General features: G+C 71.7%; 77 protein-coding genes and 2 riboswitches (1 of these 79 running past the window's edge). Of the genes, 27 read left to right on the forward strand and 50 right to left on the reverse strand.

From position 1 onward, the window contains the following. Positions 1-1072, reverse strand: the 5' end (the start) of a protein-coding gene (locus tag IEY91_RS36650) for a putative bifunctional diguanylate cyclase/phosphodiesterase (RefSeq protein WP_189177238.1). The gene continues 2042 nt to the left of window position 1, outside the view; only the first 1072 of its 3114 coding nucleotides appear in the window; its start codon is at positions 1070-1072; the stop codon falls past the left edge of the window. Between the two features lie 514 nt (positions 1073-1586). Beyond that, positions 1587-2534, reverse strand: a complete 948-nt coding sequence (locus IEY91_RS36655; protein ID WP_164320292.1) for a 2-hydroxyacid dehydrogenase — start codon at positions 2532-2534, stop codon at positions 1587-1589. Between the two features lie 106 nt (positions 2535-2640). On the opposite strand from IEY91_RS36655, the gene IEY91_RS36660 reads away from it, so the two are divergent. Together IEY91_RS36660 and IEY91_RS36665 are read left to right on the forward strand one after the other, a co-directional pair. Beyond that, positions 2641-3639 (forward strand): aldo/keto reductase, encoded by a 999-nt coding sequence (locus IEY91_RS36660; RefSeq protein WP_189177239.1) that lies wholly within the window; start codon positions 2641-2643, stop codon positions 3637-3639. A 150-nt stretch (positions 3640-3789) separates the two neighbouring features. Then, a complete protein-coding gene (locus IEY91_RS36665; protein ID WP_164328168.1) occupies positions 3790-4962 on the forward strand; it encodes a PQQ-dependent sugar dehydrogenase in 1173 nt (390 codons plus the stop codon). A gap of 32 nt (positions 4963-4994) precedes the next feature. On the opposite strand, the gene IEY91_RS36670 is transcribed toward IEY91_RS36665, so the two are convergent. The 12 genes from IEY91_RS36670 to gatC form a co-directional block, all read right to left on the reverse strand. After that, positions 4995-5228, reverse strand: coding sequence for a DUF6191 domain-containing protein (locus IEY91_RS36670; protein ID WP_164320297.1), 234 nt, complete (start codon positions 5226-5228; stop codon positions 4995-4997). A 106-nt stretch (positions 5229-5334) separates the two neighbouring features. Continuing rightward, positions 5335-8439 (reverse strand): helix-turn-helix transcriptional regulator, encoded by a 3105-nt coding sequence (locus tag IEY91_RS36675; protein WP_164320298.1) that lies wholly within the window; start codon positions 8437-8439, stop codon positions 5335-5337. A 94-nt stretch (positions 8440-8533) separates the two neighbouring features. Then, entirely contained in the window at positions 8534-8713 is a 180-nt protein-coding gene (locus tag IEY91_RS36680; RefSeq protein WP_164320300.1) for a hypothetical protein, read from the reverse strand. A 248-nt stretch (positions 8714-8961) separates the two neighbouring features. Continuing rightward, positions 8962-9510, reverse strand: a complete 549-nt coding sequence (locus IEY91_RS36685; RefSeq protein ID WP_189177240.1) for a helix-turn-helix domain-containing protein — start codon at positions 9508-9510, stop codon at positions 8962-8964. A gap of 71 nt (positions 9511-9581) precedes the next feature. Then, on the reverse strand, positions 9582-10247 hold the full coding sequence (locus IEY91_RS36690) for a hypothetical protein (RefSeq protein ID WP_164320304.1): 666 nt from the start codon (positions 10245-10247) through the stop codon (positions 9582-9584). A gap of 66 nt (positions 10248-10313) precedes the next feature. Next, positions 10314-10892 (reverse strand): GNAT family N-acetyltransferase, encoded by a 579-nt coding sequence (locus IEY91_RS36695; RefSeq protein ID WP_189177241.1) that lies wholly within the window; start codon positions 10890-10892, stop codon positions 10314-10316. 65 nt (positions 10893-10957) lie between these two features. After that, positions 10958-13174, reverse strand: a complete 2217-nt coding sequence (locus IEY91_RS36700; RefSeq protein WP_164320308.1) for an MMPL family transporter — start codon at positions 13172-13174, stop codon at positions 10958-10960. Between the two features lie 300 nt (positions 13175-13474). Beyond that, positions 13475-15571 carry a phosphocholine-specific phospholipase C gene (locus tag IEY91_RS36705; RefSeq protein WP_189177242.1) on the reverse strand — a complete coding sequence of 699 codons (2097 nt, stop codon included), beginning with the start codon at positions 15569-15571 and terminating at the stop codon, positions 13475-13477. Between the two features lie 207 nt (positions 15572-15778). Then, positions 15779-17296, reverse strand: coding sequence for an Asp-tRNA(Asn)/Glu-tRNA(Gln) amidotransferase subunit GatB (gene gatB, locus IEY91_RS36710; RefSeq protein WP_164320313.1), 1518 nt, complete (start codon positions 17294-17296; stop codon positions 15779-15781). Between the two features lie 18 nt (positions 17297-17314). Beyond that, positions 17315-17569, reverse strand: coding sequence for a hypothetical protein (locus IEY91_RS36715; RefSeq protein WP_164320316.1), 255 nt, complete (start codon positions 17567-17569; stop codon positions 17315-17317). Then, on the reverse strand, positions 17566-19068 hold the full coding sequence (gatA, locus tag IEY91_RS36720; protein WP_189177243.1) for an Asp-tRNA(Asn)/Glu-tRNA(Gln) amidotransferase subunit GatA: 1503 nt from the start codon (positions 19066-19068) through the stop codon (positions 17566-17568). The genes IEY91_RS36715 and gatA overlap by 4 nt, the downstream gene beginning before the upstream one ends. Positions 19069-19074: 6 nt before the next feature. After that, on the reverse strand, positions 19075-19371 hold the full coding sequence (gene gatC, locus IEY91_RS36725) for an Asp-tRNA(Asn)/Glu-tRNA(Gln) amidotransferase subunit GatC (RefSeq protein ID WP_010984178.1): 297 nt from the start codon (positions 19369-19371) through the stop codon (positions 19075-19077). 193 nt (positions 19372-19564) lie between these two features. On the opposite strand from gatC, the gene IEY91_RS36730 reads away from it, so the two are divergent. After that, complete coding sequence (locus IEY91_RS36730; protein WP_189177244.1) at positions 19565-20968, forward strand: glycosyltransferase family 87 protein; 1404 nt, start codon at positions 19565-19567, stop codon at positions 20966-20968. Positions 20969-21096: 128 nt separating this feature from the next. On the opposite strand, the gene IEY91_RS36735 is transcribed toward IEY91_RS36730, so the two are convergent. From IEY91_RS36735 to IEY91_RS36755, 5 genes are all read right to left on the reverse strand, one after another. Continuing rightward, positions 21097-23187: a putative bifunctional diguanylate cyclase/phosphodiesterase gene (locus tag IEY91_RS36735; protein WP_381355433.1), complete on the reverse strand. Its 2091-nt coding sequence runs from the start codon at positions 23185-23187 to the stop codon at positions 21097-21099. Positions 23188-24419: 1232 nt separating this feature from the next. Further along, complete coding sequence (ligA, locus tag IEY91_RS36740; RefSeq protein ID WP_164320324.1) at positions 24420-26603, reverse strand: NAD-dependent DNA ligase LigA; 2184 nt, start codon at positions 26601-26603, stop codon at positions 24420-24422. Between the two features lie 31 nt (positions 26604-26634). Beyond that, on the reverse strand, positions 26635-27654 hold the full coding sequence (locus IEY91_RS36745) for a methionine synthase (protein ID WP_189177245.1): 1020 nt from the start codon (positions 27652-27654) through the stop codon (positions 26635-26637). Further along, positions 27651-28340, reverse strand: a complete 690-nt coding sequence (locus IEY91_RS36750) for an SDR family oxidoreductase (RefSeq protein ID WP_164320326.1) — start codon at positions 28338-28340, stop codon at positions 27651-27653. The genes IEY91_RS36745 and IEY91_RS36750 overlap by 4 nt, the downstream gene beginning before the upstream one ends. A 25-nt stretch (positions 28341-28365) precedes the next feature. Further along, the gene (locus tag IEY91_RS36755; protein WP_164320328.1) at positions 28366-28905 is read right to left on the reverse strand and encodes an LOG family protein; all 540 of its coding nucleotides are present in this window, start codon (positions 28903-28905) and stop codon (positions 28366-28368) included. A 123-nt stretch (positions 28906-29028) separates the two neighbouring features. Here IEY91_RS36755 and IEY91_RS36760 point away from each other — a divergent pair, with 123 nt between their 5' ends. Next, a complete protein-coding gene (locus tag IEY91_RS36760) occupies positions 29029-29373 on the forward strand; it encodes a DUF427 domain-containing protein (RefSeq protein WP_189177246.1) in 345 nt (114 codons plus the stop codon). Here IEY91_RS36760 and IEY91_RS36765 read toward each other — a convergent pair. Further along, complete coding sequence (locus IEY91_RS36765) at positions 29370-30386, reverse strand: GlxA family transcriptional regulator (RefSeq protein ID WP_189177247.1); 1017 nt, start codon at positions 30384-30386, stop codon at positions 29370-29372. The two genes, IEY91_RS36760 and IEY91_RS36765, sit on opposite strands and share 4 nt — an antisense overlap. A gap of 94 nt (positions 30387-30480) precedes the next feature. On the opposite strand from IEY91_RS36765, the gene IEY91_RS36770 reads away from it, so the two are divergent. After that, entirely contained in the window at positions 30481-31467 is a 987-nt protein-coding gene (locus IEY91_RS36770) for an NADP-dependent oxidoreductase (RefSeq protein ID WP_164320334.1), read from the forward strand. Positions 31468-31498: 31 nt separating this feature from the next. On the opposite strand, the gene IEY91_RS36775 is transcribed toward IEY91_RS36770, so the two are convergent. From IEY91_RS36775 to mnmA, 3 genes are all read right to left on the reverse strand, one after another. Next, positions 31499-32203, reverse strand: a complete 705-nt coding sequence (locus tag IEY91_RS36775; RefSeq protein WP_189177248.1) for a hypothetical protein — start codon at positions 32201-32203, stop codon at positions 31499-31501. A gap of 17 nt (positions 32204-32220) precedes the next feature. After that, complete coding sequence (locus tag IEY91_RS36780) at positions 32221-32955, reverse strand: hypothetical protein (RefSeq protein ID WP_164320338.1); 735 nt, start codon at positions 32953-32955, stop codon at positions 32221-32223. 63 nt (positions 32956-33018) lie between these two features. Continuing rightward, positions 33019-34164: a tRNA 2-thiouridine(34) synthase MnmA gene (gene mnmA, locus IEY91_RS36785; protein ID WP_189177249.1), complete on the reverse strand. Its 1146-nt coding sequence runs from the start codon at positions 34162-34164 to the stop codon at positions 33019-33021. A 61-nt stretch (positions 34165-34225) separates the two neighbouring features. Here mnmA and IEY91_RS36790 point away from each other — a divergent pair, with 61 nt between their 5' ends. Continuing rightward, the gene (locus tag IEY91_RS36790; RefSeq protein WP_189177250.1) at positions 34226-34957 is read left to right on the forward strand and encodes an N-acetylmuramoyl-L-alanine amidase; all 732 of its coding nucleotides are present in this window, start codon (positions 34226-34228) and stop codon (positions 34955-34957) included. A gap of 121 nt (positions 34958-35078) precedes the next feature. Here IEY91_RS36790 and IEY91_RS36795 read toward each other — a convergent pair whose 3' ends face one another. The 3 genes from IEY91_RS36795 to IEY91_RS36805 form a co-directional block, all read right to left on the reverse strand. Beyond that, positions 35079-36257, reverse strand: a complete 1179-nt coding sequence (locus IEY91_RS36795; RefSeq protein ID WP_189177251.1) for a cysteine desulfurase family protein — start codon at positions 36255-36257, stop codon at positions 35079-35081. A gap of 64 nt (positions 36258-36321) precedes the next feature. Then, positions 36322-36612 (reverse strand): DUF4190 domain-containing protein, encoded by a 291-nt coding sequence (locus tag IEY91_RS36800; RefSeq protein WP_164320347.1) that lies wholly within the window; start codon positions 36610-36612, stop codon positions 36322-36324. 37 nt (positions 36613-36649) lie between these two features. Then, positions 36650-36802 (reverse strand): hypothetical protein, encoded by a 153-nt coding sequence (locus IEY91_RS36805; protein ID WP_189177252.1) that lies wholly within the window; start codon positions 36800-36802, stop codon positions 36650-36652. A 112-nt stretch (positions 36803-36914) separates the two neighbouring features. Here IEY91_RS36805 and IEY91_RS36810 point away from each other — a divergent pair, with 112 nt between their 5' ends. Both IEY91_RS36810 and IEY91_RS36815 read left to right on the forward strand, forming a co-directional pair. Then, on the forward strand, positions 36915-37574 hold the full coding sequence (locus IEY91_RS36810) for a TetR family transcriptional regulator (protein ID WP_189177253.1): 660 nt from the start codon (positions 36915-36917) through the stop codon (positions 37572-37574). Between the two features lie 11 nt (positions 37575-37585). Then, positions 37586-38452, forward strand: a complete 867-nt coding sequence (locus tag IEY91_RS36815) for an alpha/beta fold hydrolase (RefSeq protein ID WP_189177254.1) — start codon at positions 37586-37588, stop codon at positions 38450-38452. Here IEY91_RS36815 and IEY91_RS36820 read toward each other — a convergent pair. Next, positions 38424-39413 carry a helix-turn-helix transcriptional regulator gene (locus IEY91_RS36820; RefSeq protein WP_189177255.1) on the reverse strand — a complete coding sequence of 330 codons (990 nt, stop codon included), beginning with the start codon at positions 39411-39413 and terminating at the stop codon, positions 38424-38426. The genes IEY91_RS36815 and IEY91_RS36820 overlap by 29 nt on opposite strands. Before the next feature lie 115 nt (positions 39414-39528). On the opposite strand from IEY91_RS36820, the gene IEY91_RS36825 reads away from it, so the two are divergent. The 3 genes from IEY91_RS36825 to IEY91_RS36835 all read left to right on the forward strand — a co-directional run bounded on the left by IEY91_RS36825 (position 39529) and on the right by IEY91_RS36835 (position 42280). Next, positions 39529-40434, forward strand: a complete 906-nt coding sequence (locus IEY91_RS36825; RefSeq protein ID WP_164320355.1) for a LysR family transcriptional regulator — start codon at positions 39529-39531, stop codon at positions 40432-40434. 131 nt (positions 40435-40565) lie between these two features. Then, the gene (locus tag IEY91_RS36830; RefSeq protein ID WP_164320357.1) at positions 40566-41147 is read left to right on the forward strand and encodes a cysteine dioxygenase family protein; all 582 of its coding nucleotides are present in this window, start codon (positions 40566-40568) and stop codon (positions 41145-41147) included. Then, entirely contained in the window at positions 41147-42280 is a 1134-nt protein-coding gene (locus IEY91_RS36835; protein WP_189177256.1) for a YeiH family protein, read from the forward strand. The genes IEY91_RS36830 and IEY91_RS36835 overlap by 1 nt, the downstream gene beginning before the upstream one ends. Positions 42281-42882: 602 nt before the next feature. Here the strand turns inward: IEY91_RS36835 and IEY91_RS36840 are convergent. The 10 genes from IEY91_RS36840 to IEY91_RS36885 all read right to left on the reverse strand — a co-directional run bounded on the left by IEY91_RS36840 (position 42883) and on the right by IEY91_RS36885 (position 54182). Beyond that, positions 42883-43752 (reverse strand): thioesterase family protein, encoded by an 870-nt coding sequence (locus IEY91_RS36840; RefSeq protein WP_189177257.1) that lies wholly within the window; start codon positions 43750-43752, stop codon positions 42883-42885. Positions 43753-43774: 22 nt separating this feature from the next. Next, positions 43775-44455, reverse strand: coding sequence for a trimeric intracellular cation channel family protein (locus IEY91_RS36845; protein WP_164320365.1), 681 nt, complete (start codon positions 44453-44455; stop codon positions 43775-43777). Positions 44456-44715: 260 nt separating this feature from the next. After that, positions 44716-45894: an ABC transporter ATP-binding protein gene (locus IEY91_RS36850; protein ID WP_164320367.1), complete on the reverse strand. Its 1179-nt coding sequence runs from the start codon at positions 45892-45894 to the stop codon at positions 44716-44718. An 11-nt stretch (positions 45895-45905) separates the two neighbouring features. Next, a complete protein-coding gene (locus IEY91_RS36855; protein ID WP_229697471.1) occupies positions 45906-47048 on the reverse strand; it encodes an ABC transporter ATP-binding protein in 1143 nt (380 codons plus the stop codon). Further along, positions 47045-48046 carry an ABC transporter permease gene (locus IEY91_RS36860; RefSeq protein ID WP_164320369.1) on the reverse strand — a complete coding sequence of 334 codons (1002 nt, stop codon included), beginning with the start codon at positions 48044-48046 and terminating at the stop codon, positions 47045-47047. The genes IEY91_RS36855 and IEY91_RS36860 overlap by 4 nt, the downstream gene beginning before the upstream one ends. Positions 48047-48219: 173 nt before the next feature. Continuing rightward, on the reverse strand, positions 48220-49995 hold the full coding sequence (locus IEY91_RS36865) for an ABC transporter substrate-binding protein (RefSeq protein ID WP_164320371.1): 1776 nt from the start codon (positions 49993-49995) through the stop codon (positions 48220-48222). 102 nt (positions 49996-50097) lie between these two features. Continuing rightward, entirely contained in the window at positions 50098-51102 is a 1005-nt protein-coding gene (locus IEY91_RS36870) for an ABC transporter permease (RefSeq protein WP_164320374.1), read from the reverse strand. A gap of 383 nt (positions 51103-51485) precedes the next feature. After that, positions 51486-52262, reverse strand: coding sequence for an enhanced serine sensitivity protein SseB C-terminal domain-containing protein (locus tag IEY91_RS36875; RefSeq protein ID WP_164320376.1), 777 nt, complete (start codon positions 52260-52262; stop codon positions 51486-51488). Positions 52263-52452: 190 nt separating this feature from the next. After that, the gene (locus IEY91_RS36880; RefSeq protein ID WP_164320378.1) at positions 52453-53232 is read right to left on the reverse strand and encodes an enhanced serine sensitivity protein SseB; all 780 of its coding nucleotides are present in this window, start codon (positions 53230-53232) and stop codon (positions 52453-52455) included. Between the two features lie 212 nt (positions 53233-53444). Further along, positions 53445-54182, reverse strand: coding sequence for an AAA family ATPase (locus IEY91_RS36885; RefSeq protein ID WP_229697477.1), 738 nt, complete (start codon positions 54180-54182; stop codon positions 53445-53447). Positions 54183-54343: 161 nt separating this feature from the next. Further along, positions 54344-54445, forward strand: a riboswitch (glycine riboswitch). Beyond that, a riboswitch (glycine riboswitch) is annotated at positions 54446-54566 on the forward strand. A gap of 40 nt (positions 54567-54606) precedes the next feature. Between IEY91_RS36885 and gcvT the strand changes: the two genes are divergently transcribed. The 4 genes from gcvT (at position 54607) to IEY91_RS36905 (ending at position 59142) form a co-directional block, all read left to right on the forward strand. Further along, complete coding sequence (gcvT, locus tag IEY91_RS36890; RefSeq protein WP_164320381.1) at positions 54607-55731, forward strand: glycine cleavage system aminomethyltransferase GcvT; 1125 nt, start codon at positions 54607-54609, stop codon at positions 55729-55731. Between the two features lie 143 nt (positions 55732-55874). Further along, entirely contained in the window at positions 55875-56252 is a 378-nt protein-coding gene (gcvH, locus tag IEY91_RS36895) for a glycine cleavage system protein GcvH (RefSeq protein ID WP_164320383.1), read from the forward strand. Positions 56253-56277: 25 nt separating this feature from the next. Beyond that, positions 56278-57540: a serine hydroxymethyltransferase gene (gene glyA / locus IEY91_RS36900; RefSeq protein WP_164320385.1), complete on the forward strand. Its 1263-nt coding sequence runs from the start codon at positions 56278-56280 to the stop codon at positions 57538-57540. A gap of 216 nt (positions 57541-57756) precedes the next feature. After that, on the forward strand, positions 57757-59142 hold the full coding sequence (locus IEY91_RS36905; RefSeq protein ID WP_189177259.1) for an L-serine ammonia-lyase: 1386 nt from the start codon (positions 57757-57759) through the stop codon (positions 59140-59142). A gap of 32 nt (positions 59143-59174) precedes the next feature. Here the strand turns inward: IEY91_RS36905 and IEY91_RS36910 are convergent, their stop codons facing one another. Further along, positions 59175-60050, reverse strand: a complete 876-nt coding sequence (locus tag IEY91_RS36910) for a phosphatidylinositol-specific phospholipase C (protein ID WP_189177260.1) — start codon at positions 60048-60050, stop codon at positions 59175-59177. A 266-nt stretch (positions 60051-60316) separates the two neighbouring features. Between IEY91_RS36910 and IEY91_RS36915 the strand changes: the two genes are divergently transcribed. Further along, a complete protein-coding gene (locus IEY91_RS36915; protein ID WP_189177261.1) occupies positions 60317-60868 on the forward strand; it encodes a glycoside hydrolase family 25 protein in 552 nt (183 codons plus the stop codon). A 61-nt stretch (positions 60869-60929) separates the two neighbouring features. On the opposite strand, the gene IEY91_RS36920 is transcribed toward IEY91_RS36915, so the two are convergent. After that, positions 60930-61925, reverse strand: coding sequence for a zinc-dependent alcohol dehydrogenase family protein (locus IEY91_RS36920; RefSeq protein ID WP_189177262.1), 996 nt, complete (start codon positions 61923-61925; stop codon positions 60930-60932). Positions 61926-62026: 101 nt separating this feature from the next. On the opposite strand from IEY91_RS36920, the gene IEY91_RS36925 reads away from it, so the two are divergent. Beyond that, positions 62027-62986 (forward strand): AraC family transcriptional regulator, encoded by a 960-nt coding sequence (locus IEY91_RS36925; protein ID WP_189177263.1) that lies wholly within the window; start codon positions 62027-62029, stop codon positions 62984-62986. 12 nt (positions 62987-62998) lie between these two features. Here IEY91_RS36925 and bla read toward each other — a convergent pair whose 3' ends face one another. Next, positions 62999-63934 (reverse strand): class A beta-lactamase, encoded by a 936-nt coding sequence (bla, locus tag IEY91_RS36930; protein WP_373288105.1) that lies wholly within the window; start codon positions 63932-63934, stop codon positions 62999-63001. Between the two features lie 159 nt (positions 63935-64093). Next, entirely contained in the window at positions 64094-64306 is a 213-nt protein-coding gene (locus tag IEY91_RS36935; protein ID WP_164320401.1) for an EF-hand domain-containing protein, read from the reverse strand. An 81-nt stretch (positions 64307-64387) separates the two neighbouring features. On the opposite strand from IEY91_RS36935, the gene IEY91_RS36940 reads away from it, so the two are divergent. Next, positions 64388-65047, forward strand: a complete 660-nt coding sequence (locus IEY91_RS36940; RefSeq protein ID WP_164320403.1) for a GNAT family N-acetyltransferase — start codon at positions 64388-64390, stop codon at positions 65045-65047. 36 nt (positions 65048-65083) lie between these two features. On the opposite strand, the gene IEY91_RS36945 is transcribed toward IEY91_RS36940, so the two are convergent. The 6 genes from IEY91_RS36945 to IEY91_RS36970 form a co-directional block, all read right to left on the reverse strand. Further along, the gene (locus tag IEY91_RS36945) at positions 65084-66295 is read right to left on the reverse strand and encodes a YncE family protein (protein ID WP_189177265.1); all 1212 of its coding nucleotides are present in this window, start codon (positions 66293-66295) and stop codon (positions 65084-65086) included. Then, complete coding sequence (locus IEY91_RS36950; RefSeq protein ID WP_189177266.1) at positions 66295-67077, reverse strand: polysaccharide deacetylase family protein; 783 nt, start codon at positions 67075-67077, stop codon at positions 66295-66297. The genes IEY91_RS36945 and IEY91_RS36950 overlap by 1 nt, the downstream gene beginning before the upstream one ends. Positions 67078-67425: 348 nt before the next feature. Then, positions 67426-67929 carry an ATP-binding protein gene (locus tag IEY91_RS36955; RefSeq protein ID WP_164320408.1) on the reverse strand — a complete coding sequence of 168 codons (504 nt, stop codon included), beginning with the start codon at positions 67927-67929 and terminating at the stop codon, positions 67426-67428. 264 nt (positions 67930-68193) lie between these two features. Then, positions 68194-68964, reverse strand: coding sequence for an enoyl-CoA hydratase/isomerase family protein (locus IEY91_RS36960; RefSeq protein ID WP_189177267.1), 771 nt, complete (start codon positions 68962-68964; stop codon positions 68194-68196). 43 nt (positions 68965-69007) lie between these two features. After that, a complete protein-coding gene (locus IEY91_RS36965) occupies positions 69008-70249 on the reverse strand; it encodes a L,D-transpeptidase (protein WP_189177268.1) in 1242 nt (413 codons plus the stop codon). A gap of 174 nt (positions 70250-70423) precedes the next feature. Then, positions 70424-71701: a L,D-transpeptidase gene (locus IEY91_RS36970; RefSeq protein ID WP_189177269.1), complete on the reverse strand. Its 1278-nt coding sequence runs from the start codon at positions 71699-71701 to the stop codon at positions 70424-70426. Positions 71702-71856: 155 nt separating this feature from the next. Between IEY91_RS36970 and glgX the strand changes: the two genes are divergently transcribed. The 7 genes from glgX to IEY91_RS37005 all read left to right on the forward strand — a co-directional run bounded on the left by glgX (position 71857) and on the right by IEY91_RS37005 (position 85295). Beyond that, complete coding sequence (glgX, locus tag IEY91_RS36975) at positions 71857-74220, forward strand: glycogen debranching protein GlgX (RefSeq protein ID WP_189177270.1); 2364 nt, start codon at positions 71857-71859, stop codon at positions 74218-74220. Between the two features lie 72 nt (positions 74221-74292). Then, positions 74293-75246: a LysR family transcriptional regulator gene (locus tag IEY91_RS36980; RefSeq protein ID WP_189177271.1), complete on the forward strand. Its 954-nt coding sequence runs from the start codon at positions 74293-74295 to the stop codon at positions 75244-75246. A gap of 353 nt (positions 75247-75599) precedes the next feature. Continuing rightward, complete coding sequence (locus IEY91_RS36985; protein WP_373288103.1) at positions 75600-77003, forward strand: carbohydrate-binding protein; 1404 nt, start codon at positions 75600-75602, stop codon at positions 77001-77003. Positions 77004-77558: 555 nt separating this feature from the next. Beyond that, on the forward strand, positions 77559-79409 hold the full coding sequence (locus IEY91_RS36990; RefSeq protein WP_189177272.1) for an ABC transporter ATP-binding protein: 1851 nt from the start codon (positions 77559-77561) through the stop codon (positions 79407-79409). After that, a complete protein-coding gene (locus IEY91_RS36995; RefSeq protein ID WP_189177284.1) occupies positions 79406-81310 on the forward strand; it encodes an ABC transporter ATP-binding protein in 1905 nt (634 codons plus the stop codon). The genes IEY91_RS36990 and IEY91_RS36995 overlap by 4 nt, the downstream gene beginning before the upstream one ends. A 394-nt stretch (positions 81311-81704) precedes the next feature. Beyond that, positions 81705-83390, forward strand: a complete 1686-nt coding sequence (locus IEY91_RS37000) for a M4 family metallopeptidase (RefSeq protein WP_229697473.1) — start codon at positions 81705-81707, stop codon at positions 83388-83390. A 279-nt stretch (positions 83391-83669) separates the two neighbouring features. Further along, on the forward strand, positions 83670-85295 hold the full coding sequence (locus tag IEY91_RS37005) for a M4 family metallopeptidase (protein WP_373288106.1): 1626 nt from the start codon (positions 83670-83672) through the stop codon (positions 85293-85295). A gap of 169 nt (positions 85296-85464) precedes the next feature. Here the strand turns inward: IEY91_RS37005 and glgP are convergent, their stop codons facing one another. The 3 genes from glgP to IEY91_RS37020 all read right to left on the reverse strand — a co-directional run bounded on the left by glgP (position 85465) and on the right by IEY91_RS37020 (position 89639). After that, positions 85465-88095, reverse strand: a complete 2631-nt coding sequence (gene glgP / locus IEY91_RS37010; protein ID WP_189177274.1) for an alpha-glucan family phosphorylase — start codon at positions 88093-88095, stop codon at positions 85465-85467. 155 nt (positions 88096-88250) lie between these two features. Beyond that, entirely contained in the window at positions 88251-88931 is a 681-nt protein-coding gene (locus tag IEY91_RS37015) for a hemerythrin domain-containing protein (protein ID WP_189177286.1), read from the reverse strand. 210 nt (positions 88932-89141) lie between these two features. Then, a complete protein-coding gene (locus IEY91_RS37020; RefSeq protein WP_189177275.1) occupies positions 89142-89639 on the reverse strand; it encodes a nuclear transport factor 2 family protein in 498 nt (165 codons plus the stop codon). Positions 89640-90009: 370 nt separating this feature from the next. On the opposite strand from IEY91_RS37020, the gene IEY91_RS37025 reads away from it, so the two are divergent. Both IEY91_RS37025 and IEY91_RS37030 read left to right on the forward strand, forming a co-directional pair. Beyond that, positions 90010-91191, forward strand: coding sequence for a S8 family peptidase (locus tag IEY91_RS37025; protein ID WP_189177276.1), 1182 nt, complete (start codon positions 90010-90012; stop codon positions 91189-91191). A 287-nt stretch (positions 91192-91478) separates the two neighbouring features. Further along, positions 91479-93568: alpha-1,4-glucan--maltose-1-phosphate maltosyltransferase (locus IEY91_RS37030; protein ID WP_189177277.1), on the forward strand; the 2090-nt coding region annotated here is incomplete at its 3' end.

A 93568-nucleotide genomic window follows, 5' to 3' on the forward strand; every position in this document is an offset into this window, starting at 1 on the left:
TCCCCAGGGTGCAGACGGCCGCGGCCAGGTAGGGCGTGAGCGCGGCGAGCGATCCGGCGATGGGGCGGGTGGTCGCGTACCTCCCGCGCCCTTCGCCGCGCTCGCCGGGCCGTTCGTCGCGGTCGGCCCGTTCGTCGTGTTCGCGGGCGCGTACGTCGGTGAAGCGGGCCCTGCCGTACGTCCGCTGCGCCGCGGGTGCCGGGAGCTCGTCGGCGCGGGCGTGCCAGGGCGCGGCCCAGGGGGCGTACGCGAGCAGCAGGGAGCCCGCGAACCAGCCCGCGTCGAGGAGCTGGCCCGAGCGGTAACTGGCGTGCAGCAGCGGCGAGGTGAACAGCGCGTCGCACATCACCGTGAGGGCGAGCGCGCCGATGGCGGTGTTCACGGCCGTGCGGTTGGCCGAGGACCTTCTGAAGTGCAGCGCGAGGACCATGCTGACGAGCGCGATGTCCAGGAGCGGATACGCGAGCGACAGCGCGGCGTGCGCGACGCTGGGGCCCTCGAACTGCGCGTTGTGCGCGAGGGCGAGGCTCCAGGAGAGCGTGAGCAGGGAGCCGCCGATGAGCCAGGCGTCAAGGCCGAGGCAGACCCAGCCGGCCCGGGTGACGGGCCGCTTGGCGAGCACGAGCAGGCCGATGATGGCGGGCGGCGCGAAGCACAGGAAGAACAGGTCCGCGATGCCCCGGTCCGGCACGGGCACCTGCAGGACGACCTCGTACCACCCCCAGACGCCGTTGCCGCAGGCCGCCATCGCGGAGGAGAGCGCGAAGAGCAGCCATGCGGGTCGAAAGCGGCTGCGGCGCGTGCGGGAGTACCGGAAGCAGGAGACGGCGGCGGCCGCGGCGGCGGCGCTGAGCCCGAAGTCGCCCATGATCAGGGAGAGTCGGTGCGAGCCCCAGCCGAGCGCGGACCCGGTGGCATATCCCCCGCAGACCAGCAGCAGGACGACCTGCGAGAGCAGTCCGGCGCCACCGCCGGAGGCCGGGCGGCGCCGGGCCGTCGGCGCGCCCTGCGGCGGCATGGGCGACCCGAGCCTGCCCTCCAGGACCGTCGCGGAGGCCGACTGCCCGCTCATCTGCCCGCTCCGCTCCGTGCGGCGGCACCCCTGCCCGGGGCGCGGCAGAGCGGGCGCACCGTACGAAAGTCGTTGATCCGCCGGGTCGTTCGGCGTGGATGCGCGCACGGCGGCGTCGTACGCGGCAAGCTGGTGCGGGTTCGGTTCACGCGGGTTGGGCTCATGCGGGTTGGGCTCGTGCGCAGGAGTCGGTGGCGCCGGGCGGTGTGCCGGCGTCTGCTGGCTGGTGTGCGCGAGAGTCGCAGGCGGTGGTCCCGCCGCGTCGGATCGTTCGCCCATAGGCCGTGCATCGCCCGTCGCCCCCCTCGCGTTTCTGTTGCTCACATCCCCCGCGCCGAACGGTGCACGGCGCAGCCCCTGTCGGGACGATACACCAGTCTCGTCACTCAGGGACAGGGTCGCTCTACTCTCCGTGACTGCCAGCGTCAATGCGGACACGCGGCGCACGCGGGCGGCTGCGGAGCGTGTGGATTCCGGGGCTGCCTGCTTCTGCGCCCCTCGTCCAGGTCGGCGTCTAGGACGTCGTCAGGACGACGTTGACGAGCGGCTCCCCGGCGGCGTAACGGTTCACCTGGCCCGAGAGCAGGCGCTTGGCGCGCGGCAGGAACGCGGACGTGGGTCCGCCCACGTGCGGGCTGATGAGCACGCCAGGGGCCTGCCACAGCGGATGTCCGGCGGGCAGCGGCTCCGGGTCGGTGACGTCCAGGGCGGCGGTGAGGCGACCGCTCTCCAGCTCGGCCAGGAGCGCCTTGGTGTCCACGACGGGACCGCGCGAGACGTTCACCAGCAGGGCTCCGTCCTTCATGCGCCCCAGGAAGTCCGCGTTCACGAGACCGCGCGTGGAGGTGGTGAGCGGGGTGGAGAGGATCACGACGTCGGCATCGGCGAGAAGTCGAGGCAGTTCGGAGAGCGGATGCACAAGACCGCGCTCCGTGGTGCGCTCGGAGCGCGCGACGCGCGCCACCCGCGCACATTCAAAACCCGCGAGCCGGTCCTCGATCGCGGAGCCGATCGCTCCGTACCCCACGATGAGCACGGACTTGTCGGCGAGCGCCGGATTGAACCCCTGACGCCACTCCTGTACCCGCTGCCCCTCCACAAAACGCGGAATGCCCCGCAGGGAGGCGAGCGTCAGCGTCAGGGCGAGCTCGGCGGTGCTGGCCTCGTGCACGCCGCGCGCATTGCACAACTGAACACCTGGAGCGAGCCGTTCGACCGCGGGGAGCACGTGGTCGACTCCCGCTGTCAGGGTCTGTACGACGCGCAGCGACGTCATCGCGGACAGCGGGCGTGCGCAGACTTCGGGGTCGATCATGTAGGGGACCCCGTAGAAGACACAGTCGGCGGGGTCGCCGGGATAGTCGCCGCCGTTCCAGTATCGGTAGGTGAGGCCTCCTTCGGAGGGCGCGGGCAGGCCCTCGATCTCGGTCGCGTCCACGGGCAGCCATACGTCGGTTGTCATGGTCAGGAGGCTAATGCGCACAGGCCGCACGCGGCGCGCCCCGGCGCAGAGGTTACGTTGGGGGCCGCCGGTACGAAGATCACCGGACAGGGGAGGGTACGGCCAGGTGGAGCGCAGGACGATCGGCGCCGGGGCGCTCGGTGTGGGTGCCGTCGGACTCGGCTGCATGCCGATGAGCTGGGCGTACACCGGCTCGCAGCAGCGGGGCGAGGACTCGATGCGGACCGTGCGCGCGGCGCTCGACGAGGGGTCGTCGCTGCTCGACACGGCCGACATGTACGGGCCGTTCACCAACGAGCTGCTGATCGGGCGGGTGCTCAAGGAGCGGCGGGCCGAGGCCTTCGTGTCGACGAAGTGCGGGCTGCTCGTCGGCGAGCAGCACATCGTCGCCAACGGCCGCCCCGGCTATGTGAAGCGGGCCTGCGACGCCTCGCTGCGGCGGCTCCAGACGGACACCATCGACCTCTACCAGCTGCACCGCGCCGACCCCGAGGTGCCCGTCGAGGAGACGTGGGGCGCGATGGCCGACCTGGTGACGGCGGGCAAGGTGCGGGCGCTCGGGCTGTGCGCGGTGGGGGCGCGGGCGAGCCGCAGGGCGGGGGCGGGCGTGGGGCTGCACGACGCCACGATCCGCCAGCTGGAGCGGGTCCAGCAGGTCTTCCCGGTGGCGGCGGTGCAGGCCGAGCTGTCGGTGTGGTCGCAGGAGGCGCTGGACTCGCTGCTGCCGTGGTGCGCGGCGCGCGGGGTCGGCCTGCTCGCGGCGATGCCGCTGGGGAACGGTTTCCTCACCGGCACCCTGACCCCCGGCCAGGGCTTCGAGCCCGACGACGTACGGGCCCGGCACCCCCGCTTCACCGCCGAGATGATGGCGGCCAACCAGCCCCTGGTGGTGGGCCTGCGCCGGATCGCCGAACGGCACGACGCGACGCCCGCACAGGTGGCACTCGCCTGGGTCCTCGCACAGGGCCCGCAGGTGGTGCCGGTGCCGGGCGCCAAGCGGGAGCGGTGGGCGCGGGAGAACGCGGGGGCGGCGGGGGTGCGGCTGACGCCGGAGGACCTGGCGGTCATCGCGGCGCTGCCGCCGGCGCGGGGGTCGTGGGACTGAGTTCGGCGGCCGGCAGGACGGGATGGCCACCGGCTCGGCCGGGTGGGTCCCGTGGAGGTGGTCGGAATTGGGGCGCGGTGGTGGGGAACCTTGGGGGTGGCTGCGGTGTATGAACAGTAGGAGTGCCGCGTCGAAGGGATCCTGATCGTGCTGTCTGCCCAACGTTCCGCTGTTACGGCCGTGTTGGCCGCTGCCGCGCTGCTGCTCGCGACGGGGTGCTCGTCCGACGACGACGGCGACCCGGGAGGCGACAAGAGCGCGGAGTCGAGCTCCGCCGAGACGGGCGGCGCCTCGCCCTCGGGCGACGGCGCCGACGCACCGCCGGAGAAGGGCTCCGCCGAGGTCACCAAGACCCTCGCGACGGGACTGAAGTCCCCCTGGGGCCTCGCCCCGCTGCCGGGCGGCGACCTGCTCGTGTCCTCGCGCGACGAGGGCACGATCACCCGGGTCGACGGCGAGAGCGGCGAGAAGACGCAGGTCGGCACGGTCCCCGGCGTCGCCGCCGAGGGCGAGGGCGGCCTGATGGGCCTCGCCCTCTCCCCGACGTACGCGTCGGACCACCAGGTGTACGCGTATTTCACGACCGACTCCGACAACCGGATCGCCCGCATGCTGTACGACGAGAAGAAGCCCTCGGGTCAGCAACTGGGCGCTCCCGACACGGTGTTCAAGGGCATCCCGAAGGGCGTGATCCACAACGGCGGCCGGATCGCGTTCGGCCCGGACAAGATGTTGTACGCGGGCACCGGCGAGACGGGCGAGACGGACCTCGCCCAGGACAAGAAGTCCCTCGGCGGCAAGATCCTCCGCCTCACCCCGGACGGCGAGCCGGCCCCGGGCAACCCGTTCGCCGACTCCCCGGTGTATTCGTACGGCCACCGCAACGTCCAGGGCCTGGACTGGGACGAGGACAAGCGCCTGTGGGCCTCGGAGTTCGGCCAGGACACCTGGGACGAGCTGAACGAGATCAAGGCGGGCGACAACTACGGCTGGCCGGAGGTCGAGGGCAAGGGCGACGGGGGCGACGGCTTCCATGCGCCGGTGGCCGAGTGGAAGACGTCCGAGGCATCCCCGAGCGGAGTGGCCTATGCGAAGGGCTCGGTCTGGATGGCGGGCCTGCGCGGGCAGCGGCTGTGGCGGATCCCGGTGCGGGGCGTGGCGGGCGAGCCGAAGACGGAGGCGTTCCTCACGGAGAAGCACGGCCGGCTGCGCACCGTGGTCGCGGCGGGCGGCGACAAGCTGTGGCTCGTGACGAGCGAGACGGACTCGCGGGGCACGCCCGAGAAGGGCGACGACAAGATCCTTGAGGTGCGGGTGAAGTAGGGGTGTGGGTGAAGCAGGAGTAGCGGCTTCCGTCAGTCGCGGGGCGCGGCTCCGGGCTCGGCCTCGTCCCCGGGGTCCGCACCGTCCCCGGAATCCGCGGCGGCCTGCTTGGGCACCCGCACGACGACGGTGCCCGAGGACAGGTCGATGGGCCCGCGGCCGGGGTCTCCGTCGTCGACGTCGACCCGGGAGAGCTCAAGGCGCTTGTTCTCGTCGTCCGTGTGCTTGCGCCCCGGAGAGAAGAGCTGTTCGAACACGTTGAACACTGCGCCTCCAAGGACCGGACGGGTGGTCCTCTTTCCAGCGTAAGCGAGGGCGCGGGCATTCCCCGGGGCTCGGGGGCGCCGGGAGCGGGGGCCTGCCGGGGCGGTCTCAGCCCCCCGTGCTGGTGGGAGGCACCGTCGCGTCCTCCGGTGCCGCCGGGAAAAGCTGGAGCCGGTGGGCCAGCGCCGCCGCCTCGCCGCGGCCGGCGACGCCGAGCTTGCCGAGGATGTTGGAGACGTGCACGCTCGCCGTCTTCGGGGCGATGAAGAGTTCCTCGGCGATCTGGCGGTTGGTGCGCCCGGCGGTGACCAGGCGCAGGACGTCCCGCTCCCGGGAGGTCAGGCCGAGGGCCTCGGCGGGGTCGACCGGGCCGGTCGGGGCCGCGCCGGTGAGGGAGAGCCGGGCGCGCTGGGCGAGCTGGTCGACGGCCTCGGCGAGGGGGCGGGCGCCCAGGTGCTCGGCGACGGCACGGGCCTGCACGAGCAGCTCGGCGGCCCGGTCGCGGTCGGCGGCACTGGCGCCCCCGCCGGACGCCGCGTTCCCCGTGAGCAGCGACTCGGCGAGGCGGTGGCGGACGCGGGCGAGGTCGTAGGGGCGCTCCACGGGGCCGACGGCGGTGAGGACGGCCAGCCAGTCGTCGGGGGTGGCGTGGCCCTCGGCGCGCAGGAGTTCGGCGCGGACCCAGAGTGCGTACGCCTTCCAGACCGGGACGTTCGCGGGCAGGGCCTTGGCGGTGGTGCGGATGAGGTGCAGGGCCTCGGTGCGGCCAGGTCCGGCGACGGGCAGGCCGCGGGCGTCGGCCTCGGCGGTGGCGGCGGCGAGGAGCAGCGGCCAGCCGTAGCGCTGGGTGCCGGCCGGGAAGCCGGAGGCGACGGCCTGTTCGAGCGTGGCGCGGGCGTCGAGGATGCGGCCCTCGCCCGCGGCGATGCCGACGGCGACGCGGTGCTGCGGCAGGGCGTTCTGCGGCATCGGGTCGTGGGTGCCGAAGTGCTCGCGGGCCTCGGCGAGCCATCGGGCGGCCTCGGTGATCTCGCCGCGGGCCAGCGCCAGGTAGGCCAGGCGCAGGCAGGCGCCGCCGCGCGGCTTGACGTCCAGGCTCGCGCGGCGGGCCGATACGGCGGCCTCCTCCCAGCGGCCGAGGGCGTACAGCGACTCGGAGTGGTTGGCCCACATCCAGTGCTCGGACTCGATCAGGCCGTACCGCTGGGCGAGCGCGGTGCCCTCGTCGAGGAGTTCGACGGCCTCGCGGGAGCGGCCCGCGCCTTCGAGGACGGACGGCAGGTTGATGTAGGTGCGGCCGACCTGGCCGACGCCGCCGTTCGCGAGGACCTGCTCGCGGACGTCGTACAACTCGGCGAACCCGGCGTCGATGTCGCCCGCGTCGACCATCAGGCCGCCGAGGGTGAGGCGGGCGGTCAGCTCGATGTCGCGGGCGCCGACCATGCGGGCGTACTCCACGGCCCGTTCGGCGTTGGCAAAGGCCTCGGGGCCCGGCTCGTGCAGCATCGACCAGCCGGCGACCATGGCGAGCACCTCGGCGTGCACGACCGACGGCGGATGGCCGCGCACGAGGTCCTGGGCGGTGGCGAGTTCCTTCCAGCCGTCGCCGCGGGCGAGGGTCTGCACGAGGCGGGAGCGCTGCACCCAGAACCAGGCGGCGCGCAGCGCGTCCGGATCCGGCTCCTCCTCCAGGAGGCGCAGCGCCCGCTTGGTGATCTTCAGGGCGCGTTCGCGCTCGCCGCACAGACGGCCCGCGACGGCGGCCTCGGCCATCAGGTCGAGGTAGCGCAGCGGGGCGGTCTCGGGGTCGCAGCCGCAGGGCGGGTAGACCTCGGTGTAGTCGACGGGGCGCAGGCCGGCGCGGACGTCGTCCGGGGCCTCGTCCCACAGTTCCATCGCCCGCTCCAGGAGCCGCAGTTGCTCGGCGTAGGCGTGCCTGCGGCGGGCCTCGACGGAGGCGTTCAGGACGGCGGGCAGGGCCTTGGCGGCGTCGTGGGCGCAGTACCAGTAACTGGCGAGGCGGGTGGTGCGCTGGTCGGCGGCCACCAGCGACGGGTCGGCTTCCAGGGCGGTGGCGAAGCGGCGGTTGATGCGGGAGCGCTCGCCGGGCAGCAGGTCGTCGCCGACGGCCTCGCGCACCAGGGAGTGCCGGAAGCGGTAGCCGTCGCCGCCGGGCGAGGGGATCAGGATGTTGGCGCCGACGGCCGCGCGCAGCGCGTCGATCAGGTCGTCCTCGCCGAGCCCGGTGACCTCGGCGAGCAGGTCGTACTCGACGGTCGAGCCGCCCTCGGCGACGATCCGGGCCACCCGCTGGGCGTCCTCGGGCAGTTCCTCGACGCGTACGAGGAGCAGGTCGCGCAGCGAGTCGGTGAGGTTGGCGCAGCTGCTGCCGTGGGAGGCGACGGCCAGTTCCTCGACGAAGAAGGCGTTGCCGTCGGAGCGGTCGAAGATGTCGTCGACCAGCTTCGGTTCGGGCTCGGCGGCGAGGATCCCGGCCATCTGCCGCCCGACCTCGTCGCGGGTGAAGCGGCGCACCTCGACGCGGCGGACCGTGCGCAGCCGGTCGAGTTCGGCGAGCAGGGGGCGCAGCGGGTGGCGGCGGTGGATGTCGTCGGCGCGGTAGCTGGCGAGGACGACGAGGCGGCCGCGGCGCAGCGTGCGGAAGAGGTAGGACAGGAGGTGGCGGGTGGAGGCGTCGGCCCAGTGCAGGTCCTCGAGGGCGAGGACGACGGTGCGGTCGGCGGCGAGGGCCTCCAGGAGGCGGGCTGTCAGCTCGAAGAGCCGGGCCGTGGCCTCCTCGCCGTGCCGTCCGGAGGTGTCCGGGCGGGCCGCGGCGTCGCACAGCTCGGGCAGCAGCCGGGCCAGTTCCTCCTCCTGTCCTGCCGCGGCGGCGGCGAACTCGGCGGGGAGTTTCTGGCGGAGGGTGCGCAGGGCGGTCGAGAACGGGGCGAAGGGCAGCCCGTCGGCGCCGATCTCCACGCAGCCGCCGACGGCGACGACCGCGCCGCGCGCGCAGGCCGCGTGCGCGAACTCCTCCAGGAGCCGGGTCTTGCCGACGCCGGCCTCCCCGCCGAGCAGCAGCGCCTGCGGCTCGCCCGCGGGACCCGCCGCGGGGGCGGCGGCGCGGGCGAGCGCGTCGTTGAGTGCGCCCAGTTCGTCGGTCCGGCCGACGAACACCGGGCTGACTGACCTGGTCTCCACGGTCGTGAGCATGGCACAGAGCTGGGACTTTGTGGCAGCGGGTATCCCGGTGGGCGAGACCGGGGCGGTGCCGGGCGGCGTACGCGAGGTCGGCACGCTCGGCCCGTCACGCGGCGCGGGTGTACCGGTTCGTGGCCCGAGCCGGAATCACCCGCCCCCCGGTTTCGTGGCCGCCGCGGTTGCGGAGGGCCTTGCGGGCCTGCCGGGCCTCACGTACGAGGCGGCGCTGCTGGGCGGCCTCGGCGAGCTCGGCGGTGCGCAGCTGGTGCAGTTCGTACTCGAACATGTCGTTTCCCCTGGCTTCTCAGTGGTGTTCGCCGGAGCTCGGTGGTGCTTGGTGGTGCTTGGTGATGAGCTCGGCATCGCTTTCTGCGATGCCTCCACTTTCGTTCGCCAGGGGGGTGCGGCACATCGGGAGAGTGCCGCATCTTGGGGGTGGTGGGGGCCTTAGGCAGGGGGGTGGGGCAGGGGGCTAGTCGGGGGTGTGGCCTAGGTGGGGTCCTAGGGACCCGTGTGGGGGTCCTGGGGCTCGGGTCACGCGGAGGGCTCGGGGCCCGGCTCCGAGACCGGGAAGAGCACGGGACTCAGCAGGTACCGAGTGCGGCCGGGGGCGGGTTCGTGGTGGGTCCTGGCCAGGATCACGTCCCGCAGCTCGGTGACCATCTCGGTGAGTTCGTCCCGGGTGAGGCTGAGCGTGTACTGGCGGAAGCCGACCAGATCCGTGATCGGGTCGGCGCCGTCGCGGTCGAGGTACGTGTCGAACTCGGCGAGCAGCGCGGCCATGGCCACGGCGAAGGCACGGCGGTAGTCGTCCAGGGGCATCGCCGCGACGATGTCGGGGTCGATGACCGCGCGGGCGCGGTGCAGCCGGTAGTGCCGCTGCACGGAGCCGCGCACCCGCTCCTCCTGCGCCACCACGAGCAGCCCGCCGTCGGCCAGGATGCCGATGTGCCGGTACAGCGTGGCCTTCGAGATGTCGGGGAGCAGGGCGCACAGCTCGGAGGTCGTACGGGTGCGGCCGTCGTACATGACGTTCACTACGCGCATCCGCAAGGGGTGCAGGAGCAGATCAACCGTGTCCATGGGCCGATGATCTCACCCTTGAACCCCCACACCATCGAACGCCCGTGCCATTCACGCCTGTTGGCCGCGGGCTAACTCGTGGACGGCAGCCCCAGGATGATGTTCGTGTACTTGGCGATCGCCAGCAGCAGCCCGATCACGCCGAGCGCGACGCCCGCCCACGCCACCGACTTGATCCACGGCGCCTGTACGCGCCCCGGGTCGCCGAACACCGGGCGCAGCAGCACGCCCACGCCCGCGACCAGCGCCGCGAGCGCGAACAGGCCGCCGACCAGGGCCGTGGTCTTCCAGGAGTCGCCGTACACCTGCTGGACCTGCTCGGCCACGCCCGCGCTCTGCGAGGTCTTGAGCTGGCCGATGAGCGATTCGCGTGCGGACGCGACGGTCCCGAGCCAGCCGCCGGAGAGCCCGATGACGCCGAGCGCGGCGGCCACGACGGCGGCGGCGCCCTGGCCGACTCCGGCGGACGCGGCGGCCGAGGCGCCCACGGCAACCTCGTCGTCCTCGTCCTCGTCGAACTCGTCATCGTCCACGGCGCCTTCGGCCTCAGCCTCAGCCGCCGCGTCGGTCTCCGCGTCGGTCTTCGTGAGCACCGGACCCTTCCCGGCCTCCGCGCTCACCGCCTCGCCGTCGCCACCGCCGTCGCTCTCGGCGCCCTTGGCGTCCGCGACGCCCTCGGCACCCTTGAGCTCGGCCTCAGAGGTCTCTGCGGACTCGTCAACTGCCTTGGTTCCCATGCCCCGCACCGTACGGACGGAGTCTGAGAACTCCCTTACCGGGAGCGCCCGTTTCTGAGAGTCCCCTTAACGCCGGTCGCCCTCGGCCAGGCGGGCCGCGCGCGCCTCGCGCCACTCCGGCGCGAGCACCGACCACACCTCCATGTCGTGCCGGATCCCCTGCCAGGGGAAGGACTCCCGCAGCACCCCGTCCCGCACGAATCCGAGCCGCTCCGCCGCCTTCTTGCTGCGTTCGTTGAGCGAGGACACCAGCCACTCCACGCGGTGCATGCCGCGCTGGTCGACCGCCCAGTCGATGATGACGCGCGCCGCGTTGGTGATGAGCCCGCGCCCCACGGCGGACGGCTCCAGCCACACGCCGACCTCGCAGTACTCGAGACGGGCGTCGAAGATCCGGAAGAGCACCCCGCCGACGAGCGTCCCGTCGAGCCAGATCCCGTAGAACCGCCCGGTGTCGGCGGCCTGCCGCTCGGCGAAGTGCTGGAGGTGCGCCCGCGCCGACTCGACGTCCGTGACCTTCACGGTGAACGGAACCCAGGGGCCCGCGTACTCGCGCGCCCGCTCCACATGGGCCAGGAGCTCCTCGGCCTGCCACGGCTCGATGGGCCGCAGCTCGGCCCCTTCCCCCACGGATATCGCGAACATCCCCGTCGCTCCTCACGCGCTCCGACTACAGATCCACAAGGACCGCTGCGGGTCCACCAGGACCGCTACAGATCCTTCAGCGCGAGCGGGGCGTCCTCCCCCGCGCGCTGTCCGGGGATCGTCGCACGCACCCGCGATTCGGGCACCTCAATACTGATCCGGGGCAGCCAGCGGTCCAGGCGCTTGGGCAGCCACCAGTTGGCGCCGCCGAGCATGTGCATCAGCGCGGGCACCAGCAACGTACGCAGTACGAAGGCGTCGAGCGCGACGGCCGCGGCGAGCGCGATGCCGAACATCGCGATCACCCGGTCCCCGCTGAGCACGAACGCCAGGAAGACCGAAATCATGATCACGGCCGCGGAGTTGATCACGCGGCTGGTCTCGGCGAGGCCCACGCGGACGGCGACGCGGTTGTCGCCGGTCTCCAGCCACTCCTCGTACATCCTGCTGACCAGGAACACCTGGTAGTCCATGGAGAGGCCGAAGAGGACGGAGACCATGATGACCGGCAGGAAGGGCTCGATCGGCCCCGCCCGTCCCAGGCCCATCAGCTCGCTCCCCCAGCCCCACTGGAACACCGCCACCACCACGCCGAACGCCGCCGCCACGGCCGCCACGTTCATCACGGCGGCCTTGAGCGGGATCCCGACGGAGCGGAACGCGAGAAGGAGCAGGACGCAGCCGAGGCCGATGACGACGCCGACGAACAGCGGCAGCTTGCCGACGATGATCTCGGCGAAGTCGTCGTAGCCGGCCGTCACACCGCCGACGTGCACGTCGAGGGAGGTGCCGGTCTCGGCTCTGGGGAGCACGTCGGCGCGCAGCCGGTCGACCAGGTCGCTGGTCGCCTGGGACTGCGGGGCGGAGTCGGGCACGACGGTGAGGAAGGCGGCGCCGCCGCTTTCGTCGTACGTCACGGGGCTCACGGAGGCGACGCCCGGGGTGGACTGCAGGGTGCTGCCGAGGTTGTCGAGGGCGAGGCGGTCGGGGGCGCCGTTGACCTCGGTGACGAGGGTGAGGGGGCCGTTCACGCCGGGGCCGAAGCCGTCGGCGAGGAGGTCGTAGGCCTGCCGGGTGGTGGCGGTGGCCGGGTTGTTGCCCTGGTCGGAGGTGCCGAGGTGCAGGGAGAGGGTGGGGATGGCGAGCAGCGCGATCACGGCGACGGCGATGCCGCCGAGCAGCTTCGGGTGCCGCTCGACGAACGCGGACCAGCGGGCGGCGAGCCCGGTCGGCACCTCGGGCGCGGGGCCGCGCTCGGCCAGCTTGCGGCGCTCGCGGCGGCTGAGGGCGCGCGGGCCGATGAAGGAGAGCAGCGCGGGGAGCAGCGTCACCGACGCGGCGACCGTCAGGATCACGGTGAGTGACGCGGCGATGGCGACGCCGTTGAGGAAGCTCAGGCGCAGGATCAGCATGCCGAGCAGGGCGATGCAGACGGTGGCGCCCGCGAAGACGACGGCGCGGCCGGTGGTGGCCACGGCCCGCTCGGCGGCCTCGGCGACCGGCAGGCCACGTTTGAGGCCCTTGCGGTGCCGGGTCACGATGAACAGCGCGTAGTCGATGCCGACGCCGAGGCCGATGAGGGTGCCGAGCATGGGCGCGAAGTCGGCGACGGTCATGAAGTGGCCGAGCAGCACGATGCCCGCGTACGCCGTGCCGACGGAGACGACGGCGGTGGCGATGGGCAGGAGCGAGGCGGCCAGCGAGCCGAAGGCCAGGAAGAGCACGACGGCGGCGACGGCGACGCCGACGATCTCGGCGGTCTTGGCGCTCTTGGACTCGGTGAGTCCGATCGCGGTGCCGCCGAGTTCGATGTCCAGGCCGTCGCTCTCGGCGGCCTTCGCGGTGTCGACGACGGCCTGGGCCTGGGTCTGGTCGACGGAGTCGCTCTGCTCACGGAAGGTGACGGTCGCGTACGCGGTGCGGCCGTCCTCGCTGATCTGCGTGGCGCCCTCGTCGGCGTACGGACTGGTGACGGAGGCGACGCCGGGCAGATCCGCGATTCTGTCGAGGGTCTCGGTCATCGTCTGCTCGACAGCGGCGGAGCGGACCTTCTCGTCCGCGCCGGTGTGCCAGACGACGGTGTCGCTGTCGCCGCCGAGGTCGGGGAAGCCCTCGCCCAGGAGCTTGGTGGCGCGGTCGGACTCGGTGCCGGGCACTTCGTAGTTGTTCGAGTACGCGGAGCCGACCGCAGCGGCCGCGGCCGCCGTGCCGCCGAGTGCGAGGAGCCAGAGCAGTACGGCGACTAGGCGGTGCCGGACGCACCACCGGGCGAGTGCTGCCACGGACTGGCTCCCTGAATGATTCGTGGATCTTCAGCGGGAGCAGCCGGGAAGCGTCGGAGTGACCCGTAAAGAACACATGAGGAACGTGCGGGGGGAAATGGATCATGATCATCGCTTATGCGGCGACATGGCCCATACGCAGACACTCTGGCAGCCCCCGGAGATCCTTGGCCCCTTTCGTGGCCTTACTCACAAGATCACAAGCGGCACCGCAGAGGGCTTCGAGGCTCGCGTTGCCCTCTGCGGCACAGGCGTCCCGGCCGCCACGGAATGACAGCCCGGACGCCCCGGACGTACCGGTCAGCCCGAGACGCTCGCGCGTCCGTTCTCGATGTGCCCCATCAGGCGCCGCCGGAAGGTCTTGTCGCCCTCGGCGGTGACCTCGATGTCGTACCAGCCGCGCTCGTCGCCCGTCTGCCAGGCGATGGTGCGGCTGCTTCCTGCCTTGATCCGAACCGTGCGGGTGCGCCGCCGGACGTCGGCTTCCTCCACGTATCCGAGCGGCTTGACCGTGAAGACGAGCTGTCCCTTGCCCCGGTTGGCCAGCGTCAGATGGATCTCGCGCCGGGTGATCGCCGAGGAGAGGGCGGCCGCGCCTTCCCTCTTTCCTACGAACTCGCGGCGGAATCCGTTCGGCCCGGTGACCGTGAAGTGATAGGCGTCACTCTGCTCGGGCAGGATCCAGGAGCCGTCGTGCGGCACGTCCTGGTGCTGCGGAACGGGGAACTCCGCCGCGTACGGGTACAGCGCGAAGTGCGCGCTGCGCCGCCCGCCGTTGCGCAGCCGCACCTTCAGGGTGCCGTCCTTGGTGCGCTTGAGGTCGGCGTCCGGCTGGTAGGGCAGCGGGCGGGCCCGGCGCACGCCCGGCTCCTGCTCGGGCATCGACTGCTTCTCCGGCGGCATCGGCTGCCAGCGCCCGCTGAACACCGGGATGGTGCCGGGCTGCTCGACCTCGGGCTGGCGGTGGCCGCGGTGGAAGTCGAAGGCGCTGGTGAGATCGCCGACGACCGTGCGGCGCCAGCGGCCGATGTTGGGCTCGCGCACGCCCGTCCACTTCTCCAGGAAACGTACGACGGAGGTGTGGTCGAAGACCTCGGAGCAGACGTAGCCGCCGACGGTCCACGGCGAGACGACCAGCATCGGCACCCGCGCGCCGAGCCCGGTCGGCCGCCCCTGCCAGCGCTCCTCCTGCTCCTCGGCCGAGTCCCCGCCCGGCACGGGCGGCGGGACGTGGTCGAAGAAGCCGTCGTTCTCGTCGTAGTTGATGAAGACGGCGGTACGCCGCCACACCTCGGGGTGCGAGGCCAGCGCGTCCAGGACCTTGTAGACGATGGTGGCGCTGTGCACCGGCGAGGACACCGACGGGTGCTCGGAGTCCAGGGCGGACGGCACCAGATAGCTGACCTTGGCCAGCTTGCCGCGCGCGACGTCCTTGGCGAACCGGTCGGCCAACGTGCCGGTGGGCACCCGGCGAAGCCCCCGCTCGAACAGCGACCGCTCCCGCTTGCTGAGCGTCTTGACGCCCTCGTCGAGCGCGGCGAGCAGCTTGGCCCGCGTGGCCTCGTCCTTGGCGTCCCGCACCTTGGCGTAGAAGGCCTCCATGAAGGTGTCCCCGGTCTTGGCCAGGACCTTCCGCGCGATCGCCTTGAAGGTGGTGAAGAACTCGATCTGGTTGTCGGTGAAGTTCTCCCACTCGGTGTACGTCTGCCAGCTGACCCCGGCCTTCTCCAGGCGCTCCGCGTACGTCCCCCAGTCGTAGCCGGGGTGCGTGCCCTCGTCGTACGCGTCGTTCTCGACGGCACGCTTGCCGCTCGCCTCGAAGCCCGTCCTACCGCTCCACAGGTGGTTGCGGTTGGGGCTGGTGGAGGTGTGGATGGAGGAGTGGTAGGCGTCGCAGACGGTGAAGGTGTCGGCGAGCTCGTAGTGCAGCGGGATGTCCTCGCGCGTGTAGTACGCCATCGTGGCCGCGGTCTTCGCGGTGATCCAGCCGTCCATCCAGCCGTCGTGCCAGGCCTTGGCGCCGCCGCTCCAGGAGTGGTCGAGGGCGCCGATGTACTGCAGGTCCTTGTGCTGCGCGGCCGCGGCCTCGCGGACCGGGAAGGGCAGCACGGAGCGCAGCGGACCGGGCTGCTCGAACACGCTCTTGCCGCCGGGCAGTTGGATCGCGTTGCGGTCGGAGAAGCCGCGCACACCGCGCAGCGTCCCGAAATAGTGGTCGAAGGACCGGTTCTCCTGCATCAGGATCACCACGTGCTCGACCGCGTCGAGCCCGCCCTTCGGCGGCTCCTTGGCGAGCGCCTCCTGAAGCGAGGGCGGCAGGAACGACCCCACCGCGGCAGCCCCCAGGGCGCCGCCGCCCACAGCCATCAGCCGTCTGCGCGATATCTCCGCTGCCACGCCCAACCTCCAGTCGAAACCCAATGGTTGCCTCGTGGTCCATTGGTCTGCTGAGCTGGGACGGTAGTGACTTCCGGTATCTCTGGGAAGGCCGAGGCCCGAAGTCGCGATGAACGTCCCGAAGTTGCCGTGGAGGTTCCGGCCACGCAAAAGGGGCGCCGCACCGGATCGGTACAGCGCCCCTTTACGTCCGGGAAGAACCCGGCGTCAGCCCTCGACGCCCAGCTGCTCCAGGATCAGTTCCTTCACGCGGGCCGCGTCGGCCTGGCCGCGGGTGGCCTTCATGACCGCGCCGACCAGGGCGCCGGCCGCCGCCACCTTGCCGCCGCGGATCTTGTCCGCGATGGCCGGGTTGCCGGCGATGGCCTCCTCGACGGCCGCCGTCAGCGCGCCCTCGTCCGAGACGACCTTCAGGCCGCGCTTCTCGACGACCTCGTCGGGCGTGCCCTCGCCCTTGAGGACGCCGTCGATGACCTGGCGGGCCAGCTTGTCGTTCAGCTCACCGGCGGTGACCAGGGCCGAGACCCGGGCCACGTGCTCCGGCGTGATCGGCAGCGAACCGAGGTCCACGGCCTGCTCGTTGGCGTTGCGCGCCAGCTCGCCCATCCACCACTTGCGGGCGGAGACGGCGTCCGCGCCCGCGTTGATCGTGGCGACGATCGGGCCGATGGCACCGGCGTTGAGGATCGACTGCATGTCGTGGGCGGACACGCCCCACTCCTCGCGCAGCCGGTTCCGCTGGGCCAGCGGCAGCTCCGGCAGCTCCGCGCGGAGCGCCTCGACCCACTCGCGGGACGGGGCAACCGGCACCAGGTCGGGCTCGGGGAAGTAGCGGTAGTCCTCCGCCTCCTCCTTGACCCGGCCGGACGTCGTGGAGCCGTCCTCCTCGTGGAAGTGCCGGGTCTCCTGGATGATCGTCCCGCCGGCGCCGAGGACGGCCGCGTGGCGCTGGATCTCGTACCGGGCGGCCCGCTCCACGGAGCGCAGCGAGTTGACGTTCTTCGTCTCGGAGCGCGTGCCGAACTTCTGCCGCCCGTGCGGGCGCAGCGAGAGGTTCACGTCGCAGCGCATCTGGCCCTGCTCCATCCGGGCCTCGGACACGCCGAGGGCCTTGATGAGCTCGCGCAGCTCGGCGACGTACGCCTTGGCGACCTCGGGAGCCCGCTCGCCCGCGCCCTCGATCGGCTTGGTGACGATCTCGATGAGCGGGATGCCCGCGCGGTTGTAGTCGAGCAGGGAGTGCGAGGCGCCGTGGATGCGGCCGGTGGCGCCGCCGACGTGCAGCGACTTGCCGGTGTCCTCCTCCATGTGGGCGCGCTCGATCTCCACGCGGAAGACCTCGCCGTCCTCCAGCTGGACGTCCAGATAGCCGTTGAAGGCGATCGGCTCGTCGTACTGAGAGGTCTGGAAGTTCTTCGGCATGTCCGGATAGAAGTAGTTCTTCCGGGCGAAGCGGCACCACTCGGCGATCTCGCAGTGCAGCGCGAGACCGATCTTGATGGCGGACTCCACGCCGATCTCGTTGACGACCGGCAGGGCGCCGGGCAGGCCGAGACAGGTGGGGCAGGTCTGCGTGTTGGCGTCCGCGCCGAGCGTGGTCGAACAGCCGCAGAACATCTTCGTCTTGGTGCCGAGCTCGACATGGACCTCAAGGCCCATGACCGGGTCGTACGTCGCGAGCGCGTCCTCGTACGGCACCAGATCGGGGGTGGTCGTGACAGTCACGGTGTTGGAACTTCCCTCTCAGCCGAGCAGAACGTCGTCGTCGCCGATGCGCTTGAGCTCGCGCACCAGCAGGGCGATGCCCGTGACGATGGCGGCGGCGGAGACGACCGCGTCGACGAGCTTGAGCGTGTCGTGCTCGGCACGGGCCTTCTTGACCTGCTTGAACGTGCTGAGCGCGCCGAACGCGGTGGTGCCGATGGACAGATACGTGCCGGTCTTGGACTTCTTGAAGCCCTTGGCCTTGGCCAGTTTGCTCGATGGCTTGCTGCTCACAGCGACGGTGCCTCCTCCAACAGCGGGTGACCCCACTTTTCCATGAAGGCGGCCTCTACGGCTGCGCCCACCTTGTAAAGGCGGTCGTCCTTCATGGCGGGAGCGATGATCTGGAGCCCGACCGGCAGGCCGTCCTCCGGCGCGAGGCCGCAGGGCAGCGACATGGCGGCGTTGCCCGCCAGGTTGGTCGGGATGGTGCACAGGTCCGCGAGGTACATCGCCATCGGGTCGTCGGCGCGCTCGCCGATCGGGAAGGCGGTGGTGGGCGTGGTCGGCGAGACGATCACGTCGACCTGCTCGAAGGCCTTCTCGAAGTCGCGCGTGATGAGCGTGCGGACCTTCTGGGCGCTGCCGTAGTACGCGTCGTAGTAGCCGGAGCTGAGCGCGTACGTACCGAGCATCACGCGGCGCTTGACCTCGTCGCCGAAGCCGGCCTCGCGGGTGAGCGCGGTGACGTCCTCGGCGGACTTGGTGCCGTCGTCGCCGACGCGCAGGCCGTAGCGCATGGCGTCGAAGCGGGCCAGGTTCGAGGAGCACTCGGACGGCGCGATCAGGTAGTACGCCGACAGGCCCAGGTCGAAGGACGGGCAGTCGATCTCGACGACCTCGGCGCCGAGGGACTTGAGCAGCTCGACGGACTCGTCGAAGCGCTGCATCACACCGGCCTGGTAGTGCTCGCCGCGGAACTGCTTGACGACGCCGACGCGCATGCCCTGGACCGAGCCGTTGCGGGCGGCCTCGACGACCGCCGGGACCGGGGCGTCGATGGACGTCGAGTCCAGCGGGTCGTGACCGGCGATGACCTCGTGCAGGAGGGCCGCGTCCAGGACCGTGCGGGCACAGGGGCCGCCCTGGTCCAGGGAGGACGAGAACGCCACCATGCCGTACCGCGAGACACCGCCGTACGTCGGCTTGACGCCGACCGTGCCGGTGACGGCGGCGGGCTGGCGGATGGAGCCGCCGGTGTCCGTGCCGATGGCGAGCGGGGCCTCGTACGACGCCAGGGAGGCGGAGGAGCCGCCGCCGGAGCCGCCGGGGATGCGGGTGAGGTCCCACGGGTTGCCCGTCGGGCCGTACGCGCTGTTCTCGGTCGAGGACCCCATGGCGAACTCGTCCATGTTGGTCTTGCCGAGGATGACGACGTCGGCGGCCTTGAGGCGCTTGGTGACGGTGGCGTCGTACGGCGGGATCCAGCCCTCGAGGATCTTCGAACCGACGGTCGTCGGCACGCCCTCGGTGGTGAAGATGTCCTTGAGCGCGAGCGGCACACCGGCGAGCGGGCCGAGCTTCTCGCCCCGCGCGCGCTTCTCGTCCACGGCGCGGGCCTGCGCGAGCGCGCCCTCACGGTCGACGTGCAGGAAGGCGTGCACCTTCTCGTCCACGGCCTCGATGCGGGCCAGGTGGGCCTCGGTGACCTCGACGGCGGTGAGCACGCCGGAGGCGATGTTCTCGGCGATCTCGGCAGCGGTGAGCTTGATGATGTGGTTCTGGTCCGTCATGACTTCTTAGTCCTCCCCCAGGATCTGCGGCACCTTGAAACGCTGCTGCTCCTGTGCCGGGGCTCCGGAGAGCGCCTGCTCGGGGGTGAGCGACGGACGGACCTCGTCCGCGCGCATGACGTTCGTCAGCGGCAGCGGGTGCGAGGTCGGCGGTACGTCTTGGTCGGCGACCTCCGAGACGCGGGCGACCGCGCCGATGATGTCGTCGAGCTGTCCGGCGAAGTGGTCGAGCTCCTCGGCCTTCAGCTCCAGACGTGCAAGGCGGGCGAGGTGGGCGACCTCCTCGCGCGTGATGCCAGGCATGCGGCGATCCTCAGGGGTGAGTGTGATGGTTTCGCCCCCAATCCTATGGGGCGGGCCGCGCTGCCCGCGCACGACTTCTTCCCGGGGCCGTTCAGCCACCCGGCGCACCCCTCCCCGCTCCCCCGGTGATTCCCCGGTCCGCGCCCGGTGAGCTGCGCGGACGGGGTGCGGGCGAGGGCCAAGGATGCCCCGCATGGGACTGCGAATCGATGCCCTCAGGGGACTGCGTCCGATGCCGCGCACGCAACCGTCCGGCCGTCGGGCCCGCACGCTGGGAGTGCCGCTGGTCGGCGCCCTCGTGCTCGCCGCGTCGCTCGTCGTGTGGTGGTACGTCGTGACGGACCCGACGTACGCCGCGCACCGGCGCCCGGCCGATCTGAGCGTGTACCTGGACGCGGCGGGCGCCTCGGGCGCGGCCGGTCCCGCGGGGGTGGCGGACCACGAGCTGTACGAGCGGAAGTTCGGCATCCACGGGCTGCCGTACCTGTATCCGCCGTTCGCACTGCTTCCGTTCCGGGCGCTCGCCGGGCTCGACCTGACCACGGCGGCGCGGATCGTCGCGGGGGTCTCGGTCGCCGCGCTGGTGCTCGCCGCGCTGGCTGCGGCGCGGATGGCGGGGCGGCGGCTCGGCCCGGTCACCGCCGGGTGCGCGCTCGCCGTCGCGGGCGTCGCGCTGTGGACCGAACCGATCCTGCAGAACCTGGACTTCGGCCAGGTGAACCTCATTCTGCTCGCGCTGGTCCTGACCGACCTCGCCACCGACGACCGGCGGCCGTGGAAGGGGCTGGGCATCGGGCTCGCGGCGGGTCTGAAGCTGACGCCCGCGCTGTTCATCGTGTACCTGCTGCTCACCCGGCGGTTCCGGGCTGCCGGGCTTGCGACGGCGGCGTTCGCGGGCACGGTGCTCGCGGGCTGGATGGCGCTGCCGGGGGCGTCGGCGGACTTCTGGGGCGGGGCGCTCGCCGGCAGTCCGGGCGGGCGCGACTATCTGGCGAACCAGTCGCTCAACGGGGTCTTCGTACGGCTCGGCTTCGGCGGCGAGGGGGTCGGCGGGCCGTGGTGGGGCGCGGCCTGCGGGCTGCTCGCCGTGGCCGGGCTCGGCGCCGCGGCGGTGGCCTCGCGGCGGGGGCGGGAGCTGGTGGCGGTCTGCGTGGTGGGGGCGCTGACACTGCTGTGCTCGCCGCTGTCGTGGACCCACCACTGGGTGTGGATCGTGCCTGCCCTGGTGCTCGCGGCCGACGCGGCGGCCCGGCGACACACGGTCAGGCCCTGGTGGTGGGTGGCTGGCCTGTTCACGCTGTTCGCGGCGTGGCCGATCCGCATCGACGGCTTCGGCACCTGGGACCCGTCCAGACCGCTGCTCCCCTACGGACTCCTCTGGTACACGCCCCACTGGCACCGCGAACAGCAGTGGGACCCGTTCCATTTCGTCTCGGGGAACTTCTACGTGTGGCTCGGTCTGGGGTACGTGGTGTGGGCGGCGTGGGTGTTCGGGGCGCTGGGGTCCCGGGGTACGCGTGGGGCTCGGGCGCCCAAGGCCGACGTGGCCCAGGTGCCGGCACCCGGGCCGAAGGTCGGCGTAAAGGTGGCGCCCTAAAGGGGCGCAGGGCCCTGACACATGCGGCTCCGCCGCGCGGGCGCGACCAGCCACAGCGGACCCGCAGACGCAACACTGCCGGTGAGCCCCCCTCCCCGCGGAGCGGCAGGCCGGCGCAGCCGGCGGGGCTAAGGCACCACCCGGGTGGGCGAAGTCGGAGCCGCGTCAGGGGCGGCCGGCCCGGGGGCCGGGGCCGGGGGCGGGGCGGAGGCCGCGGCCAGGTCCAGGTCAACCTGCCGATGCCACCCGCTCTCACCACGCGTACGCAACCACGCAGTGGTCTCGCTCGGCGGCATCGCGGCGGCCACCAGCCAGCCCTGCACGGCGTCGCACCCCAGGTCCCGCAGGCGCTCCCAGGTCTCGTCGTCCTCGACGCCCTCGGCGACGACGAGCAGGCCGAGGGAGTGCGCGAGGTCGACCGTGCAGCGCACGATCTCCGCGTCCTCGTTGTCGACGGCGAGCCGGGCCACGAAGGACCGGTCGATCTTCAGCTCGCTGACGGGCAGCCGGCGCAGGTGCACCAGCGAGGAGTAGCCCGTGCCGAAGTCGTCGAGGGACATCTTCACGCCGTGCCCGGTGAGCCCGGCGAGGGTGTCGGCGGCGCGCTGCGGGTCCTCCAGGAGGACGTGTTCCGTTATTTCCAACTGGAGCGCTCCCGCGGGTACGCCGTGGCGGGCCAGGCGCGCGGCGACCGCGCCCGCGAAGCCGGGGGTGTGCACGTCGCGCGGCGACACGTTCACCGCGACCGGGACGTTCAGGCCCTGCTTGCGCCAGCGCGCCACCTGGGCGAGGGCGGACTCCAGGACGTACTCCGTCAGATGCGGCATGAGGCCGGACGACTCGGCGATGGCGATGAACTCGTCCGGCGGCACCTTGCCGCGCTCCGGGTGCACCCAGCGCACCAGCGCCTCCAGGCCCGCCACCTGGCCGTCGAAGCGGACCTTCGGCTGGTAGTGCAGCTCCACGTCGCCCGCGTCCAGGGCGCGGCGCAGGTCGCCCAGGAGGCCGAGCCGGTCGGGGGTGTTGGAGTCCCGCTTGGACTCGTACACCTCGACGCCCGTGCGATCCCGCTTGGCCTGGTACATCGCCACGTCGGCGCGGCGGAGCAGGCCCTCCGCGTCGAGCGCGTGGTCGGGGAAGACGGCGAGGCCCGCGCTGGCCTCCAGGACGAGGGTGAGGCCGTCCAGGTCGAGGGGCGAGCCGAGGGCGGCGACCAGGGAGCGGGCGACGCGCGTGGCCGACGTCGTGGAGTCGGCCACCGGGAGCAGCACCGCGAACTCGTCGCCGCCGAGCCGGGCCGCCTCCGCGCCGCGCGGCAGCGCGAGCCGCAGCCGGTCGGCGATCTGCAACAGCAGCCGGTCACCCGCGAGATGGCCCAGGGTGTCGTTGACCGAGCGGAAACGGTCCATGTCGATCAGCATCAGGGCGGAGCGCGCGCCGATGCGCTCGGCGTCGTCCAGTGCCGTCCACGTCCGCTCCAGGAGCCACTGCCGGTTGGGCAGCCCGGTCAGCGGGTCGCGGAGCTGCTCCTCGGCTCTGGCCCGCGCGATCCACAGCGTGGAGTCCAGGGCGACGAGCGGGATCGTGAACAGGGGCAGGAGCAGCGGCAGCGACATCGCGACGACGCAGATCAGCGGGGCGATGCCGAGCAGCGCCACGCCGAGCAGGCTCTGCCTGACCAGGGCGGTGCGGGTGACGGTGGGCAGCGCACCGGTGCGCGGGGCGTGCACGTACCAGAGCAGGACGCGGGTGACGGCGAGGTAGGCGACGGCGACGAGGGCGACCTCGGGGGCCGTGTAGAGGTCCCAACTCTCCGGGTTCCAGGGCGCGTCGGCGGCCGGCGCGGTGCCGAACGCGGCGAGCGTGAGCGCGCCCGCGCCGATGCCGAGGATGTCCACGGCGCCGTGCAGCACACCTTGTCGCCAGCGGTGGCGGCGGGCGACGCCGACGAGCACGACGACGGTGAGGCTGACCATGCCCGCGGGCATCCAGCCGTACAGCAGCAGTACGGCCACGGTCAGCGCGCCGCCGGAGCCCGTGCCGCCCCACCAGCGGTCGCGGCCGAGCGCGACGAGGTGGCCGACGATGAGGCCGGTGAGGACGGCGAGTGACCAGCCGACCGTGCCGGACGGGAAGAGCGGGTGGCCGCCGGTGAAGGCGTGGAAGAAGCCGGTGCCGAGGACGACGGCGGCCGCGGCGACGACGGCCGCGGGCAGCAACTGCCAACTCCCGCGCCCGGCCTCGTCGTCGGCCCCGTCGACCCCGGTCCCGTCGAGCCCCTGGCCCCGCACGTCCGCGCCCAACGGGTCGCGCAGGGGGTCGCCCCCGCGCCCGCCGCTGCCGCGCCAGAGCCCGCGCCGTGCTCCGCCTCCCGCGGGGTCGCCCCCGGCGCCGGTGCGTACGCCGCCACGGCCGGCCGGGACGTCCCCGCCGGCGCCGGCCGCCGCACCCCGCACGCCCGCGGCGTCACCACCTCCTCCGGAGCCGGTCGCCGAGCCCCTGCCGACGGAGGATTCACCGCCGCCCGCGGGGCCGTTCAGCGCACCCCGGGCGCCAGGCGGCCCCGCGCCGCCACCGGTGGTCGCGGCGGCGGGAACGGCCGGTGCGCCGGCTCCCGCGACGCCACCATGACGGGCACCGCCCGCCGCGCCCTCGGCGTACCCAGCTCCCGTCACACCGTCAACTCCCGCGCCCCGCACGGCCGGTGCGCTCGCGGCGGCCGGTGCGGTCGCGGGCGGTGCGCCGTCCGCGACGATGCCTGCTTCGTCCCTGTCGGACCAGGGCGCACCATGGCCACCCGTGCCCCGTCGTTCACCTTCGGCACTCGCCGTCACGCCAGCCTCCGCCGGGACCACCGCTCTGTGACCGCCGGTTCCCCGCACGGGCGTGGCTTGTCCGCCCGGCTCCGGTCCCTCACCAACTGCGGTACCCCGTATGGGCGTTACTTGCTCCTGTTGGGCGGGATCGGGGCCGGAAACGTCCGCCCAGCTCGGCACCGTGACCGTTTCCGCACCACCGGTGGTCCAGGCCCGCTCGCGGGGACGGAACTCGGGGGCCCCTCCGGGCCACGCGGCCCCGGCGTCGCTCCGGGCCGCACCCGTGCCGTGCGCGCGGTCGCGCCGGGCGCCGAGGGCGCGCCGCAGGAGCGACCGCAGCCATGAGTCCGGGGCGACGCTCTCGGTCGGTTCCATTCCCGTCCCTCTCACAGCCGGCGGTGCCCACGCCACGCGGAGCCACGCGGACTTGAAGATCCCTGGACAGCCGCGTCTGAAACCCTCCCCCCGGCTCTCGGTGAGCGGGGGCTACCCCATCCGCAGCGGGGCGCGGCAGGCGCACACCTCAACAGTAGGCCGCGGAAGGCTTCCACGGGCAGCGGTCGTCTACGGTTGCCCGAATGCGACCCGGCCACCCGTATGCATCTGATATGCGCTGAACGGGTGGCCTTCAACCGCTATTCTTCGGTCGGAAGTGCGACTTCCCGAGCGGCGTCCGCCCCTTGTTCGAGCAGGACCGCGAAGCCGGCCTCATCGAGAACGGGCACCTTCACTTGCATGGCCTTGTCGTACTTCGAGCCGGGGTTGTCGCCCACGACGACGAATCCCGTCTTCTTTGAAACGGAACCGGTGACTTTCGCTCCGCGGCTCTGCAGCGCCTCTTTCGCGCCATCTCTCGTGTGGTTCTGCAGGGTGCCGGTGACGACGACGGTGAGGCCTTCCAGGGGACGCGGCCCCACGTCCTCGGCGCCGCCCTCTTCCTCCATACGGACGCCGGCGGCACGCCACTTGCGGATGATCTCGCGGTGCCAGTCCTCCGCGAACCACTGCTTGAGGGACGCGGCGATGGTCGCGCCGACGCCCTCGACGGCGGCGAGCTCCTCCTCCGTCGCCTGCTCGATGCGCTCGATGGAGCGGAACTCGCGGGCCAGCGCCTCGGCGGCGACCGGCCCCACGTGCCGGATGGACAGGCCGGTGAGGATCCGGGCGAGCGGGCGCTCCTTGGCCGCGGCGATGTTCTCCAGCATGGAGAGGGTGTTCTTCTTGGGCTCGCCCTCCTGGTTGGCGAAGAAGAACACCACCTTTTCCTCGCCGGTCTTCGGGTCGCGCTTGGGCAGGCCCGAGTTCTGGTCGAGGACGTAGGACTTGATGGGGAGGAGTTCCTCGACCTTCAGGTCGAAGATGTCGCCCTCGTCGACGATGGGCGGGGTGGCGGGCTCCAGGGGGTTGGTGAGGGCGGCCGCGGCGACATAGCCGAAGTTCTCGATGTCCAGGCATTTGCGGCCCGCGAGGTAGAACAGGCGCTCGCGCAACTGGGCGGGGCAGCTCTGCCCGTTCGGGCAGCGGAGGTCGATGTCGCCCTCCTTCATGGCCCGCAGGGCGGTACCGCACTCGGGGCACTCGGCGGGCATCACGAACTCGCGCTCGCCGCCGTCGCGCAGGTCGACGACGGGGCCGAGGATCTCCGGGATGACGTCGCCCGCCTTGCGCAGGACCACGGTGTCGCCGATGAGGACACCCTTGGCCTTGACCACGTCCTGGTTGTGCAGCGTGGCGAACTCGACCTCCGAGCCCGCTACGGTGACGGGCTCCACCACGGCGTACGGAGTGACGCGGCCGGTGCGGCCGACGCCGACCCTGATGTCGACGAGCTTGGTGTTGACCTCCTCCGGCGCGTACTTCCAGGCGATGGCCCAGCGCGGGGCGCGCGAGGTGGACCCGAGGCGGCCCTGGAGCGGGATCTCGTCGAGCTTGACGACGACGCCGTCGATCTCGTGCTCCACGGAGTGGCGGTTCTCTCCGTAGTACGTGATGAAGTCGCGTACGCCGTCGAGGCCCGGGACGACCTTGGCGTGCCGGGTCGTGGGCAGGCCCCACTCGCGCAGCAGCTCGTAGGCGTGCGACAGGCAGTCGATGTCGAAGCCCTCGCGGGCGCCGATGCCGTGCACGACCATGTGCAGCGGGCGCGTCGCGGTGACGCGCGGGTCCTTCTGGCGCAGCGAACCCGCCGCCGCGTTGCGCGGGTTGGCGAAGGGCTTGTCGCCGGCCTCCACCAGGCGGGCGTTCAGCTCCTCGAACTTCTCCATGGGGAAGAAGACCTCGCCGCGGATCTCGACGAGGGCCGGGATGCGATCGCCCTGGAGGCGCTCGGGGATGTCCGTGATCGTGCGGACGTTGGGCGTGATGTCCTCGCCGGTGCGGCCGTCGCCGCGGGTCGCGGCCCGGGTCAGCCTGCCGTTCTCGTACGTCAGGTTGACGGCGAGGCCGTCGATCTTCAGCTCGCACAGGAAGTGGTGGTCGCTGGTGCCCACTTCCTTGGCGACGCGGTCGGCCCAGGCGGCCAGCTCCTCGTCGTCGAAGGCGTTGTCGAGCGACAGCATGCGCTCGCGGTGCTCGACGGAGGCGAAGTCCGTCTCGTACGACCCCGCGACCTTCTGGGTCGGCGAGTCCGGGGTGCGCAGCTCCGGGTGGCGCTCCTCCAGGGCTTCCAGCGCGCGCAGCAGCTTGTCGAACTCGGCGTCGCTGACGACGGGCTGGTCCTTCACGTAGTACCGGAAGCGGTGCTCCTCGATCTGTTCGGCGAGCTTGGCGTGCTCGTCCCGTGCCTCGGCGGGCACCGTGCCTTCCTGTTCGACAGCCACCGTCTCGTCCTCCCGTTACCTTCAGACCCAGTTACTCAGGGTTGTCCGCGAGTGATCTCGCCGCCCGGGCGCAGTGGGCGAGCGCCGCGCGGGCGTACCCGGGCGAAGCGCCCGCGAGACCGCACGACGGCGTGACCGTGACCGCGTCCGGAAGCGAGCCCGGATTCAGCCCCAGCCTGCGCCACAGCGTCCTGACACCCATGACGCTACCGGCAGGGTCTGACAATGCGCCGTCCGTGCCCGGCACGACACCGGCGAACAGCTTCGTGCCGGCTTCGACGGCTTCGCCGAGCACCTCGTCATCACGCTCGGTGAGCAGTGCGAAGTCGAACGACACGGCGTCGGCACCCGCCCGGCGCAGCAGCGCGAACGGCACGTCGGGCGCGCAGGAGTGGATGGCGACGGGGCCGTCGTGGACGGCCATGACGTCGCGCAGCGCGCTCTCGACGAGCTGGCGGTCCACGGCGCGGTGGGTGCGGTACTGGCTGGCGGTCTTCACCTGTCCGCGCAGCACGGCGGTGAGCGACGGCTCGTCGAGCTGGAGCAGCAGCGTGGCGCCCGGCACCCGCTTGCGGACCTCCGCGAGGTGGCTCCGCAGGCCTTCCGCGAGGGATCCGGCCAGGTCGCGGCAGGCGCCGGGGTCGGAGAGCGCGGCCTCGCCGTTGCGCAGCTCAAGGGCGGCAGCGAGGGTCCAGGGCCCGACGGCCTGGACCTTCAGCGGGCCCTCGTAGCCCTGCGTGAACTCCTCCAGGGCGTCCAGGTCCTCGCCGAGCCAGGACGCCGCGCGGCGCGTGTCGCGACCGGGCCGGTCGCCGAGGCGCCAGCCGCTGGGCTCCACGCGCGCGTACAGCTCGACGAGCATCCCGGCCGTGCGGCCGATCATGTCGGCGCCGGGTCCGCGCGCGGGCAGCTCGGCCAGATACGGCATGCCGTGCTCGGCCCCGTCGAAGGTGCCGGTGACGGTCTTCGCGGTCTCGCGGGCGTCGCCCCCGGGCATCGATCCGACGCCGGTGGCGCCGCCCCAGCGCATCGTGCTCACCGCCTCGCTCATCGTCCCGGCCGCACCGTCAGGTCGTTGACCTCGGCGTCGCGCGGCAGGTCCAGGGCCATCACGATCGTCGTGGCGACCGACTCGGGGTCGATCCACTGCGCGGCGTCGTACTCCTTGCCCTCCTGCTGGTGCACCTTCGCCTGCATGGGGCTGGCGGTGCGGCCGGGGTAGACGGAGGTGACGCGCACGCCGTTGCCGTGCTCCTCGTTGCGCAGGGAGTCCGCGAGGGCCTTCAGGCCGTGCTTGGAGGCGGCGTACGCGGACCAGTCGGCGCTCGCGCGCAGGCCCGCGCCGGAGTTCACGAAGAGCACGTGGCCCTGGGCGACGCGGAGTTGGGGCAGCAGGTGGCGGGTCAGCTCGGCGGGTGCGATCAGGTTGACGTTGAGCTGGTGGCGCCAGGCCTTCGGGGTGAGCTCACCGACGGGGCCGAGGTCGACGACGCCCGCGATGTGAAGGAGCGAGTCCACGCGGTCCGGGAGCGACTGGTGGGAGAAGGCCCAGGAGAGCCTGTCCGGGTCCGCGAGGTCGCCGACCAGGGTGTTCGCGCCCGGGTACTCGGCGGCGAGCTCCTTGGCCCGGCCCGCGTCGCGCGCGTGCAGCACGAGGGTGTCCCCGCGCGCGTGGAGGCGGCGGGCGACGGCCGCGCCGATGCCGGAGCCCGCCCCGGTGATCACATGAGTTGCCATGTGCCCATCGTCGCATTGCGGCCGGTCAGCGCGTGCCCATGGCCTCCTCCAGGTACGCGAGGGCGCCCACCGGCTCCTCGGCGAAGAACACCAGGTCGGTCAGCGGCACCGGCAGGAAGCCCTCGGCCTCCATGCGACGGAACTGCTCCTTCAACCCGTCGTAGAACCCGGCCGAGTTGAGCAGCACCACCGGCTTGGTGGTCCTGCCGTGCTTCTTCAGCTCCAGGATCTCGGTGGCCTCGTCGAGGGTGCCGGTGCCGCCGACCATGATCACGACGGCGTCTGCCTTCTCCAGGAGCAGCGCCTTGCGCTCGGCGAGGTCCTTGGCGATCACCATGTCGTCCACGCCGGGCCGGGCCTTGGCGGCGAGGAAGTCGACCGAGACGCCCATGAGGCGGCCGCCCGCTTCCTGCACGCCGTCCGCCACGACCTTCATCAGGCCCACGTCCGAACCTCCCCACACCAGCGTGTGACCGCCCTTGCCGAGCAGCTCGGCGAACTCGCGGGCGGGGCGGGTGTAGGTCTCGGGCAGGTCGGCGGCGGAGAGGAAGACGCAGATGTTCATGGCCTCCACGGTACGTTCCGCCTCTGACACTCCGACAGCCTCGGGCGGCGCGGGCGTACCGGGGAAGAATCGCCCCGCGGTGCGCGCTGTACCCGAAAAGGGCCACCTACGGAAGGCAACGCCATGGCCGAAGGGCACCGCATCACTGTCGAGCAGGGCACCCAGCATGTGCGCGTGACGCAAGGCGGCCAGGTGGTGGCGGAGAGCAGGCGCCCGCTGGTGCTGCGCGAGACCGGCTACCCCGCGCGCTACTACCTCCCCCCGGCGGACGTACGCACCGACCTGCTGACGCCGTCGGAGACGCACACGTACTGCCCCTTCAAGGGAACGGCGTCCTACTGGTCGCTGCCGGACGCCGCGGACACCGTGTGGGCGTATCCGGAGCCGAAGCCCGAAGTGGCCCTGGTCAAGGACCACTTCTGCTTCTACGAGGTGGAGGAGGTGGAGGAGGTGGCGGAGGCCTCCTAGGCGACCGATGCCGCTCTCGGGGCTTGCGCGGCGGTCGCCGTGAACGTCCTGCGGTAGGCCGCCGGAGAAACGCCGAGTACGGACCGCATGTGCTGGCGCAGTGAGTTGGCGGTGCCGAAGCCCGCGCGGTGGGCCACCAGGTCGATGGGCAGGTCGCTGGTCTCCAGGAGGTTGCGGGCCAGTTCGATGCGCTGGGCGGTGAGCCAGCGGCCCGGCGTGGTGCCCACCTCGTCGCGGAAGCGGCGCGTGAACGTACGCAGGCTCATGCGCGCGTGGTCCGCCAACTCGCCGAGCGTCAGCGGCTCCTGGAGGCGTTGCAGCGCCCACGCGCGCGTGGGCGCCGTGGTGGCGACCGTCGGCTCCGGGACGGGCCGTTCGATGTACTGCGCCTGGCCGCCGTCGCGCCAGGGCGGCACGACGCAGCGGCGCGCCACGTGGTTGGCGACGGCGCTCCCGTGGTCGCGGCGGACGAGGTGCAGGCACAGGTCGACGCCCGCGACGACGCCCGCCGACGTGAGGATGTCGCCGTCGTCCACGAAGAGGACGTCCTCGTCGAGCCGCACCTTGGGGAACTCGCGCCGGAACTGCTCGGCGACCTGCCAGTGCGTGGTCGCGGGCCGCCCGTCGAGGAGACCGGCCGCGGCGAGGACGAACGAGGCGCTGCAGAACGACACCAGGCGCGTGCCCGGACGCACCCGGGCGAGGGCGGCGGCCAGCGGCCCCGGCAGCCCGTCCGCGGCCCTCGCGCCGTTGCAGGGGCCCGCGGGCGGGATCACCACCGTCTCGGCCGTCTCCAGGGCCTCCGGGCCGTGCTCGACGGCGGCGGAGAAGCCCGCGTCGGTCCGTACGGGACGGCCGTCCGCCGTGCACACGACGACGTCGTACAGCGCCCGGCCCTCCGCGTCCTCGGCGTTGCCGAACACGCGCGAAGGGATGCCCAGCTCGAAGGGGTACACGCCGTCCAGGGCGAGGACGACGACGCGGTGGGGGCGGTGCGGGCTGCGGGAGGCCATGGCCAGATTCTGTCACATGATGGCCAAACTGCCAGCACTGTCGTAGGGCTCCCGGGCGCACTCTGGTGATCGCTCACCAGAGAGGACAAGATCAATGAGCTCCCGTACGACCACTCCCGCACCCCCGTCCGCGCCCGCCACCACGATGCGTGCCGTCAGCCCGCGCGGGTGGGGCGCTCCCGACGTCCTGGTCCCCGTGGAGGTGGACCGGCCCGAGCCCGGACTCACCGAGATCCTGGTCAGGGTGCACGCGGCCGGGGTGAATCCGGTCGACTGGAAGACGCGTGCCGCCGGCCAGTTCGGGACGTGGGGCGACACCCCGATCCTCGGGTACGACGTGTCCGGCACGGTCGAGGCCGTGGGCCCCGGAGTGACCCTGTTCGCCCCCGGTGACGAGGTGTTCGGCATGCCGCGCTTCCCGGAGCAGGCGGGCGGCTACGCCGAGTACGTGACCGCGCCCGCGCGCCGCTTCGCCCTGAAGCCCGCCACCGTCGACCACGTCCAGGCGGCCGCCCTGCCGCTTGCCGCGCTGACCGCCTGGCAGGGCCTGATCGAGACGGCGGGCCTGCGCGCCGGGCAGCGGGTCCTGATCCACGCGGCCGCGGGCGGCGTGGGCCACCTGGCCGTGCAGATCGCCAAGGCGCACGGCGCGTACGTCATCGGCACGGCACGCGCCGACAAGCACGGCTTCCTGCGGGGCCTGGGCGCGGACGAGGTGATCGACTACACGGTGACGGACTTCGCGGAGGCGGTGCGGGACGTGGACGTCGTCCTGGACGGCGTCGGCGGCGAGTACGGTCCCCGGTCGCTGCCCGTGCTGCGCCGGGGCGGCCACCTGGTCACCCTGCCCGACCCGGGCGGGCTCCCCGACGCCGCGCGGGCCGAGGCCCTGGGCGTGCACACCGGCTGGACGGTCGTCGAGCCCGACCGCCACGGCATGCTGGAGATCGCCCGCCTGGTGGCGGAGGGCAAGCTCCGCGCGGAGATCGACAAGGTGCTTCCCCTGGAGAACGCGGCCGAGGCACACGCCTACGGGGAGCGGGGCCGCACCCAGGGCAAGATCGTGCTCCAGGTGGCGTGACGGCCCCGGCCCCCTTCAGGGGCGCGGCGGCTCAGCAGGGCCGCGACGAAGGGCCCTCGAAACGCGCCCAGAGCGCCCGCCAGTCGCGGTCGTACAGGACCAGGTTGGCGTCCGCCTGGAGCCGCAGCCACGCGCCCCGGCTGCCGCACCCCTGCGTCCCCAGGGACCACAGGGGCCTGCCCTGTCCGTCGTAGGCGACGACGTTGCCGTCGCGCTGCATCCACAGGGACACGTTCCAGCCACGGGTGCCGGTGTCCCAGAGCGGCTCGTAGAAAGCGAAGACGTGGTTGTAGAGGACGATGTTGCCGTCGTCCTGGACCCACAGCTCGTACCAGCGCGACGCCTCGACGTAGACGGCGATGTACTTGTCCCGGGTCAGGCACTCACCGGGCTTCAGGTAGTCGTGGTAGCCCGAGCCCTGCGGGGGTGTGGCGCAGCTGGAGTCGGGGAAGGCCCGCGTCCGCACGGTTCCCTGGGACTTCACCGGTCCGGAGAGGAGCCCCTTCTTCTTGGCCTCCTGCAACGTGGGGAGCCCCTTGAGGGGTGCCGACGGCAGCGTGGGGACCTTGTCGCCCTTCTTCGGCCGGACGGACTTCGGAGGGCCCGGGTGGGACGCCGTGGGCGCGCTCGCCCGTACGCCGTCGGGGCGCGGCTTGGCCGTGGCGGCGGGAGCCAGGGAGCCGAGGGCGAGCACGGCGGCGAACGCCGTGGTGATCAGGGTGGTCCGGCGGTTCATGGGTACGTCGGCTTTCGTCAGCACGGGCGGGTGGAGGGGCCGTTGAAGCGCGCCCAGAGCGGGCCCCAGTCGCGGTCGTACAGGACCAGGTTGGCGTCGGACTGCACCCGCAGCCACGCCCCCCAGTCGCCGCATCCGCTCGTCCCCAGGTGCCACAGCGGGTTGCCGTTCGCGTCGTAGACGACGACGTTGCCGTCCCGCTGCATCCACAGCGACACGTTCCAGCCACGGGTGTTGGTCTGCCAGACGGGCTTGTACCACGTGTCGTTCTTGTAGAGGACGACATTGCCGTCGTCCTGGACCCACAGCTCGTACCACATCAGCGTGTGGATGTACGCGGCGATGTACTTGCCCGGGGTGAGGCACTCACCGGCCTTGAGGTAGTCGTGGTAGTCCGAGCCCTGCGGCGGTTCGGAGCAGCTCGCTTCGGGGAAGGAGCGCACCTTCACCCCGCCCTGGGTCTTGACCGGCCCCGAGATGAGGCCCTTCTTCTTCGCCTCCTGCAACGTAGGCAGGCCCTTGAGGGGCGCCGACGGCAGCGTGGGGACCTTCTTGTCGCCCTTCTTGGGCTGGATGGACTTCGGGGGTCCCGGGTGGGACGCCATGGACGGGGTCGCCCGCGGGGCGTCCGGGCGCGGCTGGGCCACTGCTCCGGTCGCCAGCGTGCCGAGGGCGACGGTGACGGCGAGCGCCGCGGTGAAGAGGGAAGCTCCGCGTCTGGCGGGGCGCGCCGGGGTTCTGCTGGGGATCATGTGGCCATACCACCGCGCGGCGATCCACAGCCGATCAACGCGCGGTAAACGGCCCCCTCGGGGTCAGACGGCCGCCGCGGCCCGGTGGGTCGTGGCGATGGTCGCCGAGCCCACCACGCGCGTGCCGTCGTACAGGACGATCGCCTGGCCGGGGGCGACGCCGCGGACCGGCTCCGTGAAGGAGACCCGCAGCTCACCGTCGGACGTCAGCTCCGCCGTGACCGGCGTCTCGTCGCCGTGGGCGCGCAGCTGGGCCGTGTACGTGCCGGGCCCGGAGGGGGCCGCGCCGCACCAGCGGGGCTTGACGGCCGTCAGGGCCGTCACGTCCAGGTCGGCGGCGGGGCCGACGGTCACGGTGTTGTTCACCGGGGAGATGTCGAGGACGTAGCGGGGCTTGCCGTCGGGGGCGGGCGTGCCGATGCGCAGGCCCTTGCGCTGACCGATCGTGAAGCCGAACGCACCCTCGTGGGTGCCCAGCTTGTTGCCTTCGGAGTCGACGATGTCGCCCTCGGCCTTGCCGAGGCGGGAGGCGAGGAAGCCCTGCGTGTCGCCGTCCGCGATGAAGCAGATGTCGTGGCTGTCGGGCTTCTTGGCGACGGCGAGCCCGCGGCGCTCGGCCTCCGCGCGGATCTCGTCCTTCGTGGTGACCGTGTCGCCGAGCGGGAACATCGCGTGCGCGAGCTGCCGGTCGTCCAGGACCCCGAGGACGTAACTCTGGTCCTTGGCCATGTCCGAGGCGCGGTGCAGCTCGCGCGTGCCGTCCTCGTTGAGGATCACCTGCGCGTAGTGGCCGGTGCAGACCGCGTCGAAGCCGAGGGCGAGGGCCTTGTCCAGGAGCGCGGCGAACTTGATCTTCTCGTTGCAGCGCAGGCACGGGTTCGGGGTGCGCCCCGCCTCGTACTCGGCGATGAAGTCCTCGACCACGTCCTCGCGGAAACGCTCGGCGAGGTCCCACACGTAGAACGGGATGCCGATGACGTCCGCCGCGCGGCGGGCGTCGCGCGAATCCTCGATGGTGCAGCACCCGCGCGCGCCCGTGCGGAACGACTGCGGGTTCGCGGACAGCGCCAGGTGCACACCGGTCACGTCGTGCCCGGCTTCGGCGGCGCGGGCGGCGGCGACGGCGGAATCCACGCCGCCGGACATGGCGGCGAGGACGCGGAGCGGGCGGGGGGCGCGCGGCGGGGCCGAGGAGATCTGCGAAGTCATAGCTCTAACAGGGTACGGGTCCGTGGGAACCCGGCGCCCGTGAGTATGCGTTGGGGATCACATGGGGGACGAGAAGACGGAGCAGAGCGAGCGGGCCGAGCCCGGCGGGAGCGGGGACGGCGGCGCGGAGTCCGCGCGGCGGCGTGGGCTCACCCGGCGCGCGCTGCTGCTCGGCGGCGCGGCCGTCGGCGTCGGCGCCGTCGTGGTCGCGCACGACGAGTTGGGGCGCCTGTGGTGGCGGGTTCCCGGCGTCGTGAAGAAGCGCAAGGAGGGCGAGGTCGACGCCCGGGGCGCGCAGTGGATAGCGGCGTCCGGAGCGAACTGGCGGCGGGCCGACCGCCCCGACGACTACGAGATCGACCGCGTCGTCATCCACGTCGTGCAGGGCGGCTACCGCACCGCCCTGAAGGTCTTCAAGGACCCCGGCCACGGCGCCGCCGCGCACTACGTGGTCCGCAAGGACGGCCACATCGCCCAGATGATCCGCGAGCTCGACGTGGCGTTCCACGCGGGCAGCAGGGACATGAACGAACGCAGCGTGGGCATCGAGCACGAGGGCTTCGTGGACAAGAAGGAGTCGTTCACGGACGCGATGTACGAGGCGTCCGCGCGGCTCACGGCGGGGATCTGTGAGCGGTACGACATTCCGGTGGACCGGGAGCACATCATCGGGCACGTGGAGGTGGAGGGGACGGATCACACGGATCCGGGGCCGCACTGGGACTGGGAGCGGTATTTGCGGCTGGTGCGGCGGGAGCGGGATCGGCCCGCCCGCACCAAGGCTCCGGCCTAGCAGGCCCCGCGGCGGGGGGGGGGTGCCCGGCTGGGAGCCCCCAATCCCACCCCTTCCCGATCCTGGGGCTCCGCCCCAGACCCCGCTCCTCAAACGCCGGAGGGGCTGAATCTGGCCGCTGCTAGCTCAGGCCCGCCGTTCGCGCCCGTTTCACCGCCGGGCCGATCGCCGTCGCCACCGCCTCCACGTCCGCCTTTGTGGACGTGTGGCCGAGGGAGAAGCGCAGGGTGCCGCGGGCCAGGTCCGGGTCGGTGCCGGTGGCCAGGAGGACGTGGCTGGGCTGGGCCACGCCCGCGGTGCAGGCCGAGCCGGTGGAGCATTCGATGCCCTGGGCGTCCAGGAGCAGCAGGAGGGAGTCGCCCTCGCAGCCGGGGAAGGTGAAGTGGGCGTTGGCCGGGAGCCGGCCCGCGGGGTCCGGGTCGCCGCCGAGGATGGCCTCGGGGACGGCCGCGCGGACGGCCGTGACCAGTTCGTCGCGCAGCGCGCCGATCTCGCGGGCGAACCACTCGCGGCGCTCGGCGGCGAGCCGCCCGGCCACGGCGAACGCGGCGACCGCGGGCACGTCGAGGGTGCCGGAGCGCACGTGCCGCTCCTGACCGCCGCCGTGCAGCACGGGCACGGGACTGTGGGCGCGGCCGAGCAGCAGCGCGCCGATGCCGTAGGGGCCGCCGACCTTGTGCCCGGAGACGGTCATCGCGGCGAGCCCGGAGGCGCCGAAGTCGACCGGCACCTGCCCGAAGGCCTGCACGGCGTCGGCGTGCAGCGGCACGTCGAACTCGGCGCAGACGTCGGCCAGTTCGCGTACGGGCTGGAGGGTGCCGATCTCGTTGTTGGCCCACATGACGGTCGCGAGGGCGACGTCGTCGGGGTTGCGGGCGATGGCCTCGCGCAGCGCCTCGGGGTGCACGCGGCCGTGCGCGTCCACGGGGAGGTACTCGACGGTGGCGCCCTCGTGCTCGCCGAGCCAGTCGACGGCGTCGAGGACGGCGTGGTGCTCGACGGGGCTGGCGAGGACCCGGGTGCGGGCCGGGCCGCCGTCCTCGCCTGCGCGCCGCGCCCAGTAGAGGCCCTTCACGGCGAGGTTGTCCGCCTCGGTGCCGCCGGAGGTGAGGACCACCTCGCTGGGGCGGGCGCCGAGCGACTCGGCCAGCGTCTCGCGGGCCTCCTCGACGGTGCGTCGCGCCCGGCGCCCCGCCGCGTGCAGCGAGGAGGCGTTGCCGGTGACGGCGAGCTGGGCGGTCATCGCCGAGATCGCTTCCGGGAGCATCGGAGTGGTCGCGGCGTGGTCGAGGTAGGCCATGGTGGGCACGATTCTACGAGCCGCGGGCGCGCGGCCGGACGCCGCGGTGGCCCGTTCGCACCGGTCAGCCCGCGAAGCTCCAGGACACCGAGTTGTTCAGGGACATCAGTACGCCGAGGACGACCAGGTCGGCCACGCCGAGCCCAAGGCCGAGCAGCGCGCGACCGCGCCGGGCGGTGCCGCGCCACAGCGCGACGGACGCGAGGGCGATGGCGACCGGGCCGAGCACGATGTTCAGGACGAGCAGCCCGAGCAGACCGAGGACGAAGGAGGCCACGGCCATTCCGTCGGTGTCCTGACGCCCGACGGGACGGTTGTCGGCGTTGTCGGCGGGCGCCTCTGCGGTGAGTTCCATGGTGCGACTCCTCTGGGTGGTCGGACGTCGTACGGAATCAGCGGTGGCGCGCGTGCCGCTCGCGCACCGCGAACACCAGCAGCCACACGCCGATGACGGTGGCCATCACGAGCGTGACGGACAGCGGGGCGTGCGCCACGGTGCCCATGGCCACGCCGAGCAGCAGAAGTGCGGCGACGAGAAACAGCATGGAAGGACCACCTCTCTTCGGTGAACGCTTGTGGTTACAACTGTTCACTGACCGGAGAGTCTACTCCTCTCCCGGCTTTCAAATCTCGGAGAACAGTTGTTAACTGCATGGCATGAGTCACATCCTCGACGGCCCGGCCCCGGGCGCCCGCCAGGCGCAGAAGCAGAAGACCCGGCAGGCGCTCCTCGACGCGGCGCTGCGCCTCCTTGAGGAGCAGAGCCTGTCGAGCCTCGGCCTGCGCGAGGTGACCCGCGCCGCGGGTGTGGCCCCCACCGCCTTCTACCGGCACTTCCGCGACACCGCCGACCTGGGCGTGGCCCTCGTCGAGGAGGCCCTGGGCAGCCTGCACACGACGCTCGTGGCCACGCTCGCGGCGACCGGTGACGGCGAGGAACGCATCACGGCCGCCGTCGACCTGATCGCCGCCTATGTGCGCGCGTACCCCGCCCACGCCCGCTTCATCGCGCGCGAACAGCACGGCGGCGTGAAGCGGGTGCGCGAGGCCATAGGCGCGCAACTGACCCTGTTCGCGCAGGAGGTGGCGGCGCAGTTCGCCAAGGAGCCGGAGGCGGCGGGCTGGAGCGAGGACGACCTGCTGATGCTCGCCCGGATGTACGTCGACCACATGGTGATGACCGCGTCCGCGCTCCTGGAGACCGACGACGACGGTCCGGTGACGGACACGGCCCGCCGACAGCTGCGCCTGGTGGGCCTGGGGCGCCTGCACTGGCTCGACGCGCCGGCACTCGACGAACCAGTAAGGGGCAACTAGCCTTACCGGCTATGACATCCGCGCACGCCGACTGGCCCCTGGACGAGACCTTCACCTCCTCCTCCGGTGCCGTCCGCTGGACCGCCCTCGGCCCCACCACGGCACCCCCGGTCGTCCTGGTCCACGGCACCCCCTTCTCGTCGTACGTCTGGCGGGGCGTCGCCAGGGCGCTGGCGCGCGAGAACCGTGTGTACGTATGGGACTTGCCCGGGTACGGCGCCTCCGAGATGCGGTCCGGGCAGGACGTCACGCTCGCCGCGCAGGCCCGTGTGCTCACCGAGCTGCTCGCCCACTGGGGCCTGGACGGGCCGGAACTCCCGGCGGTCGTGGCGCACGACTTCGGGGGCTGCGTGGCACTGCGCGCCCACCTGCTGCACGGGGCGCGCTACGCACGCCTCGCCGTCGTCGACCCGGTGGCGCTCGCGCCCTGGGGCTCGCCCGCGTACCGGCTGCTCGGGGCGCACGCGGAGGTGTTCGCGCAGCTTCCGGCGGCGCTGCACGAGGCGCTGGTGCGGGAGTACGTCGGCTCGGCGAGCCATCGCGGGCTGCACCCGGAAGTGCTGGACCGGCTGGTGGCGCCCTGGTGCACGGAGGCGGGCCGCCCCGCCTTCTACCGGCAGATCGAGCAGAACGACCAGCGCTTCACCGACGAGATCCAGGGCAGGTACGGCGAGTTGGCGCTGCCCGTCCTCGTCTGCTGGGGCACCGAGGACACCTGGATCCCGGTGGCGCGCGGCCACGAACTCGCCGAGCTGATCCCCGGCGCCGAGCTGCGTCTGATCGAGGGCGCCGGACATCTCGTACAGGAGGACGCGCCGGCGGAACTCACGGCGGAGCTCGGCCGTTTCCTCATTGCGGGCCCTCGTAGAGCGAACTGACAGCAGCGGCGGCCCGCGCCAGCTCTTCCCGTACCTCCGGCGGCGAAAGGACCTCGACGGCGTCCGAGAAGGCGAGCAGCACGCGGGCCGCACGCGTCTCCTCGCACACGAGACGCACAGTGACCCACTCCCCCGTGTCCCCCGTTTCCTGCACGACCACCTCGGTGAGCGCGCCCCCGTGCAGCCGTAGGAAACGCCCGAAGCGGTCTCGGCGCACCCGTGCCGTGACCTCGATGCCCCCCGTGCGCCGCTCCACCCGCTGCTTCAACACGGCCCAGACGTCGGCGAGTTCCACCCCCGCCCGGCGCCGCACGGGCTCGTCCAGGACGCGGGCCGAGCGCACCCGGTCGGCGCGGAACAGCCGCGGCTCACCGTCCCGGTCGGCCACCAGGTACCAGACGCCCGCCTTCGACACGAGGCCGTACGGATCGAGGGTGTACGTCGCCGGCTCGTCCGGATCCTCGGCGCCGCTGTGCACATAGCCGACGCACACCCGCCGGTCGGCGAAGACGGCGTCCTGGAGCGTGCCCAGGTGGTCCACGGGCAGGCCGTCGCCCGGCCCGCGCGTCCACCGGGTGGCGTCGACGAGGACGCGGCGGCTGGTCAGTTCGGCGGCGGGGCGATGCGGCGCGGGCAGCGCCGCCATCACCTTGCGCAGGGCCGAGCCGATGGCCGCGTCCAGGCCGAGCGCGGCGTGCGCGCCCTGCGCGGCGAGTACGAACAGGGCGCGTGACTCGTCGGCGGTCAGCCCGGTGACGTCCGTGCGGTAGCCGGGAAGGAGCGCGATGCCGCCGTGCCGTCCGCGCTCGGCGTACACCGGAACGCCGGAGGCCGACAGCGCCTCGACGTCGCGGTAGATGGTGCGTACGGACACCTCCAGGCGCTCGGCGAGTTCGTGCGCGGGCACCGTCCCGCGGGTCTGGAGCAGCAGGAGGACGGAGAGCAGCCGGTCGGACTTCACGCGGTCAAGGATCGCGCAGCCGGGCCCGGGGCTCGCACCCGGCCACAGGCTTGCCGATCCAGAAGCGACGGAAAAGCCCCGTCACCTCTTCCCAAATTCTGCTTATGATTCGGAGGTGTTCGACTCCCGGCACATCAGGTCCTTCCACGAAGTGGTCCGCACCGGCTCGTACTCCGCCGCGGCCCGCTCGCTCGGCTATACGCAGCCCGCGATCACCCAGCAGATGAAGGCGCTCGAACGGTCCGTGGGCACGGTCCTGTTCACCCGCGTCGGCCGCCGCATGCGGCTGACGGAGGCGGGCGAGGCGCTGTCCCGGCACGCCGGGGTGATCCTCGGCAACATCGACGCGGCGCAGCAGCAGATGAACGCGATCACGCGGCTGCGCACCGGCCGGGTCAGACTGTGCGCGTTCCCCAGCGCGACCGCCACGCTGATCCCGGAGGCCCTGGCCCGCCTCGCCCGCGGCCACCGCGGCATCCGCGTCGAACTGCAGGAGTACGAGCCGCCGGAGTCGCTGCGCCGCCTGGTGCACGGCGAGGCCGACGTCACGCTCGCGTTCACCTATCCCGGCCTGCGCGAAGAGGTTCCGGACGAGGTCGTCGAAGTGCCGCTGATGGAGGACCAGTTGACGGTCCTGATGCCCACCCGGCACCCGCTGGCGCGGCGCCGCTCGGTGCGGCTCGCCGACCTGTCCGAGGAGCGCTGGATCGCCGGGTGCCTGCGCTGCCGGGCCAACTTCCTGCACGAGTGCGCCGAGCAGGGCTTCGCGCCGGACATCGCCTTCACCACCGACGACAACCTCGTCATACAGAGCCTCGTCTCGGAGGGGCTCGGCATCGCGATGATGCCGGGACTCGTCCTGAACTTCCTGTGCCACCGCTCGGTCACCGGCCGCCCGCTGGACCCCGCGTCGCGGCGGCAGGTGTCCGCGTACGTCCTGCGGGAGCACCTGCGCATTCCGGCCACGTCGCTCGTGCTCGACGAATTGAAGGCGGTGGCGGCGAACCGGGTGGGCTGCTGAACAGCCCCTGAGCGGGTCCTTGAACACGCACCTGGGCGTGCGGTTGAACGGGCAATACATAAGCAGGTTTTGAGGTTCCGCCAAGAAACTGTCGTTGGACGTGATGGATGGTGCGGGCCGAACCTGCCCGTATGACCACCCCCACCGCGCACACCCGCACCCGTACCGAAATCCGTACGACCGACCGCCTCGACGCGCTCGTCTCCGACATCCGCGAGGCCGTCGGCCGCGGGCTGCCACCGGATCTGACCGCGTATCTGGTCGGCGAGCGCCTCGCGCCGCACCTGGGCGCGCTCGACCTGCTCACCCCCGAGCAGTGCGAGGGCGATCCGGACCGCTACCGCCAGCACCTCCTGCACGCCGAGAGCGACGGCAGCTTCTCCGTCGTCGGCCTGGTGTGGCTGCCCGGCCAGCGCACGTCCGTGCACGACCACGTGTCGTGGTGCGTGACCGGTGTGCACGAGGGCGAGGAGCACGAGCGGCGCTACCGGCTCGTGCCCGCCGCCGGGCCCGGCACCGCGGCGCACCTCGTCGCCACCGAGGACGTGGTGAACCCCAAGGGCGCGGTGTGCGGTTTCGCGCCGCCCGGTGACATCCACCGCGTGTGGAACGCGGGTGCGGGGCAGGCGATATCGCTGCACGTCTACGGCGCGGACATCTCGCGGCTCGGCAGCAGCGTGCGGCGCGTGTACGACTTGCCGGCCGACCGCTGATGGCGCTCCTCGGCCAGCGCCCGCCGAAACCGGCGTCGGCGTCGGCTCCGCGTGCGCGCCCGCGCGCGCTTTCGCCCTCGCGCCGGCTCGCGACCGCCGTCTCGGGCCCCTGGCCCGGCCTCGCGCTCGCCGTGACGGGCGTGGCCCTCGCCTGGCTGGTTCACCGCCTCGTGCCGGGCGTGCCGATGCTGACGGTCGCGATCGTCCTCGGGCTCGCGGTGGCGCAGGTGCCGGGGTCCCGGGTGTGGGTACGGGGGTGGGCGCGGCCCGGACTCACCTTCGCCGCGAAGCGGTTGATGCGGGTGGGCGTGGTGCTGCTCGGCCTGAAGCTCAGCCTGGGCGATGTGCTCGGGGTCGGCTGGGAGACCGTCGCGATGGTCCTCGTCGTGGTCGCGGCGACCTTCTTCGGTACGTGGTGGCTCGGCCGGAAGCTGGGGCTGCCCGGCGACCAGCCGCTGCTCATCGCCACCGGCTACTCGATCTGCGGGGCGTCCGCCATCGGAGCCGTGAGCGACGTCTCGCGCAGCGAGGAGCGGGACACGGCCACGTCGGTGGCCGTGGTGACCCTCTGCGGCACGCTCGCCATCGCCGTACTCCCCCTGCTCCAGGGGCCGTTGGGCCTGACCGACGCGGAGTTCGGGCGGTGGGTCGGGGCGAGCGTCCACGACGTGGGGCAGGTGGTCGCCACGGCGCAGACCGCCGGGGGTGACGCCCTCGGGGAGGGCGTGCTCGTCAAGCTGATGCGGGTGGCGATGCTGGCTCCGCTGGTGGCGGGGGTGGCGGTGGCTGTCCGGGCACGGGCGGCGGCTGCGCGGGCTGCGGCGGCTTCGGGTGCCGCCGGAGCCCCGGACGCCTCCGGCGCGGGTGAGCGGCGTCCGCCGTTGGTGCCGCTGTTCGTCGCGGGGTTCGTGGGGATGGTGGTGGTACGCAGCACGGGCTGGCTGCCCGACTCGGCCCTCGACGGGGCCGGACTGGCCCAGGAGTTGCTCCTGGCGGCCGCCCTGTTCGGCCTCGGCAGCGCGGTGGACCTGCGGTCGCTGGTACGGACCGGGGGGCGGGTGGGGCTCGTGGGGCTGTGTGCGTGGGTGGTGGTGGGCGGGGTGTCTTATGCGGGGGTGTGCTTGACGGGGTGAGGGGTCTGGCGGGGCGCCCTGGGCCTGGGACTCGGCTTGCCCCTCCCTAGGCCGGAACGGGCCTGACGGCTTGGGACGTGACCCCTCCCGCGCAACCGACTCCGTCAGCCTGGGCCGCCTGTCAGGGTCGGGGAGCCGCCTCTGGCGGCCCAACTGCCCATAGCGGGGAGCGACACAAACCCGGCAGGTGCCCACAGCGGGTGAGCGGCCCGGGAGGCAAGTCCCGTCCGCGGTCGCGCCCCGGCGCTGTCGCTCCTCCACCCACAGCGAGTCAGCGGCGCTGAAGCCAGGGCCCGTCCGCCGTCACGCCCCGAGGCCACCGCTCCCCCACCCACAGCGAGTCAGCGGCGCTGAACCCAAGCCACATCCACCGCCACGCCCCGAAGCCGCCGCTACCCCACCCCGCCCACCACCCATCCCGTCGATGCCGGACCGCCCCTCCCGGCGCCGGGAGTTCGGTCGGCTTGGACCACACGTCGGCGGTGGCGACGCACGCTGCACGCAGCCCGTTGTTCCGGTCACGGACGGGTGGGCGGGTGGGCGAGAAACATCCGCCGCGGAGCGGCGGGGATTGGGGCGGGGTCGAGGGGTGCCGCCCCTGCTCAGGTGAGGCGGACCCGGGCCAGTTGGCGGGACTGGGCCACCAGGCGGTCGGCGGAGTCCCAGACCTCGGCGTCCTCTTCCAGGTAGCCGCCGGCCAGGTTGCGCGTGGTGAGGGCGACACGGAGGGGGCCGGGCGCGGGCCGGGCCCGGACGTGGACGGTGAGCTCGATGGTGGGCACCCACCCCTTGAGCCCCATCTCGAACGCCGTCGGCGGCAACGCGTCCACCGCGAGCAACAGCGACAGCGGATCCGCGTCCCGCCCGTCGGCGAGCCCGAACCACCCCCGCATCTCCCCCTTGCCGGACGGCGCCCCGAGCGCCCACCCGAGCGTCGCGGGATCCAGCTTCAGCCACAGGCGGTCGGCGATCGCGGACGACCCGGGCACGGCCCGCTGCTCGGCAGGCGCGTCGTCGGCCCCGAAGCACTGCTCGACCGGCGGCAGCTCCGGAGGCTTGGCGGACGTACGGACATCGTCGGGCAGCGTCCCGAGGTCCCCGTACGAGGCGAGCACCCGCAGCCGCTCGACCTCGCGCCCGTCGGCCTCGAACTGCACGAGCGAGGCCTGCCCGGTGGAGAGCCCGCGCCCGGTCCGCACGGTCTGGGTGCGGACGACGGCGGGCCCGGGGTCGGACGCCGTCAGATAGTGCGCGGAGATCGTGAACGGGTCGGGATGCGGCAGCGCCTGCCCGAGGGCGCGGCCCACGACCGCGAGGAGATAGCCGCCGTTGACGGCGTTGACGATGGTCCAGCCCGCGGAGAGATCGGCGTCGTACACGCCCGGCTCCCGCTCGGTGACCGCCGTGTCGCGGTCGAACTCGCTGTCCCCCACCGCCGCGCGCACCGTCGGCGCCTCAGAAGTTTCCGCCATGCCAGCAACGTACAACAGGAAACTACTGAGCGGTAGCTTTTTCCTCGGCAGGCTCCTGCGCCGAGGAGCGGCGGTTCCAGGCGCGCGGCGCCCGCCAGTGGTAGTGCATCGCGAGCAGCCGCAGCACGAACGCGGTGACGATGGCGAACGCCGTCGTGAACCCGTTCAGGGTGTCGAAGCGGATGCACAGGGCGACGATGGTGGCGCCCACGATGGCGGGGACCGCGTACAGATCACGGTCCCAGCGGACCAGGGACGGGACCTCGTTGGCGATGATGTCGCGCAGGACGCCGCCGCCGACCGCCGTGGCCAGGCCCAGGGTGGCGGACGCGGTGAGGCCGAGGCCGTAGTCGTACGCCTTCGTGGTGCCCGTGACGCAGAACAGGCCGAGGCCCGCCGCGTCGAAGACGTTCACCGCGAACTGGGTGCGTTCCACCTGGGGGTGCAGGAAGAAGACGAGGGCGGCGGCCAGGAGCGGGGTGAGGAAGTAGCCGAGGTCGGTGAAGGCGGCCGGGGGGACCGCGCCGATCACCAGGTCGCGGAAGAGGCCGCCGCCGAGGGCGGTGACCTCGGCGAGTACGGCGATGCCGAAGACGTCGAAGTTCTTGCGTACGGCCAGTAGGGCGCCGGAGATCGCGAAGACGAAGATGCCGACGATGTCCAGCGCGTGCTGGACCCCCGGACTGAACAGTTCCTGAAGCACGCACCATTGTCCCCCGAAGGGGGGCCGTTCCTCGTACCTCCGGGTTGGCCCTCGTGGGGCGCCCCAGGCCCGCCCCTTTCCCGTAACCAGGGGCTGCCGCCCCTGGACCCCGCCTGTCGGCGCTCCGTGCCTCGTCCTCACACGCCGGACGGGCTGAAAGTGCAAGTTGGGGCGGGTGGGTGGGGAAAAGCCCGTCCGGCGATTGAGGACGAGGCCGGAGGCCGATCGGCGGTGCGGCGGCCTCCGGCGCGATGAACGCCTCAGTCAGTCGTACCCGAAGATTCCTTCTTCGGCTCGGCGGGCTTCTCCTCCGCAGCGGACTCCTCCGCAGCCTCGTCCGCCGCAGTGCTCACCGACACCACGTCAATCGCCTCCCTCGCCACCTGCAGGAGCTTCGTGTCCTCGGGGGCTTGGTCGGGGGCGTTCTCGGGGTGGTGGCAGGCGACCTGGTGGGCGGTGTCGAGGGCGAGGAGCGGGGGCTCCTTGACCGCGCAGATCTGCGTCGCCTTCCAGCAGCGGGTGTGGAAGCGGCACCCGCTGGGCGGGTCGATCGGCGAGGGCACGTCGCCGCGCAGCAGGATGCGGTCGCTCTTGACCCCGCGCCGCTTGGGATCCGGCACCGGCACCGCCGAGAGCAGCGCCTTGGTGTACGGGTGCATCGGCTTGGTGTACAGGTCCTTGCGGTCCGCGAGCTCGACGATCTTGCCGAGGTACATCACCGCGATGCGGTCGGACACGTGCCGGATGACCGACAGGTCGTGCGCGATGATCACGTAGGTGAGACCGAGCTCGTCCTGGAGGTCGTCCAGGAGGTTGACCACCTGGGCCTGGATCGACACGTCGAGCGCGGAGACCGGCTCGTCCGCGACCACCAGCTTCGGCTTCAGGGCCAACGCCCGCGCGATGCCGATGCGCTGGCGCTGGCCGCCGGAGAACTCGTGCGGGTAGCGGTTGTAGTGCTCGGGGTTGAGGCCGACGCGCTCCAGCATCTCCTGGACGGTCTTCCTGATGCCGCCCTCGGGACGTACGCCCTGCAGCTTGAAGGGCGCGCCCACGATCGTGCCGATGGTGTGCCGGGGGTTCAGCGACGAGTACGGGTCCTGGAAGATCATCTGGACGTCGCGGCGCAGCGGCCGCATCTTCGCCGTGCCCAGGTGCGTGATGTCCACGCCCTCGAACTCCACGCGCCCGCCGGTCGGTTCGAGCAGCCGGGTGATGAGCCGGCCCATCGTCGACTTGCCGCAGCCGGACTCGCCGACGACGCCGAGCGTCTCACCGGAGCGTACGTCGAAGCTCAGCCCGTCGACGGCCTGGACGGCCGCGACCTGCCGCTGGAGCAGCCCCTTCTTGATGGGGAAGTGCTTCACCAGTCCTTCGACCTTGAGCAGCACCTCCCGCTCGGCGTCCGGGGCGTCTTTCGCCTGCGAGGGGATGGTCATGTCCTGGTCCTTCACAGCTTCGGCGCAATCTCTTCGGTCCAGATCTTGGTGCGCTCCTCGCGCGACATGTGGCAGGCCGAGTAGTGCCCGGAGCCGACCAGGGTCAGCTCGGGGCGCTCGCTGCGCGTGATCTGGTCCTTGGGCACGTCGGCGTACGGGCAGCGCGGGTTGAAGGCGCAGCCGCTCGGCAGGTTGATGAGGCTGGGCGGGGAGCCCTTGACCGGCACGAGGCGCTCGGTCTCCTCGCGGTCGATGCGGGGCATCGAGCCGAGCAGGCCCCAGGTGTAGGGGTGCTGGGGCTCGTAGAAGACCTGCTGCGCGGAGCCGCGCTCGACGCACCGGCCGCCGTACATCACGAGCAGGTCGTCGGCCATCTCGGCCACCACGCCCAGGTCGTGGGTGATCATGATGACCGCGGAGCCGAACTCCTTCTGCAGATCGCGGATCAGGTCCAGGATCTGCGCCTGGACCGTCACGTCGAGCGCCGTCGTGGGCTCGTCCGCGATCAGCAGCTCCGGGTTGTTGACGAGCGCCATCGCGATCATCGCACGCTGGCGCATGCCGCCGGAGAACTCGTGCGGGTAGGCGTCGACGCGCTTGTCCGGCTGCGGGATGCCCACCCGGTCGAGCATGTCGATGGCCCGCTTGCGGGCGACCTTCTTGTCGACGTTGTTGTGGACCCGGTACGCCTCGGTGATCTGCTTGCCGATGGTGTAGTACGGGTGCAGCGCCGACAGCGGGTCCTGGAAGATCATCGCCATCTCGCGGCCGCGGAGCTTGCGCACCTGGTCCGCGGGGGCGCCGAGGAGCTCGGTGCCGTTCAGCCAGATCTCGCCGGAGAGCTGGGCCTTGCGGCGGCCGTACTGCCCGGCCGTGTGCAGGCCGAGGATGCCGAGCGAGGTGACGGACTTGCCGGATCCCGACTCGCCGACGATGCCGAGGGTGCGGCCCTTCTCCAGCGTGAAGCTGAGCCCGTCGACGGACTTCACGACGCCGTCGTCGGTCGGGAAGTGCACCTTGAGGTCGCGCACCTCGAGGAAGGCGGTGGGAGCGGGCGATCCGGAGACCACCTCACCGACGGCCGAGCCGGACTTCGACACGACGGGCTCCGCGCCGCCCTCGGGCGCCGCTCCGCTCTTGGACAGTTCGGTCATCCCAGCCTCACTCGCGGGTCGATGACGGCGTACAGAAGGTCCACGACGAGGTTGGCGATGGCGATCGCGAGGGCCGCGCACAGGGTGACGCCAAGGATCACGGGCAGGTCCTTGCTGCTGATGGCCCTGACCGCTTCGAGGCCGAGGCCAGGAAGGTTGAAGGTGGACTCGGTGAGCACGGCGCCGCCCATGAGCACGCCGAGGTCGAGTCCGAAGACGGTGAGGATCGGTGTCATCGCGGAACGCAGCGCGTGTCTGCGGATGACGGCCGACTCGTTGAGGCCCTTGGACCGGGCGGTACGGATGTAGTCCTCGCCGAGGATCTCCAGCATGGTCGCGCGGGTGAGCCGGGCGTACATGGCGGCGTTGAGGAAGGCGAGCACGATCCACGGCAGGATCAGCGTCTGGAACCAGACGTCGATCGAGTCGTCCGTACTGAGACTGTCGGCGATCTTCACCCAGCCGAGGTTGTGGACGAAGACGCCCATCGCGATCATGCCGGTGAAGAAGACGGGCAGCGAGACGCCGCCGAGGGCGGTGGTCATCGCGGCGCGGTCCCAGACGCTGCCCCGCTTGAGCGCGGAGACGACACCGGTGGCGACACCGCCGGCGAGCCACAGCACACAGGCGCCGAGGGCGAGCGCGCCGGTGACGGGCAGGGCGTCCTTGAGGGTTTCCCAGACGGGCGCCTCGGTGCGGAAGGAGTATCCGAAGCAGGGCGCCGGGCAGTGCGTGACGTCACTGCCGTTGGCGTAGTCGCGCCCCATCGGGATGCCCTTGACGAAGTCCCAGAACTGGACGAGCAGGGGATCGTCGAGACCCAGTTTGGTCCGGATGCCTTCGAGCTGCTCGGCTCCGGACGCCTTGCCGGCGAAGAGGACTGCGATGTCCTGTCCCGCCCACTTGGGCAGCATGAAGAAGACGGTGAAGGTCGCGAGCAGTACGACCAGCACCATGATGATTACGGCGATCAGGCGCCGGATGAGATAAGCAAGCACTGTGCGCGGCCCGGCGGGGGCCGAGCCCCCTTGTGGGGGGCCGCGGCCACCGCCCGGGGCCATCACCTGCCCTTCGGACTGGCGGGATTCGGCGGCGGTGTGACGATTGAACTTCGCAGTTCGACTGCGGGTCGCCGCGGCGGACTTGCGCCCGCCGCGGCGGCTTTCCGGCGTTACTTCTTGTCGTTGACGCCGAGCGAGACGTAGTCGTACCGGCCGTTGTACGCGTCGGACATGTACGCGTTCGTCAGCCGCGGGCCGCGCCAGGTGATGTTCTTCTCGTAGAGGAAGGGCATCCAGTCGGCCTGGTCGAGGATCCGCTTGTCGAGCGACTTGTAGATCTCGCCGGCCTTCACCGGGTCGGTCTCCGCGATCGCCTTGTCGAAGAGCCCGTCGATCTTCTTGTCCTTGATCTGGGACTCGTTGTAGTTGCCGGTCTCAGCCAGGAAGCGGCTGTCGAACAGCGGCTGCGCGTAGCCCTGGCCGGACGGGAAGTCCGGGCCCCAGCCGCTCATCTGCATGCTGTAGCCGCGCTTCTTCACCACGGAGGGCGAACCGGTGATGCTGGAGGAGTCCGCGCCGTCGAGGGTCTCGACGGAGAGGTTGATGTTGACCTTCTTCAGCTGCGCCTGCAGCGCCTCGGCCGTGTCCTCCTCGCCCGGGTTGTTGTTACGGGCGGTGATCTTGGCGCTGAATCCGTCGGGCTTGTTGCACTTCTTCAGCTCGTCCTTGGCCTTGGCCGGGTCGGGCTTGCCCTTGCGCTCGATGACGCCGTACGGGTCGTAGTCGCTGTAGCCCGGGATCGCCTTCGGGAAGGTGCTGTTGGCGATGTCACCGGCCGCGAGCTTGCCGCCGCGGGTCTGCTGCAGGGCCGCGAAGTCCGTGCCGTAGAAGACGGCCTTGCGGCAGTGCACGTTGTCGAACGGCTTCGCGGTGTGGATCAGCGCGACGTAGCGCACGAAGGACGTGTGCATGTTGTCGATGCTGCCGCGGTGGTCCTGGATCGCGGTGACGCGGCCGGACTGGGTCATGCCGGTGCCGTTGAGGTCGACGTCGTAGTCGCCGGCCATCAGGCGCTTGTCGTTCTCCTCCAGGTTGGCGGAGATCGTCACGTCGATCTTGTCGGGAAGCGCGGCACGGATCGGGTCCGAGTCCTTCTTCCACTTGTCGTTGCGGACCAGGATGATCTTCTTGCCCGGCTTGTACTGCTGGAACTTGTACGGCCCTGCGGAGAACGGCCGCTGGGTGTACTTGGCCTTGGTGTCCTTGGCCGCCTTCACCGGCGAGCCGGACGGCATGGCCAGGAACTGCTCGAAGTCACCGTTGCGCTTGGGCAGCTTGAAGATGATGGTCTTGTCGTCGGGCGTCTCGATCGCCTTCAGACCGAGCTTGTCCTTGGACGTGTCCTTGTAGGGGCCCTTGTACTCGCCCTTGGGGTCCAGCGCCTTCATCACGTACTGCGGGCCACCGGTGATGGTGTCCGTCGCCCAGATGCGCTCGATGCCGTACTTGACGTCCTTGGAGGTCAGCGGCGAGCCGTCCTCCCAGGTGACACCGTCACGCAGCTTGTACGTGTAGGTCTTGCCGTCGTCCGAGATCTTCGCCGTGGACTCGGCGAGGTCGGGGACCAGCTTGGTGCCGGCCTTGCCCGGCTTGGTGTCGTACGACACCAGCTGCCGGGTGTAGAACCGCATGAAGTCCCAGGACATGCCGTAGTAGGCGCGCTGCGGGTCGGCCGAGTCGAGGTCCTGCTTGCCGACCATGCGCAGGGTGCCGCCGGCCTTCTTCGACGGGTTGGCGACCTTGTTCAGAGCCGCGTTGTAGCCGGCCCCCTTGCCCTTGCCGTCGCCGTCACCGTCGCCGCCGCCGCAAGCGGTGGTGGTCACCAGCGCCGCGACGACGAGGGCCGCACCAGCGGTGAGCCGTCGTTTCGAGGAAACTGTTGGCATTTTGTCGCAAACCTCCGAGATTCGCGGTCCCTGGCCATGAGCTGCCTGAGAACCATGGAAAGAGCCACCTGACAAGCGGCAGGGGCGAGTCAGTTGGGACTGCTAGCGGGTTCCCTTGGGGTCGAGCGCATCGCGCAGACCGTCCCCGAAGAGGTTGAAGGCGAGCACCGTGATGAAGATCGTCACGCCGGGGAAGACCATGAACATCGGGTCGTGCTCGTACGTTTCCAGGGCGTCTCGCAGCATGCCTCCCCAGGAGGCGGTCGGCGGCTTGACGCCGGCGCCGAGGAAGCTCAGGGCGGCTTCGGTGAGGATGTTGGTCGGGATCATCAGCGTCGCGTAGACGGTGATGGGGGCGACCAGGTTGGGCAGCAGCTCCTTGAAGAGGATGTGGCGCCGGCCGCCGCCGAGGCTGCGGGCCGCCTCCACGTATTCGCGCTCTCTGAGCGAGAGCGTCTGGCCGCGGACGATGCGTCCGACGTAGGGCCAGCCGAAGAAGCCGATCACCAGGATCAGGATGGCCACTCGGACGCTGGTGCCCTCGAGACCGAGCAGGTCGTCGGGGAGCACGGAGACCAGGGAGATGATGAAGAGGAGCTGCGGGAAGGACAGCAGCACGTCCATCACGCGGCTGATGAGGGCGTCGATCCAGCCACCGAAGTAGCCCGCGATGATCCCGAAGAGCGTGCCGAGCACGACCGCGACCACGGCGGCGAGGAACGCCACCAGGAGCGAGATGCGGGCGCCGTAGACGATCCGGCTGAAGACGTCACGGCCCTTGTTGGGCTCGACGCCGAACAGGTAGTCGCCGCTCACGCCGCCGAGCGAGCCCGTGGGCAGGTTCGTCAGCGGGTCCAGCTTGTCCTGGTGGAAGTCGTTCGGCGGGTGGCCGAGGACGCTCACGATCAGGGGTGCGAAGACGGCGACCAGGACCAGGACCAGCACGGTGATGCCACCGGCCAGCGCGACCTTGTCCCGCTTCAGCCGGTTCCACGCGATCTGCTTGAGGGACCGCCCCTCGACCTTCTTCACCCCTGCGGCGGCTGCGGGAGCGACGTCCTCAGTGGGTTCCGCGTCCGCAGGTGTGTCATGCAATGGCGCCGTCATCGTGGCAGGGACCCCTCTCAACCGGCGGTGACCGGCCAGCACTTGCCGCTGTAGCGACGTGATCAGTCCGTCGTACACAGGGGCGAAGGCCCCTTGTGAGCGGGAGTCTTCAACGGGGCCGTGATCTGTTACCAGACTTGTCGGGGAATGGATGCGCAACCGTGATGCGGTTCGAGGTGTTCCGTTATCCGGACGACACTGAACGCCGGGCGAACACGGGGCAGTTGGGGTCCAACGCGCCACAGGGGCCCATACCGTCGCTCCAGCCCCGTTAGCGGACATCGCCCACGTCGGCGCTGCTCAGACGGAGTGATGACCGGCGAAATCCAGCCGATGGCCGGGCGATGTCCGGATCGGTGCGGTGGGGTTTGCGGGGGTCTGCGTCAGTACGGCGCGGGATAGCCGTATCCGCCCGCGGCGGGGGCCGGGGCCGCCGCCGCGTCGCGGTCGTAGAACGGCCGGGCGTTGGCGCGCAGCCACATCGCCACCGGGTCGTGCGGGTCGGCCATCGCGACGGTCGAGACCGGCAGGCCCTCGGGAACGGCGCCGATGGACTGCTGCATCATCGTGCGGACCGTGTCGACCGAGCCGGGCGAGGTGTCGTACACGTCCAGGCCGATGGCCAGGTACGGGGCGCCGAGGGCGGGCTGCACCCAGGCCCTGCGGAGCGAGCGGACCGCCGGGGTGCGGTGGGCGTTCTGGGTCAAAAGGGCGTAGAACTGCGGGAGTTCGATGGCCGGCTCGGTGAGCCGCAGCGGGCCCGCGGGCTGCTGGTCGAGGCCGTTCGCGAGACGGCGCAGGTCCAGCCAGGGGATGCCGACGCCGCCGCCCGGGGCGTGCGGGTTGAGCCACAGGCCGTAGTGGTCGGGGTACAGGGCGCGGGCCGCGTCGGCGCCGGTGATCACTTCGTACCCGCGGTTCCAGCCGCTGGCCGAGAGCTCCTGGGCGGAGGTCACGCACGGGGCGTAGCCGAGGCCCTCGACCTCCATGTTGCCGTACTGCGCGTCGGGCGAGCCCGCCTGGCCGTGCCACAGCAGCATCCAGACGCGGCCGTCGGCGAGGGCGTGCAGGAGCGCCTCGTACGCGTCATAGCGCCCGGGCGTCACCTGGCGCAGCATGTGCTCGACCTGTCCCGCCGCGGCCGTGCCCGACGCACTCACCCGTAACCGCCCCTTTGCGACGCACTCTGCGTGCCCGATGGATCCGATGGACCCGATGGACCCGATGGACCTGACCTACCCGACCTGCCCGCACGGCCGTGTCGACCGAGTCGGGTCCCCAGCTTACTTCTGGCGGGGGCGCCTTGATCGGGGCTCGCACCCCGAATGCGTGCGGGTTGCGAAGGCGCCGTCACCGGGCTGTGAAGAACGGGCGGACCCGGTCCCTGAGCCAGTCCGCCACCGGGTCCTGGGCCACGTCCAGGAGGACCAGGTTGACCGGCCAGGGGACGGGGAACTGGGTGAGCGCCCGGCCCAGTGCCTGCATGGGGGCGTCCCGCGCGTCGCCCTCCCAGGAGGTGAGTTCGACGCCCACGAAGAGGGACGGGTCGTCGGTCTCCACCGCGGCCAGGCAGCGGCGTGCGCTCAGCACCACGCCCGCCGCCTCGAACTCACGGGACGCGGCGGACAGGAAGTCCACCGGGTCCTCCTTCCAGTCCGGCTCGAACAGCCGCACCCTGCCCCCGCTCGCGGGGCCGTCCAGCTCGGTGCGGCCCGTGCGGCACAGCGCGGCGACCGCCGGGGGCGGCAGGGGGACGGCCACCGTGCCCTCGGGGTTCAGCGCGATGCCGAGCTGCGGGGGCAGGCCGCGGGCGAACTCCGCCGCCGGGGCCACCGTGCAGTTCATCCGGCCGCCTGTGACCTGGTGGAACTGCTGCTCGGAGGTGAAGACGGGGACGTACGCCTGTCCGTCGATCTCCAGCGTCGGCAGGTCCAGGGTCGTGCTGTCGGGGCCGCCGCCTGCGGGGAGCGGGATCCAGATGTGGCTTCGGCCCAGTGTTTCCACGATGCGGGCGCCTGTCGCGTCGGAGGGTGGTGCGCCCAGTGAGGCCGCGAGCACCTGCTCCAGTTCGTTGGCCGGCCATCCCCCGTCGGGATGCGCGTGCGCCGGGAACTCCGCCGGAAAGTCCATCTGTCCCTACCCCTGCTCTGCCCTGCGTGTCTCGTTCCGGGTCGCGTGTGTGTCGCACGCTTCCGGGGGCCGACCCTAGCGTCGTGCGGGGCGGTGGCCTTCGCGGGGCGCCCCAGGCCCGCCCCTTCCCGAACCAGGGGGCTCCGCCCCCCTGGAACCCCCTTGTCGCCGCTTCGCGGCTCGTCCTCAAACGCCGGACGGGCTTTCCAGTCCTACTCCGGTCCGAATCCGACCTCCCCCAGCGCCCCCGCCGCCTCCCGGTCGAGCAGCACCGCCGAACCGCAGCCCCTCGGCAGCTCCCCCCGCTCCGCCGAGCTCACCAAGCGGCCCACCGTCCTGCGGTGGCGGGCGAAGGCGTAGTGCGACACCCCGCGGCCGCGGGACCGCTGGCCGGCCAGGGCCGTCTCGATCGGTACGTCGAGCAGGAGCAGGTGCAGCGTGGCGCCCCGGCGGGCGGCCGCGCGGGCCAGCCAGCGGCGGACCCACGGCTGGGTGCCGCAGTCGTGGACGACCACGCCGGCGCCGGAGCGCAGGGCCCTGCGCAGGCCCGCGTAGTGCGCGACGCGGACCAGGGGGCGGTAGAGCGCGTACGGAAGCAGCCGGGGCATGCGGGCCGCCCAGCGGTCGCGGGTGTCCTGGGAGTCCACCCGCGGGCCCGCCACCGCGCGCCGCATCAGCGTGGACTTGCCGCTGCCGGGCAGCCCGGAGACGACCACGACGTCGCCGGGGGCGAAGACCAGGCGCCGCGGCCCGCGCCCCGCCCGCTCCCTGAGGTCCCGCACGACGGCCCGCGGGAAGTGCCCGAGGCTCTCCCGCGCCGGGGCGCCGGACTGCGGCGGCAGCGCCACACCGGCGCCGTTGCCCGGCGGCACGACCCCGCCGTCGGGCAGCGCCGCACCCCTGACGGGCACATAAGCACCGTTCCTGCGCACCGTGATCGGCCTCCCCATGCTGGTCACGTCACTCACCCCCAGTACCTCTCCGTCGAGTGTAAAGAGCAGGTAATGCCGCACAAGAGCGCCGCGGCCCGGAAAAACCCGCTGCCCGGTCGCGGCTGTTGTGAAGCGGGGGCGCGTGCAATGATGTGCGCGCCAACTCCATACCGGCCGCTTGAATCCGCGCGGGAGAGTTCCCAGCCACGACCATGGTCCTGGGACGCCGAAGGAGCAAGTTCCTCCCTTGAATCTCTCAGGCCCCGTACCGCGCGGGCGAGGCACATCTGAAAAGCGGGCCTTTCCCCGGTCACAGGGGCGGCTCCACCCAAGGTGCAAGTCATGACCCGTCATACGTACGGGACGTGGTGAACCTCTCAGGTTTATGACAGATGGGGAGGGTCGACCTCGCCCGTCATGCCATGCCCGGGAGCCAGTACTGATGAGCCATACCTCACGCCACACCGCCCTCGATGCCCTGCATCGTTCGCTGGGTGCGACGATGACCGACTTCGCGGGCTGGGACATGCCGCTGCGGTACGGCAGCGAGCGCGACGAGCACAACGCGGTCCGCACTCGCGCCGGACTCTTCGACCTCTCCCACATGGGCGAGATCACCGTCACCGGACCGCAGGCCGTGGACCTGCTCAACTTCGCCCTCGTCGGCAACATCGGCTCCGTCGGCGCCGGCCGCGCCCGCTACACCATGATCTGTCAGGCGGACGGCGGGATCCTCGACGACCTGATCGTCTACCGGCTCGGTGAGACGGAGTACATGATCGTCGCCAACGCCGGCAACGCCCAGATCGTGCTTGATGCTGTGACCGAGCGCGCCGCCGGCTTCGACGCCGAGGTCCGCGACGACCGCGACGCGTACGCGCTGATCGCCGTCCAGGGCCCGGAGTCCCCCGGCATCCTGAAGTCCGTCACGGACGCCGACCTCGACGGCCTGAAGTACTACGCGGGTCTGCCCGGCACCGTCGCGGGCGTCCCGGCCCTGATCGCCCGCACGGGCTACACCGGCGAGGACGGCTTCGAGCTCTTCGTGGCCCCCGAGCACGCCGAGAAGCTGTGGCAGGCGCTGACCGAGGCGGGCGCCCCGGCGGGCCTGATCCCCTGCGGCCTGTCCTGCCGCGACACGCTGCGCCTGGAGGCGGGCATGCCGCTGTACGGGCACGAGCTGACGACGGCCCTGACGCCTTTCGACGCCGGTCTGGGACGGGTCGTCAAGTTTGACAAGACGTCCCACGCGGACGACTTCGTGGGCGCGGACGCGCTGCGTGCCGCCGCCGAGCGCGCCGAGGCCGCTCCCCCGCGCAAGCTGGTCGGCCTGATCGCCGAGGGCCGCCGGGTCCCGCGCGCGGGCATGAGCGTGGTCGTCGACGGCCAGGTCGTCGGCGAGGTCACCTCCGGCGCGCCGTCCCCGACCCTCGGCAAGCCGATCGCGATGGCGTACGTCGACGCGGCGCACGCGGCCCCCGGCACGGCGGGCGTGGGCGTGGACATCCGCGGCACGCACGAGCCGTACGAAGTCGTCGCGCTGCCGTTCTACAAGCGACAGAAGTAGCGTCGGGAGCGCCACCGGACCTCCGCCGGATGCCCGGTGGCTGTCCGCCGGAACGATTCGGCGGCGCGACCAGGAACAACGCTCGTCTCAGTCCTCAAGACCATGTGCATCAGCACCTGCCCGCGTACAGGAGAATTCAGGCCATGAGCAACCCCCAGCAGCTGCGTTACAGCAAGGAGCACGAGTGGCTGTCGGCCACCGAGGACGGTGTGGCGACGGTCGGTATCACCGAGTACGCGGCCAACGCGCTCGGTGACGTCGTCTACGCCGACCTGCCGGCCGCAGGCACCACGGTCACCGCGGGCGAGACCTGCGGTGAGCTGGAGTCGACCAAGTCGGTCAGCGACCTGTACTCGCCGATCACCGGTGAGGTCGTCGAGGCCAACCAGGACGTCGTCGACGACCCGTCCCTGGTGAACTCGGCCCCCTTCACGGGCGGCTGGCTGTTCAAGGTGCGCGTCGCGGAGGAGCCGGGCGACCTGCTCTCCGCCGACGAGTACACCGCGTTCGCAGGCAGCTGACCACGGCGTAAGGACTGATCTTCCGATGTCGCTTATGAACACCCCTCTCCACGAGCTCGACCCGGACGTCGCCGCCGCCGTCGACGCCGAGCTCCACCGCCAGCAGTCCACCCTCGAAATGATCGCCTCGGAGAACTTCGCTCCGGTCGCCGTCATGGAGGCCCAGGGCACCGTCCTCACCAACAAGTACGCCGAGGGCTACCCCGGCCGCCGCTACTACGGCGGCTGTGAGCACGTGGACGTGACCGAGCAGATCGCGATCGACCGGGTCAAGGACCTGTTCGGCGCCGAGTACGCCAACGTCCAGCCGCACTCCGGCGCCTCCGCCAACCAGGCCGCCCTCTTCGCGATCGCCCAGCCCGGCGACACGATCCTCGGCCTGGACCTGGCGCACGGCGGGCACCTCACCCACGGCATGCGCCTGAACTTCTCCGGCAAGCAGTTCAACGTGGTCGCCTACCACGTGGACGAGGCCGGTCTGGTCGACATGGCCGAGGTCGAGCGCCTGGCCAAGGAGAACAGCCCGAAGGTGATCATCGCGGGCTGGTCCGCCTACCCGCGCCAGCTGGACTTCGCGGAGTTCCGCCGGATCGCCGACGAGGTCGGCGCGAAGCTGTGGGTCGACATGGCGCACTTCGCCGGGCTCGTCGCCGCAGGGCTGCACCCGAACCCGGTGCCGTACGCGGACGTGGTCACCTCCACCACGCACAAGACCCTCGGCGGTCCGCGCGGCGGCATCATCCTGGCCCGCAACAAGGACTTCGCGAAGAAGCTGAACTCGGCGGTCTTCCCCGGCTTCCAGGGCGGCCCCCTCGAGCACGTGATCGCGGCCAAGGCGGTCTCCTTCAAGGTCGCGGCGACCGAGGAGTTCAAGGAGCGACAGCAGCGCACCCTGGACGGCGCCCGCATCCTGGCCGAGCGCCTGGTGCAGGACGACGCGAAGGCCGTCGGCGTCGACGTCCTGTCCGGCGGCACGGACGTGCACCTGGTCCTCGTCGACCTGCGCAACAGCGAGCTCGACGGCCAGCAGGCCGAGGACCGCCTCCACGAGGTCGGCATCACGGTCAACCGCAACGCCATCCCGAACGACCCGCGCCCGCCGATGGTCACCTCGGGCCTGCGCATCGGCACCCCGGCCCTCGCCACGCGCGGCTTCGACGCCGACGACTTCCGCGAGGTCGCCGACGTCATCGCCGAGGCCCTCAAGCCCGGCTTCGACGCCGAGTCCCTCAAGGCCCGCGTGTCCGCTCTGGCCGCGAAGCACCCGCTGTACCCCGGCCTGAAGTAGTTTCGTACGCTTTCGTTGGTACGGACTTCCGGGGCACCGCGCACACTGGACATGAGGACAGTGCGCGCGGTGCCCCGCACCACGTGCCCCACCAGCAGTCCCAGCAGCACCACCAGCAGTCCCGCAAGCCCGCGTAGCACCGACCGGCCCGCGCAGCACCGCCCTCGCTCGACCGGCAGACAACGGCGTCTACCACCCCATCATTGGAGTTCTCCCGTGGCCATCTCGGTCTTCGACCTGTTCTCGATCGGCATCGGCCCGTCCAGCTCCCACACGGTCGGCCCGATGCGCGCGGCCCGCATGTTCGCGCGCCGCCTCAAGAACGAGGGCCTGCTGGCCCACACCGTCTCGATACGCGCGGAGCTGTACGGCTCCCTGGGAGCCACCGGCCACGGCCACGGCACCCCCAAGGCCGTCCTGCTCGGCCTGGAGGGCGAGTCCCCGCGCACGGTGAACGTGGAGTCCGCCGACGACCGCGTCGAGGAGATCAAGTCCTCCGGCCGCCTGAACGTCCTCGGCATGCACGACATCGCCTTCGCCTTCGACGACGACCTGGTCCTGCACCGCCGCAAGGCCCTGCCGTACCACGCCAACGGCATGACGATCTTCGCGTACGACACCGACGGCGCCCTCGTCCTGGAGAAGACGTACTACTCGGTGGGCGGCGGGTTCGTGGTGGACGAGGACGCAGTTGCCGGGGAGAACCCGATCGTCCCCGACGACACCGTCCTGAAGCACCCCTTCCGCACCGGCGACGAGCTCCTTCGCCTGTCCTCCGAGACCGGCCTGTCCATCTCCGCGCTGATGCTGGAGAACGAGAAGGCCTGGCGCACCGAGGAGGAGATCCGCGAGGGCCTCCTCGACATCTGGCGCGTCATGCAGGCCTGCGTCTCGCGCGGCATGGCCCGCGAGGGCATCCTGCCCGGCGGCCTCAAGGTGCGCCGCCGCGCCGCGAACTCCGCGCGGCAGCTGCGCGCCGAGGGCGACCCGCAGGCCCGGGCGATGGAGTGGATCACGCTCTACGCGATGGCCGTGAACGAGGAGAACGCCGCCGGCGGCCGCGTGGTCACCGCGCCGACTAACGGCGCAGCGGGCATCATCCCGGCCGTCCTGCACTACTACATGAACTTCGTGCCCGGCGGCTCCTCCCAAGAAGAAAAGGATGAGGGCGTCGTCCGCTTCCTGCTCGCCGCGGGCGCCATCGGCATGCTCTTCAAGGAGAACGCCTCCATCTCCGGCGCCGAGGTCGGCTGCCAGGGCGAGGTCGGCTCCGCCTGCTCGATGGCCGCGGGCGCCCTCGCCGAGGTCCTCGGCGGCTCCCCCGAGCAGGTGGAGAACGCCGCCGAGATCGGCATGGAACACAACCTCGGCCTCACCTGCGACCCGGTCGGCGGCCTCGTACAGATCCCCTGCATCGAGCGCAACGGCATGGCCGCCGTGAAGGCCGTGACCGCCGCGAAGATGGCGATGCGCGGCGACGGCAGCCACAAGGTGTCCCTCGACAAGGTCATCAAGACCATGAAGGAGACCGGCGCCGACATGAGCGTCAAGTACAAGGAGACGGCGCGCGGCGGGCTCGCCGTGAACATCATCGAGTGCTGAGCCAGGCCGCGCGCCGCCCTCTCGCATGGCGCCTAGTTGTGCGCGATCAGTGACTCCACCAGTCCGGCGCGGGTGTTGGGATAGTCCATCGGTACGATCCCGAGCCCGCGCCAGCCGCGTCCCTCCGCGCTCTCCAGGAGGGTGTGCGTCCTCGGGTTGAGGTCGTCGGAGTTCCAGCGCGGCGGGATCGCGGCCGCGGTGCTCACGAAGTTGATGTACTGCTTGCCGGGCTGGCTCGCGGCCTTCCTGAAGTGGGCCTCGATCTTGGGGTACTTGGCGGCGGGCGCGGCGTTGTAGTCGTCCTGGATGTCGAAGAGGCCGCCGTCGCCCCAGCGGATGCCGCCGGGCAACCCGCCGTTGTCGGCGATGAGGACGACCTTTCCGCGTACGTCGCCGAGGCGCGGCCAGGCGCCGCCGATGTGGAAGAGGGAACGCCAGCCGCGCCGGTCCAGGTAGTCGTCGAAGATGGCCCGGAACGCGGCGTCGTTCTCCTCCGAGTACTCCTGCTTGACCCGCATCAGCACGGTTTCGCTCGGCTGCCCGCGCAGGAAGTCCCGGCAGGCACCCAGCACGTCGTCGAAGTTCAGATTCTGGTAGAACGCGCCGTGGTGGATGGTGAAGGACCCCTCGAACGCACGGCACCGGATGTCCAGGAACCGTATGCCGGAGGCGAGTTGCTGACTGATCGTGGTGTTCTGGCACTCCACCCACCACCCGCCGAAGCGGGCGCCGGAGTCGTGCGTTCCGGGAATCGTCAGACGCTGCAACGCAGTTGAGGCGTCGATGCCCGCCATCCAGTCCTGCGTACCAAGAGCGCGGCGGGTGGCTCGGGCGGGCGGGGCGAGGAGGGCGGCGGAGGCCGTCGCTGCGGCGGCGGAGCCGAGGAAGGCGCGGCGGGTCAGGGGCATGTGGGGGTCCCGTATCCGTGAGGTGTCCGTGAGTGGGAAGTGGCGCACGCGCGTGCCCGTACTCCATACACGTACGGAGGCAAGGAACGCCAGTACGAGGGTGGAACCAGCCCCTGACGGGGAACGGTCAAGTAGCGGTCAACTTTTGACCGTTCACCCACCAGGCTCGAACCGTTCACCGACTCACCGATCACGCGCCGAGTACTCAGGCCACCCCACGGGCCAGGCGCCGGGCGCACTCCCCCCCCCACCGCTGGAGGCCACCCATGCTGCGCGGCATAGACGTCAGCTCCTACCAGTCGTCCTTCTCCACCGACGGACTCTCCTTCGTCATCATCAAGGCCACGGAAGGCCGCTCGTACATCAACCCCCGCCTCACCGCCCAGACCAAACTCGCCCGCGACGGCGGCTGCGTCGTCGGCTTCTACCACTTCCTGTGGCCGGGCAACATCACGGCCCAGGCCGAGTACTTCGTGAGCAAGGCGCCGGAGAAGGCCGGGGACTTACTGGCGGTGGACTGGGAGCACACCGGCGACGGCACGGCGGCGACCAACGCCGAGAAGGACCGTTTCATCCGCGAGATGAAACGCCTGCGGCCCAGCCATAGGGTGATGCTCTACTGCAATCGCGACTTTTGGCTCAACCGGGACACAACGTCCTACGCGGGCGACGGCCTCTGGATCGCCGACTACGTGACCGCGGGCAAGCCCCGCATCCAGGCCAAGTGGCGCATCCACCAGTACACGTCGACGCCGCTCGACAAGAACGTCGCGGACTTCGCGAGCGAGGACGCGATGCGGGACTGGGCCACGCCGTAGCCCGGTCCCGCACCCGCACCCGCGCCGACCGCCCCGCGCGCACGCCGACCGCGCGCAGGCACTACGGCCGCACGACGATCTTGCCGATGTGGGTGTTCGTCTCCATCAGGCGGTGGGCGTCCGGCATGTGGGCGAGGCCTTCGAAGACCTTGGCTATCCGGGGGCGCAGGGTGCCGTCCCTCAGGCCCGAGTTGAGGTAGGCGGCGGCGCGGCGGCGGCCGTCCTCGGTGTCGGTGACTATGGCGTTGTTGTAGCCGTGGACGGTTACGGGCCAGGTCATCGGGATGGTGGTGGGGCGGCCGTCGAGCCAGCCGTAGAGGATGTATGTGGCGTCCTGGGCCGCGGCCTCGCCGAGGGTCTGGAAGGCGGGGCCGCCGATCGCGTCCAGGATGATGTCGGCGCCTCGGCCTTCGGTGAGGCGCTTTGTTTCCTTCGGGATGTCTTCTGTGTCGGTGACTATTACGTGTTCCGCGCCCAGGTCGAGGAGTTGTTGACGCTTGTCCTCGGTGCGGGTGGTCGCGATGGGGGTCGCGCCTGCTCGGCGTACGACCTGGAGGGCCGCCGTGCCCACCCCGCTGGACGCGCCCGTGATCAGGACGTGGTCGCCGGGGCGCATGCCCGCGCGCAGGTGGAGGGCGCCGTACGCGGTGGTGTAGGTGAGCCAGACGGCGGCCGCCGTGACCGCGTCGACGTCGGCGGGGCGGCGGGCCACCGCGTGCTGCGGCAGCACGACGCGGTCCGCGTACACGCCTTGGGCGCTGAGTTCGAGGTTGCCGGTGGTCAGCACGGTGTCGCCGGGTGCGAACGCCGTCACGCCCTCGCCCACCGCCTCGATCACGCCCGCGGCCTCGTAGCCGTTGCGGGATGCGGGCAGGGTGGCCGGGTAGTAGTAGGTGCCCGCGCGGAAGAGCGCGTCGGCGCGGTTGAGGCCGAGGGCCTCGACCTTGATGAGGACTTCGCCGGGTGCCGGGGCGGCGAGTTCCAGCTCCCGCACCTTCAGGACCTCGGGTCCGCCGGTCTCGTCAAAAAGCACTGTGTGCGCAGTAGTTGAGGTCATGAGTGTGACGCTATGCGTGGTCCGCGAGACGGGACATGCCTGCTTGTCTTGGTTTTCTGTCCGTACGTCTCGACAGCAGTCCTGCGCGTTACCGTTCAGGCATGGACGTACTCAGCGACGCGATCGCCGCCATGCGGCTCGGGCTTCCGCACTCCGCGATCCGCGACAAGTACGCGCCCTGGGGCGTGCACTTCGGGACGCACGAGGGCGCCGGGTTCCATGTGCTGCTCCAGGGTTCGGCCTGGCTGATCCCGGACGCCGAGGCCGCGGACGGGCGGTCGCCCGCGGAGCCCGTGGCGCTGGGCCCCGGCGACGTGGTGTTCCTCGCGCACGGCTTCGGGCACGCGCTGGTGAGCGAGCCCGGCGTGGAGCTCGAACGGTTCGGCCTGAACCCGGACGGCACCTGGCCCGAGGCCCCGCCACGGCGTCCCGCCTCGGTCACCGGCGAGGGCCCCTCCGCCGTCCTCCTGTGCGGCGCCTACCGCATCGACCGCTCCTGCGCCCACCCGCTCCTGTCCGACCTGCCCGACGTCGTCCACCTGCCCGCCCGCGTCGGCGCGCACGGCTCGGTGCGCGCCGCCGTGGAACTCCTCGGCGCCGAGTTGGAGAACCCGCAGCCCGGCTCGGACACGATCGTCGCCGCCCTCCTCGACACGCTGCTCCTCTACATCCTGCGCGCCTGGTGGCTGCGCGAGCACCGGGACACCGACCACCCCGCGGGCTGGTCCGCGGCCCTCGCCGACCCGGCCGTGGCGGCGGCGCTGCGCGCGATGCACGCCGACCCCGCGCGCCCCTGGACGGTGGAGGATCTCGGCGCGCTCGGCGGCCTGTCCCGGGCCCCGTTCGCGCGCCGCTTCACCGCGACGGTGGGCTCGCCGCCGCTCACGTACCTCACGTGGTGGCGCATGACGACGGCGGGCCGCCTGCTGCGCGCGGAGGACACCCCGCTGCGCGTGCTCGCCCAACGCACCGGCTACACATCGGAGTTCGCGTTCGCCAAGGCCTTCAAGCGGGCGTACGGGGTGCCGCCGGGCCAGTACCGGCGCACCCGGGCCGCGTGACGGATCGGCGGCCTAGCTCTTCCTCCGCAGCGTGGCCGCCACATACGCCGCCGCCTCCGCGAGCAGCGCCTCGTCGTACGGGGCGTCCTGCTCCGCCTTGCTCGACATGATGGCGATCAGCAGGGGCGCGGACTTCGGGGGCCATACGACGGCGATGTCGTTGAGGGTGCCGTGGTTCCCGGTCCCGGTCTTGTCGGCGACGGTCCACCCGCGCGGCAGGCCGGCCCGGATCCGCTTGGCCCCGGCGCCGGTGGCATTGCGTTCGAGCAGGTCGCGGAGGAAGGCGCGCTTGGACTTCGGCAGGGCGTCACCCAGGACGATCTCGCGGTAGGTGGAGCCGAAGGCGCGGGGTGAGCTGGTGTCGCGCGGGTCCCCGGGCGTGGCCTCGGTGATCGCCGGTTCGAAGCGGTCCATGCGCGTGACCTTGTCGCCGAGCCCGCGTGCGTACGCCGTCAGCCGGTCCGGACCGCCGATGTCGCGCAGCAGCAGATTCCCGGCCGTGCCGTCGCTGAACCGGACCGCCGCATCGCACAGTTGACGGATCGTCATGCCCGTCTCGACGTGACGGGAGGTGATCGGGGCGTGCTTCATCAGGTCGGCCTTGCCGTACCTGACGCGGTCGTCCAGGTGGGACAGCGGATTGCCGTCCAGGACGGCCGCCGCCGCGAGCGCCTTGAACGCCGAGCAGAACGGGAAGCGTTCGTCCGCGCGGTGGGCGATGACAGCGCCGGTGCCGGTGTCGAGGGCGTACACACCGAGCCGGGCGTCGAACTTCCGCTCCAGGGCGGCCAGTTGACGATGGCGCCGTTCAGCACCGGACCCCACGGGCGACGAAGGCGTGGCAGCCGGTGACGAGCGACGCGGGGCGGAGCGTGCGGGCGGGTCGTCCTCGCCGCATGCCGTCAGGGGCAGCAGCACCGCCGCCCCCAGCAGTCCGCGGCGCGTCATGGCCGGTCCCGACGAGGTCATCGCCTTCCCTCCGCTGTTTCGGTCGCCCGGACGACAAGCCCGCCGGGGAAAGAAGACTGCGCGGACGCCGGACGGGCCTCATGCCCGTCCGGCGTCCGGTGCTGCTCGAAGAACCGCTTCAAAGAGCCGCTCGGGGAGCTACTTGTTCAGGCTCGCCCAGAACTCGTCGAAGGAGAGCAGCTTGTCGCCGTTCGCGTCCTTCGACTTGATGATGGCCTCGGCGACCGACTCGGTGACGTTCCAGTCCCCCATCTGCGCCAGGGCCGTCTTGTACTCCGCGGCCGTGATGAATCCGTCGCCGTCCGCGTCGAACCGCTCGAACTGCTTGCGTGCCTCTTCGATGTCCGCCACCGAGTCCGCCCCTTCTTTCTGCACTACTGACGGGGGTTAGGGTAACGGCCGATCCATGTGTCAACTGCAAGGAGTACAGCCATGGCCAGCGCATCGGGGGCGCTCGGGGAGATCCTCGCGGCGGCGGCGCGCGGCGACTTCCCGCCCGCGGACGGCGGGACGACGGTCGTGCCGCAGCCGAGCCACCGCGACGCCGGGGTCGTCGCGTTCACGGCGCACTCCGTGATCTTCACGGACGAGGACCCGCGGTGGGTGCGCTCCACGCTGGCCGCCGTCGACTGCGATCCGCTGGCCGCGACGATGAGCCCGCGGTTCCTCGCCGCGTTCCAGGACCGGACGGGCCGGTCCACCGACACCACCGACCTGCTGACGGTCGCCGCCGCGCTGGCAGGACCGCCGGACGCCGCGCTCGGCCTGCGGGAGCTGGACGACCCCGACCATCCGCGGGTGGCACGGGCCCGCAAGCGGCGCGACGACGTGCGGGTGTGGGCCACGGCGGACGGCGGTGTGCTGGTCATCGGGCGCGGGGTCGCCGGGCGCTGGGAGACGGCCGTCGAGGTCGAGGAGGACGTACGGCACCGGGGGCTCGGCCGGGCCCTCGCGACGGCGGCGCGGCACCTGGTGCCCGCAGGGGACGTGCTGTGGGCGCAGCAGGCGACGGGGAACGCCCGCAGTGTGCGGGCGTTCCAGGCCGCCGGCTTTCGGCCCGTGGGGGCCGAGGCCCTGTTCTTCGCCCGGTAGGCCCCTGCGCTCTTCGCCCGGTAGGGCGCGGGCCCGCTAGCGGAAGACGCCCGTGTGCCCCAGCGAGTACCGCCCCGGCTGCGGGTACACCGCCAGGCCGTGCGGGCCGCCGCCCACCGGGATGCGGGCTAGCTGGACGCCGGTGCGGGTGTCGATGGCGTACACCTCGGAGTCGTAGCGGCCGGAGAGCCAGAGGATCTTGCCGTCCGCGGAGACGCCGCCCATGTCGGGGCTGCCGCCATTGGGCAGGTGCCACTTCTTGGTGAGCTTGTTCCTGGTGAAGTCGAAGACCGAGACGGAGCCCTCGCCGCGGTTGGAGACGTACATCTCACGGGAGTCCCGGCTGACGTACAGACCGTGGCAGCCCTTGCCCGTGGGCAGCAGCTTCGGCTTGGAGAAGGTGTCGCCGTCCAGGACCCACATGCCGTCGGCCATCATGTCGGCGACGTAGAACCGCTTGCCGTCGGGGGACATCTTGACGTCCTGCGGCATGGCGCCCTTGAAGGGCAGCTTCTGCTGGCCGACGACCTTCATCTTCTCGGTGTCGACCTTGAGGAGTTCGCCGGAGAACTCGCAGGAGACGATGAAGTAGCGGCCGTCGAGGGAGAAGTCGGCGTGGTTGACGCCGTAGCAGCTCACCGGCTCGGTCTTGAGGCGCTTCATGGTGTGCGGGTCGCGGAAGACCAGCTCGCGGTCCATCGAGGCCATCACGACGGCGTACTTGCCGTTGGGCGTGAAGTAGAGGTTGTACGGGTCGTGCACCTCGACGGGCTTGCCGACGTCGCCGGTCTTCGGGTCGATGGGGGTGAGCGTGTGGCCGCGGTTGTTGTTGACCCAGAGCGTCTTCATGTCCCAGGACGGCACGACGTGCTGCGGCTGGACGCCGACCTTGATCGTGTCGATGACTTCGTACGTCTTGGGGTCGATGACCGACACCGTGTTGGAGTTGGTGTTGGGGACGTAGACCCGGGAGGGGAAGTCCTTGACCACCGGGGAGAGCTTGCCCGGGCGGTCGGCCGCGTACACGTCCTTGGGGTCCAGGACGGGCGGCATGCCGGGCAGCCCCGGCACCGCCTTCGGCTTGGCGGGCTCCGGCGGGACCTTGGTGGTCAGGGCCTTGTTCTCGCGGTCGCCCTGCTCGGTGCCGCAGCCGGCGAGCGCGGCGGCGACGGCCGCCCCGGCGGCGAGCAGCACGCCGGTGCGCCTGGTCAGGGACAGGTTCCGTTGAGTGCGGGTACGCGTGGGCATCAGGTCAGCAGCTCCGTGGTCGTGACCGCGCGCAGGCCGCGGCGGTGCAGGTCTTCGAGGACGGCGGGGAGCGCGGCGACGGTGTCCGCGTACCCGAAGTGCAGGCTCACCACGGAGCCCGCGCGGGCCTCGGCGGCGACGGTGCGGGCGACGGCCGGGCCGCCGCGCGAGGTGAAGTCCAGGGAGTCGACGTCGTACGACAGGACGTGCGGGTAGCCCGCGCGGCGCGCGAGGCGGGTGACGAGCGGGGTGGCCCGCTGGGCGCGCGAGGGCCGGAACCAGTTGCCGATGCCGCCGGTGAGGCGGCGCAGCCGGTCCGCGCAGCCGGTGATCTCCGCGTACGCCGCCTGCTCGGGCAGCGCGTTGATGTCGCGGTGGTTGAGGGTGTGGTTGCCGAGGTCGTGGCCGCCGTCGAGGATGCGGCGTGCCATCTTCGGGTGGGCGTCGAGCCAGGTGCCGACGGCGAGCACGGTCACGCGGGCGCCCTCGCGTTCGGCCTCGGCGAGCAGGGCGCGGGCGGTCCTGGGGTCGCCCTGGCCGTGGAAGGTGAGGGCGACCTCGGGGCGGCCGCGGGGGCTGCGGGCGATCTGGACGGGCAGTCCGGGGAAGCCGCGGGGGCCGGGGGCGGGGTCGCGGTGGGGGGATCCGGTGGGCCGGGGCTTGTTCCGCTGCCCCGTCGTCGAGCAGCCGGCGGTGAGGGCGCCCGCGAGGGCCAGGCCCACCGATGTGCGCAGTACTCGGCGGCGGTCGGTCCCGTCTGCAAGCTCAGTCACGGGGACCATTTAATGGGGATCAGCAGTGAAAGCTGCTGATTGACCTGATTCAGGACGTTTGTGGGTCGCTGGCCTGGACCAGGAGGGCCTCACAAGCCCTTCCCATCGCCCCACACAGCTACCGTTTAGCCATCGTTTACAAGGCGAGTGCTCTATCTCACCAAGGATTCATCTTTAAACTGTCACGCTTTGACCCGATATGCCCGGGTCGGAACTTTGGATCAGCGGCGCCCGTCTGCCATAGTCGGGAACGAGCGACTCTCTTTGACCCGAGCTACGTCGTCTTCGAAGGCCCCCGACAGTGCCGCACCCACGGCCCCGGGGGCTTTCGCGTACGCACAGGACCCGGACCGACCGCTAGCGCTCGGTGACCCGCATCTCGAACCACGTCGTCTTGCCCCGCGGCAGCAGGTCCACGCCCCAGCGGTCGGCGAGCTTGTCGACGAGGAAGAGGCCGCGGCCGCTGATGTCGAGTTCGTGGACGGGCATCAGGCACGGCAGTCCGCGCGAGGGGTCGCGCACCTCGACCCGGATCCAGCCGCGCCGCCGCAGCGTGCGCAGGCCGAAGACGCGGGCGCCGGTGTGCCGCACCGCGTTGCCGACGAGCTCGGACACCAGGAGGACGACGTCCTCGGTGAGCTTGGGGCTCAGGCCCCAGTGCCGCAGGACCACGACCTGGGCGAGCCGGCGGGCGATGGCGGCGGACTCGGGGCGCGAGGGCAGCGGGACCTCGGCGTCGATCGGGTTTCCGAACAACTCCAGGGCCTTCAGGGCGTGTTCGTCCTCCACCGCCGGAGTCCAGCGCGCCGCGGTCGCACCCGTGCGCGTCCGCGGCTGTTCGAAACCCTCCTGCCCCGCCATGTCCCCCATCATGGCCGCACCACGCCCGCGTTGGGGCCGTTCCGACGGAATAAGCCCCCCGGAAGCTTCCATTCCGGGGGGCCGTCCAGGCATATGCCTACGGCAGTTCAGCCTCTACCGCAACCACTCTCACCTGCGATGACTTCTTGCTCATGGATGATCACGGAGGGCCCGGAAGTCAGCTGCCTTAAGGTTGCCTTAAGGCTGTCATAATCCGCCCCTTCGGGGGACACTTTGGCTGACGGGCCTTCAACTGGCCTGATCTCAGAGGAACTTCGCCTTGCCGGGGCCCTCCTCGACGAAGCTGCGCATGCCCCGTTCGCGGTCCTCGGTGGCGAACAGGCCCGCGAACCACGTGCGTTCGACGGCGAGGCCGGTGTCGATGTCCGCCTCCAGGCCGGTGTCCACGGCCTCCTTCGCGGCCCGCAGCGCGAGCGCCGGACCCTTGGCCAGCCTCGCGGCCCACGTGTGCGCCTGCTCGTACACCTCGGCGGCGGGCACGACGCGGTCCACCAGGCCGATGGCGAGGGCCTCTTCGGCCTTGACCATGCGGCCGGTGAAGAGGAGGTCCTTCGCCTTGGACGGGCCGATCAGGCGCGGCAGGCGCTGGGTGCCGCCGGCGCCCGGGATCAGGCCGAGCAGGATCTCGGGCTGGCCGAGCTTGGCGTTGTCGGCGGCGACGCGGAAGTCGGCGCACAGGGCCAGTTCGCAGCCGCCGCCGAGGGCGTAGCCGGTGACGGCGGCGACGACGGGCTTGGGGACGCGGGCGATCGCGGTGAAGGATTCCTGCAGGGCGCGGGACCGCACGACCATCGCCGTGTGGTCCATGTCCTGCATCTCCTTGATGTCCGCGCCCGCCGCGAACACCTTCTCGCCGCCGTAGAGGACGACGGCGCGCACGTCGTCGCGTGCGGTGACCTCGGCCGCGAGGTCCTTGAGGCGGTCCTGGAGCTCGATGTCCAGGGCGTTCATGGGCGGGCGGTCCAGGCGGATCGTGCCGACGCCGTCGGCGACCTCGAGATGCACAGTTGTCATGCGGGGCACGTTAGCCGTGCCCCGCACGCGGGTGGCGGAAGGGCTAGGCCTTCCACTTCTCCCAGGACATGTTCCAGCCGTTGTAGCCGTTCTCCGGGGCGATGATCTTGTCGTTCGAGTTCTTCACCACGACGACGTCGCCGACCATCGAGTTGTCGAAGAACCAGGCGGCCGGCACCTTCTTGTCGTAGCCGCCGCGCACGTCGCGCAGGCCGATGCAGCCGTGCGAGGCGTTGTAGTTGCCGAACGCGCCGCCGCCCCAGTAGTTGCCGTGGATGAACGTGCCCGACGTGGACAGGCGCATCGCGTGCGGCACGTCCTTGATGTCGTACTCGCCGCCGTAGCCGACGGTCTCGCCGTTCATGCGGGTCACCTTGAGGCGCTCGCTGATGACCATCTGGCCGTTCCACGTCTCGTAGCCGGGCTTGCCGGTGGTGACGGGGATCTTCTTGAAGACCTTGCCGTCACGCATGACGGTCATCTTCTTGGTCTTCACGTCGACCGTGGAGACCTGGCTGCGGCCGATCTCGAACTTGATGGTCTTGGTCTGCTTGCCGTAGACCCCGTCGCGGCCCTCGACGCCGTCGAGGTTCATCTTGACGGTGACCTTGGTGCCGGGCTTCCAGTACTTCTCCGGGCGGAAGTCCAGGCGGTCGTTGCCGAACCAGTGGCCCTCTACGGGCACGGAAGGCTCGGTCTTGATGTCGATGGCCTTCTCGACCGCGCCCGGCGCGGTGATGCCGCGCGTGAAGTGCACCGAGAACGGCATTCCGACGCCGACCTTCGTGCCGTCCTCGGGCGTGAACTGGCCGAGGAAGGTGTTCTTCGGCACCAGCGTCGTGAACGTCGAGTCCTTGGCCGACGCGCGGCCCTCGGAGTCCTTGGCGATCGCGTGCACCTGGTACTTGGTGCCGGAGGCGAGGTGCCGCTCCGGCGCCCATTTCGAGCCACCGGAAGTGATCTTCCCGGGGACCGTCTTGCCCTTGGGGTCCTTGACCGTCACCTCGGACAGCTTGCCCTTTGCCGCGGTTATCCTCAGTGCCCCGTCGGTCGCCACGGCGTCCGCGCCGTCCTTCGGCGCGATGGTGACGACGGCCTGCGAGGGCTTGTTGCCGCCCGCCTCGCCCTTGCCGTCACCGTCGCCGGAGTCCGAGCCGCCACCCCCGCACGCGGTCACGAGCAGCAGCGTCGCCCCCGACGCCGCCGCGAACAGTGTGTTGGCGCCCCGCCGCCGCCCGCGCTTTCGCGCGTGGGCCGACGCCCCCGATATCGGTCGCCCGTTCAAGATTCTTCTCCCCTCGCACGGCCCGATCAGGCCCGCACTCCAGTGCCCCGGCGCGGTGGTCGAGAATGAGCCGACTCGCGCACTGCGCTAGATAACCACAAGGCCCGAAGCGATGACTCCCCGCCAATGTCACCGTTCAGTCCCAACTGCGGTCATGGTGCGGGCCTGTGGCCCTCAGGGGCGGTTCGAGCGGGGCTTCTTGTCGCCCTTCTCCCTTTCTGGGGCTTTCTCGACTGCCTTCTTCTTTCCCGTCTTCCATTCCTCCCAGTCCATGTTCCAGCCGCCGAGGCCGTTGTCGGGAGCGACTTTCTTGTCGTTGCTGTTGACGACCTCGACGACGTCGCCGATGAGGCTGCGGTCGAAGAACCAGCCCGCCGGGGTCTTCGAGCTGCCGCCCTTCACGTCCCGCAGGCCCACGCAGCCGTGGCTGACGTTGGTGTTGCCGGGCGCGTCCGGCGCCCAGTAGTTGCCGTGCAGGAAGGTGCCGGAGGTGGTCAGGCGCATGGCGTGCGGGACGTCGGGGATGTCGTACTCGCCGCCGAAGCCGACGGTGCGGCTGTTCATGCGGGTCACCTCGAGCATCTCGGTGACGACCATCTTCCCGTTGTACGTGGTGGTCTTCGGGGCGCCCGCGGTGATCGGGACCGTGGAGAGCGGCTCGCCGTCGCGGCGTACCTCCATGGTGTGCGCGGCGGCGTCGACGAGGCTGACCTGGCTGCGGCCGATCTCGAAGGCGAACGTCTTGTCCTGGAGGCCGTAGACGCCGGGCGCCGCCTTCACGTCGCGCAGGTCCAGGTCGACGGTGACCTTGGTGCCGGGCTTCCAGTACTTCTGCGGGCGGAAGTCGAGGCGGGTCTCGCCGAACCAGTGCGGGCGGATCTCCACGGCGGGCTCGGCCGTCACGTGGACGGCGCGCTGGACGGCCGCGCGGTTGACGACCTCACGGTTGAACTCCAGGGAGACGATCATGCCGGTGCCGACCGTGGCGCGGTTCTCCGGCGACACGTAGCCGATGAAGCGCTCGTCGGGCACGAACGTGGTGAACGTCGTGTGCCGTGCGACGCGGCGGCCGTGGCCGTCGAGCGCGACCGCGTCCACCGTGTACTTCGCGGCGAGCGCGAGCGGTCCGCCGTCCAGCGGGCGCCAGGTCGCGCCGTCCTCGCCGATCCGTCCCCGCACCTCGGTCTCCTGCGCGTCCTGGGACCGTACGACCCGCACGGACTCCAGGCGCCCGTCCGGGACTCGTACCTCTAGGCGCTCGCCCCGGCGTACGTTCTTCTCGCCGTCGTCGGGCGTGACCCGGATCGCCTCGGCGGGCCTCGGCGGCTTGCCGAGCATCCCGTCGAACTCCGAGCCGGAGCAGCCCGTGGCCCCGAGCACCAGTCCTGCCCATGCCACCGCTGCGGCCAGCGCGGCTCCTGCGCGCCGAGCGCGCCTCGTTGCCTGTCTCACGTGGGTCCCAACGACCGTGGCAGCCCGGGGAAACGTGAGTGCGACGCACCGGGTGGGCAGAACAGACAGAAGGACGCCGTGCGGGCGGCCGCGGCCGGGACGCCGCGCAGCCCGGACACGCGCGTCCACCGGCCCGAGCCGCGGGAGGCGAGCAGGTGTCGAGCGCAGCCGAGCAGGAGGCCGTCCAGCGGGCGCGGGCGGTGGGCCGGGGCCGGTCGGCCGAAGAGACCACCGCCTCCGCCGCGGTGGCAGGGCGGAACGGCGGGCGCGGCGCGCGGACGCCCCAGGCGCCGCCGCGGACCGTGTGGCCGGGGGCGCCGACACCGCTGGGCGCCCGGTTCCGGGTGGGGCCCGACGGCGTCGCGGGCACCAATTTCGCGCTGTGGGCCGGCGGGGCGGAGGCCGTCGAGCTGTGTCTGTTCGACGAAGAAGCCGGCGGGGACGGCGCTGGCAACGGAGGCGGCGGGCGGCTCGTCGAGACACGGTGTCCGCTGACCGAGCTGACGCACGAGATCTGGCACGGCTTCCTGCCGGGCGTGCTGCCGGGCCAGCGGTACGGCTTCCGGGTGCACGGCCGCTGGGACCCGTGGACCGGCGCCCGCTTCAACCCGGCGAAGCTGCTGCTCGACCCGTACGCCCGCGCGGTCGACGCGGGCGCGGGCAACGACTACGGCACGCTGCCGCCCGAGGTGTACGGCCATGTCAGGGACTGGCCGCAGCAGCAGGTCGCGGACACCGTGCGCGACGACCGGGACTCGGCCGCGTACGTACCCAAGGGCGTCGTCGTCCACGACGACGCGCCGGACGACGAGTGGTGCGACGACCGGCGCCCGAAGACGCCCTGGGCGGACTCGGTCATCTACGAACTCCACGTGCGCGGCTTCACGATGCGGCACCCGGACGTCCCGGCCGAACTGCGCGGTACGTACGCCGGGTTGGCGCATCCGGCGGCCGTGGAGCATCTCGTACGGCTCGGCGTGACGGCCGTCGAGCTGCTTCCGGTGCACCAGTTCGCGCACGAGGACCATCTGCTGCGGCGGGGACTGAGGAACTACTGGGGCTACAACTCCATCGGGTACTTCGCGCCGCACGCCGCGTACGCCGCGGGCGGCACCCGCGGTCAGCAGGTCGGCGAGTTCCGGCGGATGGTGCGGGCGCTGCACGAGGCCGGGATCGAGGTGATACTGGACGTCGTCTACAACCACACCGCCGAGGCGGGCGAGCTGGGGCCGATGCTGTCCCTGAAGGGCATCGACAACCGCGGCTACTACCGGCTCCAGGGCGACGCGCGCCGGTACGCCGACTACACGGGCTGCGGGAACACCCTGCACGTCGTGCAGCCGCACGTGCTGCGCCTCATCACCGACTCGCTGCGGTACTGGGTGACGGAGATGGGCGTCGACGGCTTCCGCTTCGACCTGGCGGCGGCACTCGCGCGGTCCTTCCACGACGTCGACATGCTCTCGCCGTTCCTCGCGGTCATCGCGCAGGACCCGGTGCTCCGGCGCGTGAAGCTGATCGCCGAGCCGTGGGACGTCGGCTCGGGCGGCTACCAGGTGGGTGCGTTCCCGCCGCTGTGGACGGAGTGGAACGACCGCTACCGGGGCGCCGTGCGGGACTTCTGGCGCGGCGCCCTTCCGGACGTGCGGGACCTCGGCTACCGGCTCTCGGGGTCGAGCGACCTGTACGCGTGGGGCGGGCGGCGGCCGTACGCGTCGGTGAACTTCGTGACCGCCCACGACGGCTTCACGCTGCGCGACCTGGTGACGTACGAGAGGAAGCACAACGAGGCCAACGGCGAGGGGAACAGGGACGGTTCGGACGACAACCGGTCCTGGAACTGCGGCGTGGAGGGCGAGACCGCCGACGCCGACGTGCGGGCCCTGCGGCGGCGGCAGCTGCGGAACCTGATGACCACGCTGCTGCTCTCGACCGGCGTGCCGATGCTCGTGGCGGGCGACGAGATGGGGCGTACGCAGCGCGGCAGCAACAACGCGTACTGCCAGGACAACGAAGTGAGCTGGGTGGACTGGGAGGTGCGGGACGAGCCGGGGTGGCGGGCGCTGTTCGACCTCACCGCGCGGCTGATCGCGCTGCGGCACCGGCATCCGGTGCTGCGGCGGCGCGCCTTCTTCTCCGGGCGGGCCCACTCGGCGGACGGCCTTCGGGACCTGGCGTGGTTCACCGCGCGCGGCACGGAGATGACGGAGGCCGACTGGTACGCGCCCGCGGCGACACTCGGCATGTATCTGTCCGGGCGGGACATACCGGGGCGGGACGCGCGCGGGGCGCCGGTGGCCGACGACAGTTTCCTCGCCGTGCTGCACGCGGCGGACCGGCCCGTGGACTTCGTCCTGCCGGGGCCGCCGTGGGCCGCCGCCTATGAAGTGCTTGTGGACACCTGCCTGGAGGAGCAGGGGGAGGCGCCGGGGGCGTTGCTCGCGGCGGGGGCCGCGGTGACGATTGCCGCGCGATCGGTGCTGGTGCTGCGGGCTGTGCCTGGGGAGGGCGGGTCTTGATTCGTTCTTGATGGGTGGTCAGGTCTGTACCAAGGTATTGCCCGTGGCTCGTACGCGGACGAAGCTCACCGCATGGACCTGGAGTTGCGGCACCTGAAGACGATCCGGGCGATCGCCGACGCGGGCAGCCTCACCAAGGCGGCCACCGCGCTCGGGCTCGCGCAGCCCGCGCTCAGCGCGCAGTTGAAGCGGATCGAGCGGACCCTGGGCGGTGAGCTGTTCGAGCGGGGGCGGTTCGGGGTGCGGGCCACCGCGCTCGGGGAGTTCGTGCTGGCGCGGGCGCGCATCGTGCTGCCCGCGGTCAGTGGGCTGCAGGAGGAGGCCGAGCGGTTCTCGCGGGTGTGGCAGGACCGGCGGGGGTTCCGGCTCGGGGGTACGCACGGGCCGCTGCTCGGCGGGCTCGTGGACCGGCTCGCCGCCGCGTATCCCGACCACCCCGTGTCCACGTACACCTCCTGGTCCGAGCGGGACATCGCCGCCCAAGTCGCCGACGTACGGCTCGACTTCGCGCTCATCGGTACGTGTGGGGCCAGTACGCCGCCCGAGAGTGAGCGGCTCGTGTGGCGGGAGGTGGCCCGTGATCCCGTGTTCGTGATGCTGGCGACCAGGCATCCGCAGGCCGGGGCCTCGGAGGTCGAGCTGGGGGAGTTGGCCGGGGAGGCGTGGACCGATGTGCCGGGGGACGGGTGCTTCGGGGACTGCTTCACCGCTGCGTGCGCTCGGGCCGGGTTCACACCCTCGTCCGTGTACGAGACCGATACCGCGTCGTGCGTTCATCTGGTGCAGGTGGGGCGGGCGGTGGGGTTGTGCCGGGCTACGTTTCCTCCTACCGAGGGGATCGTTACCCTGCCGTTGGCCGGGGCGCCTTTGTACTGGCGGCACTTGTTGGGGTGGCATCCGGAGACTTACGCCCATGACACCGCGGCCGGTGTGCTGGGGCATGCTCGGGCCGCGCATGCTGCTGCGGCTGCTCGTAGTGAGAGTTATTCGGCTTGGTTGGCTTCGCCTGGGGCGGACGTGGGGTGAGCCCTCGTGGGACGCCCCAGGCCCGCCCCTTCCCGTAACCAGGGGCGCTGCGCCCCCTGGACCCCAGCTGCCGGGTGGAGGTCCCGGGCGGGTGGGACAGGCCCCCGCCGAATCGCCGCTTCGCGGCTCGTCCTCAAACGCCGGACGGGCTGAAAACTCGCCGCCCGGCTGAATGGTCGCCGCCGCACGGGCTGGCTCGTCACCGGATGCATAACGTCGGCGTAGGGGGGCAACTGGCATCTACTTCGGTGCTGTTGACGCTTCTACGGTGTGGTCGACCGGAGAACGAGCGGATCCGGCTTCCCCGCGTTCACGGGTCCGCCGCTCCCCGTCCACACCGAGGAGAGACCCCCATGCAGCAGCACAGACATGCCTCCCCGACTCGACGCAGGTGTACCGTCCGGCGCGTGCAGGCGGCGGGTGCCGCGTTCGCCGCCGCCGGTGCGCTGGTGCTGGCCGGGATGCCCGGCTCCGCGTCCGCTCAGACCGACTCCCCGTCCCCCACTCCGTACGACGCCGCGGCCACCGCCGCCGTGGCGAAGACGTCGCCCGAGGTCCTGAAGGCGATGCAGCGTGACCTCGGGATCAGTGCAGGACAGGCCAAGTCGCGGCTCGCCAACGAGGCGGAGGCCGGGGCCGTCGCCGGGTCCTTGCAGGCCTCGCTCGGGCGGGACTTCGCGGGTGCCTGGGTGGGCGGTGCCACCTCGGCCTCGCTGACCGTCGCCACCATCGACGCCCGGGACGTCGCGGCCATCGAGGCCAAGGGCGCCCGCGCCTTGGTCGTACGGCACTCCGTCGGCCAACTCGACGCCGCGAAGGCCAAGTTGGACCGGGCCGCGAAGAGCACCCGGACCGCCGACGCGCCCGTGTGGTTCGTCGACGTGAAGTCCAACGCGGTGGTCGTGAACGCCGTCAAGGCCTCCGCCGCCAAGGCGCTGGTGGCCGCGGCCGGTGTGGACTCCGGCCTCGTACAGATCAAGAAGACCGCCGACCGGCCGCGTCCCCTCTACGACATCGTGGGCGGCGAGGCGTACTACATGGGCAGCGGCGGCCGCTGCTCGGTCGGCTTCTCCATCACGCAGGGCGCCACGCAGGGCTTCGCGACCGCGGGCCACTGCGGCCGGGCAGGCACCACGACGCGCGGCGTCAACCAGCAGGCGCAGGGCACCTTCCGGGCCTCGATCTTCCCGGGCCGGGACATGGCGTGGGTGGCCGCGAACGCGCAGTGGACGTCGACCCCGTACGTCAAGGGCTCCGGCGGGCAGCGCGTGAGCGTCGCGGGCTCGACGCAGTCGCCGGTGGGCGGCTCCATCTGCCGCTCCGGATCGACCACCGGGTGGCACTGCGGCACGATCTCGCAGCACAACACCAGCGTCACCTACCCCGAGGGCACCATCAGCGGCGTGACGCGTACGACGGTGTGCGCGGAGCCCGGTGACTCCGGCGGCTCGTACATCTCGGGCAGCCAGGCGCAGGGCGTCACCTCCGGCGGCTCGGGCAACTGCCGCTCCGGCGGGACCACGTTCCACCAGCCGATCAACCCGCTTCTTCAGCAGTACCAGCTGACGTTGAAGACGACGGGCGGCGGCCAGGACCCGGATCCCGGTGACCCGAGCGGCACCTGGGCGGCGGGCAGCGTCTACGCGGCCGGTGACACGGTCACGTACGACGGCGCCACCTACCGCTGTCTGCAGCCGCACCAGGCGCAGCCCGGCTGGGAGCCCCCGGCCACGCCCGCGCTGTGGGAGCAGGCCTGATCCACCCGGACCCGTCACGGGTCTGATCCACCCGGGCCCGTCCAGGGCCTGATCCACTCGGGTCCGCCGCCGGCCGGCGGCGGGCTCGCCGATCATCCGCGCTGGTGGGGCGCGGGTGCGGACCCAGGGCTGTAGGCCGCGACTCCGGGGGGAGGCGCGGCCTCGAGGACCGGATTCCGGCCTCGGCCGACGTGGCCCCGACGTCGGCCCAGGGTGCCGCGGCCGTACGCCTTCGCGTCGGCCGCGGCACGGTCCTCGGCCGCCCGGCTCGCCCGGCTGTGGGCGGGACGGGAGCTGGGTCTCAGACGTGGCATCGTCGCGCCTGCTCCTTGGCGGTGCCGCGGTGGGGCGCGCCCCTGGTGACGGGCGCCGTGTCGTGCCTCCCGTCCGCGGGAGCTCGGTGGCTCGTCGCCGGGGGCGCGTATGCGTCTGCGTGCGCCTGCGCGGGTGCGTTTCGCGCTCGGGCTCGGGCCCTTGGCCTAGGACCAGCGGCCGACCCCGACCGGTACGAAACTCGGTGGGCTGTGTCAGTGGTGAAACGTAGGCTCGCCCCTGATGCCCACGACACATGCACCTGCCAAGGAACCCGGCGGCCGGTCCGCCGTGCGGACGCTCACCCGGCTGTGGCCGTATGTGCGTCCCGTACGAACACGCCTGTTCAGCGCGGCTCTTGTCGCCATCGTGGCCTCGTGTACGGGGCTGGTGTTCCCGCTCGTACTGAAGTGGATGGTGGACGGTCCGGTGGCCGACCGGGACACCGGGGGCGTGTGGCTCGGCGCGCTGCTCCTGCTGGTGCTCGGCATCGTGGAGGCGCTGCTTTTCGGCTTCCGGCGCTGGCTGGTGGCGCGGCCGCTCGCGGGCGTGGAGGCGGCGATGCGGGCGGACCTGTTCCGCCATCTCCAGCGCGTGCCCGTCGCGTTCCACGACCGGTGGGCGTCGGGGCAGTTGCTCTCGCGCGGCACGACCGATCTGATGCTGCTGCGCATGTTCCTCGCGTTCCCGCTGACGTTCCTGGTCGTCAACGGCGCGACGATCGTGGTCGGCATGGTCATCCTGCTCGCCCAGGAGTGGACGCTCGGCCTGGTCCTTCTCGCCCCCGTGCTGCCGATGGTGGGCTTCCTCGCGTTCTTCGAGGGGCGGTACGCCGCCGTGGCGCGGCGCGCGCAGGACCAGGTGGGCGACCTGACGACCGTCGTCGAGGAGAGCGTGCTGGGCATCCGGATCATCAAGGGCTTCGGGCGGCACCGCAGTCAGGCACGGGCCTTCCGCGAACTGTCGCGCACGCTGCGCGGCACGGAGCTGGTCAAGGCCCGGCTGCTCGCCGCGATCTACGGCGTCATCATGACGCTGCCGGAGCTGGCGATCGGGGCCGCGCTCGTCCTCGGCTCGGTGCAGGTGGCCGACGGTGGGCTGTCCACGGGCACGCTGGTGGCGTTCCTGTCGACGGCGCTCGCGCTGCGCTGGCCGGTGGAGTCGATCGGCTTCCTCCTTGCGATGAGCCAGGAGGCGGCCACTGCCACGGAGCGGTACTTCGAGGTGTTGGACGCGGAGCCGGAAACGGACGCGGGGACCGGGGCGGGTACCGGCGCTGTCGGCGAGGCCGCGGTCGCCTCCGTCCCCGCGCCGCGAAGATCTGGCGCGCCCCCGGCCACTGCCCCGGCCCTCGCCGACGGCATCCGTTTCGACGCCGTCGAGTTCCGCTACCCGGACGCGCCCGACGACGCCCCGCCCGTCCTGTCCCGCATCGACCTGCACATCCGCACCGGCGAGACCATGGCCCTCGTCGGCGCCACCGGCAGCGGCAAGACCACGCTCACCGCCCTCGTACCCCGGCTGCACGAGGTGACCGGCGGCCGCATCACGCTCGACGGCGAGGACATCGCGACGCTGGGTCGGACACGCGTGCGCGCACTGGTGTCCATGGCCTTCGAGGAGCCGACGCTGTTCTCCGCGTCCGTGGGCGAGAACGTCCTGATGGGCGACGGCGGGAACGGCGGCGAGGGTGCCCTCGACCGGGCGCTCGCGGTGGCGCAGGCCGAGTTCGTGCACGCCCTGCCGCAGGGCGCGGACACGCAGGTCGGCGAGCAGGGGCTGAGCCTGTCGGGCGGGCAGCGGCAACGGCTCGCGCTGGCCCGCGCGGTGGTGGGGCGGCCGCGCTTCCTCGTACTCGACGACCCGCTGTCCGCGCTCGACGTACACACCGAGGCGCTGGTGGAAGCGGCGCTGCGGCGGGTCCTGAAGGACACCACGGCGCTGGTGGTGGCGCACCGCCCGTCGACCGTGCTGCTCGCGGACCGGGTCGCCCTGCTGTCCGGCGGCCGCGTCACGGCCGTGGGCACGCACCACGAACTGCTGCGGGAGAACGCGGAGTACGCATGGCTGATGTCTGGGGGGACGGAAGGATGAGCACGGTCGACGACAAGGGCGACAAGAGCGACAAGGGCAGCAAGAGCGGGGAGAAGGGCGAGGAAGACGCTCTCTCCACCGCCGCCCTCGACGCCGCCTTCGACGAGGACACCCTCCCCGCTCCCCCGGGCGCCACCCGCGCCCTCCTGCGCTCCCTGCTCGCGCCCCGCCGCGCCCGCGTGACCGTGGCCGCCGTGCTGCTGCTCGTCCAGCAGGTCGTCATCCAGGCCGGGCCGCTGCTCGTCGCGTACGCCATCGACCGTGCCGTGCCCGCGTTCCGCGCTGACGACCACGGGCCGCTGATCGCGGTCGGCGTGGCCTACTTGGCGTGCGCGGCGGCCGCGGGCGCGTTCCAGTACGCCTTCATCGTGGCGTCCGCCCGCGTCAACCAGGACGTGCTCCTCGATCTGCGCGGCCGCATCTTCCGGCACGCGCAGGCGCTGAGCGTGGACTTCCACGAGCGGTACACGTCGGGGCGGCTCATCTCCCGCGCCACCACGGACGTGGAGTCGCTGCGGGAACTGCTCAACGAAGGCCTCCAGGAACTGCTCACCGTCATCCTGTCCTTCGTCTCCATCTCCCTGATGCTGCTCTGGCTGGACCTCGGCCTCGGCGCCGTCGCCGTCCTTTCGTTCGTGCCCCTGTACCTGCTGATCCGGCTGTACCAGCACCGCGCGGGGAAGGTGTACCGCGCCCGCTCCACCGCCATCGCCGCCGTCATCGTGAAGTTCACGGAGACGATGAACGGCATCCGGCCGGTGCGCGCGTTCCGCCGCGAGCGGGCCAACGAGGCGCAGTTCGCCGCGCTCAACCACCGGCACGAGCGCGTCAACGGCGACGCGCTGCTCGAAATGGCGCGGTACGTGGTGGGCTCCCGGCTCGTCGCGAACACGGCCGTCGCGGGCATCGTGCTGTGGGGCGCGTACCGCGTCGCGCAGGACACCCTCGCGCTCGGTGTGCTCGCCGCGGCCGTGCTGTATCTGCGCCGTCTGTACGATCCGATCGACCGGCTCGGCATGTTCCTCAACTCGGCCCAGTCGGCGTCGGCGTCCCTGGAGAAGATCGCGGGGCTGCTCGCGCAGACGCCCTCGGTCCCGGAGCCCGCGCCCGGCGCCGAGAAGCCGCTGCCCGAGCTTGCCTCCGAACACCCCGGCCGCACCGTGGAGTTCGACGGAGTGCGGTTCGCGTACCGCACGGGCGGGGAGGTCCTGCCGCGCTTCGACCTGACGCTCCCTGCCGGGCAGACCGTCGCCGTCGTCGGCTCCACGGGCGCCGGCAAGTCGACGCTCGCGAAGCTGCTCGCCCGCTTCTACGACCCCACGGAAGGGCGGGTCCTCCTGGACGGCGTCGACCTGCGCGACCTGGAGGGCGCGGAGCTGCGGCGCGGCGTCGTGATGGTGACGCAGGAGGCGTTCCTGTTCTCCGGGACGGTCGCCGAGAACATCGCGATCGGCCGCCCGGACGCCACCCGCGAGGACGTCGAACGCGCCGCGAAGGCGATCGGCGCCCACGACTTCATCAGCTCCCTGCCCGACGGCTACGACACCGACGTACGCAAGCGCGGCGGCCGCATCTCGGCGGGCCAGCGCCAACTGGTCGCCTTCGCCCGCGCGTTGCTCGCCGACCCCGCCGTCCTCATCCTCGACGAGGCCACCAGCTCCCTCGACATCCCCGGCGAGCGGGCCGTGCAGCGGGCCATGGACACCGTCCTGCGCGGCCGCACCGCCGTCGTGATCGCCCACCGCCTTTCGACGGTGGAGATCGCCGACCGGGTCCTCGTGATGGAACACGGCCGGATCGTCGAGGACGGCACCCCGGCAGAACTCATCACCGCGACGGGGCCGTTCGCGGAGCTGCACCGGGCGTGGCGGGACAGTGTGGTGGGGAGCGGGTCGGCGTAACGGCATCCTGCTGTTCTACGTCGGCGCAGGTCAGCGGCCGTTGTCAGTGGTGGCTGCGACGATCGCCGTATGACTGAGGCGAACGCGAGTGCGGGCGCGGGGGCCGGATCGGGTTCGCATCCGCGACGCCCGAGCACCTGCTGAACCTCCGCACCCCGCGAGAAACCGCATACCGGACACAAGAATTCGGGCACCGAACGTAATCCAGCCAATGTGGGTTCACGCACCTGACATGTCCCTGTCTCGAATGGCACTCTTCCCCTCACCAGTCGCACGCGCGCTCACGCGCACGCGGCTCACGGCACCACGTACTGCCCTGCTCCGCCCCGGACGGTCACCGCCGTCCGGTCGCCCCCAGGCCGCTCGACCAGCGGTCGCGCAGAAGGAGTCCGTGTTGAGCAGTAACACCCCCACCCCCCGCAGACGTTCGGCCCGCAGGCGGGCCACCGCCATCGGCACCTTCACGGCTGTCGCCGCCCTTCTCGGGATGGCCGTGCAGGCGGGCACCGCCACCGCCGACGGGACATCCGCCGGCACCAAGGCCGACACCGGCAGCCTGCCCATGAAGCTGTCCCCCTCGCAGCGCGCAGAGCTGATACGCGAGGCGGACACGGGCAAGGCCGCCACCGCCGAGGCGCTCGGTCTCGGCGCCAAGGAGAAGCTCGTCGTCCGCGATGTGATCAAGGACCGCGACGGCACCACGCACACCCGCTACGAGCGCACCTACGCCGGACTCCCGGTGCTCGGCGGCGACATGGTGGTCGCCACCGACAAGGCGGGCAAGGTCAAGGACGTCAACCGCGCCTCGAAGGCCAGCCTCACGGGCGTCGACACCGGCGCCGACGTGAAGCCCGCCGCGGCCGAGAAGCAGGCGCTCGGCGCGGCCAAGGCCGAGAAGTCCACCAAGACCAAGGCGTCGCAGGCGCCGCGCAAGGTCGTCTGGCTGGTCGACACCAAGGGCGGCGCCCCCGTCCTCGCGTACGAGACCGTCGTGGGCGGCCTCCAGAAGGACGGCACGCCGAACGAGCTGCACGTCGTGACCGACGCCGCCACCGGCAAGAAGCTGCGGCAGTGGCAGGCCGTGCACAACGGCACCGGCAACACGATGTACAGCGGCCAAGTCCCCCTCGGCACCGCCCAGTCGGGCTCGCAGTACACGCTGACCGACACCCAGCGCGGCAACCACCGCACGTACAACCTGAACCGCGGCACGTCCGGCACCGGCACGCTCTTCAGCGGCCCGGACGACGTGTGGGGCAACGGCCAGCCGTCCAACATGGAGACCGCGGGCGCCGACGCGCACTACGGCGCGGCCCTCACGTGGGACTACTACAAGGGCGTGCACGGCCGCAACGGCATCCGTGGCGACGGGGTCGGCGCGAGCTCCCGCGTGCACTACGGCAACAACTACTCCAACGCGTTCTGGCAGAACGGCTGCTTCTGCATGACGTACGGCGACGGCGCGGGCAACGCCAAGCCGCTGACGTCGATCGACGTGGCCGCGCACGAGATGACGCACGGCGTCACTTCGGCCACCGGCAACATGCAGTACAGCCGCGAGCCCGGCGGTCTGAACGAGGCGACCAGCGACATCTTCGCCGCCGCCGTCGAGTTCAACGCCAAGAACCCCTCGGACGTCGGCGACTACCTCGTCGGCGAGAAGATCGACATCCGCGGCAACGGCACCCCGCTGCGGTACATGGACAAGCCCTCCAAGGACGGCAGGTCCCTGGACAACTGGAGCAGCAGCGCCGGCAACGTCGACGTGCACTACTCCTCGGGCATCGCCAACCACTTCTTCTACCTGCTCAGCGAGGGCAGCGGGAAGAAGGTCGTGAACGGCGTCTCCTACGACTCGCCGACGTACGACAACAAGCCCGTGACCGGAATTGGCATTGAAAAGGCCGCCAAGATCTGGTTCCGCGCGCTCACCACGAAGTTCAACACGACCACCAACTACGCGGCGGCGCGCACCGGAACACTCGCGGCGGCCAGCGAACTGTACGGCGGCACGAGCAGCGCCGAGTACAAGGCGGTCGCCAACGCGTGGGCGGCGGTCAACGTCGGCGCCAGGCCGTAACGGAGGCACCGCGCGGGGGCGTCGCCCCGGCCGTCCGGCGGCTCCAACCGGCCGGAGCGGCACCCCCGTTCACACGCTGTTCGCATTACGGACCTTGACCATCGGCCAACGAACGTATTTTGGCCAACATTCAATCAAGGTCCTGACATGTACCTGGCCCAAATGGCACGCTTCCCCACGCACGGCACACGAACACCGCACAGCACTTCTGGCCCGGGTGGTCCCCCATGCCACCCGGGCTCCCCCACACAAGGAGCTTGCGTGACCCCCCACATATCGATGAAGCGCTCCACGCTGGCCATCGCCACCGCAGTCGCCGCCGGAGCGCTGCTCACGGCCGGGCTCACCACCGGCGCGTCGGCGCAGCCGGACGTCAGCAGCACCAAGGCCACCACCCCGTCGGCCTCGCCCATGCAGCTCTCCGCCTCCGTGCGCGCCGGCCTCATCCAGGACGCCGGGACGAAGACGGCGGCCACCGCCGAGAAGATCGGCCTCGGCGCCAAGGAGAAGCTGGTCGTCCGCGACGTCGTCAAGGACCGCGACGGCACCACGCACACCCGCTACGAGCGCACCTACGACGGACTGCCCGTCCTGGGCGGCGACCTGGTCGTGCACACCGCCAAGAGCGGCACGGTCAAGGGCGTCAGCAAGGCCACGAAGGCCTCCGTGAAGGTCGCGTCCACCAGCGCGAAGCTCGCGCCGAAGGCGGTCGCGAAGTCGGCCGAGGCGACGGCGGCGAAGACCGGCGAGACGAAGAAGGCCGACGCCAAGTCGCCCCGCAAGGTCGTCTGGGCCGCGCAGGGCAAGCCCGCGCTGGCCTTCGAGACGGTCGTCACCGGCACCCAGAAGGACGGCACGCCGAGCGAGCTGCACGTCATCACGGACGCGGCGACCGGCAAGAAGCTGTTCCAGTACCAGGCCGTCGAGAACGGCAAGGGCCACAGCCAGTACAGCGGCGACGTCGAGGTGGGCTCCACCAAGTCGGGCAGCGGCTTCGACCTGACCGACGGCGGGCGCGGCGACCACAAGACGTTCGACCTGAACCACGGCTCCAGCGGCGGCAAGCTCTTCAACGACGCGGACGACACGTGGGGCACCGGCAAGCCGGCCGACGCGCAGACCGCGGGCGTCGACGCCGCCTACGGCGCCGGTCTCACCTGGGACTACTACAAGGACGTGCACGGCCGCAGCGGCATCAAGGGCGACGGCAAGGGCGCCACGTCCCGCGTGCACTACGGCAACAACTACGTCAACGCGTTCTGGCAGGACTCCTGCTTCTGCATGACGTACGGCGACGGCGAGGGGAACGCCAAGCCGCTCACGTCCATCGACGTGGCCGCCCACGAGATGACCCACGGCGTCACCTCGGCCACCGGCAACATGGAGTACAGCGGTGAGTCCGGCGGCCTGAACGAGGCGACCAGCGACATCTTCGCCGCGGCCGTCGAGTTCAAGGCCGACAACGCCCAGGACAAGGGCGACTACCTCGTCGGCGAGAAGATCGACATCAACGGCGACGGCACCCCGCTGCGGTACATGGACAAGCCCTCCAAGGACGGCTCGTCCCTGGACTACTGGGACACCAACGCCGGCAACGTCGACGTGCACTACTCGTCCGGCATCGCCAACCACTTCTTCTACCTGCTGAGCGAGGGCAGCGGCGCGAAGGAGATCAACGGCGTCAAGTACGACAGCCCGACCAAGGACGGCTCGAAGGTCGAGGGCATCGGCCGCGAGAAGGCCGAGAAGATCTGGTTCAAGGCGCTGACCGCGTACTTCACCACCACGACGGATTACGCGCAGGCCCGTAAGGACACGGTGAAGGCTGCCGGTGACCTGTACGGCGCGGGCTCTGCGGAGCAGAAGGCTGTCGAGGCCGCCTGGACTGGCGTGAACGTCAAGTAGCCGGGCCCCTGGGCCTGTAGAGCCGGGCGGCATCCGGGGGTACCGAACCCTGGATGCCGCCCGCACCACGTTGTGTTGTATCTGCGGGTTGGTGGGGGCTGGTCGCGCAGTTCCCCGCGCCCCTTAAAAGCACCTCCTTACCGCGCGCGTCCGGCTACCGCACACCCGCTCACCGCATCAGCACCCCCGCGCCCTCCCCCGTCCCCTCCGACGGCACCGCCACCAACCCCAGTTCCGCGCCGTCCGCGAGGAGGCGGTGGGCAGGCAGGATGCGGACCGTGTAGCCGAACGGTCCTGTGCGGTCCAGGGCCAGTGGGCCCTCGTACAGGAGGCGGCCTTCCGTGTCGGGGCCGCTCGCGGGCTTCAGCGGGACGGGGGTGGCGTCGGCGATGTGGTCCTCGGGGTCGACGCGGCCCGCGATGGCCTGCACCTCGACGTCGTCGGGGGTCAGTTCGCCGAGCTGGACGCGGACGCGCAGGGCGAGGGTGGCGCCGAGTTCGGCGGTGGCGCCGACGGCGGAGGCCTCCACGTGGTCGACGGCGACGCGGGGCCAGGCCGCGCGGACCCGGGTCTTCCAGGCGGCGAGCGAGGCGGCGGTGTCCGGCGCGAGCACGCGGTGGGCGCGCGCGGCGGGCACGTACAGACGCTCCACGTACTCGCGCACCATGCGGCCGGCGAGCACCTTCGGGCCGAGCCGGGTCAGGGTCCTGCGGACCATCTCGATCCAGCGGTCGGGCAGTCCGCCGGGCCCGTGCTCGTAGAAGCGGGGCGTGATGCGGCGCTCCAGGAGGTCGTACAGCGCCGCCGCCTCCAGGTCGTCGCGGCGGTGGTCGTCGGTGGCGGCGCCGTCGGCGGTGGGGATGGCCCAGCCGAAGTCGGGCTCGAACCACTCGTCCCACCAGCCGTCCAGGACGGACAGGTTGAGGCAGCCGTTGAGCGCGGCCTTCATGCCGGAGGTGCCGCACGCCTCCAGGGGCCGCAGCGGATTGTTGAGCCACACGTCGCAGCCCGCGTACAGCCTCTGCGCCATCGCCATGCCGTAGTCCGGCAGGAACACGATGCGGTGGCGCACGCGCGGATCGTCGGTGAACCGCACCAGGTCCTGGATGAGCCGCTTGCCGCCGTCGTCGGCGGGGTGCGCCTTGCCCGCGACGACGATCTGCACGGGCCGCTCGGGGTGGGTGAGCAGCTCCATCAGCCGGTCCTGGTCGCGGAGCATCAGCGTCAGTCGTTTGTACGAGGGGACGCGGCGGGCGAAGCCGATGGTGAGGACGTCGGGGTCGAGGACCTCGTCGATCCAGCCGAGTTCGGCGGTGGCGGCGCCGCGCTGCCGCCAGGACACGTGCAGGCGGCGCCGCACCTCGTCGACGAGCTGGGCGCGCAGTTCGCGGCGCAGCAGCCAGATGTCGCCGTCCTGGATGTCGGCGACGGCGTCCCAGCGTTCGGAGCCGCCGACGGACAGCGCGCGGTCGGTGCGCTCGCGGCCGATCTGGCGTGCGCCGAGGCGGATCACCTCGGGGGCGACCCAGGTGGGCGCGTGCACGCCGTTGGTGACGGAGGTGATGGGCACCTCCTCGGGGTCGAATCCCGGCCAGAGGCCCTGGAACATCTCCCGGCTGACCTTGCCGTGCAGCGTGGAGACGCCGTTGGCGCAGCGCCCGAGCCGCAGCCCCATCACGGCCATGTTGAAGAGGTTGGGCTCACCGCCCGGGTAGGTCTCCATACCGAGCCGCAGCACCAACTCGACGTCGATGCCGGGCAGTTCGGCGGCAGGGCCGAAGTGATGCGCGACCAGCTCGCGGTCGAACCGGTCGATGCCCGCGGGCACGGGGGTGTGGGTGGTGAACACCGTCCCGCCGCGCACGGACTCAAGGGCGGCGTCGAAGTCGGCCCCCTCACGCACCAGTTCATGGATGCGCTCGAGCCCGAGGAACCCGGCGTGCCCTTCGTTGGTGTGAAAGACCTCGGGCTCCGGATGCCCGGTGAGCCGGCAGAGGGCCCGCACCGCCCGTACTCCCCCGATCCCCAGCAGCATCTCCTGAAGCAGCCGGTGTTCGCTGCCGCCGCCGTAGAGCCGGTCGGTCACCTCGCGCGCGCCGGGGTCGTTCTCCTCGACGTCCGAGTCGAGCATGAGCAGCGGTACGCGGCCGACCTGCGCCTGCCAGACGTGCGCGGCGAGTGCCCGGCCGCCGGGCAGGGCGAGCCGCACCTGGGCGGGCGTGCCGTCGGCCTCACGCAGCAGCGACACGGGCAGCTCGTTGGGGTCGAGCACGGGGTAGTGCTCCTGCTGCCAGCCGTCGCGGGTCAGGGACTGCCGGAAGTACCCGTGCCGGTAGAGCAGTCCGACGCCGATGAGGGGTACGCCGAGGTCGCTGGCCGCCTTCAGATGGTCGCCGGCGAGGATGCCGAGCCCGCCGGAGTACTGCGGCAGGGCGGCGGTGACGCCGAACTCGGGCGAGAAGTAGGCGATGGCGCGGGGCAGTTCACCGTCGGCCCCGGCCTGCCGCTCCTGGTACCAGCGCACCCCGGTGACGTACTCGCGCAGATCGTCGGCGGCCTCGCCGAGCCGCCGCAGGAACGCGTCGTCGGCGGCGAGCGCGGCGAGCCGCTCGGTCGGCACGGCCCCGAGCAGCCGCACGGGGTCGCCGCCCGAGGCCTCCCACAGCCCCGGATCGACGTCACGGAAGAGATCACGGGTCCCGTCGTGCCAGGACCAGCGCAGATTACGGGCGAGCTCGGCGAGCGGCCCGAGCGGGGCGGGGAGCACGGGACGTACGGTGAATCGACGGATGGCTTTCACGGGGCACCTCTGTCGGAAAGGCGTACGTGGCGTATGCGTCGGCGCCGGACGGCGTCGGGGGCCGTCTCGGCTTATCGACGGTAGCGGCGCGGGGGCCGCGCAGCCACGGCGCAATGGCGTGAGCGCCGTGGCCGCGCGGCCGGGCCGTGCCGTGCCTACCGCTCCCCGGCACCGGGCGGTGCCGGCGGGAACGGTACCTCCGCCAGGACCGGGACCAGCCAGGTCTCCTCGTACTCCAGGTGGGTCGTCAACTCACCTGACATGCGGTCGAATTCGGCGAGGAACGCCGCGGGGTCGGCCGTGGCGAGGTCCGCGAGCAGGGCTACCAGGCTCTCCTTGATGCGGGCGATGGCACGGTGTTCCGTGCCGAGGCGTTCCAGGGTGGGGCGCAGGTGCGGGTGGTGGGCGGCGATGCCGGGGAAGACGTGGTCGTCCTCGCTGGTGTGGTGGAAGGTGAGCGCGTCGCAGAACTCCAGGCAGCGCCGGCGGATCTGCAGGCCGAGGCCCGGGGCCGGCGGGCGGCCCGGCCCCTGGTGGGCGGCGCGTTCGGTGAGGTGTGCGGCGGCCTCGGCGCGCAGGTGGACCAGTTCGCCGCGCAGCCAGTCGTGCACTTCGAGGAGTTTGTCGGCGAGGGTGTGGATCTCCCGGGGGGGACTGCTGTGCGGGCGTTGGTGCAGGCGTGGGCGTGGGCATGCGGAGGGGTTCTCCAGACAGGTGTGATTGCGGGCGCGGTGCGTCCCGGTACGCCGCGCGCACGGGGTGCGGGGGCGTGGGGGCGCGGTGCGGAAGCCCGCGGAGGAAGGGTGGCTCGGGGTGCGGGCGCGCTCAGGGCCGATGGGTCCGGCGCGCGGGCGCGGTCACGTCAGAGGCGTGGTGCCGCGGCACGGCGAGGTGTGTGGAGTACGCAAGGTTCATGTCCCTTGGTGCAAGGCGCTCGCCCGGTCACCGGCCTGCCCACTGCTCTCTGGCCGGTGCCACGCGGCACCCGCCCATTACAGACGCCGTTCCCGCGCCCTGTCAACGCGGGACGGCCTGCCCTCCTCGTGCTACTGCCCGGCCTGCTCCTCCCGGCAGGCCTCCGCGAGCGCCGCCGTGTCCCAGTAGAACGGCCACACCTCGGTGATCCGGCCGTCCGCGATCGTGATGGTCTGCAGGATGGGGAAGGTCAGTTCCCGGCCGGTCGCCCGCGCGCGGGCCCGGATCTCGCTCCGTACGACGACGGTCCCGCCGTCACCGTCGCCGTCACCGTCGCCCTCGCCCCCGTCCTCGGCCACGAGAAAGCGCTGCTCGCCGATCTCGAACTCAGTCCAGGCCGCGCTCATCGCGAGGAAGAACCGCTCCATGCCCTCGTGCCCGCGCCATGTCCCGCCGTACGGCAGGGCGTCGGCCTGGTGCAGTACGACGTCCGGCGCGAAGTAGGGCGCGAGCAGGTCGAACGAGGCGCGGCCGGGGCCGCCCGCCGCGAGGTAGCGGGCCTCGGCGGCGTACATGGCGGTGAGCACCGCGCGAGGGCCACCACTCGTAGATGTCGGCAATGTCGTCATGGCCACAGGGTCACCGAAGCCCCCGCACCCCGCTGGCGGGATTCGGACGTCGCCCTCACCACGAGACGTCGCCCTCAGCACGCGGGGTGGGTCGGCACCCGCCCTCGCCCCCGCCGCAGTCCGGACTGCGGCGGGGGTCCGGTACGGGTTGCCGCCCTGGGCCCTGAATGGATCATCGGGCACCACGAAAACCCAAGTCAATCCTCAACTTTGCTGGCAGACACCCAAGCTCTGCCTTCGATCTGAAGCGAGTTGACCATGATTCGCGACGGTATGGCCGCTTCCACCGCCTGGTACTGGCTTGTCTGGTCTTGTCGTGGTGTCCCCCGCACGAGACGCTCGGGGGTACCCAGGGGAGGGAATCCGGCACATGATCGAATCACGCGCAAGACACCTACGCCTCGCGGGAGTTGCGGCGGCCTTCGTCACGGCGGCCGCGCTGACGGCCGTCCCGGCGGCCGCGCACGCCACGCCCACCGCGAACGACGGCCCCCGCCACGGCTACATCGTGACCCTCGCGCCCGGCACGGAGGCCACGTCCGCCGAGGGCCGGGACCTCGCCGAGAGGTACGGGGCGAGCATCGACCGCACGTACACCGCCGCGCTGAACGGCTTCGCCGTGCGGGCCGACGCGGGCCAGGCACAGCGCCTCGCGGCGGACCCGGCGGTCGCCGGTGTGGTCGCGGACGTGCGGGTGCGGACGGGCGCGCGGCAGCAGAACCCGCCGTCCTGGGGCCTCGACCGCGTCGACCAGAAGCGGCTGCCACTCGACAAGTCGTACACAGCGCCGAGACGTGCGGGCGCGGGCGTCACGGTCTACATCATCGACACCGGCGTACGCACGTCGCACAAGGACTTCGGCGGACGCGCCAAGTCCGGGCGCGACTTCGTGCAGAACGACGCGGTGGCGCAGGACGGGCACGGCCACGGCACGCACGTCGCCGGGACCGTCGCGGGCAGCAAGTACGGCGTCGCGAAGAAGGCGAAGATCGTGGCGGTGCGGGTGCTCGACAACGAGGGCTCCGGCACCACCGCGCAGGTCCTCGCGGGCATCGACTGGGTGACCCGGCACGCGCGCAAGCCCGCCGTGGCCAACCTGAGCCTCGGCGGCCCGCCCAACACACAGCTCGACGCGGCCGTGCGGGCCTCCATAGCGTCCGGCGTGACGTACACGGTCGCGGCGGGCAACGAGGCGGAGTCCGCGAGCCTGTCCTCGCCGGCCCGCGTCAAACAAGCCATCACGGTCGGCGCCACCGACCGCCGCGACGCCCGCGCCCCGTTCTCCAACTGGGGCCCGGCACTTGACGTGTTCGCGCCCGGCGTCTCGATCAGGTCGGCGTCGATCAGGAACAACACGGCTTCGGCGCTCTCGTCGGGTACGTCGATGGCGGCACCGCACGTCGCGGGCGCGGCCGCGCTGTATCTCGCCGGCCATCCCTCGGCGAAGCCGGCCACGGTCGCCAAGGCGATCACCGGCCGGGCCGTGAAGGGCCTGGTGACCGGGCCCGGGTCCGGGTCGCCGAACAGACTGTTGCAGGTGAGCGGCCTCTAGGCGGCAACTTCCTGAAGTGGAGCGCTGGTTGTGGACCGGTCCCGCCCCTCAGGGCGGGGCCGGTCTCGCGCGTTCACACTCGTGTGTTCCACGAGGCCGGTCTCGTGCGGACCGTTACGCGCGAGTAGTTAACAAAGCGCCGGATTGCCCACCCGAGAAGCGTGGGAAGGCTCCTCCGGTACGCACACGCACACCGCCCGCGACGGTCTCGCGGGCCCTGTACGTGTGCGCCGCGGAACCCCTCCACAGCCCATCTCCGCCCACTCGCACGCGGAACAGGAGCGGTCATGCCCCAATCCCGTAGGACGCCCGAGTCCCGCAGGACACCCGAGGCGTCCAAGGTGTCCCAGGCGCCCCAGGTGCACAGAGCGTCCAGAGCCCTCGTCGGGCGCGTCCCCGTCCTCGACGTCGGCCCGGCCGTGCACGGCGGCCGCAAACCCGCCAAGGCCGTCGTCGGCGAGACCTTCGAGGTCACCGCGACCCTCTTCCGCGAGGGGCACGACGCGGTCGCCGGGAACGTGGTGCTACGTGATCCCGAGGGGCGCGTCGGCCCCTGGACACCGATGCGGGAGCTGGCCCCGGGCACCGACCGGTGGGGTGCGGGGGTCACCCCGGACCGGGAGGGCGACTGGACCTTCGCCGTGGAGGCCTGGGGCGACCCGGTGACGACCTGGCGGCACCACGCGGGCATCAAGATACCGGCGGGCATCGACACCGAACTCGTCCTGGAGGAGGGTGCCCGCCTGCACGAACGGGCCGCGGCGGAGGTGCCCGGGAGCGAGGGTGCGGCGGAGGCGTCCGGCAGCGAGGCCGCCGCCGAGGCATCCGGGAGCCACGCCCCCGCGGAGGCATCCGCGAGCCACACCGCCGCCGAAGTCCTGCGCACCGCCGCCGAGGCCCTGCGCGACCAGTCCCGCCGACCCGCCGCCAGACTCGCCGCCGCCCTCACCCCCGAAGTCGACGCCGCCCTCGCCCGCCACCCCCTGCGCGAACTGGTCACCTCCACCGAGGAGTTCCCCCTCCGGGTGGACCGCGAGCGGGCTCTCTTCGGCTCCTGGTACGAGTTCTTCCCGCGTTCGGAGGGCGCGGTGGTACGCGAGGGCGAACCACCGATGTCGGGTACGTTCCGTACGGCCGCCCGACGGCTCCCAGCGATCGCGGACATGGGCTTCGACATCGTCTACCTCCCGCCGATCCACCCCATCGGCACCACCTTCCGCAAGGGCCCCAACAACTCCCTCTCGGCCGCCCCGCACGACGTCGGCGTGCCCTGGGCGATCGGCTCCCCCGAGGGCGGCCACGATGCCGTGCACCCCGACCTCGGCACCCTCGACGACTTCGACGCGTTCGTACGCGAGGCGGAACGCCTGGGCATGGAAGTCGCCCTGGACTTCGCGCTCCAGTGCTCCCCCGACCACCCCTGGGTGGAGAAACACCCCGACTGGTTCGCGCACCGCGCGGACGGCACCATCGCCTACGCGGAGAACCCGCCGAAGAAGTACCAGGACATCTACCCCCTCGCCTTCGAACGGGACATGCCGGGCCTGGTCGCGGAGACCATCCGCCTGCTGCGGTTCTGGATGGACCACGGCGTACGCGTCTTCCGCGTCGACAACCCCCACACCAAACCCGTCGCCTTCTGGGAAGAAGTCCTCGCCGACATCCACCGCACCGACCCGGACGTGCTGTTCCTCGCGGAGGCCTTCACCCGTCCCGCGATGCTGCGCACGCTCGCCGCGATCGGCTTCCACCAGTCGTACACGTACTTCACCTGGCGGAACAGCAAGGACGAACTCACCGACTATCTACGGGAGTTGTCCACCGAGACCGCGCACTACCTCCGCCCCAACTTCTTCGTGAACACGCCGGACATCCTGCACGCCTACCTCCAGCACGGCGGGCGGCCCGCGTTCGAGGCGCGCGCCGTGCTCGCCGCGACGCTCTCGCCCACCTGGGGCGTCTACAGCGGCTTCGAGCTGTGCGAGAACACCCCGGTACGGCCCGGCAGCGAGGAGTACGTGGACTCGGAGAAGTACCAACTGCGCCCGCGCGACTGGGCGGCGGCCGAGCGTGAGGGCCGGTCGATCTCCCCCCTGATCACCGCCCTCAACCGGGTCAGGCGCGCCAACCCCGCCCTCGCGGGGCTGCGTGACCTGTGCTTCCACGACACCGACAACGACTCGGTGATCGCCTACTCCAAGTCGGCCTCGGACACCCGCGGTTCGAACACGGTTCTGGTGGTCGTGAACCTCGACCCCCACCACACCCAGGAAGCCACCGTCTCGTTGAACATGCCACAGCTGGGGCTCGATCGGCACGAGTCGGTGCCGGTGCGTGACGAGCTGACCGGCGAGACCTACCACTGGGGCAGGTCCAA

Origin of the sequence: Streptomyces lasiicapitis (assembly GCF_014646335.1) — a bacterium.
Classification (GTDB): domain Bacteria; phylum Actinomycetota; class Actinomycetes; order Streptomycetales; family Streptomycetaceae; genus Streptomyces; species Streptomyces lasiicapitis.

Bases quoted from the DNA above. Each gene is read 5' to 3' on its own strand.
- IEY91_RS36655 (WP_164320292.1), bottom strand. From the start codon at position 2,534: ATGACAACCGACGTATGGCTGCCCGTGGACGCGACCGAGATCGAGGGC.
- IEY91_RS36675 (WP_164320298.1), bottom strand. From the start codon at position 8,439: ATGCTCACGACCGTGGAGACCAGGTCAGTCAGCCCGGTGTTCGTCGGC.
- IEY91_RS36680 (WP_164320300.1), bottom strand. From the start codon at position 8,713: ATGTTCGAGTACGAACTGCACCAGCTGCGCACCGCCGAGCTCGCCGAG.
- IEY91_RS36685 (WP_189177240.1), bottom strand. From the start codon at position 9,510: ATGGACACGGTTGATCTGCTCCTGCACCCCTTGCGGATGCGCGTAGTG.
- IEY91_RS36690 (WP_164320304.1), bottom strand. From the start codon at position 10,247: ATGGGAACCAAGGCAGTTGACGAGTCCGCAGAGACCTCTGAGGCCGAG.
- IEY91_RS36695 (WP_189177241.1), bottom strand. From the start codon at position 10,892: ATGTTCGCGATATCCGTGGGGGAAGGGGCCGAGCTGCGGCCCATCGAG.
- gatA (WP_189177243.1), bottom strand. From the start codon at position 19,068: ATGACGGACCAGAACCACATCATCAAGCTCACCGCTGCCGAGATCGCC.
- gatC (WP_010984178.1), bottom strand. From the start codon at position 19,371: ATGCCTGGCATCACGCGCGAGGAGGTCGCCCACCTCGCCCGCCTTGCA.
- IEY91_RS36730 (WP_189177244.1), top strand. From the start codon at position 19,565: ATGGGACTGCGAATCGATGCCCTCAGGGGACTGCGTCCGATGCCGCGC.
- IEY91_RS36745 (WP_189177245.1), bottom strand. From the start codon at position 27,654: ATGAGCGAGGCGGTGAGCACGATGCGCTGGGGCGGCGCCACCGGCGTC.
- IEY91_RS36750 (WP_164320326.1), bottom strand. From the start codon at position 28,340: ATGGCAACTCATGTGATCACCGGGGCGGGCTCCGGCATCGGCGCGGCC.
- IEY91_RS36755 (WP_164320328.1), bottom strand. From the start codon at position 28,905: ATGAACATCTGCGTCTTCCTCTCCGCCGCCGACCTGCCCGAGACCTAC.
- IEY91_RS36760 (WP_189177246.1), top strand. From the start codon at position 29,029: ATGGCCGAAGGGCACCGCATCACTGTCGAGCAGGGCACCCAGCATGTG.
- IEY91_RS36765 (WP_189177247.1), bottom strand. From the start codon at position 30,386: ATGGCCTCCCGCAGCCCGCACCGCCCCCACCGCGTCGTCGTCCTCGCC.
- IEY91_RS36770 (WP_164320334.1), top strand. From the start codon at position 30,481: ATGAGCTCCCGTACGACCACTCCCGCACCCCCGTCCGCGCCCGCCACC.
- IEY91_RS36775 (WP_189177248.1), bottom strand. From the start codon at position 32,203: ATGAACCGCCGGACCACCCTGATCACCACGGCGTTCGCCGCCGTGCTC.
- IEY91_RS36780 (WP_164320338.1), bottom strand. From the start codon at position 32,955: ATGATCCCCAGCAGAACCCCGGCGCGCCCCGCCAGACGCGGAGCTTCC.
- mnmA (WP_189177249.1), bottom strand. From the start codon at position 34,164: ATGACTTCGCAGATCTCCTCGGCCCCGCCGCGCGCCCCCCGCCCGCTC.
- IEY91_RS36790 (WP_189177250.1), top strand. From the start codon at position 34,226: ATGGGGGACGAGAAGACGGAGCAGAGCGAGCGGGCCGAGCCCGGCGGG.
- IEY91_RS36795 (WP_189177251.1), bottom strand. From the start codon at position 36,257: ATGGCCTACCTCGACCACGCCGCGACCACTCCGATGCTCCCGGAAGCG.
- IEY91_RS36800 (WP_164320347.1), bottom strand. From the start codon at position 36,612: ATGGAACTCACCGCAGAGGCGCCCGCCGACAACGCCGACAACCGTCCC.
- IEY91_RS36805 (WP_189177252.1), bottom strand. From the start codon at position 36,802: ATGCTGTTTCTCGTCGCCGCACTTCTGCTGCTCGGCGTGGCCATGGGC.
- IEY91_RS36810 (WP_189177253.1), top strand. From the start codon at position 36,915: ATGAGTCACATCCTCGACGGCCCGGCCCCGGGCGCCCGCCAGGCGCAG.
- IEY91_RS36815 (WP_189177254.1), top strand. From the start codon at position 37,586: ATGACATCCGCGCACGCCGACTGGCCCCTGGACGAGACCTTCACCTCC.
- IEY91_RS36830 (WP_164320357.1), top strand. From the start codon at position 40,566: ATGACCACCCCCACCGCGCACACCCGCACCCGTACCGAAATCCGTACG.
- IEY91_RS36835 (WP_189177256.1), top strand. From the start codon at position 41,147: ATGGCGCTCCTCGGCCAGCGCCCGCCGAAACCGGCGTCGGCGTCGGCT.
- IEY91_RS36840 (WP_189177257.1), bottom strand. From the start codon at position 43,752: ATGGCGGAAACTTCTGAGGCGCCGACGGTGCGCGCGGCGGTGGGGGAC.
- IEY91_RS36850 (WP_164320367.1), bottom strand. From the start codon at position 45,894: ATGACCATCCCCTCGCAGGCGAAAGACGCCCCGGACGCCGAGCGGGAG.
- IEY91_RS36855 (WP_229697471.1), bottom strand. From the start codon at position 47,048: ATGACCGAACTGTCCAAGAGCGGAGCGGCGCCCGAGGGCGGCGCGGAG.
- IEY91_RS36865 (WP_164320371.1), bottom strand. From the start codon at position 49,995: ATGCCAACAGTTTCCTCGAAACGACGGCTCACCGCTGGTGCGGCCCTC.
- IEY91_RS36870 (WP_164320374.1), bottom strand. From the start codon at position 51,102: ATGACGGCGCCATTGCATGACACACCTGCGGACGCGGAACCCACTGAG.
- IEY91_RS36880 (WP_164320378.1), bottom strand. From the start codon at position 53,232: ATGGACTTTCCGGCGGAGTTCCCGGCGCACGCGCATCCCGACGGGGGA.
- IEY91_RS36885 (WP_229697477.1), bottom strand. From the start codon at position 54,182: ATGGGGAGGCCGATCACGGTGCGCAGGAACGGTGCTTATGTGCCCGTC.
- gcvT (WP_164320381.1), top strand. From the start codon at position 54,607: ATGAGCCATACCTCACGCCACACCGCCCTCGATGCCCTGCATCGTTCG.
- gcvH (WP_164320383.1), top strand. From the start codon at position 55,875: ATGAGCAACCCCCAGCAGCTGCGTTACAGCAAGGAGCACGAGTGGCTG.
- glyA (WP_164320385.1), top strand. From the start codon at position 56,278: ATGTCGCTTATGAACACCCCTCTCCACGAGCTCGACCCGGACGTCGCC.
- IEY91_RS36910 (WP_189177260.1), bottom strand. From the start codon at position 60,050: ATGCCCCTGACCCGCCGCGCCTTCCTCGGCTCCGCCGCCGCAGCGACG.
- IEY91_RS36915 (WP_189177261.1), top strand. From the start codon at position 60,317: ATGCTGCGCGGCATAGACGTCAGCTCCTACCAGTCGTCCTTCTCCACC.
- IEY91_RS36920 (WP_189177262.1), bottom strand. From the start codon at position 61,925: ATGACCTCAACTACTGCGCACACAGTGCTTTTTGACGAGACCGGCGGA.
- IEY91_RS36925 (WP_189177263.1), top strand. From the start codon at position 62,027: ATGGACGTACTCAGCGACGCGATCGCCGCCATGCGGCTCGGGCTTCCG.
- bla (WP_373288105.1), bottom strand. From the start codon at position 63,934: ATGACGCGCCGCGGACTGCTGGGGGCGGCGGTGCTGCTGCCCCTGACG.
- IEY91_RS36940 (WP_164320403.1), top strand. From the start codon at position 64,388: ATGGCCAGCGCATCGGGGGCGCTCGGGGAGATCCTCGCGGCGGCGGCG.
- IEY91_RS36945 (WP_189177265.1), bottom strand. From the start codon at position 66,295: ATGCCCACGCGTACCCGCACTCAACGGAACCTGTCCCTGACCAGGCGC.
- IEY91_RS36950 (WP_189177266.1), bottom strand. From the start codon at position 67,077: ATGGTCCCCGTGACTGAGCTTGCAGACGGGACCGACCGCCGCCGAGTA.
- IEY91_RS36955 (WP_164320408.1), bottom strand. From the start codon at position 67,929: ATGGCGGGGCAGGAGGGTTTCGAACAGCCGCGGACGCGCACGGGTGCG.
- IEY91_RS36960 (WP_189177267.1), bottom strand. From the start codon at position 68,964: ATGACAACTGTGCATCTCGAGGTCGCCGACGGCGTCGGCACGATCCGC.
- IEY91_RS36980 (WP_189177271.1), top strand. From the start codon at position 74,293: ATGGACCTGGAGTTGCGGCACCTGAAGACGATCCGGGCGATCGCCGAC.
- IEY91_RS36985 (WP_373288103.1), top strand. From the start codon at position 75,600: ATGCAGCAGCACAGACATGCCTCCCCGACTCGACGCAGGTGTACCGTC.
- IEY91_RS36990 (WP_189177272.1), top strand. From the start codon at position 77,559: ATGCCCACGACACATGCACCTGCCAAGGAACCCGGCGGCCGGTCCGCC.
- IEY91_RS36995 (WP_189177284.1), top strand. From the start codon at position 79,406: ATGAGCACGGTCGACGACAAGGGCGACAAGAGCGACAAGGGCAGCAAG.
- IEY91_RS37005 (WP_373288106.1), top strand. From the start codon at position 83,670: ATGAAGCGCTCCACGCTGGCCATCGCCACCGCAGTCGCCGCCGGAGCG.
- IEY91_RS37020 (WP_189177275.1), bottom strand. From the start codon at position 89,639: ATGACGACATTGCCGACATCTACGAGTGGTGGCCCTCGCGCGGTGCTC.
- IEY91_RS37025 (WP_189177276.1), top strand. From the start codon at position 90,010: ATGATCGAATCACGCGCAAGACACCTACGCCTCGCGGGAGTTGCGGCG.